Below are 114948 nucleotides of genomic sequence, written 5' to 3'. Positions count from 1 at the left end.
GGTGGCGGGACAGCGCTGCCGACTCGCGCGCCGTGAACGCCGGCCAATCGCCCTGGGCAGACAGTCGTACAGTGGTCTCCGCACGCAGTTCCGTGCCGGGCACCTCCAAGACCAGCGTCCAGAACTCGGTGAGCTCGTGCAGCGCGAGGTCGGCGCAGCGGCAGAGAGGGCAGCCTTCCTCGGTGCCAGTGATCCGAGCCCATGGCACGCTGATGGGACGCGCCCGCCACTGCACCGGGAGTCCTTCGGCCAGCAGTGGTGAGCCGCTCACTATCGATAGCGAGAGCGACCATGTGGCTGTGTCCTGCGGCTCGAGGCGGGCCGACAGGCGCTCCTCGGTCACCAGCGAGTTGAGCAGCCAGTCCAGCGCCTCCTGCTGGCGCTTAAGGGTGAGCAGCGCTTCGTCAGGTGCCTGCGTCGGGCGCAGGTAGGGCGTGGTCAGGGGCGCGATGCCCTGATCGCCTAGCAGTGCGTCGACTCCCATGCGCGACTTCATGCCCGAGAGCTGCAGCAGGAACTCGACGTTTCGGGTGAACGCCGCCTCGGTGGCGTTGGCGGAGCCGGCCCACAGGTGCGCCTCCCAGCCGTCATCCGCGACCCACAGTTTGGCATGCAAGCCGCTGAGTGGCGCCCCCTCCAGGCTCAGTTCTTGGCGGAAGCCGTGCACGAAGTTGCCGTCCTCGGGAAACCACTGATCGGGCAGGCGGTCGTGCAGTTCGTCCAGCGCGTCATCGCGCGAGACGAGGTGCACCGGAAAGCCGGACGCCGAAAGCGTGTCCACCATGCCGCCGGACAGGAAGGGCGAGACCACTAGCAGCCGCCGCCCTCCGAGCTGCGCTTGTTTTGCCCAGTTCTGGAACGGGCTGCGCTGGCCGTCGAACAATTGTGCGAGCGGGTACTTGTGACCGGGAATGCCTAGGGGCCAGAAGGCCCAGTCCTTCACTTGGTCGTCCTGCGCTTCGAAGCGCACGGTGCGCAACTCCCGGGCAAAACGGTCACGTCGCTGACGGTGTGCGTCGGCCAGCCCGCCCAATGCGGGAACGGCGGCATGGTCGCCTAGGGCCTCGACGAACTGCACAAGTGGTGCGTTCGCGCGGATGGCGTTCTGGCGCTGGACCATCGGCCCGTCCAGCCGCGCGATCACGTCCCACGAGCGGTCGTAGGTCAGGTTGCGGGAGAGCACCAGCAAGCGGTAGAGCACCTCACCGCCGCCGTTTACGAAGCGCAGCAGCCACAGCTTTGGGTGGAACACCGCGCGGGCGGCCGTCGGCCGCACCTGAACCACACTGGCTTCCAGCCACAGGAAGGCGTCGCGCCACTCGGCGGGCACGTGGATCGCACCCGCTTGGCAGAACACACTGAGGCGCGAGGCCATCTCTCGCACTGCGCGCAGCGCTTCCAGGCGCGCACCGGCTGCGTCGCCCAGCGCCAACGGGTCGCTTTGGAGCAGGGCCAGCGGTACACCGGCCAACGCGGTAAGGTCCAGCGAGTACGTGCAGATTAGGGCGTCGGTGAACACGTACCCGTGCGGCGGCAGCACCTGCTCCGAGAGCAGGCAACGGTCGTCAGGATCCAGCATGCGCGAGGTCTCCGGTGCGGCCCAACCCGTTCAGAATGTCGATGACGATGTCGCGGCCGGTGCGCCAGCGGTAGTCCGTCAGGCCCAGCCATTCAGGCGGGCGCCAACGCTGCAGCACCGGCGGGTTGCCCATGCGCGCAAGCGCGCCCTTCAGGCGCCGTTCCCGCGCCTGCATCCAGCGTTCGGTCTGGATGCCCAGCAACGTGGACGGATCCGCCACCGCAAAGCCTTGTTCGGCCAGCAGGCGCAGCCACTCCTCGATGAAGGGCCGGTCGCGCTGCAGGCGCGGGTTGACCTGCGCAATCCAGCGCCAGAAGGCGCCCAGTTCATCGTGCCAAGCCTGTAGGGCCGTAGCGTGCGCACCAACCCCAGCCAGCGTGTCTGCCAGCAGCGTGTCGTAGTGCGCAGGGGCAACGTCACGCCGGCGCGCAACGAGCAGGCGGGTGTAAACCGCAGTCAGCGCCCTCGTGCTGAGCGAGAAGTGGAGGGCGTGGATCAGTTCGGTACTAAGCGACGCGGGCAGCGCCGGCCAGCGGCCGGTGTCCTCCAGCAGGGACCAGGGGGCTTCCAGAGTGGCTACCGTCGCCGCATCGAGGTGACGCACCATCCATTGCAGCAGGCAGACTTGCCCGGACGAGGTGTGCAGGCCTAGCACCTTCTCCTTGAGGTAGCGAGCCTCCCCGCGGGAAAGGTCAAAGGAGGTCCGAGTGAGGAACTCGCCATTCGCGTCGGGCAAGCCTGGGTCCCAGGTGGTGGAACCGGTGTAACCCTCGCTGTCTTCCCCATCCTCCGAGCTGGCACTGCGTCGACGGGAGGCCCGCCGCACGTCCGGCAGGTCGGAAAGGTACTCCTGTAAGGAACATGCGCCCTGGTAAATCCCCAAGCGCCGCAAGCCGCTCCAGTAGATGGAGGAAGGCAGGCGTTGGGTCTTATCTCGGTTTTCACGGCCGACCAGACCAGGGTGGCGTTCATCGGGCGTCTCGCCATCGGTAGCCAGCAGGGCCTCGATCAGCGCTACTTCCCGCTGGCGCAGCGTCGGCACCAAGCGATCATCCTGCACGCTGCCGCGCTCAAGGTCCCTCAGCAGCCACGGCACGAAGAGGAAGTAGCGGGCGCGAGTTTGGATGGTGCTCAGGCCGGGGAACAGATGGTCCGAGATTGCGTCACGAACAAGGCCCAAGCCCAGTTCGTCGATCGTGGACTTGTCCTTTTGCGACTCAAGGAGCGTAAGGACGTCTTCACGTTCGGTAGGGGAGAAGTCAAGCCATTGCAGAGTGGGCATAAGGTATGTGCGTGGTTTGAGGGGGTACGTCGCTACACGATTTGATGCACCGTCGAGCGCAGGCATCTCAACGTACTCGCAGTACTCGCGGTGAGCAGGCAAATTGATTGCCGCTGTGCGCTGAGACCCCTTTGACCGAATAGGTCCCTCCTGAGAGGTCAATAAGCAACTTCGCCTTACGTCGTCGTTCGGACGGCACCACAAAGAAGCGGACCGTTATCCGTTGAAGTCGCCTTGGCACGGCGGATGGGCATTGATGATGGACAACCAAACGCTCGGCGTAACGAAATGCCTGCCCGGTAGTTCGGAGCTTCCATCCCTTAGCGCGTGCAGATATTGACGAATGGTTGGTCTTTCGATCAGTCCTTCGTCGGCGGTGAATGGTTCGTCGCCGTCTCGTTGCGGTTTGCCCAATGCGCGTAACGCGTAGCGGGATACCGCCTCTGTGAGGTCAAGTTGCCATCCGGGAACGCGATCTCTGCGCCAGAAGAACTCCACGGCGGGGGTTCTGATATTGGATTCCACCAGCGCGAGCAGATCGGTTGCGGACCTTTCACGCATGATGGTCTCGGGGGGCGCCCCAACGCCAACGATCTCCAACGCTGCGAGGCTAGACGTGTTGAGTGCGGCTGCACATTGATCAAAGTACCGTTCAGCTGTAATGCATTCTCCGTCGGCGTCGCGATCAATGAGAGGCCACGGGTAGTCGATCACTCGGGGGAGAAAGTCGCCACGCGCCCCGTTGATCACCTTGTGATCGAGCGCGCGGCACATCGCCTCAATTCTTCGAAGAGCGCTGCGAAGCTCGCCACGGTCGACGTGGTCGCAGTCGCGACTGACCGACGCGGCGAGCGCTCGAAGATCATCCTCGGCCGCAGTTCGGCTGGTGGCCGCTCGGAGGATGGTTTGGGTCGGGCCCGGAACTGTGGATGCTACGTTTTCGGCGAGCCAACGCCCGAGAGGGGATTCGCATCGCTCCGGTGTGACGTCGATCTCAACGTGAGGATGATCGCCGGACGCGACTCGTACGGGCGCGCCAGGTAGCTTCTCAGCGAGATAGGAGAACGTGCATGCAAGGACAGTCTTAGGCATAAGGAAGAAGGCTAGTTTTCGTGACGTGGCCGTTATTCATCAAACGAATGGTCGGCCGCAGATTGTTGCCGATGATGCCCATGTTTTCATGTCAGGTAGCGACATATGGCCTCTTCCATTGTGGCATTGTGAAGGTCGAGCACCGGTTGGATGCTGCACATCTCAGTCGTTTCAACTACTTGATAACCACCGCCCAAATTCCAGGCCAGCGGGATCTTTCGGCTAGTGGCGAATTCGAAGACGGCCGCATCGCGATGACGCATCTCCGCGCTATTCAAGAATCCACCAATGGGATCGTTCTCGTGCTGGTCAGCGCCTGCCTGGTAAAGGATGAGATCGCAACCACTGAGCTGCTCAAGTAACTGCGGCAATCCAGCAAGGAACGCTTGGTTTTCCCTTGGGTAACTTGCCAGCGCGGTAATGTGCGTAATGTGAGCGTCGAGTCCATAACGATGGATGATGTCTTCAGTCCCGGCACCGCGATGCTGATCGATATCAAGAATGCCAACGTGCTCCACGGCCGATTCAGACAGAAGCGTTTGAGCAGCGACCATTAACCCGTTGAAGGTGCAGAATCCCCAGCAATAGTCGTAGCCGGCGTGGTGAAAGCACGAGGTTGGAGATACGGCAATGCCGTGAGCCAGTGCATCGCGTGTGGCATGCAGTAATGATCCGGTAGTCCAGTGAAAGGACTCAACGAATCGCGGATCGTCTGATTCCATGCCGTTCGGTATCTGCATGTTCAGGATGCCCTCAACGAACGACGCCGCATGGGCGCATGCTCAGCTCGACAATCGTTGCCGGCGGATAGCCCTTGATCTCGATCGGATACCGGGAAAGCCATTCGCGTACCACTTCGCGTGGCTTGGCCGCCGAAGGGCTCTCCACAGCAGCATCTGACACCATACGTGGGTCGAAAATACGGGGATTCTGTTCATGGTGTATCGACTACGCGTCGTCTTCGGTCGATTTGCGTAAACGTTTGATGCTACTGAGTCGAGCGACAAATGATGTCGCAGGACGAGAGCGATTGCGTTTCCATCACGAAGACACGTTCCAAGGGCGGTAAGGGCGTCGGACAAGTCGTCTCAGGCGGCTAGGCGGACTGCTGCAAATCGGCAATCTCTACGCAGCAACCAGATCGACTCAATCTTGCCCATAGAAGTCCAACGGTGCGACGCAGGCTGTCGCAGATCGTCAATACACTGGGCGTATTAAGCGGAGAACGATATGCCACAGTTGATCGAGTACCTGGATGTTGTCGCACGGCGTCTCGGCCATGACCTGCTGTTCTTTGGCCCTATGCCTGGGGGATTGTTCGACGATGACTCTCACGCCGACTGGCTAAGGGCTCCCGCCGCGGATTCAATACGAGAATGGCTCGACGCTGCCGGCGTCGCCCATGGAATCTGCGGACCGACGTCCAACTCGGGCTGGATCGAGGGCGGTCCGAAATACCTCTACCTCGAGTTGCCCTACGACGCCGATAACGCCGATTACCAACGCCTCTGTGCCTTTGTGCAAGATCACGATGACGGCCGAACGCGTTGGCCAGAGATTCGGTTTTGTGTGCTCACGCTTGCGAATGCAATGAAAGCCGGAGCGGACAAAGATCGGGTCTTCGATTGAAGATTCGAGTGTGCGCCAAGCCGCGGCAATGATGATGACGAGCGTTGAACTGGAGCATGTGCTGAGGTCCATTTGGGAGGCGACACGGCTGCTCGGGCGGGTGGAGCCGATGCTGGCGCCCCGCAACGACGCGCAAGCAAATGAGATGGAAGTGGTGGCGAAGCAAGTCACCGAGACTCAGCGTTTGCTCGGCGCTTCAATCGAGAGCCTCGAAGCGCTATTGGCCGAGAAATGCGCGCCAGAGCAAGATCCCGCGACGCTGTCGCCAGAGGAAATCGACGGATTGCTTCGGCTGAACTGGCGGCTAACTGCGATCACAGAACTCCTGCATTGCGTCGCGTCCGACCAAATGCCACGTCTCGAAGCCAAGTGCGCGGATCCCGCGGACCCTCTGTGGGACTACGAAATGGACGCGAGGATCGACTTCTGCCTGCGATCGGACGATCCCGCGTTCGACGATGACGAGGAGAACAACTTGGCCTCGAGGAGGGTGTCGGTCAAGCATCTGGTGGACCTGCGACGTCGCAACCGCGAGCGCGCAGACTGGGCGTGGTCAGGCTTGCCCGCCGCGCTGCGCGCGCAACCTCATTGCTGGCTGTTCTATGACCTGGTTGATCATGAGTATGGCGACGGAGGGGCGCGGATTTCTTACCAGGATTGTCTTAGAGTCGGCGAGGTCTTCGTCGATGTGGCGGTTCGGCACCAGTTTCTGTTTGCCGTGGAGGCTAGTGTCGCATGACCGACTCAACATGCTGGATCGACTTTTCTGCTGATCGCCGGACCTGTAGGCGCAATACGCAGGGCTGGTACGAGATCACATGTGCCGACAATACGCTGCGGTTCGCCGGGCCGTCCCCAAAAGATGGCTATTGGCCTGTGTTGCTGAGTAAATGGGCCGAGCAAAACAATCTTGCGCCTTCGATTGAGTACGGGGCCGACGGGTCGGAGATTACGCGCATCTCAGTGACAAAAGCGCAGGTTCAATCATTCATTGCCTATCTGTATGACGACGAGCCGGCGTACAACGATCCAGCCCGGATGCTGCTGTGGAAGGGGCATGCTTGGGCGGTTCACTACCTCATCGATTTGAAGGCGTTTGTCGCACAGGAATTCAGCGAGCGCGCGAAGTTCACGCTTTTCGCGGATGTATGGTGATCAAGAGGCTCCACGTTCGTCGGAGTTGGCATTGGTGCCCACCTTCGAACCGAGTTGGTGGGTGGGTTGGGACGGATAGTTCGAGCCAAGCATTCGAGTGAGATCAACACCGTACTTCGGACAAGCAGATGAGACACAGGGCAGCATGAACTACGACATCATCGGCGACATTCACGGTCACGCAGACGCGCTGGAAGCGTTGCTCTGCGATCTGGGCTATCGGCACCGCGGAGGGGCTTGGCGTCATCCGGATCGACGGGCGCTGTTTGTCGGCGACTTCATCGATCGTGGGCCCAAGCAGGTTGAGGCCGTCCAGATCGTGCGACGCATGGTCGATGCAGGCTCAGCGCTGGCGGTGATGGGCAATCATGAGTTCAATGCCATTGCGTGGTTTCTGCCTGATCCGGCAAATCCAGGCGAGTACTTGCGCACCCATCACTCTGCAAGGTATGGCGCCAAGAATCGGCATCAGCACCAAGCCTTCCTGGCCGAAGTGGAGGGGACGTCTTTGCATGAGGAACTTGTGAACTGGTTCCTGACCCTGCCGTTGTATCTCGATCTGCCTGATCTTCGCGTCGTGCATGCATGCTGGCACACGGCGGCGCTGGGTTATCTGACACCGTATCTGACCGAGCAACGTTGCCTGACGCCCGAGACGATGGTCATGGCCTGCCGCGAACCGGAGAGCGAAGCGGAAAAGGACGCGCCCGGGATGACGGTCTTCAAGGCGGTCGAGGCGGTACTCAAGGGTATCGAGGTCGCGCTGCCACCGCCGCATGTGTTTCATGACAAAGACGGGATTGCCCGCAGCAGGGTGCGCGTGCGCTGGTGGGATAACGATTCGAGCACCTACCGGAAGGCGGCGATGCTGCCCGAGGATCTCCGGCGCGAGTTACCAGAGGAGCCTGTGCCCGCGCACACACTCGTCGGTCACGACCGCGGCAAACCCGTATTTGTCGGCCACTACTGGCAGAGCGGCTCGCCCGAACTGTTGTCCGACAAGGTTGCCTGCGTGGACTACAGCGTCGCCAAAGGCGGCAAGCTGGTCGCCTATCGATGGGACGGCGAGCCTACGTTGGACGCGAGAAAACTGCATTGGATGCGGGGATGAGATCAGCATGAGGCGTGACGTGACCGCGGAAGCACAAGAGCACTTCGAGCGGCGAACTCCTGTCGCCGCCGTTAGAGAACGCTACCAGGGCTGCCTGCTTGGCGGCGCTGTCGGCGATGCACTGGGCGCGCCGATTGAGTTCATGCATCGCGCAGAAATCCTTCGTCGCTTCGGGCCCGAAGGTCTGACAGAGATGGTGCCCGCCTATGGTCGTGTGGGCGCCATCACCGACGACACCCAGATGACACTCTTTACTGCTGAAGGCGTCTTGCGGGGATTTGTGCGCGAGTCGCTGCGGGGGTTATGCCATCCTCCGAGCGTCATCCACTATGCCTACTTGCGCTGGTTGCACACCCAAGGCTATTCCTTGCCGCGCGACATGGAATTTGCACTGAGCGGCTGGATGATGGAACAGAAGGCGTTGTTTTCGCGCCGTGCGCCAGGCATGACTTGTCTCGACGCGCTGCGCAAGGGCACCCGGATCGGAAAGCCTGCACACAACGACAGCAAGGGCTGCGGTGGTGTGATGCGGGTCGCGCCGATCGGTATGCTCTTTCATGCGCTCAGTTGCAGCAGTCCCGAGACGCGTGCCGAACGACGCGCGCATGCGTTTGACCTGGCTTGCGAAGCTGCCGCCCTGACGCACGGACATCCCACCGGGTTTCTGACGGCCGGCGTGATGGCAGCCTTGGTGTTCGAACTGCTCGACGACGTATCGCTCCCCGCTGCCATCGCGCATGTCATGCCCCTGCTGATGGCAAGAGAGCGCCATGAGGAAACCCTCGCGGCGCTCAATGCGGCGGTGGCGCTGGCCGAGTCGGATGTCGTGCCGGCTCTGGCGATCGAACAGTTGGGGGAGGGCTGGATCGCCGAAGAGGCGCTCGCAATAGGCGTCTATTGCGCGCTCAAGGCTGAAGATTTTGAGTCGGCCGTGGTCATGGCCGTAAATCACGACGGCGACAGCGACTCGACCGGGTTGATCGCTGGGAATCTGATGGGCGCCATCTACGGCAGATCGGCGATTCCCGAGCGGTGGCTCGTCCCACTCGAACTGCGTTCCGTTATCGAGGAGGTCGCGGATGACCTCGCCACGGTTGGCGAATGGCAACTGGGCGATTGGGGTAATCCAGCCGCTGAAGCGGAGGAGGCGTACTACTGCGAGCGCTATCCGGGCTGCTGAAGTTTGCGTGGTTCGAAACGGCCGGATCGGCCTGTAGGCACCGGAGCAGCGGTGCTCGACCCGAATTGATGCGGGGGTCGGTGTGGCCTTTGGCAGAGTGGTAAAGCGGATGTGGCGATAAACCCGCGTGTGCGGGGTGGCGGTTGCAGATCAGGATCTTGAGGGAGTGACGATGAGTTCTACGGGATATGGGCTACCTGTCGTTCTGCGTGCAGATGGCACCAGCGTTGCATTGAGTCGGTGTGCTAACGCCGCGGGCGCGACGAATGGTTTTGACGAGAAATGGCTGCAGGAGACGCTCTTCATGCATGGGGATGTCATCCTGCCGGTCGGAGAGATCGACCGCGCCAGCGAGAGGATCGTCCCCATCTGCCGCGAACTGCAAACCGGAGCCGGGCCACTGGATATTCTGTATGCCACCCCGGAAGGACGGCTGGTGATAGCTGAGGTCAAACTCTGGCGCAATCCTGAAGCACGGCGAAAGGTCATCGCCCAGATCCTCGACTATGCCAATGCCTTGAGCAAGTGGTCCTATGAGGACCTCCAGCGTGAGGTGTCGAAGGCTACGAACCGGAAGGGAAATGTCCTGTTCGAAATGGTTCGCGAGAAGTTCCCTGATGTTGAGGAACACCGCTTCGTCGACGATGTGATCCGTACGTTGCAGCACGGCAAGTTCCTGCTGCTGATTCTTGGTGATGGCATACGGGAAGGTGCCGCTTCAATTGCATCGTTCCTGGATCGTGGCGGCAATCTGCATTTCTCGCTGGGGCTTGTTGAAGTGGCGGTCTACGACATGCCCGACGGCGCACGTCTGGTTCAGCCGCGTGTCATCGCCAAGACCGTCGAGATCGCTCGAACCATCACCGTACTTGCGAACTCCAGCGTGGTGATGACGAGCGAGGTCGACGCGGAAGGTGATGGGATTGGACTCCCGGATCAGCTAGATGAGCACCCCAAGAAACAGGCCTGTCTTGAGTTCTGGAAGGGGTGGCTTGATCAACTGACCTTGGATGACCAGTCGCAGCCAATGCCCAAGAATGGTACGGCGATGGCCAATCGCTACTTTCCTCTGCCACCGCACGGGAGTACATCGGCTGCCTGGATCTCGGCCTGGATTGGGTGGGCGGGAAACAAGGCCGGCGTCTACCTCACGTTTGCACGTGGAGATGAAGGCGACAGGCTTTATGCCGCGCTGATGGAGGATCGTTCAGCAATTGAGCAAGAGCTGGGGTTCGCCCCCATCTGGGACAGCAAGAGCGGGAAACATGTCATTGCGGTCGAACGTCAGTTCAAGGATGTACTTGGCCTGGATGAACGCAAGCCTGCGTATGACTATCTGTCCGACATGAGCAACCGTTTCGTCAATGCGTTCAGGCACCGTATGGCTGAACTCGCGCGAGAATCGTGAATGCCGCGTTGGGGCTGATCCTTCTTCAGGACCGCAAGAACTCTGAGCTGTCAGCGCTCAATGATCTCTACATTCCCATAGCGCGACCGTCGCATCGACGTATCGAAGAGACCGCCAAAGGCAGATGATCGATTTATTGCTGGTAGGCGCTAAGAATCGTCGACTCGGGGAGCGCGCTGCTGGCTCGAAGGTCTGCGCACGCCCGGGACACCATGGGATGAGACGACCCTCGGACTCAAGATTGCGGGCGAGCTATCAAGTCCATGCTTGGGTGACGTCGGTTCCGTCTCTGTTCGAGAAGCGATTCAAGGCTGTCCACTCGACGACATGGAGTTGCGCCGAATCGGCGTAATCGCGAAGAAGCATTCTGGCGTCATCCAGTCTTGCTGCCAGCTTCGCACCCCTGCACGGCATGGACCACTGACGTAGCTTTGGATTCCAGCGAGCGCCACGCGCTTTCGCCTGTCCGATCAATGGTGACCTAGGAGGAAGCTTGAAGCGCACTTCGAACGTTGATTCCATTGCACCATCCCAGAGTACCTTGAGTGCGGGTCTGCCCGTTCTTGGCAAGCGCATCGAGAGTAGTTCGAGCAGGGCTCGACAATCGGTTATCGCTCGGTGGGCGGCATAGTGAAAGCCGGCGCGGTCGCAAAGGTATTCAAGCTTTGCACCGCCCATTCCTTCGCTCTCCCATCTGATTCCTTTGCGCGAACATGCCCAGGGCAGGTTTGCAAAGGCTGGGAAGCGATCTTCGAGGAATGGCCGGTCAAATTCGGCGTTGTGCGCAACAACCAAAGCGACGCCTTGCAAGATCTCTGCGATGCGAGAGTCGTCGAACTTCATTCCGGCGACATCGGAGTCGGAGATGCCGCTGACGGCAGTCGCGTCTTCCGGAATTCCGATTGGGCTTTCTTCAAGTCCGGAGTAACTGGCGACGACGTCAAACAGTTCTCCGGTTTCAGGTAGAAATTCGACTATCAGAATCGCGGCTTCGATCATGTAGTCGGACCAGAAGTCGAGCCCTGTGGTTTCGGTGTCAACGATTGCGACCTTAACAAGCCCGACAGACGGGCGCTCGCGCGTAGCGTAGCTCGCGCGTTCCTCCAGCGGCCGGATCACGCGAAAACCATTATCGGTCAGGACCTTGGCACAGTGCGCGAGATCCGGTTCGTTGTCGCGAAGCCCACTCATCATGTTTTCCTCAAATCTAGTCGCGATTCTGGCTCGATTTCGACGCGTATTGACGCCCGCAGGGGCTCAGTGAATTGGCTGTACCGATATCAGGATCTCGCAAGCGCTAGCCACCTTCAACCATCGCTGCATGCTTCCAGTGCCATAGCGCGACCGTCGCATCGACATAGCGGTGGTTCGGCAACTCCTGTTCCATGAAGCGTACGACGGCGCTCGCTTCCGCTTTCAGCCCGACCAGGGAGAGTGACTCAATCATCCGCGAGATGCGGTAGTCGTGATCGCCGCTGCGGTTGGCCCACCAGTCGAAGCGGCGCTCCCAGTTGCCGGCCTTGCACACTTCGCCTTCGACCCATTCGAGGCCAAGTACCGCCAGCGTGCGTGCAAAAGAGCGTCGCATGGCGTCGATGACCGCGGCGTCCTGCGCAAAGATCGCGAAGTCATCCGGCGTCGGTGCCGGCCCCAAGGGGCAATTGCGCCCCTTCCGCAGCAGCGGAAACTGCCATCCCGCCAGATCCGGTGCGGTGCAGTAGTCAAGGTCCGACATCTCCAGGATGCGCTGGAGCGAGCGGCCAGCATGATCCTTGCCGTATCCCACCAGGAAAGCGTGTGCAGCGGCCCCGTCGGAACTCAGTTGCCCAAGGGATGGCATCGGAGCCGCCGACCGCGCGAGGCGCTCGGCCAGCCGCTTCACGACGTGCATCGAGCCCCCGAGCACACACTCATCGACCAGATCCATGCTCGCCCGCGGCCCGGAGCCGAGCATCACGATGATCGCACCGCGCGACCGAGCCTTCTCGATCAGAGACCGCGTCGGGGTGAGCGTCAGATCGCTTTCCACCACCAGGATAACGTCGGAGCGCTTGGCGCGCAGTTGCGCCTCGTTCAGGACCATGTCATCCGGAAGTTCATCGAGCAGCGTGATCGCCGGTCTGCGGCACGGCGCGTAGCCTCTGCAATGGGGACATGTAGTCGCACTGTCGCTCAGCGGTACGCCACATTCGCCGCAGGCATCCTTGAAAAGGGAACCGAAGAGTTCAATCGGCGCAGGCACCCCTGCGCGCTGCAGCCATTCGTCGGTGCGCTCGGTCATGATCCATGGGCAGCCAAGCGCACGATAGAGTTTCTCGACCTCGCTGAAGAGCGCTGGTACCGGCTGTCGCTGAAGTTCTGTGCGCAGGCCGTTCCAATGTGCCCGAAAGCCGGTAGGGTCGGTGCGCAACGCGGCTGCACTGGCAAAGCGCTTACGGTCCGCACTCCGCCAGGCGTAGAAATTCTCGCCGCTGGCAAGACCGTTCTGACTGATCGCGTATCCAGAGCCGACCAGCACGCTCACGGTCTCGGCTGCCTGCAACCGGCGGGCCACACTCTCGATCTGGATCGGCGAGACGGCCTCTTCATCTCGGTCGCGGTAGGCACCATACAGATGCTTACGCGCTCGCTTGCGCTGGTACATGTCGTCGTCCGCGCGTTTGAGGAACGACTTCGGGTTGTCTGCCGGCTGGGCCTCGGCGACGCCGATGGACAGGCCAACCCGCAGGCCGGCCCTGATGCTCGCCCAGTCAAGGCTGCGTACCTGTGCTTCGATCCGGTCACAGACGAGACGTCCCACTTCATCCGTCGTGCCGCGGAAGAGCAGGGCGAACTCGTCGCCGCCGATACGGGCAGCCAGATCGCGCTCGCGCACATTGGCGCACAGCACCGCCCCCACTTCCTTGAGGACCAGATCGCCCATCTCATGGCCAAACACGTCATTGATCTGCTTGAAGCGGTCCAGATCGATCAGCGCAACCGAGAACGGCTCTGCTGCGTCGTACGCCTGCGCGAGCCATTCACCTATGCGGTCCTCGAAGCGCCGCTTGTTGGCAACGCCGGTCAGGCTGTCTTCATAAGCGAGTTTTTCGAGTTCGAGCGTATGTGCGCGTAGCGCCCGGTTGGCCTGCGCATTCGCGCGCGCTTCGATATGGGTCGTGGTCGCGAGTCGGCGCTCACCCAGGTCGCGGCTCAGACGTTGCTGCTCGATCTGCGCCAGTTCCAGGATCACTTCGGTCGCCAAGTCCCGTGCGTTGAGCGCTAGCAGCGCCGATGCGGCCGCCTGCCTCGCGAGCACGCCCAGCGCGTCGCTCTCCAGCACGTTTGCGGCGATGCACGCCGCAGAGAGGTGGTCGCGGATCGACTCGGTGTTGCGTGAGTGATACCCGCGCTCGATACCGGTCAGCGCATGGAGCAGGGCGGGCAGCGCTTCCGGGCCATCGAGAGCGTGGCGCGATAAAGCGTCATCTCCCGCGGCGTCTGTGACGACGGGGACCTCCCCTTTGATGACTCGCAAGCCCTGATGGAAACGCGCCAGCAGGGCTACCGTCTCCTGCTGTCCGGGGAAAACGCATGCCTGTGTCGACGCTGGCAGCACTGCGGAGGGCGTCTGCGCGTTACCGGCCAGCTCGGGGCGCGCGGTTTGCGGCGCAGCGCGCTCGTCGATCCAGTTCCGATAGGCGATCCAGGTCGAAAGTTCGAAAAGCTCCGCCGGTAGGGGCAGTGCCGGCTCGGTGTCGGCACGGTCGGCATGGTCGGCAATTCGGTCGAGCGTGCGGCGCGCCATCGCGATGTTGGCGTTCCACAGGTAGGCATGGGCCAGCGCGATATCGGCGCGCAACGTCCACGGGCCGGATGGGGTACGCGCCGCCAGTTCGGTGGCAAGGAGCGCGAGTTCGAGTGATACAACCGGCTGCCCGATACGGGCGCTCGCAAGCGACTGAACGGCCAGCGCGCTGATCTCGGTGGTCAGGTCCTGCGCCTCTTGGGCGGCCTCGACCGCGCGCCCGGCGGCGTCGCGCGCACGCCGCAGACGGCCCAGCGCGAGATCCAGCAACGATTGTCCGAATTCGATTGCGCTGCGGTGTGCTGCCGATGCGTGGTCCGATGTTTCGGCCCGCGCGCGGTGCAGCGCGGCCTCGGCGGCGTCGAACTGTCCAGCCGTCAGTAGGGGTTCGACGGTAGCTGTCAGCAGGGAGTGGAGGGCGTCGGTGGTCAGTGTGCTTTCAGGGGCGAGGGGATCGGTTGGCATGGTCGGAGTGGGGCAAACAGGAGGTGGGTGAGCGTGCGCCGAGCGGACCATTGGCCACGCGCAGGCAGTGGCGTATGAGCAGGGGGTGGCATCAGATTGCGCGGCATGCACGAAATTACGGCCGCGTGAGCGCACACTTGAGGTGACTGCTTGATCAGGTATTCGCCTCGTTGGCGATGCCGTAGAGCACTTGCCCGGTCGGGCCGGCGCTGACTGCGCCTTCGCAGTGGCCGGCCTGGTCGTCGAAGAAGAAGTCCGGTTCGAACGCCTTGAGGAAGGGGCCCTTGGGCAGACCACCGAGAAAGCAGGCCTCATCGACCTCGATGCCCCAGTGCAGCAGGGTTCGGATCGCGCGCTCATGCGCCGGGGCGCTGCGGGCGGTGACCAGCGCGGTACGAATCTGCACCGTGTTTTCGCGCGCACGCGACTGCAAGCCATGCAGCGCTACAAGGAAGGGTTTGAAGGGTCCCGCCGGCAGCGGCTCGTTGATGCGGATCACCTCATGCTCGACAAAGCGCGCCAGGCTCTCGCCCTTGAATACCCGCTCGGCCTGATCGCTGAAGAGCACCGCGTCACCGTCGAAGGCGATGCGGATCTCGTTCGGGTTGCGCGCCGCATCGGCGGCGGATGCGGGATACACCTGGGCGGCGGGATACCCTGCGAGCAAGGCAGCACGCACGTCTTGCGGATTGGCCGAGAGGAACAAGGAGGCATTGAGCGGCGCGAGGTAGCGGTGGGGCGAGCGCCCGCGGGTGAAGATGCCGCGTTCGATCGACAGCCCGTAGTGTTTGGCCGCGCGGAAGATGCGAAGGCCGCTGACCGGGTCGTTGCGCGACGCGATCACCACCTCCACCGGCTGTGTCGTCGCGCTGTTCAGACGCAGCAGTTTTTGCACCAGCGGATACGCCACCCCGGTCGGCGGGGGATCGTCGAGGCGTTCGAGCTGCAAGGCCCGATAGGCGCCATCGTCACCCGTTTCAAAGACCGCGTTCTCTGATTCCAGGTCGAAAAGCGCGCGCGAGGAAATGGCGACAACCAGTTTTCCGTCAAGGGTCGGGGACATCACTGTGCCTCTCAGTTCGTGGTCGCTTGATCCGTCATCGCCACGGCATCGCACGCAGGCGTCGCCAGCCCTCAGGGATCCAGAAGAGCGCGGGCAACGCGAGCGCCAGGCACAGCGCTTCCGTGCCTTCCCACGACAACGCGCCTTGCAGCGGATTGGCCTCGGTCAGTGGCCACCATGGCCGAATGTCCTGATGCACGATATCGTCGAGCAGCAGGTGGCTCAGCGTGCCGGCCAAGGCCCCGGCCAGCGCCGAGCGGGCTGAGATGCGGACGCCCAATGCGCGTTCCGGCCATCGTTTGATGGCGACACAGAGCAGTGTGATTACCAGGGCGCCGGCCAGGGTATGCGAATAGCCATGCAGCACGCTCGCGCCACGCAGCATGCCAATACCCGGTTCCAGGTCGATCAGGATCTGTGCGCAGGTGAAGCTTGCAAGGCTCATGCGCTGACCTGCCACGCGCTTGAGCGTGATGCCGGGGCCAAGGTGGAAGGGCGTGAAAGGCATCGCTGTCTTCGGCGGATGGTCGGTGATGAAAGTCGGGTGCCCTGGCGATCAGGGCGTCCAGTCCCAAGCGAGTCTAGTCCAGTCCAGCGCGTCGATCTGCGTGAGCACCCAGGGCTCGGTCGGAACACCGAAGGCATCCTGGAACCACACGGCGACGAGGGATGAGTAACACTCGCCCGGGTCACGTGCGACCTCGGACGATTCGAACACCCCGATGCAGGTGACAAAGCCGACGCGCTGCCAGCGCTCGCTACTCCCGTCGCTTCGTGTGACCTCCCCCACGAAGCGCTGAGGCGTCAGCAACACAGGCGTTCCGAAATGGGGCGGTAACCGGCCGCGCCCGCTGCGCAGGGCTTCCTTGCCGCGATATTCGATTTCATCCCGGAACTGACCAGGCAGGCCACACAACATGCCATCGTAAGTGCCGAACTGAATCAGCTCGGTCAGCGTGATCTCCCGCCCATCGGCCAGCGTGCGCGTCCAGCGCGGATACGTCAGTGGGTGACCTTTCGTGCGGCCGGTATCGATGATCGGCGCATTGGCGCTGCAGCGCTTGGCCTGCATGTCGCACATCTCGCGTTCCGCTTCGTTCAGATCGCCGTGCATGGACAGTCTCCAGTAAGGACTTCGGGTCGGGGCAGGCTCAGAGGGCCTCGTAGAGCTCGCGCAGCGATGCGGCACCGGGGCGACAGCGATCCATGAAGGTCACGATCTCAGGAGGGGCAAAGCGGCCGGTCACCAGCGGCAGCACCGCGTCGAACGGCCGGCCCGATGCGCGTGCCCAGCGCAGCAAGGCTTCCAGCGCGACATCGGCATCGTCGGCTGTGTACGACGGAGTGCTTGCGCAGGTCGGCAAAGGGGAGGGGTGGGCGGGGCGCGCAGCGGCGAGCAGGGGTTTGGAGAACATGCGAGGACCTCGCGAACTTGATGAAACGCATTCTTGCGCGCGCCAGGCTCACCCGGTGAGCTACCCATGCGGCAAGATGCACGTCATCCTCACAAGACCGTGATCCGTCATGGACCGCACCGAACGCTTCTACAAGATCGAACGCCTCATCGCCGAACGGCGGGTGGTGACCCGCGACGAGTTGCTGGCAGAGCTGGAAGTGTCGCTCGCCACCCTCAAACGTGATCTGGAATACCTGCGCTCGCGCCTGGAGGCGCCGATCATTTGGGATCGGGACGCCGGCGGGTATCGCTACGAAACTGACCCGAACACGCCATCCTTCGAACTGCCCGGGATGTGGTTCTCGGCCGCCGAGATTCACGCGCTGCTGTCGATGGAGGCGCTGCTCGAGAGCCTCGGCCCGGGGCTGCTGACGCCTCATGTGCAGCCGCTGCTCACCCGGCTGCGGGCGATGCTCGATCGCGAGGACATTCCGCTCGAGGCGGTGAACAAGCGCATCCGGGTGATGCGTTCAAGCGGCCGGCGTTATGAGCCGCGCCACTTCACCCCGATCGCGCATGCGGTGCTCAAGCGCCAGCGCCTGATGATCGACCACCGCCATCGCGGGCGCAATGAAGTCACTCGACGTGAAATCTCACCGCAGCGCCTGACCTATTACCGCGAGAACTGGTACCTCGAAGCCTGGTGCCACCTGCGCAATGAGTTGCGCAGCTTCGGACTCGATGCGATCGAAGGGGTTTGGAGCAGCACCGAGGCCGCGAAGGAAGTCTCCGAGCAGCGTCTGAAGAACGTGCTCGATGCCGGTTATGGCATCTTCTCCGGCGAAAAGGTTGAATGGGCGGAGTTGCGCTTCGCGCCGGAACGCGCACGCTGGGTCAGCAAGGAGACCTGGCATCCGGGTCAGGAAGGCGCGTTCGATGACGCGGGGTACTACACCCTGCGCATTCCCTACAGCGCACCCTTCGAACTCGCGATGGATGTGATGCGCCATCTGCCCGAAGTCGAAGTGATCGCGCCCGATTCGCTGCGTGAAGTGGTCCAGGCGCGATTGACCCAAGCGCTGCAAGCCATGCAGACACCGAGGCGCTGACGCAGTCAGACGCCGCAGACCCGATATACACGCGCAGGAGCCCCCATGGCCGACGTGATGAACCGCGACAACCTCTACGCCGCCCCGCGCGCCGCGTTGCACGACGACAGACTGCCACCGCGCCACTGGCTGGTGGAGTGGGGGTGCACGGCCGTTCGCGCCGTGCTCGATCTTGCGATCCTGCTGCTGATGCTGCTCGCTCTGACAGACGTATTCGATCTGCTGCAGGGCGAACCGCGCGCCACCTGGATCGCCCCGGCGGCGTTCGGTGCCGGATTGATCGTGGCAGTTCTCCTGCGCGGGCTGTTCGTTGCGCCAGATGACGACACGCCCGCGCGAGGTCGCTGGCGCTCGCGGCAATGCGCGCGTCGCGAGCGATGATGCCGACGATGAGGCAACTGCTGGAACTGCTCGCACCCGGCGAATGGCGCCGCCCGTGGAAACTTGCCACGTTCGCTGTGGGCATGGCATGGCTGCTCTGGGGTGCGCTGACACTCGACATCGGGGATTGGGATGTCGGCGTATCGATTCTGATGGGCGTGTTCACCTACCTGCTATCGCCCATGGCTGCGCGGATCCTGATGCGACGTCGGTGGCGGTGGCTACCGCTGAGTCTGCTCGCCTGGTGGTGGTGCGTCGACGGCGTGTACATGGCCTGGCATCTGTCGATGGGCAACCCGATCTACCGCGAGGCCAATGCCTACGCGTCGACGTGTCTGTTCTGGCTGTGCGGGTTTATCTGGTTGCCGCGCGCGTCGTTGAAAGTGATCGCGCTTCGCCCCCGCGACATTCAGCTTTGACACGAGCCAAATTGTTGAACGACGGAGACTGAAATCCCAACGACACCATTCAATCTGCTTTTGTTGTGGCCGGGATTGACCCGGGCGTTGCACCAGTCATCGTCATCGAGCCATCTTGAAGTGTCGGATCACCAGTTCTTATCCCTTCGATTTCGGGGTGGGTTCCTGAACCTGGTTTTCAAGGGCAAGGCGCTCGACCTTGGGTCTTAATGCCCACTATTGCGACACTAGACTTCGCTTCATCTGCTTCCAATTCGATCCAAATGCGCTTTCTACATACATCCGATTGGCACCTGGGCCGGCTCTTCAATGCCCGCAGCCTGCTCGAAGATCAGGCCCATGTGCTTGAACAGCTCATCGATCTGGCGCGCTCCGAACGGCCAGATGCCGTCCTGATTGCAGGCGATGTCTATGACCGCGCCGTGCCGCCGCCCGATGCGGTTGCCTTGCTCGATGACGTGCTCTCGCGGCTGGTTCTCGGGCTGCGGATTCCGGTGGTGATGATTGCCGGCAATCACGACAGTGGCGAGCGCCTTGGTTTTGGCGCCCGTCTCATGAGCGCCAACGGGCTGCATGTGGCTGGCCGTCCCGCGGCGCCGGTGCGCATCCGGTTTCAGGACGTCGCCGGTGAAGTGAGCGTCCACGCGCTCCCTTATGCCGAACCGGCGGTGGTGCGCGCGGCCCACCAGATTGATGACGCGATCGACCACGCCGCAGCCATGCAGCTTCAGCTCAAGGAGATCCAGTGCGCAGCGGATCGCTCGCCGCGGAACGTGCTGGTAGCGCATGCGTTCGTCGTGGGCGGCAGTGCCAGCGAGTCGGAGCGCCCCCTGTCGGTAGGGGGCAGCGGTGCGGTGGGCGGCGAGGTCTTCGAGGGCTTTGACTATGTGGCGCTCGGGCACCTGCACCGGCCTCAGAGCTTCGCCGAAGGGCGGCTGCGCTACGCGGGTTCGCTGATGAAGTACTCGCTGTCCGAGGTTGAACATACGAAGTCGGTTTCGCTGGTCGAGGTCGACCGCGCCGGCGCGGTGTCAGTCACTGAGCATCCACTTACCCCTCAACGCGATCTGCGCGTTCAGACCGGTAGCTTGCAGGCGCTGATCGAGGCTGGCCGAATCGACCCGCGAGCGTCGGACTATGTCCACGCCCGGCTCACCGACGAGGGGGCGCTGCTCGAGCCGATGGCCCGCCTGCGAGAAAGCTATCCCAACGCGCTGTCGATAGAACGCCTGGTGCTGAATCAGGCGGGCGAGGGCCTGCAGCGCGGACAAGCGCTGCGCCACCTCGAACCTGTCGATCTCTTTGCCAGCTTCCTGCGCGATGTCGCAGACGAGGCGCTGGACGGGCCGCGCCAAGCGGCCTTCGAGGCGGTGCTGGCCGACGTTGTCACGCAGGAAGGAGCGGCACGATGAAACCGCTGAAGATCACCATGCAAGCGTTCGGCCCCTTCGCCGGATGCGAAACCGTGGACTTCGCCCAGCTTGGCACCCGCTCGTTCTTCCTGATCCACGGCCCCACCGGCGCAGGCAAGACCACCCTGCTCGACGCGATCTGTTTTGCGCTGTACGGCAGCACATCGGGCGGCGAACGCCAGCCCAAGGCCATGCGATCCGACCATGCCGACGCGAGCATGCCGACGCGGGTCGAACTCGAATTTGCGCTGGGCGAGCAGCGCTATCGCGTGGAGCGCAGTCCCGCCCAGGTGCGCGCCAGGCTGCGCGGCAGCGGCACTACCGAAGTGGCGGCCACGGCCGAACTGGCGGTCTGGGAGAACGGCGCCTGGTCACCGCTCGCTCAGCAGGCGAGCAGGGTCACGGAGCAGATCCGCGGCCTGCTCGGTTTTTCGGAAGAGCAGTTCCGCCAGGTCATCGTGTTGCCGCAGGGGCGCTTCCGCGATGTGCTGACCGCGAACTCGTCGGAACGCGAGGAGATTCTGGCGCGCCTCTTCCACACCGAGATCTACCAGCGGATCGAGGAGGCCCTTAAACGCGCCTCTGCAGGGCTCAAGGAGGCAGCCAGGCGAATCGAGCAACAGCGCGCCGGCGTCCTCGGCCAGGTGGGCGTCACGAACGACACCGAACTGGCCGACCAGATTGCGGCGCAGGACTCCGCACTTGCGTCGGCACGGGCGCACCAGACTTCGGTTGCGGTCCAGCACAACGAGGCACGAGACGCCCTCGAGGCGGGGCGGCAGGCAAGCGCCGCGCTGGACGAGGCCGTCTCTGCGGCCGCCCACCATGCATCGGTCGCCGAAGGCCTGCGTGAGCATCAGGCGCGGCAGGCAAGGATCGAGGCCGCACGCCGCGCCATGGCGGTGGCGCCAGCACTGGATCGGCAAGCGCGTGCCAAGCTTGGGCTGGCGCGGGCGGACGCCCTGCTTGGCGAGGCCAACGACGCCTTGGCGGCCCAGGCTGAAGCCGCCCGCAAGGCCGCCGACGAACTCCAGCGCGAACAACAGAAGGAACCGGATCGTGTCGAGGCGCGGCAGCGTGTCGGCGATCTGGACTCGATCGCGAACGCGCTGGAGGCCTGGCAGAAGGCTGAGCGCGAGCGCGTCTCCGTGAGCAAGGCGCTGCAGGCTGAGCAAGTGGCACAAGACGCGCGCCAGGACGAACTCAAGAAGCTCGGTGTCGCCCGCCAGTCGCTCACAGAGCAGAGAGAGGTCGCGCTGAAGAAGGCCGCCCTGAAGGCGGCGGCAGATGCCGATCATGAGCGCCTCGTGGGGCAGGTCGCCATGCTGCGCGAGCTGGCCGCGGTGCGCGAAGAGCTTGCGGTGTGCAAGGCCGGGCGTGATCAGGCCGACACGGCGCTCAACAAGGCTGTGGCGGCACGCGATGCGGCGCTTGAATCCCGCTCAGGCATCGAACGTGCCTGGGTGGCGGGGCAGGCCGCACGGCTGGCGGCATTGCTCGAGGCCGGTTGTCCCTGCCCGGTGTGTGGCGCCAGCGAACATCCCGCCCCAGCGCACGCCGGCTCGGAGATCGTCTCGGACGAATCCCTGGAGGTTGCCCGCACCGCCGCAACGAGCGCCGAAGCGGCGCTGGAGCAGGCGCGAGTCCGCCGGCAAGACGCCGATGCCCAGTTGCAGTTCGTCTCCAATCGTCTGGCCTTGCTGCAGCAGAGTCTGGTCGAACTGGCCGGGCTGTCGCTGGAGGAGGGTGAGCGCAGACAATCCGCTGCCGCCGCCGCGTGCCAGGCGGTCACGGTGGCCGCGCAGGAACAGGTTGCGCTCGAACAGCAACTGGCCGAACTTGCCGAGCGCAGCGAGAAAACCGAGCAAGCCATCGCCCAGCGCCAGCCCGTGCTGGAGAAGCTCAAGGCCGAACATGCGGGCGCCATTGCCGCCAGTACGCTGCACCTGAACGCCGTGCCGGAAGCGTTGCGTGCGCCGGGGGCGTTGGCTGCAGCACGCCAGACGGCAATCGCGCACCTCGACGCTCTCGATGCCGCGCTCCGCAAGGCGCAGGACGCGGACAAACGCGCCGTCGAGGCGCTGTCCGCCGCCCAATCAAGGCAGCGGGAGCGCGCTGCGGCGCGCGAGCAAGCTGTCGAGGAGGGCCGCGATGCCGAGGAGGCTCTCGCCGTCGCGCTGCGCGACCACGACTTTGCCGACCCTGAAGCCTGCCAGGCCGCGCGGCTCGCCGCGTCGGAGTTGGCTGCCCTGGAGGTTGCTGCGCGCGAGTACGAGCACGCCAGGGCGCAGGCAGAGCAGCGCCTGACCTCGGCCCAAGCGCGGGCGAAGGATCTGGCCCCGCCCGATCTCGCGGCGCTCGGGCAGCGTGCCGCCGAGGCTGAGTCGGCGCTGACGAACGCCATCGAGGCGGTCGAGAAGGTGCGTTCGCGTCTAGAGGAACTGGGCCGAGCGCACACCCGCCTCGCCCAACTCGCCGAGGAGAACCAGGACTTGATGGCGCGCTACGCGGTGCTCGGGCGCCTGTCCGAGATCGCCGACGGGCAGAACCCACACCGCATGACATTCCAGCGCTACGTACTCGCCACCTTGCTCGACGAGGTGCTTGAAGCAGCCTCAATCCGCCTGCTGCGGATGAGCCGTAGCCGCTATGAACTGCAACGGGTGCAAACGCAGACCGACATGCGCAGCGCCGGCGGCCTCGATCTGCAGGTGTTCGACCACCAGACCGGCACCGCCCGACCGGCCAATACGCTGTCGGGTGGCGAGGGCTTTCTCGCAGCCCTGTCGCTGGCCCTTGGGCTGGCTGATGTCGTGCAGTCGCGCACCGGCGGCATTCAGCTCGAGACGCTGTTCGTGGACGAGGGCTTCGGCACGCTCGATCCGGAGAGTCTCGACTTCGCCATCAACACGCTGATCGACCTGCAGCAGGGCGGCCGGCTGGTCGGGATCATCAGTCATGTCACCGAGTTGAGGGAACGCATCGACGTTCGGCTGGAGGTCAGGCCGTCGACCAAGGGGAGTCGGATCGCGTTCGCTTTATGAGCACCCTTCTTCCGAGGCCCGTTGCACCAAAACCGCACCGTGGCGACGAGCGCTTAGCGTCCGCAGACCGTTAGCGCCTTATTTGCAACATTCGAAAGCCTTCCTCGGTGGGAAACGTTTCATCCGCAAATGCCTCCGGGCGAATTGCGCCGCCCGTGGAAGCTCGTCGCATTTCGCGTGGGGATGGCGTGGCTGCTCTGGGGTGCGCTGACGCTCGACATCGGGGATTGGGATGTCGGCGTGTCGATTCTGATGGTCGCGTTCACCTACCTGCTGTCGCCCATGGCAGCGCGGATCCTGATGCGACGTCAGTGGCGGTGGTTCCCGCTGAGCCTGTTCGTCTGGTGGTGGTGCGTCGACGGCGTGTACATGGCTTGGCATCTGTCGATGGGCAACCCGATCTACCGCGAGGCAAACGCTTACGCGTCGACGTGTCTGTTCTGGTTGTGCGGGTTCATCTGGATGCCGCGCGCCTCTGCGCGAGCTTGTTCGCAATCCCGGCCGCGTCCGGTTCTGAATTGATCGGTGGGTGCAATAGCCTGCGTGATGGCCAACGGCGGCTGTCGCTGTGCCCGTAAGGATGCCGAGTAGGCACAAGAAGCAACGACGGCATGACTTCCGGCACGCAAGAAGGTGGCTCGCGAAGCCGCGGTGATTCGGAGGACATTCCCAGCGGATGTACGATTGGACCCAGTTGAGCAGTTCGTGCGTCGGCTGGATATGCGCTGGAATATGGCGGTTGCAAATATCGTTATCCTGCTGGCTTCGGCGTCATCAAAGCGTTCTGGAAATTCAGTGAGGCAGAAGTGACCAAAGCAAACCAGGGTAAAGAGGATGCAATCCGAGTGTTGGTGTTTGGCTCGACAGGGGTTGGAAAGACCAGTCTCTGCAACCTTCTGGTGGGCCGGACACAGCCGTGTCACAACGGCGCTCTTGGTGTGACGTCGCGAACCCACACCTACGAACCGTTCAAGTTAAAGGGCCGCCAAGTCATCATGGTGGACACGGTCGGTTTGCACGAAAGCAAGCATGGAACGGTCCCCCCTGAGAAGGCCGCTACGCAGATCCTGGAATTGCTGAGCCAGTCAAAGAATGGCTTCAGCCTCATCATTCACGTGGCAACGATCGGTCGCATCACGCAAGAGCGAGACCAGGACTACGAGTTCTTTGTGGAGAAGATGTGCGACCGAAAGATCCCAGCCTTGCAGGTATTGACCGGGGCCGAGAACGAAGCGCCCAAGATGCAGAGTTGGGTGGAAAGTAATCGCGAAGCGTTTGGACGCTTCGCATACGCTGACATCATTGCTGTTTGTTGTGCTTCTGGCGGCCCGCTCGAGCAGCATTACGCGCCGCTTCGGAAGGCCTCACGCGCAATCGTGGGCAAAGCAATTCTGGCTCATGCGCTCCCAGTGCCATGTTTGCTCTACGGCAACGCCAGTGTTAAGTCCATAGGTGATTTGTTTGACAAGCTATGGAACGGTTTTGTCGAGTTGGCCGGTCTGCCTGCCGCATTGCGTCGAAAGGGTAACGAATCAGTCGCAGGTCTGTTGCAACGTATGGGCGTGCCGAATGACGTCGTCGACCTACTACGGAAACACCTGCCAGATCTGATCGAGGAATATGGACCGGGGATTGTTGAGGGGCTGCTGGACAAGATCCCGGTCCCGGGGATCGGCAAAATGGGTCGTTTCGTCACGGCAAAGCTGATCAAGACTGTGCGTCGCAGCACCCCGGAAGGCGGAGACACATCCGAGGCGGCGCCTACGCAGTCAAAGTCCGGGAAGGCTACTTGAAGGGCGGGATCCGCGCACGTGCCAACTCCAGCAGGTCTGGCCAGTAGTTCAGGATCACCCATGTCGAGATCATCGCGACCAGTACAACGATGTGGCCCAGCATCCCGCGTGCATTGAAGACCCCGAAGTACTGCCCGCCAGCAAGCAGCAGGTTCTTCTTCTGCCGACTGTAGTTGCGATACTCCGTTACGGCGCGAATGATGATCCAGACACCGTGGCCACAGGCGATTGCGAGAACGGTTGTGCGGAAGATCGCAAGCAGATCGAGTTCGCCGTGCAGGGCCCGCTTGTAGATCAATGAGAAGAAACCTATCGCGATGGCTGCCACCACACCGACCGTTGCATTGCGCAATGCGGTCTGCTTTTGCTCCATTGCGGCGTCCGATAACTGGCTTCGAACCTCGTTCAGCTTGTCGGTGATCAATGCCGCTGTCTCGACTTTCGCCTTTTCAATGCGTCGATCGACCGCCTCACCGAATTTCTCGGCCGCATAGTCGATTAGCTGTTCGACGTCATGGCGGGTCAGCGAGCGTTGCTTGGAGACCTCTGTTCCGATCGAGTCGATATGCTGCTGGATTTGCTGGCTAGCGTTCTCGATCGACTTCTCGACTACGACGCCGAACTGCTCGATTTCTTCTTTGAACCAATTGGCCATACCGGAAGACTCGGAAATTGAGAGGCGGGTTTTAGGCAGAAAGGACACATTCTGACACAAGGTATTGCCCGGTCACGCCACGGCGAGCTGGCTGGATGATGGAGTAAGTCGCACCGACGTCAGCCGATTTCTGCTCAACGCGGGGTGACTGAACCTCTTCTGCGCGACGCGACATAGTTCACTCAGTATCGGCGTTTGCGACGGGTCGCGACCGTCGGCCAGGGGAAGTCAAAGCGACCGATGTAGTACGTCGCCTTCAAGTACGCCAGATCGGCTTCCCAATCGGATATTGCCAACTGGTGACTCTCGCCTTTACGCCGCTTTGCGTTCCGTGCAAGCGCGGCAATGGACTCCGCCATTTTCTGCAAGCGGGCGGCTGAACCCTGTTCCCCCCATTTGTGCAGATACGCTGTGCAGAAAACCTGCGGCAGCCGGTTTGCAAAAATGAAATCAAGGCGGCCGTGACGCTCGTTGGCGGGAATACCTTTTGTTCCAACGTGATAGCCACAGTAGCCGAGGATGCCGTTTCGATACTGGAAGTCAGTCGAATCAAGCTTACCGGAGGCCTCGCCGGCCTCGGTGCTCGGCCAACGGAACGGCGGGAGGACTTCTAGAAGCCTCTGCTGAACATCCTGCATGAGCGCCTTGGCTGCAAGGGATTTTCGCTGGCTCAACTCCAAAATCAGTTGAGCCAACACCGATGGATTTGACGCGTTCTGCTCAAGGATTGTGCGCAATGCGTCGTGGCGTTCCCGAATGTACGGGCGTGAAGCGGAGAGAGTCGTCATGAGAACTGCTCGCTTTCGAAAGAGTTCGGAAATGTGGCGTGGCACCGCTTCAGCGGCGCCGAATCCTGGCGGTTCGATGCCCGACGGTGATGACATCGCCGTTGTCGCTTGCTTCGACCAGATAGCAGTCGAGGAACGAGCGCAAACAACGCAGGGGTTCACGACCGAAGGTGCGTTCCATCTGCCGCAGGCTTCGTTTGGAAAAGAACCTGCGGACGGCGCCGTGACCGTCATAGGCAAGCTCGCCGTAGTCAAGGAGCCAGAGATCAATGAGCGGGGGAACGCAACGTTGCTGCGCCCGGTTCCTTGCGTGGTTGGTGTTCATCGATGCCTCCTTGTGCGCTTTGGTGAAAGGCATTCTTGCAGCACTTTCACCTGAGCGAAATGGCTGCAAAAGACGTGTTTCGCACAAAATAATCCTACATCCATGAAGTTCCTAAATTTACTCGTATCGCGCGCACGCGCGTTAATGGCAAAATGCGTAATTCGCAGTACAAACCACATCAAGTTTTTTTATGAACTACGGTGAAGTAGAAAGCAGGTTCAAAGAAGGCAGCATCAAAGAGGTGTTTGTACTTCGGTGCTATCGCAACCCCGCGTTGAACAGAGGTGATCGCTCTAACCGAGATATCGGATTGAAGTACCTCGTGGTCTTCATCCCAAGCGTTCCCAACCCCACCTCCTACCACTACCTTCTCTATCGCGATCGGCTCGCCCTACGACGCGAGCCTCGACTGTTCAGGACGCTCTTTACGGTCTCTAAGGCGATGCAGGAATGGGGAATCCGCGAGTACTCGATACTGGACTACGCGTGGTGCAAGTCATTTGAGGCGACATTCAAGGAGTTCAGTAAAAGCATGCGGGATCGCAAGGTGTTCATTGACGATGTCGAAAAGGACATCAGACGCGCACTGGAATGGGATCTCTCCCGGGAGTCGTAGGAACTCCCCTGAGCCGCTGCAGCGCCATGCCCCCATATCCGAGTGTTACGCTTCTGAATCGCCCCGGACTCCCTAGACACATTCTTGCCTCACACCGAGGGCGCTGTTCGCCATGTGAGCCCACAACGCTCACCAGCCACGATCGAGGCCTTTCTGTCCTGTAGGCCCGTCGCCCATCACGATCGTCGGCGTTCGCTGGCTGGCGATCACGTAGTTGGCCAGCGGCGGCTTCCAGTCGGGATCGAATAGCTGCGGGCGGAAGTACTGATGCTTGGGGCTCAGCGTGTTGGAAAGATCCTTGTCCGCATCGGACCGGCCCGGCTGAATCGTCGGTCTACGGGGCGCGTACACAACAGCTCCACGCGCACGCCGCGATCGCCTGCCGGTTCGACTTCTGCCTGGCACAGCGAGAAGGGTGGCTGCGCCGCAAGCGCCAGCGTCCCTGCTGCCTCGTCCATGATGCGGCGCACTTCGTCAATGCGGATCCCAAAAGGTGCATTGGCCATGAGGCGAAGTTGCTGCATGACGCGATCGACGCCTCCGGTGGGCGCGTCCGAATTGAACGCTTCGGACAACACTGGTAAACCAGTAGCTCTCGCATGCAAAAGCAGTCAATTACGGATCATGGTTTGACTCCAGAAAGGACTCAGCCTCTTTGGACCCGGCTTGGCCGGTTGCCAGGGTCTGCCCCCGGTGACTGAATCGCCCGCACGTGGAGCAGAAGCGGCGATGAGCCCATCGTGTGGACGGGCCGCGCACATTTCAATCCACTTGAGGCCGCGGGTGACAATTGTCTGCGTGACGATTCGCATACAGCGATCCTCACTTTTGCGCCAGATCATGTCGCTGGGATCCGCAAGCTCATGCAGTGAGCCTCGCTGCTTGAAGAATCTCCCCGACCGACTTTCGGGTATGACGGTCGTCCGCCCTTGGACGACCGGCCCGTCGCATTCAGGGAGAAAACCATGAAGAAGTCCCTGCTGTTTGGGATGGCGTTCGTCGCCATCGTGTTGTCTGCATGTGGAGGAGGGGGAGGCGGCGGAAGCTCGACCGTTACACCGCCTACGCCCACTCCAACGCCGTCGAGTTACACAGTCTCAGGTGCAGTGGTGGTTCCCTCGGGCATCATTACCGAGGGGGACACCAACGATACCCAGTCGCCCCTGCATGCTAATGACACCGCGGCGACCGCAGAGCCCATCCCCAATCCTGGCATTGTCGCGGGCTTCGCTTCAGCCGTGCCGACTGGTGTTGTGGGGGACCGTTTCGAGAACGTGGCCGACGAGTGGGATTCGTTCAAGATTTCGCTTGCTGCCGGTCAGATCGTGGCGCTGGAGGTGTCCAACTGGGACGCCTTGCAACCAGGACGCAATGACCTCGATCTCTTTCTGTTCGACAGCAACCTCAAACTCGTCGCGAGTTCAGAAGGCGTTGAGCAGTACGAGGGCTTCTATGTGCCGGCCGACGGTAACTATTTCGTCGTTGTCCGTGCCATCCACGGTGCCAGCACCTATCAGTTGTTCGTTGCCAGTGCCGATCAGGTATCGGCTCAAGCGGCAGCGACGGGCCTCAATCGTTTGGGTGATTTCGTGCCCGGTGAGGCGGTCGTGACGGTTCAGCCTGTCGCACAAGCCAAGGTGGTCGGGATGACACTGGATCGTGTCGCATCAAAGGATCAACCGATTTCCGGCGCAACCATAGTGGCAGGACAAGCCAATCGTGCCATGCGCGTGCAGTTTCCGCGCGCCGCGGCCAAGACCGTGGGCGTTGAATCGCCCGAACGTGAGCCCTGGAGTGGCCAAGCGATGAGCCCAGAGGAGTCAGCGCGGGCTGAAACGATTCGGCAGATCAAGGCGCTGCGTGCGTCGAGCGATGTGCGCTCCGCCAGTCCGAACTATCGGGTGAGCTCCAGTGCCGTTCCCAACGATCCGTTCTACAAGCTGCTGTGGCATTACCCGCTGATCAACCTGCCTGAGGCCTGGAACATCACAGACGGGTCCCGAAGCGGTGCGCCGGTGGTGGTTGCGGTGGTCGATACCGGGGTGGTGCTGACGCATCCGGATCTCGCCGGACAACTGGTCCCTGGTTACGACTTCGTCAATGATGCGCGTTCGTCGCGAGACGGGGACGGCATCGACGCCGATCCTTCGGATCCAGGTGATCTGGCGCACGGCGGAAGAACCTCGAGCTTCCACGGCACTCATGTCGCCGGAACGATTGCGGCGAAGACGAACAATGGTCTGGGTATTGCGGGCATCGCCGGTGGGGCGCGCGTGATGCCGGTGCGGGTGATGGGCGCCGGAGGGCAGGGTACCAACTACGACATCCTGCAAGGCTTTCGTTTTGCCGCGGGTCTGGCGAACGATTCAGGACGTGTTCCGGCGCAGCGTGCCGATATCGTGAATATGAGCCTCGGTGGCCCCGGCTTCGATCAAGCCTTTCAGGACGCGATTACCGCAGCACGGGCACAGGGCGTGATCGTCGTGGCTGCAGCCGGCAACGAACACACAGAGCGTCTGTCCTACCCTGCGTCCTACAGCGGCGTCATCTCAGTGAGTGCCGTCGGGCCGGACCGTAGCCTGGCCGAATACTCCAACTTCGGTTCCCGTATCACGGTCGCCGCGCCCGGTGGAAGCCAGTACCTGGACGAAAATGCGGACGGTCGCCCGGATCAGGTGATCAGCACAGTGGGCGTCGATACCAGCGGCGCCCCGGGATGGAGCTACGACGCAATGGCGGGTACTTCGATGGCCAGCCCGCACGTCGCCGGTGTCATTGCCCTGATGCGCGCAGTCAATCCGGGCATTACGCCTGCGCAAGTGGATCAACTGTTGGCGTCCGGCGCGATGACGGATGACATCGGCGCCGCCGGTCGCGATGATCAGTTTGGATATGGGCTGATCAATGCGTACAAGGCTGTCCTGGCTGCGCAGAATCTGGCCGTCGCGGCGCCCGTTGCACCGGTATTGTCGAGTTCAGAGAAGCTGCTGTCCTTTGGCGCCGCGCGGGTTCAGATGAGTTTCGAACTGCGCAACGTTGGCGGTGGCGCGCTCTCGGTGACCTCAGTGACCACCAATGCCCCGTGGGTGACGGTCGCGCCCAGTTCGGTGGATCGAAACCGGCTTGGTGCGTACTCGGTGACGGTCGATCGGGCGAAACTCTCCGTCGGCGCACATCGCGCAGTCATAACGGCGACCGGTTCAACGGGCGTCGTCTCGGTTCCGGTGAGCGTCGTGGTGTCCGCAGGGGCTTTCCCGGGTAACGCGGGTCTGATGACGGTGATGCTGGTTGATCCGCTGACCCTGAAACGACAGTACGGCACCGCAATGCTTTCATCGAACGGCACCTATGCTTTCTCGATGTCTGGCGTTGCGCCGGGCACGTATGTACTGCTCGCTGGCAATGATCCGAATGCGAGTGGTTACATCTGCGAACTCGGGGAGTTATGTGGAGTCTGGCCACTCAAGGCGAGTCCGCAACTGATCAACGTGTCAAGCAATCTAGTCGGGTTGAACTTTGCCGTGCTGCCGGATGACACGTCGATCTCCAAATTCGGTAGTGCCAGCGTGCAAGCCGCTAGTCCATTCGAGCGACTGATTCATGCGGCAGAGGTGTCAAAGCACTGAATCGCTAGGTGCTCGGGGGCGATTCCCGATTCCAGCGATGCCCGAATCGGTCTCGCTGGATAGCGCCTCGTTGTGAGCGAAATGAGTCCCTAGGTAAATGCGAGGGGTGTATGACGCCCAGACCTACACGGTAGTCGTCGCCATATTTGAGGCTGATATTGATTGAACGAGGTCACTGACACGTCATTCAGATCAACAGCGGGGAGCATGCGAATTACATAACGGTGTGACATCTAAGAGAGCGACGGTGGAACCGATCTGCGCCGCCCCAAAAGGTTAATCGCCCTTACGCTGCCCTCTCAGATGTCGCTGCCATCTTTTGTGCGGCGTCACCCGAATCGCTATGATCCTGCTCAAGCATTATCTTGAATCGAATTGCTTGCTCCGTACGGTCGCATAAAGTCTCCGAATGGTCTGTGACGGCTAGTGCGCGCTCCACGTAAATGGTCGCCTCGCAGCGAGTGGACACGCCTTGCGCATAGTTAGCGTCGAATGTGCTCGCCGTGCTCTGGATCAAACCAGGGTGCCCGTTGCACGGCGCTCAGATCGCCGGCTATCGCGCGAGACCTGCCGTACTGGAATCTAACGAAGATACGACTTCAATGACGACCTCTTGATGGAACTTATCGACAACATTAACCGCCTGCTCGGCGACGACCTAAAGCAGACGCTCAAACCCGGTGCTCGCCTGAAGATCGCGGCCTCCTGCTTTTCGATGTACGCGTTTGAAGCGCTCAAAGCAGAGCTGGAAAGAATCGACGAGCTGCAATTCATCTTTACCTCGCCGACGTTCACCGCCAACGAGGTCACCGACAAGATTCGCAAGGAACGCAAAGAATTCCACATCCCGAAGGCTGACCGCGAGCGGAGTCTGTACGGGAGTGAGTTCGAGATTCAGCTCCGCAACAAACTGACCCAGCGCGCAATTGCAAAAGAGTGCGCGGACTGGATGCGGCGCAAGGCAACGTTCAAGTCCAATCGCAGCAAGGCACCGATGCAGCAGTTCGCCTGTGTTCAGGCTGCCGCCGCAGAGACTGCCTACATGCCATTGCACGGCTTTACCGCAGTCGATCTTGGCTACCAGCAGGGCAACGCTGTCTCAAACCTCGTCAACAAGATGGACGAGCCGACCTTTACGGCGACCTACCTCAGTCTGTTTAACCAGATCTGGCAAGACCCCGAGAAGCTGGAAGATGTGACGGCCCAGATTTGCGACCACATTGCGTCCGTGTATCAGGAAAACTCTCCCGAGAGCATCTACTTCCTGATGCTCTACAACATCTTCAATGAGTTTCTGGACGACATCAACGAGGATGTCCTGCCGAACGACCGCACGGGCTACCAAGACACGCTCATCTGGAACAAGCTCTTCAACTACCAGAAAGATGCGGCCACTGGGATCATCAACAAGCTGGAAACCTACAGCGGTTGCATCCTGGCCGACAGCGTTGGCTTGGGCAAGACGTTCACGGCCCTGGCGGTCGTCAAGTATTACGAGCTGCGTAACAAGTCAGTCCTGGTGTTATGCCCCAAGAAGCTGGCGGACAACTGGCTCAACTACAACCGCAACCTTAAGACCAACATCTTTGCCCGCGACCGGTTCAACTACGACGTACTTTGTCATACCGACCTCAGCCGCACCAGCGGCGAGTCGTTTGGCACACCGCTGAACCGCATCAACTGGGGCAACTACGACCTCGTCGTCATCGACGAGTCGCACAACTTCCGCAATAACGACGCCTACAAGGACAAGGAAACCCGTTACCAGAAGCTGATGAACAAGGTCATCAAGGAGGGCGTGAAAACCAAGGTGCTGATGCTTTCGGCTACCCCGGTGAACAACCGCTTCAATGACCTGCGCAACCAACTGGCACTGGCCTACGAGGGCGACTCCGAAAACCTCAGCAAGAAGCTGCGCACCGGCAAGACGGTAGAGGACATTTTTCGCGGTGCGCAGGCCAGCTTCAACGCATGGGCAAAGCTTCCACCGGAAGAGCGCACAGCGCGGGCCATCCTGGACTCGCTGGACTTCGACTTCTTCGAATTGCTCGACAGCGTCACCATCGCACGCTCGCGCAAGCATATCCAGACGTTCTACGACACCAAGGACATTGGCCAATTCCCCGAGCGCCGCAAACCCTTGTCGTTCCACAGCCCGCTCACGCAGCGAACGGACGTGATGAGCTTCAACGAGATCTTCGAGCAACTGTCCCTGCTCAAGCTCGCCGTGTACGCCCCGATCAGCTACATCCTGCCAAGTCGGCTCAAGAAGTACGAGGAAATGTACGACACGCAGGTGTCAGGCGGAAAAGGCAAGCTCAAGCAAGCTGACCGCGAAAAGAGCCTGCAGGCGTTGATGACCACCAACCTGCTCAAGCGTCTTGAAAGCTCGATTGAGTCCTTCCGCTTGACGCTCCAGTCCCTGCGTGCGAACCACACGAATACGCTGGCCAAGATCAGCACGTTCAATCAGACCGGCAACCTCAGTGGCATTGACAGCAGCATCGATGACCTGACCGGCCAGTTGGAAAACCTCGACGCAGACGACGACGACCTACCCAGCATTGGGGACAGTGAGATCGGCGGCAAGGTCAAGATCAGCCTCGCCGACATGGACTTGCCTTCTTGGGAGCACGAGCTGAAGGTCGATCTGGAAATCATTGATGCCTTGCTGGCGTCGATGAACAAGATCACGCCTGCCGATGACGCCAAGCTGCAGCACCTGAAGGCACTGGTTCTGGAGAAGATCGCAGGACCGATCAATCCCGGCAACAAAAAGGTGCTGATCTTCACCGCCTTTGCCGACACCGCTGACTATCTGTATGCCAATTTGGCTCCGGAGTTGCTAGCCAAACAGACCCTGCACAGCGCGAAAGTCACCGGCAAAGGTGCGCCGAAGTCCACGCTCAAGAAGAGCTACGACTTCCAGGAACTGCTCACCCTCTTTTCGCCGCGTTCGAAGGAGAAAGCCATCGTGCTGCCGAACGAACCGGCAGAGATTGACTTGCTGATCGGGACTGATTGCATCTCTGAAGGCCAGAACCTACAGGACTGCGACTACCTCATCAATTACGACATCCACTGGAACCCCGTTCGCATCATCCAGCGCTTCGGCCGTGTGGATCGCATCGGCTCGCCCAACAGCAGTATCCAGCTGGTCAACTACTGGCCAGACATCTCGCTCGACGAGTACATCAACCTCAAGGAGCGGGTTGAGAGCCGGATGATGATTGCCGACGTCACAGCCACCGGTGACGACAACGTGCTGAGCGCCCAAGCCAACGACGTGTCCTATCGCAAGGAGCAACTGCGACGTCTGCAAGAGGAAGTGATTGAGCTGGAAGACCTGAAGACCGGCGTCTCGATCACCGACCTCGGGCTCAATGACTTCCGCATGGACTTGCTCAACTATGTGAAGGCCGATGGCGAGTTGAGCAACGTGCCAAGCGGGATGCACGCCGTAGTGCCTGCCAAGCCGGAGTTGGGCCTGCGCCCGGGCGTGATCTTCACGCTTCGCAACCGCAATCCGAGCGTCAATGTTAGCCAGCACAACCGGCTGCACCCTTACTACCTCGTCTACATCAACCGCGAGGGTGAAGTTATTCACGACCACACCGAGGTCAAGCGCCTGCTCGATCTGGTGCGCACCTGTTGCAAGGGGCAAGCCCAGCCCATTCCGGATGCCTGCCGCCTGTTCAACAAGGAAACGGCCGATGGCCGCAAGATGCAGGTGTATTCGGACCTGCTTGGCAAGACCATCCGCTCCATGATCGAGGTGAAGGAGGAGAAGGATCTGGACAGCCTGTTCAGCGGCGGCAAGACCACCGCGCTGGTCAATACCATCGCCGGGCTGGACGACTTCGAACTGATCACCTTCCTCGTAATTCAGGAGGCCGGATGAGCCTGCCCGCCCGATTCGAGTCGAATGCCGCGTTCATCAACTACCCGAAGCAAGCCGCTTTTGGCCGTACCCTGCCAAAGAACAAGATCTACGAACACAGCGGTGCCAATACGAGGCTGAAGGACTTGTTCGTCGAGCAGGTGGAGCAGATCGTCTGGCAATACAAGTTGGCACCAGAAACGATCAACCTGCCCGCCAAGCCGGGAGTACCAGAGCTTCAGATTTTCTCGATCCAGCTCAAGTCATCGGAGCTGAATCTGGACGTTTTGCGCTGCATCGATGGCGCGGTGCAGTTTCCCATCATCTTCGAGCTGAGCTTTGATGGCCGAACACAGGTGATTGCCGCGTACAAGCGCCCGAACGAGTCAGACGCTAGCCGTTGGGTGCTGAGCGACTACTTTGCAACGGCCTGGTTGCCGAGTGACTGTGAGCGCGCCGCCATGCCCTTGGCACTCGACTTGGGCGGCTTGTATGAGCAGGCGCTTCACCGCCTGATTCCCACGCCCGCGCGCCCACAAGAAAGCCTCGCTGACTTGGTCGCCCGCGTTGAACAGGTTGCAGCCAAGCAGCGTGAGGTTGAGAAAGCCGCCAGCCGACTTGCCAAAGAAAAACAATTCAACCGCAAGGTAGAGATCAACGCGCACTTGCGGCAGCTTAAAAACGAACTTGAAGAATTGACCGGGAGGGAGAGTGCATGACGCAGAGCCTGAATGACGAATCGAGGAAACACATCGAGCAGGTCGCTGGCGAAGCGTTGGCGCAACTCGAAAGCATTGCCGAAACGGCCAAGAGCAAGCTGCACGATGGGCGGACACTGGGTTCCGATGCGCTGGCAAGCATCAACACAATGACATCCAGTTCAGCCATCCAAAGGCTGGATCAGATTAGTCAGGCAAACCGCGAAAGCTATCAGGTACTGGTGACAGAACCTGCAATCGCCCGCGTTGTGGTGGTCGATGAAGAGGGAGAAGAAAAAACCTACTACATTTGCCGCACGACGCCGGTATCGGGCTTTCCCAATTTGGCCAGCTACCGCGCGCCGGTTGGACGCCTGGCCTCACTGGCAATTGGCGCAGAGTTCACGCTTCCCAATGGAACCGTCGTTGAGGTTCTTGAGCGGGCCCAGCTTCGGCCCAATGCGCTCGCCGATGGGTGGGACTCTCGCGATACCGTTGTTGAAGCTGAGCATTTTGGGCCGTTCACCATCGAGTCGCTGCGTGCGCTGCTGACCGAGGTTGCGGGGGAGGAAGTCACCGAAGACATTCTTGGCCAATTGCTGGCCGAGGAGACCGTCAAGGCCAACATCATCGACGGTGTTCGCCGCAGCGTCATCACCAAGATGGGACTGCGGGATCAGCCCATCCTCGATCAATACCAGGACGAGATTTTCCGCCTCCCGCTCGACAAGCGCCTGTTGATCCTGGGCCCGCCTGGTACAGGCAAGACGACCACCCTGATCCGACGCCTCGGCCAAAAGCTCGACACCGCCTTCCTGGAAGAAGGCGAACAACGTCTGGTTGAAACAGTCGCCTCAGCCCAAGGCATTGCGCACGCCAACAGCTGGCTGATGTTCACGCCCACGGAATTGCTCAAGCAATACCTCAAGGAGGCATTTGCGCGTGAAGGTGTTCCCGCCTCGGATCTGCGCATCAGAACGTGGCAGGACTATCGACGCGAGCTGGCCAGAAACGCATTCGGCGTCCTCAGAACGGCTTCTGGCGGCGGTACCTTTGTCCTGAAAGACGGATTGACCAGCCTGAGCGAGACAGCACTGGAGCGTCCCATCCAATGGTTTGACGATTTCGACGCATGGCAGCGCAAGGCCTATGTGCAGGAGCTGCACGATGCAGCGACCCAGCTCCACGAAGCCAAAACTCCCGAAGTCCTGAACCTCGGCGCACGTCTGCAAGGCATCTTGTCGCGGGCGGCCGATGGCGCACTGGCGACGATGTTTGGCTCGCTGGCGGTGGAGATTGCCAAAGTACAGGCACTCGTCAGCAGTCTGAAGGAAGGCTCCGACGCCAAGATCAAGGCCGCTCTCAACCTGCAGCTCAACCGCAACCGAGCCTTTCTGGACGAGTTGGCCCGCGTAATAGACAGCCTGCAACAAGCGCAAGCGACTGATGCGGACGACCAGGACGACCCCGACGCTGATGAGGAGGAAGACGCCACGGCACCCCGCACAGGCCGTGCCGCCGCGCTCAATGCCTATATGCAAGCCGTGCGTGCCCAAGCCCGGGCGGCAGCATCGAAGCGCACAGTCAGCAAAGCCTCCCGCAACGGCAAGATCATCGAGTGGTTGGGGGATCGTGGTCTGACAGAAGCGGATCGCGCCGAGGTGGGGGCAAGCCTTCTGGTGCAGGCCAGCGCACGCCGCTTCGTCAACCCGGTCAAGCGCTACCTCGACGGCATCCCGAAGCGCTACCGTGCATTCAGGCGCGAACGCCAACCGGCAAAGACCTGGTATCGCCACGAAGGCTTTGAGGCGCGCGACATCCACCCGCTGGAGTTGGACATCGTCTTGCTCGCGATCTTGCGCGCTGCAAGCGATCTAATCAGTCGGCCCAATGTTCAGCGCGACATCGATAGTCCCGCGTGGTCATCGCTCCAGCCCATCCTGGGGCATTACCGCAACCAGATCCTGGTGGATGAAGCAACGGACTTCTCGCCCATCCAGCTTGCGAGCATGGCGGCGCTAGCGCATCCGCGACTGCGCTCATTCTTCGCCTGTGGCGACTTCAATCAACGCCTGACTACCTGGGGCGCACGCTCTGCCGACGACTTGAAGTGGGTCTTCGCCGATTTCGACATCAAGGAGATCACCGTCTCCTACCGGCAGAGCAAGCAGCTGAACGATCTGGCCCGCGCCATGATCCGCGCCGTCGGTGGTACCGAGCAAGACGCCAGCTTGCCTGCGCATATGGACAGTGTCGGCGTTGCGCCAGCCTTGCTGGAGCAAGCGACCAACGCAGAAACCATTGTCGGTTGGCTGGCGGATCGCATTCGCGAGATTGAGCGCTTTGTCGGTCAGTTGCCATCCACTGCCATTTTTGTGAACACCGAGGACGACGTCGCTCCGGTGGCCGACGCGCTGAACGCCGCTCTGGCCGAGCACAACATCCAGGTCATCGCCTGCCGAGAGGGCCAGGCTGTGGGTCAGGAAAGCAACGTGCGCGTGTTCGACATCCAGCACATCAAGGGTCTGGAATTCGAGGCTGTGTTCTTTGTCGGCATTGACCAGCTCGCCACGCTGCATCCAGCGCTGTTCGACAAATACCTGTACGTCGGCACCACCCGCGCAGCCACCTACTTGGGTGTGACCTGCCAGGGCACCTTGCCATCCGCCATAGAAAGTCTGCGCACGCACTTTTGCCAGGACTGGCAACAAGGCGACTGAACATACCAATACGAACTTGAATTGTGAGCCGCCAAATACTGGCGACCAGAGGAAAAGAACATGGAAAAACTAAAAATGCGTTCACCCAATCTCACGCAGGACAACATCGCCCGTATTCGTGATCTGTTTCCAGGCTGCGTCACCGAAGCCAAGGGCGAGGACGGCAGTGTGAAGCTGGCGGTGGATTTCGACCAGTTACGGCAAGAGTTGGCCGAGTCGATTGTGGAAGGACCGCAGGAGCGCTACCACCTGAACTGGCCGGGCAAGCGCGAAGCCTTGCTCACGGCCAATGCGCCGATTGCCAAGACGCTGCGCCCCTGCCGCGATGAAAGCGTGGACTTTGACACCACGAAGAACTTGTTCATTGAAGGCGACAACCTCGATGCGCTGAAGCTGCTGCAGGATAACTACCTCGGCAAGATCAAGATGATCTACATCGATCCGCCGTACAACACAGGCAACGATTTTATCTACGAAGATGATTTTTCAGAAACGCCAAGCGATTTCTTGAAACGATCAAATCAAGTCGATGCCTCCGGAAATCGGCTTGTAATCAACGCCGAGTCAAACGGACGATTTCATTCTGATTGGCTATCCATGCTGTACCCCCGGCTAAAGCTTGCCAGAAACTTCCTCAGAGATGACGGAGTGATCTTTGTCAGTATCGATGATGTGGAATTCCCCAATCTTCGCAAAATTCTTGATGAGGTTTTTGGAGAATCCAATTTTCTAGCTACGCTGGTATGGGATAGAAATAGGAAAAATGACGCCAAGTATTTTTCCGTAGGCCATGAATACATGGTCGTTTATGCAAAAAACGAGCCTCTTCTGTCGGAAAATCAGATCATTTTCCGTGGCGAGAAAGATGGCGTCGAGGATGTGCGGAGTGAGTTTGACCGCCTCAAAGCTATCCACGGAAGCGACTGGGCAGCGGTTCGCCAAGGATTGCTTGAGTTCTATCGATCCATTCCAGATGATGACTCAAGAGCGCCACTTAAACGATTTACCAAAGTTGATGGTAAAGGACCGTACAGAGATGATGGAAACATCAATTGGCCTGGCGGTGGCGGACCGACTTATGAAGTAATTCATCCGGAAACGAAGAAGCCATGCAAGCTGCCAACAAGCGGGTGGCGTTATCCGAATCCCACTCGATTCTGGGAAGAGGTTGCGAAAGGGAGAGTGGTCTTTGGGCCAGATGAGACCACCGTTCCGCGTGTGCGAACCAACTTGTTTGAAAACTCAGATCAGGTAATGACGAGCGTTCACTATAGTTACGCACAAACATCTGCGAACGAATTTAACGCCATTTTCGATGGTCGCCGAGTATTTGAGAACCCAAAGCCTATCAGCGATCTACGGCGACTGATTGCATATGTCACGGGACCCGACGATTTGATTTGTGATTTTTTTGCGGGATCAGCAACTACGGCGCACGCCGTGATGAAGCTAAACGCTGAGGATGGGGGCAATCGCAGACACATCATGGTGCAGGTTGCGGAGGCTATCAATGAAAGTCATGAGGCATTTCTCGCCGGATTCAAAACTATTCCTGAGCTCAGCCGAGAGCGCATCCGCCGCGCGGGCAAGAAGGTTCTTGAATCTGTGTGCCACGAGAACTGGAACAAGGACGTCGGCTTCCGCACCCTCAAAATCGACACATCAAACATGGCCGACGTTTACTACGCGCCCGATGCGCTCGATAAGGCCAAGTTCGACCTGTTCGTCGACAACATCAAGCCCGACCGCACGCCTGAAGACCTGCTGTTCCAGGTGATGCTGGATTGGGGCGTCGATCTGGCCCTGCCTATCGCCAAACAGTCCATTCAAGGCAAAGACGTGTTCTTTGTCGATGGTAATGTACTTGCCGCCTGCTTCGATGCCAGCGGCAGCATCGACGAAGCCTTCGTGAAGGAACTGGCCAAGCATCAGCCGCTGCGTGTGGTGTTCCGCGACGCGGGCTACAAGAACAGCGCGGTCAAGATCAACGTTGAGCAGATTTTCAAGCTCTTGTCGCCCGCCACCGAAGTGAAATGCATCTGAGGGGCGCGTGATGAAACTCAAATTCAAAACGCAGGCTTATCAGACAGCGGCGGTGCAAGCCGTGGTCGACTGCTTCAAAGGGCAGCCGCCCGCGACAACGGAGGCCATCAGCTACCGCATCGATCCCGGTAAGGCCAAGAAAGGCGTCGAGGATCTGTTTGCCGAGAGCGGGTTCAAGAACGCCGACCTGAAGCTGACCGATATTGCACTGCTGGAGAACATCACCCAAGTTCAGCATCAACAGAACTTGCCCCAGTCATCCGAACTGGTGAAAACCAAGGTCAGCCGAGTCAATCTCGATATCGAGATGGAGACCGGCACTGGCAAGACGTATTGCTACATCAAGACGATTTTTGAACTGAACAAGCAGTATGGCTGGAGCAAGTTCATCATCGTGGTGCCGAGCATTGCCATCCGCGAGGGGGTGGCCAAGTCGCTGGAGATCACGGCCGAGCACTTTCTGGAGACGTACCACAAGAAGGCGCGCTTCTTCATCTACAACTCCAAGCAGCTGCACCACCTGGAGAGCTTTTCGTCGGACGCGGGCATCAACGTGATGGTGATCAACGTGCAGGCGTTTGCTGCCCGTGGCGCTGACAACCGGCGCATCTATGACGTGCTGGACGACTTCCAGTCTCGTCGACCCATTGATGTGATCAGTGCCAACCGCCCGATCCTGATCCTGGACGAGCCGCAAAAAATGGAAGGTGCAGCAACGCTGAAGTCCCTGGAGGAATTCAAGGCACTGATGGTGCTGCGCTACTCGGCTACCCACAAGACCACGCACAACAAGATCCATCGGCTGGATGCGTTGGATGCCTACAACCAGAAGCTGGTGAAGAAGATCGCCGTGCGCGGCATCTCAGTGAAGGGGCTGGCGGGAACCAATGCCTATTTATACCTGCAGTCCATCGAAATTTCGAGCAAGGCGCCTGTGGCCCGTGTTGAGTTCGAGCAGAAGCTGAAAAGTGGCGAGATCAAGCGCGTGGTGCGCAAGCTTTCCAAGGGTGACAACCTCTTCTCCGATGGTTTTTCAAACGAGCTGGATCAGTACCGTGGGTTTGTGGTCGCGGACATCAACGCCAATACCGACACCTTGAGCTTCACCAACGGCGTTGAGCTTTTTGTTGGCGAAGCCACCGGGGACGTGAACGAAGCGTCGCTGCGTCGCATCCAGATTCGGGAAGCCATCAAGGCGCACTTCGACAAGGAGCAGACGCTGTTCCAGCAAGGCATCAAGGTCTTGACCTTGTTCTTCATCGATGAAGTCGTCAAGTACCGCGACTACTCGGCGGTGGACGAGAAAGGTGAGTACGCACGGATCTTTGAAGAGGAATACAGCCAGTACCTGAACGAGGTGCTGGATCTGGATGAAACGCCGTACATCAAGTACCTGAAGGGCATTACGGCGGAAAAGACGCACAGCGGATACTTTTCCATCGACAAGAGAACAAAGCGACTTGCCGACCCTTCTGTGGCAGCCCGTGGTGAGAATGCAGGCCAGTCTGACGATGTGGATGCCTATGACCTTATCCTGAAGGACAAGGAGACGCTATTGTCGTTTCCTACTCCCAGCGACAGCCCTGAGATGCACGCAAAGAAGTCAGTTCGCTTCATCTTCTCGCACTCGGCCCTGCGTGAAGGTTGGGACAACCCGAACGTGTTCGTGATCTGCGCGCTCAAGCACAGCGACAACACGATTTCGCGCCGTCAGGAAGTGGGCCGTGGCCTGCGTTTGTCAGTAAACCAAAGTGGTGACCGGATGGATCATCCGGCCATCGTCCATGACGTCAACGTGCTGACCGTGGTGGCGAGCGAAAGCTACAAGGAGTTCGTTACTGCGCTTCAGAGTGATATCAGCGACTCCTTGTCTGCCCGCCCCAAGGTTGCCGACGAAGCGTATTTCACCGGCAAAGTCCTCAAGACGCCCACAGGCAATGTCGAAGTTACGCCGCAACTGGCCAAGCAGATCTACAAGTACCTGCTCAAGAACGACTACAGCGACGATACCGACCGCATCACGGGCACGTACCGCGAGGCCAAGAAGGAAGGCACCCTGGCGCCTCTGCCTCCGGAACTGCAGGCTCATGCTGAACAGGTGTACCAACTGATCGACAGCGTGGACAGCAAGAGCCAGACAATTGAGATCGGCGACGACCGTCGCCCCAAGAAGAACCCGCGCAATAGCAACTTCGACAAACAGGAGTTCAAGGAGCTTTGGAACCGGATCAATCGCAAGGCGGCGTACAGCGTTGATTTCGATTCAGCGGAGTTGGTGAAGAAGGCCGTTTCCGAGCTAGACAAGAGCCTACGCGTGACGCCGTTGCAGTACACGATTCAAACCGGCGAGCAGGCTGCCTTGGTGACTTACGACGGACTGAAAGATGGCGAAGCATTCGTGCTCAAGGCCACTAAAACCGAGAAGAACGTGCATTCGATTCACTCGGCAGTGAAGTACGACCTCATCGGCAAGATCGCGGAAGGCACGCAACTGACGCGACGCACGACGGCAGACATCCTGAAAGGAATCAGCGTCGCAGTGTTTGCGCAGTTCCGCACCAATCCCGAGAGCTTCATCGCCGAAGCCGTGCGACTGATCAACGAGCAGAAGGCAACGATGATCATCGAACACCTCGCTTACGACCCTGTTGAAGAGCAATACGAGCTAGAGAGGATATTCACGGCTAGCCAGACTGGCCAAGACTTCAGCAAGGCTGGTGACAAGCTCAAGCGACACATCTACGACTACGTGATCACGGATTCCGGCATCGAGCGCAAGTTCGTCGAGACGCTCGACACCTGCACCGAAGTGGTCGTGTACGCCAAGTTGCCTCGTGGCTTCCTGATCCCGACGCCGGTGGGTGACTACAACCCGGACTGGGCAATTTCATTCAAAGAAGGCGCGGTCAAGCATGTTTATTTCGTTGCGGAGACCAAGGGGTCCATGTCAACGATGCAACTGACGAAGATCGAGGAAACCAAGATCGAATGCGCCCGCAAGTTCTTCGACGAAATCAACCGGATATGCGCGCCTGAGAACGTCAAGTACGACGTGGTGGACAGTTTCGGGAAGTTGATGGAAGTGGTGAAGTAAAAATGAACGGAGGGCGCTCGTATTGTTATGGAAGTCGTTGTGGGTGGGTAAGATGTTAACGAACACGCAGGGCAGGGCCCTTCGCTGCACTCATCCTGCGTGGCCGTATGACGTGCTGTCTTCGAAATGCTTCAACCGATCGCTCAAGTTCCACGTTGGCCGCCCGAGCCGCCGCGAGTTCGTCGCGCAACGCGCCGTTCTGTCTCCGAAGGGTCTGGATCTGCAGATCGCTGTCATCCTGTAGGTGCTTGAGCTGATCCCGTAGCGTGCGTTCCGCCTGCCGCGCCTGATCAATCTGCAGCTTTGCAAACTTGATCTCGCCATCGAAGATCTCCTGGTCACGACGACGCGCCTGATCGGCGGCCGCAAGATCCTGCGAGAATTGTTCTTCCGCCCGACGACGCGCCGCCTGTTCCGCCGCGAGCTGACCCTCCGACACGGCAAGAGCATCGCGCGCCGCGGTCAGTTCCGCTGTGAGACCCACGACTGAGCGTTCAGCCGCTTCACGCTCGGCACGCTGCGCCTCGAGTGCATCTGCGAGCTGATGGGCACGTTCATCCGCGGCCGCACGCGCCTCATCGGCCCGGTCGCGATCCAGACGCGCCTGAGTGAGTTCCAACTGCATCGCCGCGCGTTCTTCGGCGAGTTCCTCATTCGCGACCTCAACGGCGCGCGCCCACAGTTTTGCAAGCGCTTCGCCCATCAATGCTGAGGCGAACTCGTCGAGGCGGGCAGGGACGTTGGGCAGCGAGAGGGTGGCCATGCCGCGCTTGCGAGCGTCTTCCCAGAACGCACGCAGGTCCGCAGCGATGCTCGTCATCGAACCAACGCCCACGAGTTGCCGCACCAGGGCGTTAGCGGGGTGAATGCCTCGCTCGAAGTGCAGGAACGACGCCACGATCTGCACCCGAGCGGCGCGCTCGGTTACGCCGGCAAGGCGCGGTTCAAGGGCGCTCGCCAATTCCTCGTTCAAGGTCATTGAGCGTGCTCCGACTCGGCGTCGCCGATGCGATCGAACAAGAGTGCCGCACCGCGCAGCATGGCGGCAATCGCATGCGCTTCGGCCGGCGCCTCGGCGTGCACCCGGCGCGCCAGATCCTCAATCAGACAGCGCAAATCGCTCACTTCATGCGCCAGCGTGCTGGGCTCGGCCATAGTTCATCTCCGCTAACTGTTCTTTTGTCAGTTTAGCGCGTAACGCACCGTAACGCGACGTATCGTGCGTTATCTTTGCGCGTTGTATATGTACGATTATTGTTACAATCGGTGCTTTAAGGTTGAAGCGACCGCGCTTCCAACTCCTAGACGAGCGTCCAGCCGCGGGTCTCGAGAAGGGGTGGGGGGTATGAGCGAGGCTTTGGTCATCGTCGCTTCTGACGGTTGGCGGGTGAAGGCGCAAACACACCGCCAACGCCGGTCGGCGTATACCTTTTTTGGCTGGCGCCGATGGCAACAGCAAGGCGTTTGCGTGACCCGAACCGACCACAAAGCACGAGAGCCACGGCTTCGTTTGCGGGCAGGCCTGGACCGGTTCGATTTGGGAGCGACTCGCTCTCTTGTTCCCCATGGAGGTGCCGCGTTCCGCTCCGGCGAGGTGTCGCAACCAGTGTGCGAGCAGTCGAAGAAGATCAGATCGCTAATTCTCCCGTGGCGGCACCGCTAGCCACCCTTCCATCAAACCGATCGCGTCGTAGAGCGCGTGGTGCCACATCCCGCCGTGCCTCGCATGCGACGAGACCATGGCCAGATGGAAATCCGGGTGTTCCGGGAGCAGGTCAAGATCGACGCAGCCGCGGCAGTTTGCTGGAAGCTCCCGGACCAATCCGACCAAGAGTTCGAAGTCGCCTGTGTAATCGGCGAGCACGGCAAACGGGGGGAGGGCGGCCAGCCAGCGCGCGAGTTCCGCTGCCACCTGGGTGCGCGGCGCGCGCAGGCATGGGATCATGGCGGTTAGCGGTAGCACCTCTCGTTTTACGAAGTCGGTGCATCGGCCCAGCGGGAAATCGGTGATCTCGGCATAGAAGCGCTGGCCGGTCGGCGCAACCAGTGCGAGTGAGATCAGATCGCTCGGCTGGGTGTTGATCAGCGTGGCGAACTCAGTGTCGAGGAAGAGCAGGGTGAGCCCGTCCTGAAAATGACGGTCTATCTTCGTGTCAGCGCGAATCATCTGGAAGATGCACTGGGCTAGCGGATTGTGAACGTTGCGCCTTGGCAATGGAGCGTGCCACTTTCCATTCTTCCAGCTTGGTCCGGATGGCGGCGCACAGCTCCGTGAGCTCAGGCCAGCTCGTCGAGATGAGCTCCAAACGGTGTTCGAGCTTTGCGACGATCTGCGGATGATCCCCGCCTGCCGGAATGGGAATTTTGGGTAAGCCCAGTGCAGCGAAGGCCAATCGCGATAATGCCAGCGCCTCCAGCAAGCCCGATATCGGGCGCAATGTGTCGATCTCGATGCCGCGGATCTGCGCCGCGAAATCGGCGACGTCGGGCCAGCCCGGAGGCTCGCGCCACCAGTGTCTGGCATCTGCATGATCCGGCAGTGGAGCGGGTCGCAGTGTCCCATCGTCATCAAGCCCCGCAAATCCGAATTTCGTCGTCTTGTCTTGGGGCCTCATCCCGGGCGCGTTCGCGCCCCACATCACGAGGGCAAACGGTTCTGTCTCGGCAACGACGACGCCTCCGCCCCGCAGACTTCCCGGATCTGCGGACCAAGTGCCGAAGCCGACCTTGGGGGGACTTGATGCGTCCCACGCGATAATCGGCCCCGCCCAGCCTCGGAATGGCATTCTTTTTTTCCCCGCACCCGAGAACGTAACAACGAACTTTTTCATTTGGCCGCCTATCTGGGCTTGCTCGCCGGAAAATGCGAAGCAGGCACTCCGCCGTTTGAAAAGTCAGACATCCACAAAACCGGAGACCCGGAACTCCGGGTTCGGCATGCCGGGGTAGCCACGCGGATTCGAGAACACCCGCGTACCGTTGATCTCGTAGTCGGCCGAGTCATGTGTGTGGCCATGCACCCACAGCACGGCGGGTCCCATCAACGAATCGAGTTCGCTGGCGTAAGCGGTCGACACTATGTTGTCGGCGAAGTAGAGATTGACCGACTGCGCGCTTGGCGCGTGATGCGTGACCACCACGGTAGGACCATCAAACGGTGTCGCCAGCATCGTCCGCAACCAGGCTCGCGATTGCTCATGGCGCTTTACCGTGTCCTCTGGGCGCAACTTGCGCCAGCCGCCGCTGTGATCGCACGTGATCTTCCGGAAATCAGTCATGCGCTGGCGCACGTGCGCGCCGGCAATCAGCGGGTTCGCCCCGCCCAGTTGCAAGTCGGTCCAGAGCGAACAACCGAGGAAACGAACATCCTCGATCACCACGGACTCGTTCTCCAGTACATGCACGGCGGAGCCACGGGCCGCCTCGCGCATCTTCGCGAGTGTGCCGCTGAAATAGCCGCCGTAGAACTCGTGATTGCCGGCGACCATCACGACAGGTTTGTCCCGCAAGCGGCGGGAGAGGGTGCAGGCCCACTCGACTGCGCGGTTACCTGCATCAACGTCGCCGGCAAGCACGACGACATCCGCGAGACCCCATAGACGCTCGTCGGCTTCGAACGCCGGGTCATGTTCCCGATGCAAATCCGAATAGATCAGAAGTCTCATTCAATCTTCCCCGACTCGGTCCAGCGCTCTCGCGCAATGAGCAGCTGACGTTCGAACGCTTCCAACGTCGACGTGTGTGTCACGGCGGGCGCCTGCTCGATACGCGCGTCCATGTGGCTCAGGAATGCTTGGGGGAGCAGATCGTCGAGTTCCAGGCTCGCAACGAGATTGGCGACTGCGGTCCGATCCGCGAAGCGCAGCGTCACGCCGGTGAAGAGCGCCGTCGCTGTCATTTGCTCGACGTTCGCGATGGTGGTCTGGCGCACCTGCGCCCAATGGTCGCGGACATAGCGCCACACAAACGGCTGTTGGGACAACAGATTCATGAGTTCGCTGGCATCGGCGCCGTCGACCACGATGCGCTGGACCTGTGCAGCGATGGCGTCTTGGACGCCTCCGATCAAGGTATCGCGGATCGTTTGCAGCGCCAGGCGTGTCATTTGAAGTTCTATTGCGTTGGCGACTCGCGTGCGCTCCCGGATCGAGCCGGCGCCGAGGAGTTCGCAGACAAGGGTGAGCAGTTCAGGCAGATCGAAGAGATGTTCATCGCCGATGAGGATGGCGTTCCGGTCGATTGTCATGGCGCTTCCTCAGCAGAAACCGATGCGGCGCTCGGGCGCTCGGGCGGTGTGACACACCTCGATGACGTCGCGCTCGGACTGGAGCGCCGCCGCGATGCTGCGCCGGATCAGCAGGCGCGCCTCGCGGATGCTGGTACCGCTCAACGCGTCGAGATCCTGCGGGCGTAGCGCTTCAGCGAGACGGTCCTGCACGCCAAACTCACGCAGCATCTGGGTATAGATCCTCTGCAGCACGGCGTGGTGTGCCTCGGCACTCGGCATGGGGATCTCGAAGACCACAAAGCGGGAGAGCAGGGCGGGGTCTAACCCTTCGGTGCTATTGGCTGTCGCGACCCAATTCACATGGCGCGCGTCGATGGGAAGCCAAAGGACTGAACGATCGCAAAAGATCTGTGCGCTGCGCGGTTCCAGCAACTGATAGAGCGCACCCAGCGGATCACCGCCGCTGCCGACATGGCTCAGTCGGCACTTCTCGATTTCGTCGAGCACGATGATCGGATTGGCATGGCGCCCGCTCGTGATCGCCTCAAAGACGGCGCCAGGACGGGTGTTGCTCCAATACTCGTCAGACCCACCCAGATGGGCACTTGCCTGTGCGGTGGACATGGAAACAAGCTGCATGGGGACGCCCAGCGCCTCAGCCAGGCGCAATGCGTAGTCGGTCTTGCCAACACCCGGTGGACCCACGAGCAACAGACGCAAACCCGTCACGGACGCGTTCCCAAACTGTGCCAGCACGGCCTCGCGCGCGATCTCCTCGCTCACCTCGGCGAAGTTCGGGTGGCTCGCCTTAAGCACTGCGATGCGCTCGGTGAGTGCGTCCGTTACGCAGGCGCCGAGCAAGCGTTGGTGGCCGCTGACTTGCAGTTGCCGGGCAATTTGCCGGCGGCGGCCCGACTTGCGCTCCTCATCAGCGTCCAGGCCGCCCTCCGCAACACGCGTAACGATCGACGGATCGAAGATCTGAACTAACTGGCCCGGTTCGTAGAGGTTGGCGTCTGCAATCGGCGGTGCAGCACTTGCGCCTGAAGCAAGTGGTTTCGGATACCGCAGTCGCAGCTCCGCAAAGAGTGCGCGCAGCTGCTCAACCCGGTTGGGCGACGAAACGGTGGGTGACTCGCTCATGCTGCTGCTCCAATCAATTAGACCGCGTTAGACCTACTATAAGGTGGCGATCCGAATGCCGTCAACGGGTGCCTTAGAGCGTCTGATCGTGTCTAATCGCAGGATGGAACCCACATCGCCCCCCGCAGGACGCGCCTTGCGCGATATCGCAATCGATCTGATCGAACTGACCGGCCTCTCGCAGCGGGACGTCGCGACCCGGGCAGGTGTGCATCGCCCCAACCTCACGACCTGGCTGTCGGGCAAAGCCCAGCAGCTGTCGGAGGGCAATCAGCTCGCCGTGCTCAATGCCTTGGGGTGGCAGTACGGTCGTCTGGCTGTCGGGCGCCTGCACTTTTGGTGGGTGGGGCATGACTTCAGTGCCGCGAGCCGGGTGCTTCGCGCCGAAGCTGAGGCTGGTGCGAGAGTCGGAATCGTGAGGGCGGACGAATGGGAAGACGCACGAGGCGCTGCGGCCGTCCTGATCGCCGATGGGCGACACGTGCAGCGGTTGGTGGTGATATGTCGGCCACTCGCAGCTCAGCCACCTCAGCCCCCAGAGGTCAATGCGAGCGCATTGGGGGTTGGAATCACCCTCCGAGATAAGTGGGCCGTTGATCGCGGTCGCTGGATCGAGATCGCGACGGACCCGATTGACTGGGTGCTCGACACGCTGCCGGACAGTGCTTTCCTCGAACTCCTGGGAGCGCCGACGCTAAGTCAGACCGGCGCGGATGATGCGACCCGGCCGGTCGACTGGGACCTCGAACTCAAGACGATGCTCGCGAACTGGACCGAGGAGGAGCGTGCTGACTGGATTGCCCTGCTCTCCGCGCTGCGGTATTCAGGCCTGTCGCCGGGCGCGATCGCGCGGAAGCTCGGCGTCGCAATGCGGTCGGCGCGGGTTCCCTTCTGGAGCGCCGGGTGGCGCGCGACGCATTCTGAAGAGGGTGAGACATAACGGGCCGGCGCGTGGGCAGGGTCGCCACCGCGCGCTCAGTTCAGGGCGCCCTGTATTGGTAGCCGAGGAAGTGGCCACGGGGTGTCTGCGCCAGGAGATGTTTCTATGCGTACGAAGCCACGATACGTGCGCAAACAACGTCGAAGAGGAGTACGCCGCCCCTCGGCAGATAGGTCTGAAGCTGAACCCCTCTGCTGAGCATCTTGCCTAGTTCAGGAGTCCGAGCCCCTGCCTTGCATGCTCGAGTGCGGCGTTTGCGGAGGCCAACGCAGCGACAACTTTCTGCTTCGTTTCCCAACTTCGCTCACCGCACTTTCCGATGCGCTCATCCAGCGCTTTGATGCCGTCGACAAGGCCTGCTTGTATAGCAACTTTCGGATGTTCGACCAGCACATCGGTATCGCACGCGAGAAAGTTCAGCTCTGATTCCAGGTCTTCCAGGCCATCGAGCAGTGCGACCAGTGCGTCGCGGCGGATCGCAAGCAGTCGACATTGTCCTTCAAAGCGCGGTTTGGTCATGGTGCTAGTTCAGTGTCGGTATCAATGGCTGGTTTTGACTCACGCCAAGTGCCTCGCTCGCCGCATGGCCGAGCTTGACGGTCAGTTTCGCGAGGACTGCGAGCCGCCCGGAGAACGACGTCAGCCCACCGTAGACGGTGTTCATTCGGTCGACATCGGGTCGCTCCCGTAACTCGCTGAAACCGCTGGCAATATCGAGGAGCTCGAGTCCTTCGTCGCAGAGCAGTTGGTCACTGATGGCTGAGAGTGCGGTTTCACACTGTTTCAGCGCGACTTCGACCTGGAGATCCACTGCGTCCATGGTGACGCCGTTCGCGGCCATGTTTTCATCCTTTGAGGTTGGTGCCTCGCGCAGGCTCGGGGCGGGGGGCGTGTTCCTGCTTACCGTGATCGCCATCGACATCGGCGCCGAAGCCGCAGGCGATCAGCTCAGCGAGAAGACGACTGCGCGAGGAACGCGAGCAACGCGTCTACGACCAGATGATCTGCCGGATTATTGAGTACCTCCTTCAACTGACCGACCGGTACCAGATGCACCGCCTGAGACTCCCAGCCCATTTCCGCTGGGTCGCCCCCGACTCGTCGCGCGAGGTAGTAGCGGTTGTGGGTCGTGCTGCGCGTGGTGTCGACGAGATGTGCCAGCAGCTCGACAGCGAGGCCGATCTCTTCGAAGCATTCGCGTACCGCAGTGGCACGCAGTTCGGCTCCGGCCTCGACATGCCCTTTCGGGAAGGTCGCCTTGTTGCCGGCGAACCGGTTGCTTGGGGCGGCAAGCCATACACGGCCATCAGCCTCAAGTACGACCGTTCCGGCCGCAGCGCGGCGGCCAGCAGGTCTCTTGAATACAGGCTCTTCGAACTCGGCCGACTCCGCTAGCCGTTGCCCGCCCTCGGCGTGGATCGGTACGTCGCCCCAGGGCGCAACGACCACGCCGTTGAGCTCTGGCGGCATCGCTCCTAGCGGCACGGTGGTGGCGATGGCGTCTGGCTCATGCCAGGCCTGAAGCGGACTCGGCGTATGCGGATGTTCGATGATGACGGTGCGACCGCCTTCGGTCTTGCGAGGATGGGGGGCAGGCATGCAGTCTCCGGGTCGATGACACGCCGTGGGGCAGTGTCGGTATGCGATACATGATCGCCGACTGGGTGGCTCGCCGCATGAGCCTGCACTGCGCGACACTGCTTGCAGCTCAAACAACGTGGTTACTGCGATGACGAACGACGAATCCAAAGCGAGAACCCAGGCATCAAAGAAGTCCCGCCCACTTTGGCGCGCACCGGCGGTCCAGCTGCTGGCGTTCATCGCAGTGATCCTGGCCGCGCAGTGCGCCGCTTTTGGCTGGTACAAATGGAAGGGGGAGCGTTTCTGCGATGCGCTGGACGTCGGCCTGCCTCAAGCCGATCTGCTCGAGCGCGCCGAGCGAGCGGGAATGGAGCGGCTGCCAGACACCTGGGCCTCGCCAGCCGGCAATGAGATGATCTTCATGACCAACCGTGCGCCTTGGTATCGACATTACTGCCGCGTGCGCGTAGTTGATGAGCGAGTATCGGGGGCGGTCCTGGCGCCTGGGGATTGAGATGCGTGTGACTGACCTGTTGGCGCCGAACGAATGGCGTCGCCCATGGAAACTCTTCAGTTTCACGCTCGGACTCGGGTGGCTGCTGTGGGGCGCACTGACGTTTGATATCTCGGACTGGGACGTCGGGGTCTCACTCCTGCTGGGCGGCCTCACTTATCTTCTGGCGCCTGCAGCTGCCCGCATCCTGATGCGACGCGATTGGCGGCAACTCCCGCTCGCGTTGCGTGCGTGGTGGTGGTCCGTGGACGGCGTCTACATGAGTTGGCACCTTGCCGTTGGTAACGTAACCTACCGTGAAGCGAACTTCTACGCGTCCACCTGCCTGTTCTGGCTCTGCGGTTTCATCTGGCTGCCGCGGGCCTCTTTGCGTCAACTCCTCATGCGGCCAAGATCCGTGCCGTTCTGATCCTCCGGGCCAAACCCGCCGCCTCGCTGTGGACGCGGGCCAGGCAGGGCTGTACTGCCGTGGTCGGCCGCCTTCCACGTGGACAACCAGAGGTCAGTGCGAAAGCGATACCTCTCACGGCAAACGTTTGAGGTCGGCGGTTCGCTGGATCAGACGCATGAGCTGATGGCGTTCAACTGACTTGACGCCGCCAGTTTGTCTCGCTATTCCCGTCGTGTTGCGTCGGAAGCTGGCCCGCGCCTCTGTGAGTGCCATGTGTCCGGATCTGGGCGTGCCGCGCGCCCGCGCGGTCGGCTCAGCCAAGGGCTTAGCTCGCTTGACGGTGCCAAGTTCGAGCCCACCGTCGTAGGGCGTCCAGTCGTCCCGCAGGGGGCTTGCCCTGCGGCGACGGCTATAGACCAACGTATGTGCACGTGTCGACCGTGGAACCGGCGACACGATTTGTTCTGCAGTGCACGCCAATCAATCGGTGGTCACTGCCAAAGATCCGAGCCGCCGAAATCACGCTGGAGCCAAGATGAACTCTGCACCGGGTCTTCGTGGCGCCGAACGTGCGCGTGATGAGCGAGGCGGATCTGGCCGAGGCGCTGGAGGACGCGATCTGCCCCCTTTAGGCTCTACCGCGAGCAGGGACTGTCTGTCGGGCGGCTTCGCAACTCAACGAAGTATGGAGCATGGATTTTGTCAGCGACCAACTGGCCAACGGCAGGCGGCTCAAATGCCTCACCTTGGCCGATGGCGGCGTCAGCCACGAGGCGGTACTCATCGGCGCGGACTTCAGCATGTCCGGCCAGTACGTCACGCGATTGCTCGATCAGGTCGGCCTCTTCCGTGGCTATCCGAACGCCGTCAGGACAGGCAATGGGCCGCAATTCATCAGTCGTGCGTTCCTCGCATGGGCACGCCCGCGGCATTTGGCACATCCTGATTCAACCGGGGTAGGCAAGGCTGAACGGCTACGTCGAGAGCTTCAACGGCAAGTTCCGGGATGAGTGTCTCAACGAGCACTACTTTTAGTCCATCTCCGAGGCCCGCCAACTCATTGCCATTTGGCGCGACGACTACAACCAGCTCCCTCCGCACAGCTCACTGGGCCGCATCCCGCCCGCCGTCTTCGCCGCCGAACATCGGCTCGTCAGTTCGCAGCCTCGGTCTTGTCGGTGTTCAAAAGCGGCAGTCGAGCCGGGGCTCGGCTCGATACTTCTCTTGCGCTTCATAGTGGCAGAGGATGAGACGGAACTGCTGTTGCAAAAACGTCAGTTCGGTTGGGAAAATTTGGGAAAATTTTTTGGGAAAATTGCGGTACGCGAAAGTACGCTCCGGTACATCTCGGTACAATAAAACCCAATAAAATCAATGGTGCGGGTGATAGGACTCGAACCTACACGCCTTGCGGCGCCAGAACCTAAATCTGGTGCGTCTACCAATTTCGCCACACCCGCACAGGGTGACTGAGGGGCGCGATTATAGCGTGTTCGAACGCTTCCGCGGCCCCTCTGGTGCTGATCGTTACGCGACGAGTGACTCGCCCTTGTGCGCCTGAATGATTTGGATCAGTTGGGCAAACACCTTCGGCGTGCCGGCGACGATATTGCCGGTGCTGACGTAGTTGGCGTCGCCAGCAAAATCGCTGACAAGGCCACCGGCTTCCTGAACCATCAGCGCGGCTGCTGCAAAATCCCAAGGGGCGAGGCCGATCTCGAAGAAGGCGTCAAATCGGCCGCAGGCAACATAGGCGAGGTCCAACGAGGCGGCACCGGGGCGGCGCAGGCCGGCGGTTTTCTCGGTCAGCTCGCGGAACATCTTCATGTACGCGTCGGCATGCTCGAATGCGCGGTATGGGAAGCCGGTGCCGACGAGCGAATCGTTCAGGCGAATCCGGCGCGAGACGCGAATACGGCGGTCGTTCAGGAAGGCGCCGCGCCCGCGCGAGGCGGTGAATAGTTCATTGCGGGTCGGGTCGTACACAACGCCGTGCTGCACGACGCCGGCTTGCGCATACGCAATCGACACGGCGTACTGCGGAAAACCATGGATGAAGTTGGTCGTGCCATCAAGAGGATCGATGATCCACTGGTGCTCGCTCTCGCCGAGGGCGCCGGACTCCTCTGCTAGAATTGCGTGGTCCGGATAGGCTTCACGGATCGTCTCGATGATCGACGCTTCGGCTGCGCGATCGACTTCGGTAACGAATTCGTTGGGCTGTTTGGTGCGTACCTCGACTTGGTCGAGATCCATCGATGCGCGGTTGATGATGCCGGCCGCGCGGCGCGCTGCCTTGACGGCGATGTTGAGCGTCGGGTGCATGAAGTGCGTCTGCCTTGCTGCGGCGTAAGCCGCTTGGTCGTCGGCCCGCAGCGAACGGCGGGCTATTCGAATTCGTAAAACCCTACATTCTACTATGACTGAGCCTTTGGCGCTGCGCCGGATTCGTGTTGTTCTATCGCGCCCCAGTCATCCGGGCAATATCGGCGCGGCAGCACGAGCGATGAAGACGATGGGTCTGCATCAGCTTGTGCTGGTGTCGCCCAAGGAATTCCCCAGCGCCGAGGCGACCGCGCGCGCGTCCGGTGCGACCGACGTGCTTGAAAAAGCGCGTGTCGTCGATAGTTTGGAAGAGGCGCTGGCCGGTACGGTGATGGCTGCCGCGTTCACCTCTCGGATCCGCGAAATGTGCGCTGCGCCGCGGTGGGCGAGTGAGGCTTCCGGCGAGTTGCTGTCGTTTGCGGAGCAAGGTGATGTGGCTATTGTGTTCGGCAATGAAACCTTTGGGCTGTCGAACGAAGAGGTGATGCTGTGCCAGCGTGCGGTCACCATTCCCGCCAATCCGGCATACGCGTCGCTGAACCTTGGGTCCGCAGTGCAGGTAATCGCGTACGAGTTACGGCGAACTGCGCTTGAAGGGCGGTTGGCGCCGCTGCCGCAGGCCTTGGGTGAGGTGGCGCCGCATGAGGACGTTGAGCGGCTGATCGCACATTTTGAACGTGCAATGATTGCGTCCGGCTTTCTGGACCCCGAAAAGCCGCGCCGTTTGATTCCCCGTCTTCGTCGGCTCTTTGGTCGTGCGGCTGTCGAGCGGGAGGAAGTCGCGATCCTCCGCGGCATGCTCGCGAGTTTTGAGCCTAAAGTTGACCGGAATACTCGGGATTTCTAGCATTTCACCTCGAACCGAATTTGTGCTGAAACCAGACAGGAAGCCCCATGTTTGCGCGATTGCGTGAAGACATCGCCAGCGTTCTCGAACGCGACCCCGCCGCCCGTTCGCGCTGGGAGGTGCTGACCTGTTACCCGGGTGTGCATGCGCTGATCTATCACCGGGTTGCGAACGCACTCTGGCGGCGAGAGTTTCACTGGGCTGCGCGGTTTGTGTCGCAGATTTCGCGTTGGCTCACCGGGATCGAGATCCATCCTGGGGCGCGGATTGGGCGGCGCGTGTTCATCGATCACGGCATGGGTGTTGTGATCGGCGAAACGGCTGATATTGGCGACGACTGCACGATTTATCAGGGCGTCACGCTCGGTGGTACCTCGCTCTATCGCGGTACGAAACGTCACCCAACGCTTGAAGCGGGTGTTGTGATCGGTGCGGGAGCGAAGGTGCTGGGCGGCTTTACGGTTGGGGCTGGCGCCAAGGTCGGTTCGAACGCGGTGGTGGTGAAACCCGTTCCGGCCGGGGCTACGGCGGTAGGTAACCCGGCCCGGATCATCGAGTCGGCGCGCGACCAGGCACGGGAAGAGAAGGCCATGGAGATGGGCTTCTCCGCCTACGGGGTGACGCAGAACATGGACGACCCGGTATCCAAGGCGATGCACGGTCTGCTGGATCATGCGGTTGAGACCGACCGACGCTTCGAGGTGCTGGTAGCGCGACTCAAGGCGGCTGGTATCGACCTGGATGCCGACGTTGCTGCCTGTGATCGTTTCGATCCGAACCAGCTCTCGAAGATGGTCGATTAAGGCTCCCGCGGCGCCCTAATGTTGACTGATTTGATCAGGAATTGTATTCTTGAGTAAATCGATCAACTATTGAGGTCGTGTCCCGCCGATGTGTGCAGGGGCAGACTGGTGCGGGAACGAACGATGAGACTGACAACCAAGGGGCGTTTTGCGGTGACCGCGATGATCGACCTCGCGCTGCGCGAGGGCGATGGCCCGGTGACTTTGTCAGGGATCAGTGAGCGTCAGCGCATCTCACTTTCCTATCTTGAGCAGCTCTTCGGCAAGCTTCGCCGCCATAACCTGGTGGCCAGCGTTCGCGGGCCCGGCGGCGGCTACTGTTTGGCCCGGCCAGCACCCGAGATTTCGGTCGCGGACATCATCTTCGCCGTTGATGAGCCGCTCGATGCAACGCAGTGCGGTGGCAAGGAGAATTGCCAGGACGAGCACCGCTGCATGACGCACGACCTCTGGACGAATCTGAACAAGCGCATGTACGAGTATCTGCACTCGGTTACGCTGGGCACGCTGGTTTCGCAGCAGCGCGCGCGGGCCGAAGGTCAGCAGGTCCTGCACGATGAGCGTGCCTGTATCGCCAAGGGCAAGCAAAAGCTCAAGCCGGAGGCGATTGCCCCCGTCTGATCGCTGCCATGTTCGCTCCGACCTACCTCGATCACAACGCCACCACGCCGCTCGATCCGCGCGTGCGCGAAGCGATGTTGCCTTACCTTGACGCGCGCTTCGGCAACCCGTCGAGCCGGCACGAGTATGGTCGGCAGGCGAGGGCGGCGGTCGATCATGCGCGTGAGCAGGTTGCCGCTGCAGTTGGCGCGCATCCGACCGAAGTGGTCTTTACCTCCGGTGGTTCAGAGGCAAATAACGTCTTCATCAAGGGCGCCGCTGCGCAGATGAAACCGGGGCTGATCGTGGTTGGCGCTTCGGAGCATCCGTGCGTTCGTGAGCCCGCACGCCAGCTTGAACGATCGGGCTGGCGCCGCGAGACGGCACTGATCGACGGCTCGGGTCGGATTCGTGCGGACGTGTTTGCCGAGCTGATGAAGCAATCGCCGAGACTTGTGTCGGTGATGGCGGCAAACAACGAGACCGGCGTCTTGCAGGAAATCGACAGGCTTGCAGCGGAGGCGCGCGCTGCTGGCGCGCTGTTTCACACCGATGCGGTGCAGGCGCTGGGCAAAATGCCGATTTCGTTCAGGGCTCTCGCGGTGAGCGCAATGACGATCTCGTCGCACAAGATCCACGGCCCCCTTGGCGCTGGCGCTTTGGTGCTGGACAAGCGTGTTGAGCTTGCGCCGCTGGTTGCCGGCGGTGGCCAGGAGCGTGGCTTGCGTTCTGGGACCGAGAACGTCGCGGCGATTGTCGGCTTTGGTGCAGCAGCGGAACTCGCGGTGGCAGCGTTGAACGAATGGACGTCGCGTGCTGCACGACAGCGCGACGCACTTGAAGCGTCGCTTCTGAGCCTGGGGGCGCGGGTATTTGGTGCTGGCGCTGCGCGCCTGCCGAACACGGTGTTTTTCGCGTTCGACCATGTCGATGGCGAAACGCTGGTGGCGAAACTGGATCGTGCGGGTTTTGCGGTTGCAAGCGGGTCGGCCTGCTCCAGCGCAGATCCGCGGCCGTCGGCAACGCTGCTGGCGATGGGTGTAGAGGATGAAGTGGCGCGTGGCGCTATCCGGGTGAGCCTCGGGCGCGACACGCAGGATGAGGCGCTGGCCCGATTCGTGAAAACGTTGGGCGAAACGCTGCAAGGCTTAAGAACGCTCTCCGCCGTGGCGGTCTGAGTATATGAGTGATGCGGGTCCGGCCCGCCTGGAGTGGACGCAATGCTGAAGTTTCCGATCTACCTTGATTACTCTGCGACGACGCCGGTGGATCCGCGCGTGGCGGCCAAGATGATTCCGTACCTGACGGAGCATTTCGGCAATCCGGCGAGCCGCTCGCATGCCTTTGGCTGGGAGGCCGAACGTGCGGTGGAAGAAGCGCGCGAGCAGGTGGCTGCGCTGGTTAACGCCGACCCGAAGGAAATCATCTGGACGTCTGGCGCGACCGAGTCGAACAACCTGGCGATCAAGGGCGCCGCGCACTTCTATGCGGGCAAGGGCAAGCACCTGATCACGGTGAAAACGGAACACAAGGCGGTGCTGGACACCACCCGTGAGCTTGAGCGTCAGGGCTTCGAGGTGACCTACCTCGATGTGCAGGACAACGGTTTGATCGATCTGGAACAGTTCAAGGCGGCGATTCGCCCGGACACGATCGTGGTTTCGGTGATGTTCGTGAATAACGAGATCGGCGTTGTGCAGCCGATCGCCGAGATTGGCGAGATCTGCCGCGAGCGTGGAATCGTCTTCCATGTGGACGCCGCGCAAGCGACCGGCAAGGTGGAAATTGACCTTGAAAAACTGAAGGTCGACCTGATGTCGTTCTCAGCGCACAAGACTTACGGCCCGAAGGGCATCGGCGCGCTGTATGTGCGTCGCAAGCCGCGCGTTCGCCTTGAAGCGCAGATGCACGGCGGTGGGCATGAGCGCGGTCTGCGTTCCGGCACATTGGCTACGCACCAGATTGCAGGTATGGGTGAAGCATTCCGTATTGCCCGCGAAGAGATGGCAGCGGACAACGCCCGCATCGGCAAGCTGCGCGACCGCTTGCTTAAAGGCATGTCTGACATCGAAGCGACCTACGTCAATGGCGACATGGTTCAGCGTGTGCCGCACAACCTGAACATCAGCTTTGCTTACGTCGAAGGCGAGTCGATGATCATGGCGGTCAAGGATCTCGCGGTTTCGTCGGGCTCGGCCTGTACCTCCGCGTCGCTGGAGCCCTCGTACGTGCTGCGCGCGCTGGGGCGCAATGACGAGCTGGCGCATAGCTCGATTCGCTTTACGATCGGCCGTTTTACGACCGAGGAAGAGATCGACTACACGATCGATCTGCTGCACAAGAAGATCGGCAAGCTTCGTGAGCTGTCCCCACTGTGGGAAATGGTTCAGGAAGGCATCGATCTCAACACGGTCCAATGGGCCGCGCACTGAAGAATACTGAGGAGTACGAAGATGGCCTATAGCGAAAAAGTTCTGGATCACTACGAGCATCCGCGCAATGTTGGCTCGTTCGGCAAGACCGAAGCCGGCATCGGTACCGGCATGGTTGGCGCGCCGGCCTGCGGCGACGTGATGAAGCTCCAGATCAAGGTCAACCCGGAAACCGGTGTGATCGAAGATGCGAAGTTCAAGACCTACGGTTGTGGCTCGGCGATTGCGTCGTCGTCGCTGGTAACCGAATGGGTCAAGGGCAAGACGCTCGACCAGGCCCTTGATATCCGCAACACGCTGATCGCTGAAGAACTTGCGCTTCCGCCGGTTAAAATCCACTGCTCGATTCTTGCTGAAGATGCGATCAAGGCGGCTGTGGAAGACTACCGTCAGAAGCATGCAGAGGCGTCGCCCAAGGCCGACTGAGGAAATCATGGCTGTCACGTTGTCTGAAAGCGCTGCAAAACATGTCGCCAACTTTCTTGCCCGGCGCGGCAAGGGGGTCGGTGTGCGGCTTGGGGTGAAAACCTCAGGCTGTTCCGGCATGGCCTACAAGCTCGAATACGCCGATCAGGCCGACGAGGCCGATATCGTGTTCGAGAGCCATGGTGTGAAGGTTCTCGTGGACCCGAAGAGCCTGCCGTACATCGATGGCACTGAGCTGGATTTTGTCCGCGAGGGTCTCAACGAGGGGTTCAAGTTCAACAACCCCAACGTCAAGGACCAGTGCGGTTGCGGCGAGAGTTTCAACGTCTGAGCCTGGCCTTGCCTGACCGGCGCGACGCCGCCGCGGCGCACCGATGCGCACGGCGGCGTTGTCATTACTGAATCCGATGAACTTTTCCGACGCTCTAGGCGACTACTTCTCTTTGTTCGGATTGCCGCGCCGCTATACGGTCGATCCGTCGGTGCTGGAATCTGCCTACCTTGATGTGCAGGCGAAGATCCACCCGGATCGCTACGCGCACCTGGCCGAAAACGAGCGTCGTGTGGCGATGCAGTGGGCCTCGCACGCCAACGAGGGCTACCGCATTCTTCGCCGCCCGGTGCCGCGAGCGCGCTACTTGCTGCATCTGGCTGGCATCGATCCGCAGATCGAGTCAAACACGGCAATGCCGCCCGATTTCCTGATGCGCCAGATGCTGTTGCGCGAGGCGGTTGAAGAGGCCGAACAGGATGGCGACGTTGCAACACTCGACAATCTGCTGCGCGAATTGCGACGCGATGCGCGGGCGATGGAGCAGTCCCTGGCGGACGATTTCGATGTGCGCGGTGACTTGATCGCCGCCACGGCGCGTGTGCGGCAATTGATGTTCCTCGAGCGACTGCAGGAAGAAATCGGCAGCGCTCTCGAAACCCTGGAAAACTGATGGCACTTCTTCAGCTCGCCGAACCTGGCCAGTCTGCTGCCCCGCACGAGCATCGCCTCGCGGTCGGCATCGATCTTGGTACTACTCATTCGCTCGTCGCCACGGTGCGCCATAGCCTGCCGGAATGCTTGCCCGGCGAGCAATGCGGCATCCTGTTGCCGTCCATCGTTCGCTACTTGGCTGACGGCCGCGTGCAGGTCGGCAAAGAGGCTGCCGAGCATCAGGCCACGGATTCGCAGAACACGATCGTGTCGGTCAAGCGCTTCATGGGGCGCGGTCTGGCCGACGTCGAAGCCGGTGCGAGCAAGCAGTACGATTTCGTTGATGCCGAAGGCATGGTTCGCATCAACACCGTGGCAGGCGTAAAGAGCCCGGTTGAAGTTTCCGCAGAGATTCTGAAAGTCTTGCGTCAGCGTGCCGAGAGCCGCCTTGGCGGCGAGCTGGTCGGTGCGGTGATTACGGTTCCCGCCTACTTTGACGATGCGCAGCGTCAAGCAACCAAGGATGCGGCACGGCTGGCTGGCCTGAACGTCCTGCGGCTGCTGAACGAACCCACCGCCGCCGCGATCGCCTACGGTCTCGACAACGAAACCGAGGGCACCTATGCCGTCTTCGACCTCGGTGGCGGAACCTTCGACTTCTCGGTGTTGAAACTCTCGCGCGGCGTGTTTGAAGTGCTCGCCACCAGCGGCGACGCGGCACTTGGTGGCGACGATTTCGATCAGGCCCTTGCCATGTGGCTGCGCGAGCAATGCGGCGCGACGGACCTGCCGCCCGAGGATTCTCGCGCCGTGTTGGTCGAGTGCCGTCGGGTCAAGGAGGCCTTGTCGCGCGCTGCGGCCGAAGAGGCTCGGGTGGTACTGAGCGATGGGCGCGAATTGGTCGCGAATGTGACTCGCGAACAGTTCGAATCGCTGACCGCCAAATTGGTCGCCAAGACCCTCGCGCCGGTGCGTAAGGCGCTGCGCGACGCGCATCTCGACGTCGAGGACGTGAAGGGCGTCGTGCTGGTTGGCGGCGCAACGCGGATGCCGCAGATCCGCGCCGCGGTCGAGCAGCATTTCGGTCGCGAGCCGCTCACTGATATCGACCCGGATAAAGTGGTCGCAATTGGTGCCGCGATCCAGGCCAATGTGCTGGCGGGCAACCGGCGCGACGAGGATGACTGGCTCTTGCTGGACGTCATTCCCTTGTCGCTGGGGATCGAAACGATGGGCGGCCTGGTGGAGAAGATCGTCACGCGCAACTCGACGATCCCGACAGCGAAAGCGCAGGAGTTCACGACCTACAAGGATGGTCAGACCGCAATGGCGATCCACGTCGTGCAGGGCGAGCGTGAGCTCGTGCGCGACTGTCGTTCGCTGGCGCGCTTTGAACTGCGTGGTATTCCGCCAATGGCGGCGGGCGCGGCGCGCATCCGTGTGACCTTCCAGGTCGATGCCGACGGATTGCTGTCGGTCTCGGCGCGCGAGACGGGTTCGGGCGTTGAAGCGTCGATTGCGGTGAAGCCCTCGTACGGGCTGTCGGACGACGAGATCGCCGGCATGCTGCGCGCAGGTTTTGATCACGCGGATGCGGACATGCGCTTGCGTGCGTTGCGCGAGCAGCAGGTGGAGGCACAGCGCATGATCGAGACGGTCCAGTCGGCTTTGGCGGCCGACGGAGATCTGCTCGATGCCGGCGAATGCGCCGCAATTCATGCTGCACTCAACGAACTGGCTGCCCTCAATGCAGGTGACGACGCACGCCAGATCAAGGCGGCGCTCGATGCGATGAACAAGCTGACCGAGACTTTTGCTGCGCGCAGAATGGACAAGACCATTCGAGCGGCCCTGGCTGGACAGAAGGTCGACGACCTGAAGGTATGAACGTATGACCCAAGTGATTGTATTGCCGCATGTGGAGTTGTGCCCCGAAGGCACGGTGATCGAGGCGCCGCAGGGCGAGTCGATTTGTGACGCTCTGCTCGGTGCTGGCATCGAGATTGAGCACGCCTGCGAAAAATCCTGCGCGTGCACGACCTGCCATGTCGTGATCCGCGAGGGCTTCAACAGCCTTGAAGCCGCCGAGGAGCTCGAGGAAGACCTGCTCGACAAGGCCTGGGGTCTGGAGCCGACTTCCCGGCTATCGTGTCAGGCCAAGGTTGGTACGACGCCGCTGGTGGTCGAAATTCCGCGTTACACGATCAACATGGCCAGGGAGGGCAAGCGATGAAATGGACCGATGTGCGCGAGATCGCGATTGAGCTCAGCGAGCGCCATCCCGACGTTGATCCGCTGCGTGTGAACTTTGTTGATCTGATGAATTGGGTGATCGCCTTGCCGGGCTTCGACGATGACCCGAAGCATTGCGGCGAAAAGATTCTTGAGGCGATTCAGGCGACCTGGATCGACGAGGCAGACTGAGCACTACGACGGGGGGTGAGGCGATGACTGCAGCAATCCATGAGTTCAGCACTCGCACGCTGGACGGCAAGCCACTCAATCTGGCCGACTACGCCGGCAAGGTGCTGTTGATTGTTAATACCGCGAGCAACTGTGGGTTCACGCCGCAGTACGCAGGGCTTGAGGCCCTGCAACGTCAATATGGCGCGCGCGGTCTTGTGGTGCTTGGTTTCCCCTGCAATCAGTTTGGTGCGCAGGAACCTGGTTCCGAAGCCGAAATCGGCGCGTTCTGCGAGAAGAACTACGGCGTGACTTTCCCGTTGTCCGAGAAGGTCGAAGTCAACGGTGATGGCGCGCATCCGCTGTTCAAGTACGTCACGAAAGAAGCCCCGGGTCTGCTTGGTACGACCGCGATCAAATGGAATTTCACCAAGTTCCTGGTCGACCGTGACGGCAATGTGGTTGAGCGCTTCGCCCCAACGACGAAGCCTGAGGAACTGGCAGCACAAATTGAAACGCTGCTCGCTTGAGCATGGCGTGCGCATGAAAAAGGCGACCGACGGTCGCCTTTTTTCTTTGCGGTTCTGCTTTGGCTAAACGAGTGGCGCCTCGGCTGGTTCGTTCAGCGATAGCCAGTACATGCCAAGCTGGCCCACGGTCTGGATGAAGCGTTCGAAGTCCACGGGCTTTCGGATGTAGCTGTTGGCGCCGAGTGAATACGCGTCATGGATATCCTGCTGCTCTCGCGATGTGGTCAGCACCACCACGGGGAGCAGGGCGGTCCGCACGTCTGCGCGTATGCGGCGCAGCACCTCCAGACCATCGATGCGAGGCAACTTGAGGTCAAGCAGGACCACTGCAGGCATCTGGCTCAAGTCGCGATTCAGGTGGCGACCCGTGCCAAAGAGATAGTCAAGCGCCTCAACACCGTCCCGGGCGACAACTACCGGGTTTGCAATGCGGTTCTTCGTGAAGGCTCGCAGCGTCAGGGCCTCGTCGTCAGGGTTGTCCTCGACGAGCAGGATAGGGCGATCGGTGGTCATCATGTGTCCGGGTCGCGATGGGGGCGTCAAACTTGCCTACGGCATGGCGCGCTTGTTCTGAAGGCCACTCTGCATCGCGCACCTGTCCGTCAGTCTAACGGACTAGGCAATCACCGTCGACATGGCGGGTTTCATCGCCATGTCTGGATCAGTGCGGAAGGTCTTCTCGGTGGATCAGAAAGACCCCTTCATCGGCACCGGCCGTATTCAGCCAGGTAAGCGGCAGGTCGGGCCAAGCGGCTTCGACGAGATGGCGATTGTGACCAACCTCAACCGCAAGCACGCCGCCCGGGTTCAGATGGGCATGCGCCTCCGCAAGAATCGTCCGCACGACATCGAGCCCATCTTCGCCCGCGCCCAGCGCCATTTCGGGCTCGTGACGATACTCGGGCGGCAGCGCGTCCATGGCTTCCTGCGTGACATAAGGCGGGTTGCTGATGATCAGGTCATAGCTCCGGTCGCCAAGTGCTTCGAATACGTCGGAGCGGATCAGCTCCACACGATCCTCGAGGCCGTAGTCGGCAACATTGGTGTGGGCGACTGCCAGCGCGCCATCGGAGAGGTCGACCGCATCGATTTTGGCGTTGGGGAATACATGCGCCATGACGATTGCAAGGCAGCCGCTGCCGGTGCACAGGTCGAGCGCGGCTTCCACCTCTTCCGGATCCTGAATCCAGGGCGCAAACCCATCCTGCAGCAACTCGCCGAAGTACGAGCGCGGCACGATCACCCGTTCGTCGACACTGAAGCGGTAAGGGCCGAGCCACGCTTCACCGGTGATGTAAGCGGCTGGTTTGCGGCTTTGCACGCGCTCGTCAATGACGGCGAGCACTTCCGCGCGCTCATCCGACGGAATGCACGCATCAAGGAAGGGATCGAGCCGATCAAGTGGCAGATGCAGCGTATGCAGGATCAGATACACCGCCTCGTCGAACGCATCCTCGGTGCCATGGCCGAACACGAGTTTTGCGCGGTTGAACTGCGATACCGCGTAGCGCAGCAGATCGCGCACGGTGACCAGTTCGTCGCGCGGGTCGTGATCGTGTGTGTGATGTTCGTGGTCGCACTGATCGTCGTCACAGTGTTCCGGGTGATGGGTCATGTCGATCTTTCAGGCGAGAAGCAGGCGTTCAATGATGCCGCGATAGGCAACGGAAAGCGGTTCGATCGCCGATACGGCGATGCGTTCGTTAACTTTGTGGATGCTCGCATTCACCGGGCCGAACTCGACTACCTCGGGGCAGTGCGTGGCGATGAATCGGCCGTCCGACGTACCGCCGGTCGTCGACAGTTCCGGCTTGATGCCGGTGGCGGCCTCAATTGCACCCTCCATCGCGTCGACGAGCTTGCCGCGCGGCGTGAGGAACGGGTTGCCCGAGAGCTGCCAGTCGATCTCGTAATGCAGGTGATGGGCGTCCAGCACCTGATGCACCCGCTGCTTCAGCATGTCGGCCGGGCTGGCTGGTGAGAAGCGGAAGTTGAAGCGCATCTCGAGCGAACCGGGGACGATATTGGTCGCGCCGGTACCCGAGTGGATGTTTGAAATCTGGAAGCTTGTCGGGGGGAAATACTCGTCCCCGCTATCCCATTCGATCGCGGTCAGTTCTGCGAGTGCGGGCGCAATCAGGTGGATCGGGTTGCGTGCGAGCTGCGGGTACGCCACATGGCCCTGTACCCCGATTACCCGCAGCAGCGCGTTGAGCGAACCACGGCGGCCGTTCTTGATCATGTCGCCGAGGGTGTCGACCGACGTCGGTTCGCCCACCACGCAGAAGTCCATCGCCTCACCGCGCGCGGCGAGTGTTTCGACGACGATTTTTGTACCGTGGGTCGCTACACCTTCCTCGTCAGAGGTCAGCAGCAGCGCGATCGAGCCCGGATGATCAGGGTGGGCCGCAACGAAGGCCTCGATTGCGGTGACGAAAGCGGCCAGCGAGGTCTTCATGTCGGCGGTACCGCGGCCATAAAGGTAGCCGTCGCGCTCGACCGGATCGAACGGATGGCTCTCCCATTCCACGATCGGCCCGGTCGGCACCACATCGGTATGGCCGGCAAAGCACAGCACTGGCCGGGCGGTACCGCGACGTGCCCAGAGGTTGCTGACGCCGTTGGCCTCGATGCGCTCGAAGCGGAAGCCAAGGGGCGCAAGGCGCTCCTCAATCAGTTCAAGGCAACCCTCATCCTTGGGGGTGACTGACGCGCGCCGGATCAGCGCTTCGGTGAGGGCTCGTGTCGGGGAATGCACTGTTGTTATCGCGTTCTTGTGGGGTCAGGAGGGGGACGATTCGTCCATGTGCAGCGTGAAGGACTTGAACGACGCACCGTCGGTTTCGCTTTGCTCGAAATCGATGATCGGCGGTTGCGTCGACTGGTTCTCAAGCTCGGTGCCGCCGAGTTGCTGGTTGTTGATCAGCCAGGCAAGGTTCGTCGGCGAGTCGGCGTTGCCGAGCGCTTCGTCGAGCGAGATGGTGCCTTCCTTGTAGAGTCGGAAGAGGTCTTGCTCGAAGGTTTGCGAGCTGGGTGCCAGCGATTGCTCCATCGCTTCCTTGATCTCGGGGAAATTGCCCTTCTCGATCAGGTCTGCGATGTGGCGGGTATTCGAAAGGAGCTCCACCGCCGGAATGCGGCGACCATCCGGCCGCTTCACCAGCCGCTGCGAGATGATTGCCCGCAGCGCGACCGAAAGGTCGAGGTAGAGCAGGGTGCGATTCTCGAGCGGGAAGAAGTTCGCGATCCGGTTCAGCGCGTGGTAGGCGTTGTTTGCATGCAGCGTGGCAAGACACAGGTGACCGGTCTGCGCATAGGCAATTGCTGCCTGCATTGTCTCGCGGTCGCGGATTTCACCGATCAGGATGCAATCCGGCGCCTGACGCATCGCGTTCTTCAGCGCGATATGCCAGTCGTGCGTGTCGAGGCCGACTTCGCGCTGGTTGACCACCGAGCGCTTGTGCCGGAACAGATACTCGATCGGGTCTTCTAGTGTGAGGATGTGGCCCGGTTTCGTGTTGTTCCGGTGATCCAGCATCGATGCCATGGTCGTCGACTTGCCTGAACCGGTGGAGCCGACGACCAGGATTAGGCCGCGCTTCTCGAGGATCAGATCGGCCAGCGAATCGGGCAGGCCGAGCGAGTGGAGCTGCGGAATCTCACCCTGAATGAACCGTACGACGATGGCGATTGAGCCGCGCTGCCAGAACATGTTGACACGGAAATTGCCCAGATCGCGGCGGCCGAACGACAGGTTCAGCTCCTTCGTCTTCTCGAAGGACTGGATCTGTTCCGGCGTCATCATTTCGTAGGCCATGCGCTGGATGACCGCAGGCTCCATCACCTGCTGGTTCACCGGCATCACGGTGCCCTGGATCTTGATGTGTATGGGCGCGCCCGCCGAGACAAAAATGTCCGACGCATGCTTGTCGCCCATTAGCTGGAACAGCTTGTCGAGGATCATGGTCCGCCGCTCTCTGTTTGGGTGGATTCGGTTTTAGGCGCGCAGCAGATCGTTGATGCTGGTCTTCGCGCGGGTCTTTGCATCCACCTTCTTCACGATGACTGCGCAGTACAGACTGTACTTGCCATCGGAGGAGGGCAGGTTGCCGGAAACCACTACCGAGCCGGCCGGGATGCGGCCATAGCTGACGGTGCCGGTCTCGCGATCGTAGATCTTGGTGCTCTGGCCGATGTACACGCCCATCGAGATCACCGAATTCTCTTCAACGATCACGCCTTCCACGATCTCGGAGCGTGCGCCGATGAAGCAGTTGTCTTCGATGATCGTCGGGTTGGCCTGCATCGGCTCCAGCACGCCGCCAATGCCCACGCCGCCCGAGAGGTGCACGTTCTTGCCGATCTGTGCGCAGGAGCCGACGGTCACCCAGGTGTCGACCATCGTGCCTTCATCAACGTAGGCGCCAATGTTCAGGTACGAGGGCAGCAGCACCGCATTGCGGGCCACAAAGCTGCCGCGGCGGGCAACCGAACCGGGCGTCGCGCGGAAACCGGCAGCGCGGAAGTCTGCTTCGGTCCAGTTCGCGAACTTGGTCGGCACCTTGTCGAAGTACTTGTTCACGCCATCGTCGGTCAGCACGTTGTCGTTGGCGCGGAAAGACAGCAATACGGCCTTCTTCACCCACTGATGCGTCACCCATGCGCCGTCAATCTTCTCCGCCACGCGCACGCGGCCGGCATCCAGATCGGCAATCGTGTGCTCGATCGCGTCGCGCAGTTCTGCGGCCACGTTGCTCGGATTGATTTCGGCGCGCTGTTCCCAGGCGTTTTCGATGATGGTTTGCAGGTTGCTCATCAGGGGGACCTCGATAATTGGTGGTTGAAAACGGTAGATCAGGCGGCGCCGAAGCGTCGCGCGACAAACGATGCAATACGCTGCGCGGCCTCGATGCACTCTTCGTGCGACGCCACCAGTGCAATCCGGACAAAGCCTGCACCCGGGTTCACGCCGCGGCTCTCACGTGAGAGGAACTGACCGGGCAGCACGGTCACATGCGTTGCAGCAAACAACTCCCGTGCGAACTCGCGGTCGTCGATCGGCGTGCGGGCCCAGAAGTAGAACCCGGCGTCGGGCAATTGCACTGGCAGCGCTGGGTCCAGAACCGGCTTGAGTGCCGCGAACTTTTCGCGATAAAGCGTTCGATTGTCGCGCACATGAGTTTCGTCTCGCCACGCAGCCACGCTTGCTGCCTGCACCGGAAGACTCATCGCACAGCCGTGGTAGGTGCGATAAAGCAGGAACTGCTTGAGCACTGCGCGATCGCCTGCGACGAAGCCCGAACGCAATCCGGGCACGTTCGAGCGCTTTGAAAGGCTTGAAAACACGACCAGGCGCTCGTAGCCAGTGCGGCCGAGCGCCTTGGCCGCCTCCAACGCACCCAGCGGCGGCTTGCCTTCATCGAAGTAGATTTCCGAGTAGCACTCGTCGGCCGCAATCACAAAGCCATAGCGGTCTGCGTACTCGAACAGACGTTTCCAGTCTTCGAGCTGCAGCACCTTGCCGGTCGGGTTTCCGGGCGAGCAGACGAACATCAGCTGAACGCGGGACCATTCGGCCGCGCTGAGCGAATCCAGATCGAGGCCGAAGTCGTTCTCGGGCAACTGATTCAGGAAGACGGGCTCGGCGCCGGAGAGCAGCGCCGCGCCTTCGTAGATCTGATAGAACGGGTTCGGGCAGACCACCAGCGGTTTCGCGGCACTGGCATCGACGACCGCCTGAGCAAACGCGAACAAGGCCTCGCGCGAGCCACACACCGGCAGTACCTCGTGGGCGGGGTCAATTGGTGTCAGCGCATAGCGCTGCGTCAGCCACGCGGCAATTGTCTCGCGCAGGGCGTCGCCACCGGCAGTGGTTGGATACGCCGAGAGCCCGCGCAGGTTCATGACCAGCGCTTCTTGAATGAAGGCCGGGGTGGCGTGCTGTGGCTCGCCGATCGAAAGCCGCACCGGGCGCAGCCCGGCCGGAGGCTCGACGCCGGCAAACAGCTGGCGAAGGCGTTCGAACGGATAGGGCTGCAGCAGGTCGAGGCGCGGATTCAAATCAGGCTCCAGGCGAGGCTTGCGGTCGGTGTGACGGGCTTGGCGCTGCGCGTTGCGGCTTGCCACATGGCATGCCGGGCAGCGTTGCGGGGGTGATATTATAGCCACCCGTTTTGCCCGCCGCGCCGCCGATTGCCGCGCCCACGCCAGTTCCGGTTCTGCTCACGTGCGCCTTTCCAAGCTCAAACTCGCCGGGTTCAAGTCCTTCGTCGATCCAACGACCGTGCTCACCCCCGGTCAGCTGGTCGGCGTTGTCGGCCCGAATGGCTGCGGCAAGTCCAACATCATCGATGCGGTGCGCTGGGTACTCGGCGAATCCCGCGCCGGCGCGCTGCGCGGCGAATCGATGATGGACGTGATCTTCAACGGGTCGACCACGCGCAAGCCGGTCAGCCGTGCGAGCGTCGAACTGGTTTTCGACAATGCCGAGGGGCGCGCGGCCGGTCAGTGGTCGCAGTACGCCGAGATCTCGGTCAAGCGCGTACTCGATCGCAGCGGTGAATCGAGCTACTGGATCAACAATATCCACGTCCGTCGTAAGGACGTGATCGACCTGTTCCTTGGTACCGGCCTCGGGCCACGCGCTTACGCGATCATCGAACAGGGCATGATTTCGCGCATCATTGAAGCGCGCCCCGAGGACGTCCGCGGCTTTCTTGAAGAAGCGGCGGGGGTCACCAAGTACAAGGAACGGCGCAAGGAGACCGAAGGTCGCCTGTCCGATGCGCGCGACAACCTCGCACGCGTCGAGGACATCCGCAACGAACTCGGTGCGCAGATCGAGCGCCTCTCAGGCCAGGCGGAGGTGGCTCGCCGATATAAGTCCCTCAACGAGGCCCTGCGCGAGCAACAGATCCTGTTGTGGTTGCTGCGCCGCAATGAAGCGCGCGAGGATGCGGCCCGCGTCGCTGCGGCGGTGGCGGAAACCACTGCACGGATCGAGGCCGAGACGGCCCGTTTGCGCGAAGCCGAGGCGCTTGCCGAGACGGCCCGCGAAGCCCATTACAAGGCATCGGACGCGCTACACGCAGCCCAGGCGGACCTTTACGCCGCGAACGGTGAAGTGACCCGACTCGAAGGCGAAATGACGCGTATGCGCGAGCGTCGTCAAATGCTTGGCAGCCGGGTCGGGCAGCTGCTCACCGACGAGGCGCGCTGGATCGCGCAACGCGACGCTGCGGAAGGCGACCGCCAGCGTTGGGAGAGCCTTCTTGATGCGGCAGGGCTGCGTCACGAACAAGCCCAGGCGCGTCACGAGGAACTTGCAGCGCGGCTCCCCTCGGCCGAGGACGCGCTCGCCGGCGCTCAGGCGGCGACACGCTCCCTGCGGCACGAGCTGGGCTGCACCGAGCAGCAGTTGCGGGTTGAAGAGACGCGCCGCGCGAGCGCGCTGCGCGCCCTTGATACGCTCGCGCAACGCCGCATGCGTATCGAGAGCGAACGCCACGGTCTGCAGGCGCCCGATGCGGAGGCCCTGGCGCGAGCGGAAGCAGCGGCTGAACTCGCCGCCGGTCGCCTTGAGCAACTGCAGGAAGCGCTGGATGACGGCACCGCAAACCTGCCTGCGCTGCTCGCGGCGGTGCGCTCAGCACAAGATGCCGAACGCCAGACCAATCGCCAGCTCACCGAGGCGCGGGCACGACGCGAGGCGTTGTTGCGAATTCAGCAGAAGGCCGCTGCGCCCGGGGCGTTGGCCGACTGGCTGAAAGCGCGTGGCCTTGATAGTGCCAGGCCGCTGTGGCAATCGCTGCGCGTAGAGGCAGGCTGGGAGTTGGCGCTGGAAACGGCGCTACGCGAGCACTTCAACGCCTTGCAGATCGTTGATGCAGCAACCGCCGGTGACGCGCTCGCTTCGCAGCCGCCAGCCAGCGTGTCGCTCGCCTTGCCGCCTACCGTATCGACGAATGTGGAGGAGCCGGCGCAGTCGTTGCCGGGTGTGCCGCTCCGTAGCTTGGTTCAGCTGGACTTGCCGGATTGGGCCTCTGGGCTTGCCGTATGGCTGCATGGTGTTCGGGCGGTTGAGGATTGTCGCGAATGGCTCGCGCAAGCCGGAACACTGCCCCTGGGCGTGCGCCTGATCGACCGGGCCGGGCGCGAGCTGAGCCGCGCGGCATGCTCTTGGCTGCGGGCTGATGCCGGCAGCCACGGTGTGCTGGAACGCCAGCGCGAACTCGAAGAGCTTGAAGCGCACGTCGACGCGCTGGAGGCAGAGGCCGCTACGGCTCATGCCGCGCTGGCCGAGGCCGAAGCGGCAAGCCATCGTGCGCAGGAATCGCTCACCACGCTGCGTCGCGAGCATCAGGCCGCCCAACAGACCGCGCATCGCGAACAGCTCGCCGCAGTTCAGCTTGGGCAGGCTCGGCAGCGCTACGACGAACGCGCCGGCCAGCTGCTGCGCGACATCGAAGAGCTCGACCTGCAGGTCGCCGCGGAACGGACTCACCTGGAAACGGCGATCACCGCGCAGTCGGTACAGGAAGAGCGCGCAGAGCAACTGCGTGAACGGCTTGAAGCGACCGAGGGCATCGCCCAGCAGCAGGACAATGCGCTGCGCGCACTCCGCCAGCAGGAGCAGCAACTCGCGCGCGAAGTGCAGGAGGCGGCGTTCTCCGAACGCGAGTGCCGCGGCAAACTCGACGACCTGGCGCGCCAGCTTGCGCAGGCCGCCGAGCAGATCGTGCGTTGCGCGCGTGAGCGCGAGGCTGCTGAAGCAGAGCAGGCCGGCCTGGACGAAACACCGCTCGGCGATGCCTTGCAGGGCGCGCTGGAGATGCGCGAAGCCCGCGAGGCGATGCTGGCGCAAAGTCGCGAAGCGCTCGACGTCGCTGCGACCCGCCTGCGCGAACTCGACGAAGCCCGTCTGCGCGCCGAACTCGCGCTGCGCCCCTTGAACGACGCTTTGGCAGAGGCGCGCCTTAAGCTGCAGGCGGCAGAGCTGGGTCAGCAGCAGTACGACGAGCGACTTGCGGAGATCGAACTCGACGAAAATGAGTTCGCCGCTCGGCTTGCGGCGGGTCCGAAGGACCAGACGCTGGTGCGGGAGATCAACCGCCTTACCCGCGAGCTGGCCGATCTGGGGCCCGTAAACCTTGCGGCAGTGGAAGAGTTGCTCGCCGCCGAAGAGCGGAAAGGCTACCTTGATGCGCAGTCAGGTGACCTGAACGAGGCAATCGGTACGCTGGAGGATGCAATCCGGCGTATCGACCGCGAGACTCGGGAGCAATTGCAGGAGACGTACAATACGGTCAATCGTCAGTTTGGCGAGCTCTTCCCGCAGCTATTCGGCGGTGGCGAGGCGCAGCTGATCCTGACCGGCGACGAAATTCTCGACGCGGGCATCCAGATCGTGGCGCGCCCGCCTGGCAAGAAGAACAGTTCGATCCACTTGTTGTCCGGTGGAGAGAAAGCGCTGACCGCAATCGCGCTGGTGTTTTCGTTCTTTCAACTCAATCCGGCGCCGTTCTGCCTGCTCGACGAGGTCGATGCACCGCTCGACGACGCCAACACCGAACGGTTCTGTGCGATGGTCAAACGCATGTCGTCCATCACGCAGTTCATGTTTATCAGTCACAGCAAGATCACGATGGAGCTGGCGCGCCAGCTGGTGGGCGTCACGATGCAGGAGCAGGGCGTCTCCCGCGTGGTCGAGGTGGATATCGAAGAAGCGCTGCGCCTGGCTGACCCAGTCGCAGCTTGAGAGGTCTCATGGCAGGCAACGAACTCCTTTATGGTCTGATTGGTTCCGGCGCCGGCGTGGTGGTGTTGGTTCTCGGTTACAACGCCTGGCAGGAACGCAAGGCCCGCCGCAACGCCGAAAAGGCGTTTCGCTCGGAGCATCGCGACGTTCTGCTGGAGGGCGCGGGTGCGGCAAGCGGCCCGGCAGAACCGGTAGAACCGGGCGGGCGGCTCGAACCCGCGTCTGCGCGCATCCCCGCGCAACCGCCGATTGGCCGCGCTGCCGAACCCGAATTGCCACTTGAAGCGCGCGCGATTGACTGCGTTGCGCGTATCGAAGCCCCCGCCGGTGTGATCGGCGGGGCCCTGGTTCAGGGCGCTGGTGGCCCGTTGTCGCAGGTGCATCGCGCCGTGCGTTGGTACGGATTCGATGATGCGGCCCACGCCTGGGTTGCGCTCGACGCCGGTGACAAACGCAGCTTCACGCGCATGAGCGCAGCGATGCAGCTGGCGGATCGCCGTGGCGCGGTCGGCGAACGTGAGGTTGACGCATTCTGCGCGGCAATTCAGCGAGTCTGCGATCAGTTCATGGCGGTGCCGCGCTTCATGGACCGCGGCGAAGCCCTGACCCTGGCCCAGGGCGTTGATCAGTTCTGCGCAGCGCTCGACATCCAGATCGCGGTCAATGTGGTTGCTGGGGAGCATGCCTTCCCGGGCACGAAGTTGCGCGGGCTGGCCGAGGCGGCGGGCATGGTGCTCGATGGTGACGGCTGCTTCCATGCTCGTGACGATGCAGGGCAGAGCCTGTTCGTCCTTGCCAATCGCGACGCCGCGCTCTTCTCGCCGGAATCGCTGCGCCACGGCAGCAGCAGTGGGGTCACCCTGAGCCTTGATGTGCCCCGCGTGGCAGCGGGCATTGAGGCCTTCGATCGCATGGTGGCGCTTGCACGGCAGTTTGCCGGCGCGTTGCATGGACATCTGGTCGATGACAATGGCAAGCCACTCAGTGACGCTTCGCTCTCGATGATCCGCAGCCAGGTGCAGCAGTTCCAGGAGCAGATGGATCGCCAGGGCGTGCCGGCAGGCAGCACCCTCGCACTGCGCCTCTTCACCTGAGGGCTTCCGATGATCGCGCCTCGTGAGGCGTTCGAGCAGGCCGCCACCTTGCGGGCGACGCTCGAGCGCTACAGCCATGCCTATTACGTCCTGGACGAACCTCTTGTTCCAGACGCCGAGTACGACCGGTTATTTCAGGCGCTGCAAGCGCTCGAAACCGAGTATCCGGAACTTTGCACCGCCGATTCGCCGACCCAACGCGTCGGCGGCAAAGCACTCGCGCAGTTCGCGCCGGTTCGGCACGCCGTGCCGATGCTCTCCATCCGAACCGAGACCGACACCGAGGCGAGCGGCGCCCGCGCATTCGACGCGCAGGTGCGTCGTGAGCTTGAGCTGACCGAAACCGATCCGCCGGTTGAGTACGCCGCGGAGCTGAAGTTTGACGGGCTCGCAATCAGCTTGCGCTACGAGCGCGGCATTCTGGTGCAGGCGGCAACCCGCGGTGACGGCGAAACTGGCGAAGATGTCACGCAGAATATCCGCGCGATCCGCCAGATACCGCTTCGACTTCGTACCGACACTCCGCCTGAAGTCTTTGAGGTGCGCGGAGAGGTCTACATGCGGCGCGACGATTTTGCGCGCATGAACGAGCGGCAGCATGCGCGCGGTGAAAAGACTTTCGTCAATCCGCGCAACGCGGCGGCCGGAAGCGTGCGTCAGCTTGACCCTGCCATCAGCGCGCAGCGCCCACTGTCCTTCTTTGCTTACGGCATCGGCGAAGCGACGGGTTGGGGAGGGGCGGACAGTCACGGTGCGCTGCTCGACCAACTCGCGCAGTGGGGCTTCCCGGTCTGCAGCGAGCGCTGCGTGGCGCTCGGGGCGGAGGGGCTGATCGCCTTTCATGATCGCGTCGGTGCGCAGCGCGATGCACTGCCATTCGACATCGATGGTGTCGTCTACAAGGTCAATTCGCTGGCGCTTCAACGCCGGCTGGGCTTCCGTACCCGAGAGCCACGCTGGGCGGTCGCCCACAAGTACCCGGCACAGGAAGTCGTGACGCGGGTTCAGGGAATCGAAGTGCAGGTCGGCCGGACAGGGAAACTGACGCCGGTCGCGCGTTTGGAGCCTGTCTTCGTCGGTGGTGTGACCGTAACGAACGTGACGCTGCATAACCAAGACGAGGTCACGCGCAAGGATGTTCGAGTCGGTGATAGCGTTGTTGTTCGGCGCGCCGGCGATGTGATTCCCGAGATCGTTGCTTCCTTGCCCGAGCGTCGTCCCGAGGGGACGACGCCCTTTGTGATGCCGCAAAGCTGCCCGGTGTGTGGCTCTGCCGTCGCGCGGGAAGAGGGCGAGGCGGACCATCGTTGCAGCGGCGGCCTTTACTGCCCGGCTCAGCGCAAGCAGGCGCTGCTGCATTTTGCCTCGCGTCGCGCGATGGATATCGAGGGGCTCGGCGACAAGCTGGTCGATCAACTTGTCGATGCGGCGATCATTCGTACGCCGGCCGACGTCTACAAACTGGGCGTGCTTGCACTCGCCAACCTCGACCGGATGGCCGAGAAGTCAGCCCAGAATCTTGTCGACGCGATCGATCGCAGTCGGAGCACGACCCTCGCGCGCTTCATCTACGCCCTGGGCATTCGCAACGTGGGTGAAGCGACCGCGAAGGATCTCGCACGGCACTTCGGCACCCTTGACGCGTTGATGGCCGCTGATGAAACGGCCCTGCTTGCGGTGCCGGACGTCGGGCCTATCGTGGCTGCAAGCATCGCCGGCTTCTTTGCGGAGGCACACAACCGCGAGGTGGTCGAACAGCTTCGGGCGGCGGGCGTGCACTGGCCGGAATCAGCAGGCCTTGCCGATGCTGCCGCAACCGCCCCCTTGAGCGGCAAGACATTCGTGCTGACCGGCACTCTGCCGACACTGTCGCGCGACGAAGCCACCGCGTTGATCGAGGCGCAAGGCGGCAAGGTGGCAGGTTCGGTGTCGAAGAAGACCAGTTACGTGGTGGCTGGCTCCGAGGCCGGCTCCAAGCTCGACAAGGCGCAACAGTTGGGCATTACGATCCTCGACGAGGATGCACTCCTCGCGCTGCTGCGTGAAAGCAGTGCTGGGCCCCAAACAATGGATCAAGAACAATGAAGCGAATTCGCAAGGCTGTATTTCCGGTAGCGGGGCTGGGTAGCCGCTTCCTGCCGGCAACCAAGGTCATGCCCAAGGAAATGCTGCCGATCGTCGACAAGCCGATCATCCAGTACGCGGTTGAAGAGGCCGCCGATGCGGGCATCACCGATATGGTCTTCATCATCGGCCGCACCAAGCGCGCGATCGCTGACCATTTCGACAAGGCCTATGAGCTCGAGAACGAGCTCGTGACCCGTGGCAAACACGACATGCTCAAGATCGTCGAAGACACGATTCCGAAGGGCGTCAATTGCATCTTCATTCGCCAGGCCGAGGCGCTGGGTCTGGGGCATGCGGTTTTGTGTGCGGAAGCGGTGGTGGGCAATGAGCCTTTTGCCGTGCTGCTGGCGGACGATCTGCTGGACGGGGCCACGTCCGTCACCAAACAGATGGCAGACGTCTTCAACTACAACCGTTGCTCGGTGCTCGGCGTGATGGAAGTGCCGCGTGAGGCGACAGGCTCTTACGGTGTGGTGAGTACCGAGAAAGACTCGGGCGATCTGCGCCGCATCTCGGGCATCGTCGAAAAGCCGAAGCCCGAGGAAGCGCCTTCCAACCTCGCGGTGGTCGGCCGCTATATCCTGACGCCGCAAATCTTTGAGCACCTGCGCAACCTGAAGCCGGGTACGCACGGCGAGTTGCAATTGACCGATGCGATTTCCGCGCTGTTGCGTGAAGAGTCCGTGTTGGCGTATCGATTCGACGCCACGCGCTATGACTGCGGCGACAAGCTTGGTTACCTGAAAGCCACGGTCGAACTGGGCATGCGCCATCCGGAGATCGGCGCGGACTTCAAACGTTTCCTGGCAGAGCGATTCGGTCACGCCTGACCTTGCCGTCGGCCATGTCGGTTGGGGCAAAACCCAACCGATGTGCAAAAAGAAAGGGCAGCCATGCGGCTGCCCTTTTTGTTTGATGCGGCCGAAGCCGCGCTCAATCAGGCTGCGTCGTTCTTCGCGGCGCGCTTGCGGTCGGTTTCCTTCAGGTGGCGCTTGCGCAGGCGGATCGATTTCGGCGTGATCTCGACAATTTCGTCGTCAGCGATGAACTCGATCGCCGACTCCAGCGTCAGCGAGATCGGCGGCGTCAGACGCACAGCCTCATCGGTGCCCGACGCACGCACGTTGGTCAGCTGCTTGCCCTTGATCGGGTTGACGACCAAGTCGTTGTCGCGGGTGTGGATACCGATGATCATGCCTTCGTACAGCGCTTCACCCGGGCTGACGAACATGCGACCGCGGTCTTGTAGGTTCCACAACGCGTAGGCCACCGCCTCGCCATCGTTCTGCGAGATCAGCACGCCGTTGCGACGCTCTGCCATCACACCGGCCATCGGGCCGTAGTCGTCGAACACATGGCTGGCGAGGCCGGTGCCGCGGGTCAGCGTCAGGAATTCACCCTGGAAGCCGATCAGGCCACGTGCGGGAATGCGGTATTCGAGACGCACACGACCCTTGCCGTCCGGCTGCATGTCTTGCAGTTCGCCACGGCGGCGGCCGAGTTCTTCCATCACTGCGCCCTGGTGGTTTTCTTCCACGTCCACCGTCAGCATTTCATACGGCTCGCACTTCTCGCCGTTGATTTCCTTGAACACCACGCGCGGGCGACCAACGGCCAGTTCGTAGCCTTCACGGCGCATGTTTTCGAGCAGGATGGTCAGGTGCAGTTCGCCACGGCCGGAGACTTCGAACACGTCCGAATCGCCGGTGTAATTCACGCGCAGCGCGACGTTCTTCAGCAGTTCCTTCTCGAGGCGCTCGCGGATCTGGCGGCTCGTCACGAACTTGCCTTCGCGGCCGGCGAGCGGCGACGAGTTGACCATGAAGTTCATCGTCAGCGTCGGCTCATCGACGGCGATCGGCTTCATGCCTTCGGGCTTCTCCGGATCACAGATCGTGACGCCGATGTTCACCTGATCGATACCCGACACGAGCACGATGTCGCCTGCTTCGGCGGACTCAGCCTGGCTGCGTTCAAGGCCCTTGAAGGTCAGCACTTGGCCGATCTTTGCCTTGCCGCGGTTTTCTTCGCCGTACATGACGACGACTTCCTGGTTCGGGCGGATACGGCCGGCACGGATGCGGCCAATCCCCAGCTGACCGACGTAGGTCGAGTAGTCGAGCGAGCAGATCTGCAGTTGCAGCGGTGCGTCCGCGTCCACTTCAGGTTGCGGCACATGCTTCAGGATCGCTTCGTACAGCGCGGTCATGTCGGTGCCGGGCTTGTCAGCCTCCAGCATCGCGTAGCCGTTCAGGGCCGAGGCGTACACGACCGGGAAGTCGAGCTGCTCTTCGGTCGCGCCGAGTTTGTCGAAGAGATCGAAGGTGTGGTTGATCACCCAGTCCGGACGCGAGCCCGGGCGGTCGATCTTGTTGATCACGACGATCGGCTTCAGCCCCATTGCGAGCGCCTTGCGGGTGACGAAGCGGGTCTGGGGCATCGGGCCTTCGACCGCATCGACCAGCAGCAGCACGCCGTCGACCATCGACAGCACGCGTTCGACTTCACCGCCAAAGTCAGCGTGTCCAGGGGTGTCGACGATGTTGATATGGGTCTCGCCGTACTGGATGGCGCAGTTCTTGGCAAGAATCGTGATGCCGCGCTCCTTTTCCAGATCGTTGGAGTCCATCACGCGTTCTGCGACCTGCTGGTTTTCACGGAAGGTGCCGGATTGGCGCAGGAGCTGGTCGACCAGCGTGGTTTTGCCGTGGTCGACGTGAGCGATGATGGCGATGTTACGGATTGCGCGGCTCATTGGTTTTTGCCAAGTCTTTGAAAAAGGGCAAGATTCTAGCACGGGCATGTCGCGGTGCAGCGAAAATCCGGAATGCTGCGTGCTACCATTTTCGGCTAACCAGAATTCACCGGAAGGCCATCTTCATGCTCGCGATCATCGGCGGTAGCGGACTCACCCAGCTCGCCAACCTGAACATCGAACGTCGCGAGGTGGTGCGCACCCCGTACGGCGAACCCTCCGGGGTGCTGCTGTTCGGCCGCGTTTGCAGCATGAATGTGGTCTTTCTAGCACGTCATGGTTACGGCCATACGATTCCGCCGCACATGGTCAACTACCGCGCCAACATGTGGGCCCTGCACAAGGCCGGCGCGACGGGCGTGCTGTCCGTGGCCTCGGTGGGCGGGATTCGCGCTGACCTTGGGCCTGGCGTGCTGGTCGTGCCGCACCAGATCATCGACTACACCCACAGCCGCCGAGGCACGTTCTTTGATGGCGTCGACGGTCCGGTTGTACATGTGGATTTCACCGAGCCGTACGATTCGGTGTTGCGGCGTCGCATCCTCGCTGCCGCCGTCGAAGCGGGGGAAGCGGTGGTCGATGGCGCCGTGTACGCGGCTACCCAAGGCCCACGGCTGGAGACTGCCGCCGAAATCGAGCGCCTTGCCCGCGATGGAGCGGATGTCGTGGGGATGACCGGTATGCCCGAAGCGGCTTTGGCGCGCGAACTCGATCTACCGTATGCAGCCCTCAATGTGGTGGTCAATTGGGCGGCGGGACGCGCCGACAGCGAGCACGAGATCCGCTTCGAGAAAATCGAGCAAACCGCCCAAGCTGCGATGGGCCGCGTGCGGCATGTGATTGACCGGATCTGCGGCTGAGGCCGGCGCCATGATTCGGGAAGTCCTGCGTATGGGCGATGCCCGGCTGCTGCGTGTTGCCCGTCCCGTCGAGCGTTTCGATACACCCGAGCTTCATGCGCTGGTGGCGGACATGCTTGATACGATGGGCCATCTCAGTGGTGCGGGTTTGGCTGCGCCTCAGATTGGCGTCGATCTTCGCGTCGTGATTTTCGGCGTCGAGCGCAGCCCGCGGTATCCCGATGCGGAGCCGGTTCCCTTGACCGTGCTGTGCAATCCCACCATCACCTTCCTCGGCGACGAGATGGAGGAGGGATGGGAGGGCTGTTTGTCAGTGCCGGGTTTTCGCGGTGTCGTGCCGCGCTACGCACGCCTGCACTACTCAGGTTTTGGTGTGTCGGGTGAGGTGATCGAACGAGAAGCGAGTGGCTTCCATGCGCGCGTCGTGCAGCATGAGTGCGACCACCTCGACGGCGTGCTTTACCCGATGCGGGTGCAGGATTTCCGCCGCTTCGGCTTCACCGACATCCTCTTTCCCGGGCTGGATGCGGTTGGCGACGACTAAAGGAACGGTCGTCGCTCGCTATTGTTGAAGGCGCGCGAGCAGCGCCCCTTCGAGCCGGACGACAGCGCTCGTTGCGCCCAGTTCGGGGCCGGAGATCAGGAAGGTATCCTCGGCTCGCTCGCCGAGCGTAGCGATCTTCGCTGTATGAAGATTCACCCGGCATTCCGCCAAGACACTCGCGATATCGAAGAGCAGCCCAGGCCGGTCGGCCGCTGCAACTGACAGGATGTAGTGCTGACCGCGCTCGTCGGGCCGGATCGCCACTTCCGGCGTAATCGGAAAGTGCCTGACCTGACGGGAAAGGCGCCCGGAGCCGGGTTTGTCGATGGGCCCCTGATTGCGCAGCCGCTGCGCGAGGTCGTGTTCGATCAGCGGAACGATGTCGCGGTAGTTCTCGTCACCACTTGGGTCCATCAGCACGAAGCTGTCCAGCGCATAGTTGTGGCGCGTCGTATGGATCTTGGCGTCCAGAATGCTTAAGCCTTGGCGGCTGAAGAAACCGCACAGGCGCATGAACATGTCTTGCGAATCTGGCGCGTAAACCATCACCTGAAGGCCTTGCTCCACCTGGCTCGGTCGCGCCTTGACGACGGCTTCGCCCCCCGCGGGGCGGTAGTACAGCATGCGCGTATGCCAGACGATCTCGTCGATGTCGTGGCGCATGAAGTAGACGGTGTCGAGTTCTTCCCACAGCGGGCGTTCAACGCCCTCGACGAGGCCGTAGAAGCGCAGGCGTGCCCGCGCTTCGTCCTGGCGTTCGGCCAGGCCCTTGGCCTGTACCGGTGTATCGCCCCGTAGCAGGCGCTGTGTGGTCAGGAAAAGGTCTTCAAGCAGCTTCGCCTTCCAGCCGTTCCAGACCTTCGGGCTGGTGCCGCGAATATCTGCGTGGGTCAACAAGTACAGCGCCGTGAGGCGTCGTTCATCCTTGACCAGCGCCGCAAACCCACGAATGACGTCTGGGTCCGAAAGATCGCTCTTCTGGGCGATCTGCGACATCGTCAAATGCTCGCCGACCAACCATTCGACGAGGTCGGTGTCTTCGGGCGAGATGCCGTGGTCTTCGCAGAAATGGCGTGCATCGCTCATGCCGAGCTTGGAGTGATCGCCGCCGCGTCCCTTGGCGATGTCGTGGAAGAGCGCCGCAATATAGAGGAGCCAGTTGCGGTCGAATGCACTGATCAGGCGAGTGCACAGCGGATACTCGTGCGCGTGCTCATCCATCGTCATCCGGCGTACGTTTCGCATGACTTGCAGGATGTGCTGATCCACGGTGTATACGTGGAACAGGTCGTGCTGCATTTGCCCGACGATCTGTCCGAATGCCGGGATGTAGCGGCCGAGGATGCCGTACTGATTCAACCAACGGAAAACGTGCGTAATGCCCTGCGGTTGCTGGAACAGGGCGATAAAGCGCCGGCGGTTTTCCGGATTCCGGCGAAACGCAGCATCAACCCGGCCTCGGCTCTGCCACAGGGCGCGAAGGGTGCGCGCCGTCATGCCTTTGAGTTCGTCGTGCTGCTCCAGCAGCAGGAACGCGTCCAGGATCGCCGACGGCTCTTTGATGAAGAGCTTGTCATCGAGTACGTCGAGCAGGTTCTGTCGTTTGCAGAAACGCGCGTCGATCGGTGTGGGCGTGTCCAGGCCGCTGGGCAGGATGCGGCTGGCGAGGTTCTGCAACAGCAGCGCGTTGAGCTGGGTGACCTTCTTGGCGACCAGGTAGTAGCGCTGCATCATGACTTCGGACGCGCGGCGCGTCGAAGTGGCGCTGATGCTGAGCGAGCGAGCGAGGGCTTCCTGGTGGTCGAACAGAATCCGGTCTTCCCGTCGGCGGGTGAGGTGGTGCAGCCGGATCCGCAGGTTTTGCAGGAAGCGCTCTGACTTGTTCAGTTCGGCGCATTCTTCCTGTGTTACGAGCCCCTGTTCGGCGAGCGCCTCCCAGCTTGAGCCAAGGCCTGATGCGAGCGAAATCCAGACGAGCGTTTGCAGGTCGCGCAGGCCGCCCGGGCTTTCCTTGCAATTCGGCTCGAGCGAGTAGGGGGTGTCGTTGAACCGGTTGTACCGCTGCTCCTGCTCCGCTCGCTTGGCGATGAAGAAGCTCGGGAGATGCAGTGCGGCGCGATGTTGGGCGAGGAGACTGGCAACGAGCTCTTCGTCGCCGGCCAGCCAGCGTGCTTCGAGCAGATTGGTCTGGACGGTAACGTCGCGCTCGGACTCCTCAAGGCATTCCTCGATGGTGCGGACGCTGTGACCGACCTCAAGCCCGATATCCCAAAACACCCCGACCAGCTGTTCGATGCGTTGGCGAGCTGCGCGCTCCGGCTCGTCGCCGAGCAGGATCAGGATGTCGACGTCCGAATGTGGATACAGATGGCCGCGTCCATAGCCGCCAACGGCTACAAGCGCTGAATTCGGCGGCAGGCTGGCTGCGGACCAGAGGTCTCGGAGGACGCCATCGACGAGCTCGGCGTTCTCGCAGAGAAGCCGAGCCGGATCTGGTTTCGCGTCGAACTTTTCGCGAAGCTGCGCGCGTCCGTCGGTGATTCGTTTGCGCAGCGTCTCTGCGACGGACCGAAGGTCGTCGCTGCCAACAGGGCTGTTCATCGGCTCAGGCTGCGAACTGTTTCGCGACGATATCCGGAATCGCGGGGGTGCCGGATGAACGGGTCAGGACCTCGACGCCGGTTTCGGTGACCACGACGGTGTGTTCCCACTGCGCGGACAGGCTTCGATCCTTCGTGACAATGGTCCAGCCATCAGGAAGCTCAGAGATCGCGGCCTTGCCGGCATTGATCATCGGCTCGATCGTGAAGATCATGCCCGGCTTCAGCTCGAGCCCAGTGCCAGGGCGGCCGTAATGCACCACTTGCGGTTCTTCATGGAAGTTCCGGCCGATGCCGTGACCACAGAACTCACGTACCACCGAGAACCCTGCGGCCTCGGCGTGGCGTTGAATTGCGTGGCCGATGTCACCCAGATGCGCGCCGGGGCGTACCTGCGCGATGCCCAGCCACATGCACTCGTAGGTAATGTGACAGAGGCGTTTTGCAAGAATGCTGGCCTCGCCACCGACGATGAACATCCGGCTGGTATCACCGTGGAAACCATCCTTGATGACGGTGATATCCAGGTTGACGATGTCGCCACGCTTGAGCTGCTTGTTTGCGGGTATTCCGTGGCATACCTGATGGTTGATCGAGGTGCAGATCGACTTCGGGTACGGCTTGTAGCCGGGTGGGGCGTAGTTCAGCGGCGCCGGAATCGTCCCCTGTACGTTCACCATATAGTCGTGGCACAGCTGATCCAGCGCTTCAGTGGTCACGCCTGGCTGCACGTGCGGGGTAATGAAGTCCAGCACCTCTGAGGCCAAACGGCCGGCAACGCGCATGGCTTCGATTTCTGCGGGGGTCTTGATTGTGACGCTCATTGTTCTTCTGGCTGCAGCGGGATAAACCGAAAGGTTAGCTGCTTTCGCCGGCATCGGCCATATCCGGCCATCTGTCACGCGCGCGCGGCTTGAGCGATGGTGGTGCGACCTGCTACAATCGCGGGCTTGGCTACACCCATGGGGGGTGTGGCGAACTACGCACGTCCCTGTTGAAAGGGTCCCGCATCGGCGGGCTGAGGTCGCGATCTCTGCGCGGCCACCAGGGGCGGAGGCTAACCCTTAGATCGGAGAATCAATATGTCCGTGACTATGCGCCAGATGCTGGAAGCCGGTGTTCACTTCGGCCACCAGACCCGTTTCTGGAACCCCAAGATGGCCCCGTTCATTTTTGGCCATCGCAACAAGATTCACATCATCAACCTCGAGAAGACCCTGGCCAAGTACCAGGAGGCGATGGCTTTCACGCGCAAGCTGGCAGCCAATCGCGGCACCATTCTCTTTGTTGGCACCAAGCGTCAGGCCCGCGAGATCCTCGCTGAAGAAGCGCAGCGCGCTGGCATGCCGTTTGTCGATGAGCGCTGGCTCGGCGGCATGCTGACCAACTTCAAGACGGTCAAGCAGTCGATCAAGCGTCTGAAGGAAATGGAACAGATGGTTGAGGATGGCTCGATCGAGAAGCTCTCGAAGAAGGAAGCGCTGATGGCTACGCGCGAACTCGAGAAGCTGCAGAAGTCGATCGGCGGCATCAAGGAAATGGGCGGCCTGCCCGATGCACTGTTTGTCATCGACGTCGGCTATCACAAGATTGCGATCACCGAAGCGCAGAAGCTTGGCATTCCGGTTGTTGCTGTGGTCGATACGAACCACTCGCCGGAAGGTGTCGATTACGTGATTCCGGGTAACGACGATTCGAGCCGCGCGATCCGTCTGTACGCCCGTGGCGTCGCCGATGCGGTTCTGGAAGGTCGCAGCCAGGTGATCAACGAGATCGTTGCCGCTGGTGAAGCAGACGAATTCGTTGAAGTGGACGAAGGCACCGAAGAGCAGGCCTAAGCCGCTCCGGATCTTTCCACTGCATTAACTGAATTTAAGGAGTCAGCATGGCGGAAATTACCGCAGGCATGGTTAAGGAGCTTCGGGAAAAGACCGATGCTCCGATGATGGAATGCAAGAAGGCGCTCACCGAAGCCGCTGGCGACATGGCCAAGGCTGAGGAGATTCTGCGCGTCAAGCTCGGTAGCAAGGCGACCAAGGCTGCTGCACGCGTCGCCGCCGAGGGCGTGGTTTCCACGTTCATCTCGGCCGATGGCAAGCTTGCTTCGATCGTTGAAATCAACAGCGAAACCGACTTCGTTGCGAAGAACGACGACTTCCTGAAGCTCGCTCGTGACTGCGCCGAGCTGGTTGCCAGCAAGGCGCCGGCCGACGTCGCTGCGCTGTCGGCGCTGCCGCTCGGTGACGGCACTGTCGACTCGGTGCGTACCGCACTGGTCGGCAAGATCGGCGAGAACATGTCGATCCGCCGCTTTGTGCGCATCGAGGCCAAGGGCAAGGTTGCGCAATACATCCACGGCGGCTCGAAGATCGGCGTGCTGATCGACGTCGAGGGTGGTGACGAGGCGCTGGCCAAGGATCTGGCTATGCACATCGCTGCCAACAAGCCGAAGTCCCTGGATGCTTCCGGCGTTTCCGCCGAACTGATCGAGACCGAACGTCGCGTTGCCATCGAGAAGGCCAAGGAAGCCGGCAAGCCGGAGGCGATGCTCGAGAAGATCGCCGAAGGTACCGTGCAGAAATTCCTCAAGGACGTGACGCTGTACGGCCAGGTCTTCGTTAAGGCTGAGGACGGCAAGCAGACGGTTGAGCAACTCCTCAAGGCCAAGGGCGCAACGGTGCACAGCTTTACGCTGTTCATCGTTGGCGAAGGCATCGAGAAGAAGACGACCGACTTTGCAGCAGAAGTTGCGGCGCAAGCCGCTGCCGCCGCCGCACAACGCTGAGGACTGCCCCATGACTGCTCCCGCCTACCGCCGCATTCTGCTCAAGCTCTCCGGTGAAGCCCTGATGGGCGATGATGCCTTTGGCATCAATCGCGACGTCGTTTCCCGGATCGTTCAGGAGGTGGCGGAGGTGGTGAGCCTCGGGGTTGAGGTCGGCGTGGTCATCGGCGGGGGGAACATCTTCCGTGGTATGGCTGGTGCGGCCAGTGGAATGGACCGCGCGACGGCGGACTACATGGGAATGCTTGCAACCGTCATGAACGCCATGGCGCTTGCTGATGCGATGAAGCATGTAGGGGTTGTTGCGCGCGTTCAGTCCGCGTTGAATATGGAAGCTGTCGTAGAGCCCTATATTCGGGGCAAGGCGATTCGCTACCTAGAAGACGGCAAGGTTGTAATCTTCGCGGCCGGTACCGGCAATCCGTTCTTTACGACGGATACCGCCGCAGCGCTTCGCGGTGCCGAGATCGGCGCGGAGATCGTGCTGAAGGCGACAAAGGTTGATGGGATCTATACCGCTGACCCCAAGAAGGATCCGTCCGCGACGCGGTACGGCAAGATCAGCTTTGATGAGGCGATCGCGCGCAACCTTCAGGTCCTCGATGCAACGGCATTTGCGTTGTGTCGTGATCAAAAGTTGCCGATCAAGGTTTTCAGCATCTTCGCAACCGGCGCGCTCAAGCGCGTGGTAATGGGCGAAGACGAAGGCACGCTGGTGCATATCTGAATCAAGGGCTCATGACATGATTGCTGACCTGAAGAAGAACACCGAGCAAAAAATGCAGAAATCTGTCGAGGCGTTGAAGAACGATCTCGGCAAAGTTCGGACCGGGCGGGCCCACACGGGTTTGCTTGATCATGTGCAAGTTGATTATTACGGCTCGATGGTGCCGGTGAATCAGGTTGCCAACGTTAACCTCCTCGATGCGCGCACGATCGGTGTGCAGCCTTGGGAGAAGACGATGCTGGCCAAGGTTGAGAAGGCGATTCGTGATAGCGATCTCGGCCTCAATCCTGCAACGATGGGCGACACCATTCGTGTGCCGATGCCTGCATTGACCGAAGAGCGCCGCAAGGATCTGATCAAAGTGGTTCGTGGCGAGGCGGAGAACGCGCGCGTTGCGGTCCGCAATCTGCGCCGTGATGCCAACAACCACCTCAAGGAGGCGGTTAAGGCTAAGGAGATCTCGGAGGACGACGAGCGTCGCGCCGAGGAAGATATCCAGAAGTTGACCGACCGCTACGTAGCCGAAGTCGACAAGCTGCTCGCCGAGAAAGAAAAAGACCTGATGCAGGTCTAAAGACCCGCCAACCCTTAGGCGGAGTCTCATTCCACCATGGCGCTCAGCCGATTCTTCAGCAGCACCCGCGACGTGCCGGCCGTCAGTGCGGTCCCCCAGCACGTCGCGATCATAATGGATGGCAACGGGCGTTGGGCGCGCAAACGTCTCATGCCGCGCGTGGCTGGCCATAAGCGCGGGCTCGAGACCGTCCGGCAGATCGTGTCGGCGTGTATCGATCGCGGTATTCGTCACCTGACCCTTTTTGCTTTCAGTTCCGAAAACTGGCGTCGTCCAGCCGACGAAGTCAGTTTCTTGATGAACCTGTTCCTGAAGGCCTTGCAGCAAGAAATTGCAAAGCTCCACCGCAATAACATCAGGTTCAGGGTCATCGGCGACCTGAGCAAATTCGACGAGCAGATTCGGCAGATGATTGCCGATGCGGAGTCATTGACCTTCGAGAACAGTGGATTGACGCTGACGATCGCCGCAAATTACGGTGGTCGCTGGGATATCCTGAACGCGGTCGAGTCGATGTTGGCCGCCCATCCTGCAAAGCAATCCGGCTTTCAGGAGGAGGATCTCGCGCCTTACTTGGCGCTTTCCGATGCTCCGGAACCGGACTTGTTCATCCGCACCGGAGGGGAGGAGCGCATCAGCAACTTCCTTCTCTGGCAGCTGGCCTACACCGAGTTCTATTTCACCGACACCCTCTGGCCCGAGTTCGATGCGGCAGCGTTCGACCTTGCGCTTGACTCCTATCGGCAGCGCGAGAGGCGTTTCGGCCGTACTAGTGAGCAAGTGCAGGAACAAACGCCAAGCGCGACGGAGTAAGCGATGCTGCGCGAACGTGTCATTACAGCCCTGTTGATGTTGGCGGGGCTGCTCGCCGCTGTGTTCTATCTGCCGACTACTGGCTGGTGGATTGCCTGCGGTGCGCTTGGTTTAGCGGCAGCCTGGGAATGGGCGGGTCTGTTCAATCTTCCTTCTGCTGTCCGCTGGGGTTACGGGGTGGTGGTCGCAGCAGCAGTGGTCGCGTTCGCGGCGATCGCCTCGCCTGCTATTGATGCGGCGCTGTTCGTGCTATCGGCGCTATTCTGGATGCTGGTGGCGCCGCCGTGGCTGAAGCAGCGTTGGCGTCTTTCTGGTGGCGCAGTCCTGTCGCTGATTCTTGGTTTAGTCATCCTTCTGCCTTCTGCCGTTGCCCTTGCCCGCCTGCGCGAGGCAAATGTCTGGCTGATGTTGGCGGTCATGGCTGTGGTCTGGGTGGCGGACATTGCGGCGTATTTCGGTGGGCGGGCTTTTGGTCGGCGCAAGCTCGCACCGGAGATTTCGCCAGGAAAGAGCTGGGAAGGTGTCTATTCTGGGCTGGCGGGTGTCTTGCTCTACGGGGCGGTGGTGTTTTCCGTGTGGATGCCGTTCGTCCCGCAGCGCTTGGGTTGGCCGATTGCGCTACTGTTGCTGCTTGCTCTTTCGGCCCTGAGCGTGATCGGCGACTTGTTTGAGTCTTTGCTCAAGCGACAGGCCGGCCTGAAGGATTCGTCTGGGCTATTGCCGGGGCACGGCGGAGTGCTGGATCGTATCGATAGCCTGACCTCAACGCTACCTCTGGTGGCGCTCTGGGCGCTCGTCTGGCGGCTTGCAGGCTCATGATGCAGCACTTGACCATTCTGGGTGCGACAGGATCCATCGGCACCAGTACGCTCGACGTCGTGGCGCGCCACCCGGATCGCTATCGGGTTTTTGCCCTAACGGCGTTTCGGCAGCTTGAAAAGCTGGCGGCGCAAATAGCCGTATTTCGCCCGACCTTTGCCGTGGTGCCGGACTTGGCGTCTCGCGACTCGCTTCGTCTGATGCTTAACGAACGCGGTGTCACATGCGAACTGCTGGTCGGCGAGGGCGGTTTGTGTGAAGTCGCCACCCATGCCGAAGTCACCACCGTGATGGCGGCCATCGTTGGGGCGGTGGGTTTGCCGCCTACGCTCGCAGCCGTTCGGGCTGGCAAGCGTGTGTTGCTGGCAAACAAGGAGGCCTTGGTCATGTCTGGGCGCCTCTTCATGGATGAGGCTCGACAGTCGGGAGCGACAGTTCTGCCGATCGACAGCGAACACAATGCCGTGTTCCAGTCTTTGCCCTCTCAATTTGAGTATGGCCTTGAAGAGGCTGGTGTCACGAAGGTATTGCTCACTGCCTCCGGTGGGCCGTTCAGGACTTGGCCGATCGAGCAGCTGAAATCAGTCACGCCTGATCAGGCTGTCGCGCATCCGAATTGGGTGATGGGGCGAAAGATCTCTGTCGACTCGGCCACCATGATGAACAAGGGCCTTGAGGTGATCGAGGCGCGGTGGTTGTTTGGCATTGGCGGTGATCGAATTGATGTGGTGATTCATCCGCAAAGCGTGATCCACTCGATGGTTCAGTATGCGGACGGTTCGGTCGTAGCTCAGCTTGGCAATCCGGATATGCGGACTCCGATTGCGCATGCCTTGGCGTATCCGCAGCGTATTGCTTCAGGCGTTGCACCGCTCGATTTCGCTTCCATCGCCGCCCTGACGTTCGAGACGCCCGATCTGAATCGTTTTCCGTGTCTCCGGCTGGCCTACGCCGCACTGAAGGCCGATGGGTTGGCGCCGACGGTTCTAAATGCTGCCAACGAAATCGCAGTGTCGGCGTTTCTTGACCGACAGATCTCGTACCTTGATATCGCGTCAACGGTTGAGGCTGTGCTGGATTCCTGCGATACGGGTAAGGCGGAATCGCTGGAGGACGTCCTCGTGGCGGATGGTTCGGCGCGTCGAATGGCGCAGGCATTCATTGATAAGCGTTTGCGAGGCGCTGCGTGACGATACTTTGGTACGTCGGTGCGTTCGCTCTTGCGATTGGTGTTCTGGTTACTGTCCACGAGTTCGGCCACTTCGCCGTCGCAAGACTCTGCGGCGTCAAGGTGCTCAGGTTCTCATTGGGCTTCGGCCGCGTCTTGTTGCGCCGTCAGAAGACGCCTGAAGACACAGAGTGGGTGCTTTGTGCGGTACCCCTGGGCGGTTATGTCCGAATGCTTGATGAGCGTGAAGCGCCCGTTCCGACGGCGGACCTGTCACAAGCCTTCAATCGGAAGTCCGTCTGGCGTCGGTTGGCGATAGTCGCTGCTGGCCCCGCAGCAAACCTGTTGCTGGCAGTGCTGATCTACTGGATCGGCTTCATGCAGGGGGTGACCGAACTGCGCCCCATCATTGCGCAGCCCTCTGTTGAGAGTCCAGCCGGCAAGGCGGGGATGCAAGCTGGCGATGAAATCGTTGCGGTCAGTGCTCAAGCCGTGCGGTCTTGGTCCGACGTTCGCTGGGTGTTGGTTCGCCACCTCGTCGACAATCAAACGGTTGACCTCAAACTCCATTCGCATGGTGGGGAGCGGATGGTCACGCTTGCCACTGAGGGCTTGGGCGACGACCTGGAGCGAGCGGATCCGCTAAAGGATCTCGGCCTTGCTCCGTTTCGCCCGGACGTGCCCCCTGTTATCGGAAGTCTCGCCGAGGGTGGTCCGGCGGCCAAGGCGGGGATTCTTCCGGGTGACCGTGTTCTGAGCATCGATGGCAAGCCCCTCGAGAGCTGGGACGATCTGGTTCGTGGCGTCAGCGCTTCACCGGGCAGGCCACTTTCGATTGAGGTGCGACGTGGTAACGAGTTCAAGTCGTTCTCGATCGTGCCGGAAGCCCATAGCGACCAAGGAAACACGATCGGGCGAATTGGTGTAGCTGTGCAGGCTGATAGTGCTTGGCGCGACCGGCTTCTGGTTGAGCTTCGCTACGGCCCAGTCGAGGCCTTCGGGCGCGCGGCTCGCCAGACTTGGGAGATGGCCGGGTTCTCGCTGAAGATGTTGGGGCGGATGATCACCGGACATGTATCCCTGAAGAACATCAGCGGGCCGGTGACGATCGCCGACTACGCAGGGCAGTCGGCCAAGCTTGGTGCGGATGCCTACATTCGTTTTCTGGCGCTCATCAGCATCAGTATTGCGGTACTCAATCTGTTACCGATCCCTCTGCTGGACGGTGGACACATCATGTATTATCTGGCCGAGATCCTGATGCGGCGCCCTGTTTCACAGAAAGTCATGGAAATCGGCCAGCAGATCGGGTTTACGCTGCTGGCAAGCCTGATGGCCTTCGCTTTTTTCAACGACATCACCCGGTTGTTGTCCTGACTCTCCCAATGCGACTCAAGTTGATTCCGGGGCTGTTCCTGTCCCTTTTTGCTGCAAATTCCGTTTGGGCGTTCGATCCCTTTGTTGTTAAAGACATTCGGGTTGAAGGTCTGCAGCGCACCGAAGCCGGTACTGTATTCAACTACTTGCCGGTCAAGGTCGGGGAGAAGCTGAGCGAGGAGCGTGCTGCACAGGCGATCCGAGCGCTCTACGCTACCGGCTTCTTTAAGGACGTACGCCTTGAGGTGGACGGCGGCGTGCTGGTGGTTGTCGTTGACGAACGACCGGCAATTGGCTCGATTGAATTCGAGGGCAACAGTGCCTTTGATGGCGACAACCTGCGCAAGGGATTGCGGGACGCGGGAATCATTGAGTCGCGAATCCTCGATCGTGCCCTCTTGGAGCGCGCTGAGCAGGAACTCAAGCGGCAATATCTGAACCGCAGCTACTACGGCGCCACGATCGTTACCGAGATCACGCCGCTGGAGCGCAACCGGGTCGCGCTCAAGTTCAAGATTGTTGAGGGTGAGATCGCTGCGATCAAGCAAGTGAGTATCACAGGCAACAAGGTCTTTTCGGAATCGGATTTGAAGGGGCAGATTTCGGCTCGGCCGAAGCACTGGTTCCCCCCGGTTAACTGGCTGTCGAAAGGGCATGAATACTCGAAGCCTAAACTTCAGGGTGATCTCGAGAGCCTTCGCAGCTACTACCTCAATCGCGGGTATCTCGACTTCACCGTTGAGAGTTCTCAGGTATCAATCACCCCCGATAAGCAGGATGTGTATATCGCAATTGCGGTCGCAGAGGGTGAGCAATACAAAGTCTCCGCCGTTAAGATTGCGGGTGATCTGATTATTTCCGATGCCGAGGCAAAGGCGCTGGTCGCGCTCCGCCCGGGCGATATCTTCTCTCGGGATCAGCTCACCGAGACGACTCGTTCGATAACCGAGCGCCTCGCTAATGAAGGGTATGCGTTCGCTAACGTCAATGCTGCGCCGGAGCTTGATAAAGAAAAGCGTGAGGTTGCTTTCACCATTTTTGTGGATCCGGGGAAGCGCGTTTATATACGGCGCGTGAATATCTCGGGCAATACACGCACTCGGGATGAAGTGATTCGGCGCGAACTTCGGCAATTCGAAAATGCTTGGTATGACGGCACGAAGATCAAGCGATCGAAAGCGCGACTCGACCGAACGGGCTTCTACGAGGAGACCAATCTGGAGACTCAGCCGGTCGCTGGTACCAGCGACCAGGTTGACCTGAACGTCGTGGTCAAGGAGCGGGCAACCGGTAATTTCTTGTTGGGGGCGGGTTACTCCACGACCGACAAGCTTGTGTTGCAAGGCTCGTTGTCGCAGAACAACCTGTTCGGAACGGGCAACGCACTGTCACTGAATCTGAATACGGGTAAGTCGAACCGGACGCTGGTGCTGTCCTACACAAATCCGTATTTCACACCCGAAGGCGTGAGCGTCGGCTATAACCTGTACCACCGTAATTACAACCCGTCGGCGACGACGAATGTTGCGTATTACAAGACGCAGTCGTCCGGCCTCGGCATGACTTTCGGTTACCCGATTGCCGAAGATGATGCGATCTATTTCGGGGCATCTTTCGACTCAACCCGAACCACGGTATCGAGTTCGAGTGATGTCCAGTACATCGACTTTGTAAACAAGTTCGGTGAGCTGACCAACACGTTCCTGTTGACGGCGTCTTGGTCGTACGATTCCCGAGACAGCTACCTGACGCCGGTGTCAGGCTTTTACCAGCGCCTTCAGACCGAAGTGGCGGTGCCTCCTGCCGAGCAGCGGTACTACCGGGCCAATTACCAGGCACAGTATTTCATTCCGTTGTTCTTCAAGGATGCGACGCTGCAGTTCCATGGCAACGTGTCTTACGCGGCGGGGTACGGTGGGCTTCCGGTTCCGTTCTACAAGAACTACTACGCTGGTGGCATCGGTTCGGTCCGCGCGTATGACGACAATTCACTGGGGCCGCGATCGGGCAGCGGAAACGCGCTCGGCGGGACGCAGTTGCTGACCTATGGTGCGGAGTACTTCTTCCCGCTCCCGATGACCAACATCGACAAGAGTTTCCGCTTGGGTTTGTTCGTCGATGGCGGTCAGGTTTGGGGTGCCGACCAGAAAATCCAGTATGCGGATATCCGGTATAGTGCGGGCCTAGGTCTGGCGTGGGTTTCACCGATCGGACCGCTGAAGTTCAGCTTCGGTCAGCCGCTTAACAAGCAGGAAGGCGACCGGACGCAGCGCTTCCAGTTCCAGTTGGGCAACATTTTCTGATGCTGAAGGAGACGGTTGTGAGAAAGACTCGTGCTGTTCTGGCTGTCGCTGTGGCCCTTGGCCTGTCCGCGAGCGCCATGGCTCAGAGCAAGATCGGATTCGTGAATTCCGATCGCGTTCTGCGGGAGTCTGCGCCGGCGGTGGTTGCTCAGAAGAAGCTGGAGAAGGAATTCGAGAAGCGTGACCAGGATCTCCAGAAGCTCACCAAGCAGCTGCAGGGCATGCAGGAGAATCTTGAAAAGAACGCGGTCACGATGTCCGAGAGTGATCGGAAGACGAAAGAGCGGGAATTCGCTGATCTGAATCGCGAGTTCCAGCGGCGCCAGCGCGAGTTTCGCGAAGATCTGAACCAGCGACGTAACGAAGAGCTGGCAAGCGTTCTGGAGCGCGCCAACCGGACGATCCGCGAGATCGCAGACGCCGAGAAGTACGATGCGATCCTTCAGGATGCGATCTACATCAGCCCGCGTGTTGATCTGACCGACAAGGTCATCAAAGCGCTCAACGCGAAGTAATCCGGCGTGCCCACTCTCGTCGAAATTGTCGGCCGCCTCGGCGGCCGCGTCGTTGGTGACGGCGCAACCGTAGTCAGTCAAGTTGGCAGTCTGGAGTCAGCGCAAGCGGGCGAGATTGCGTTTCTCGCCAGTGCGAAGTATCGCAAGGCGCTAGCGACGACAGGAGCGTCGGCGGTGGTCTTGCCCCCTGCGGCAGAATCGGCGAGCGAGCTGCCGCGGATCATCGTCGACCAACCCTATTTGTATTTCGCGCGCTTGGCGCAATTGCTCAACCCCACGCTCAAACCGGACGCAGGAATCCACCCGTCGGCGGTCGTCGAGTCCGTGATTCCGCCCTCGGTGAGTGTCGGCCCGCTCGCTTATGTTGGCCCGCGATGCGAGATTGGTGAGCACGTGGTCATCGGTCCCGGCTGTGTTGTTGAGGCGGGCTCGAAGATTGGCGACCACTCGTTGCTGTATGGAAACGTCAGCCTCTATCACGAGACGGTGATTGGGCAGCGCTGCATTATTCATTCCGGCGCCGTCATTGGTGGTGACGGTTTCGGATACGCCCGGGAGCGGTCTGGGGCCTGGGTGAAGATTCCCCAGATCGGCCGGGCTGTTCTTGGCGACGACGTTGAGGTCGGTGCCAATACGACCATTGATCGTGGCGCGCTCGACGACACCGTGATTGGAAACGGTGTAAAGCTGGACAACATGGTGCAGATCGCCCACAACGTCAAACTGGGTGAGCACACGGCAATGGCTGGCTGCTCCGGTGTTGCGGGCAGCACCGTTGTCGGGGCCCGCGTGATGGTGGGCGGTCAGGCAGGCATAAACGGCCATATTGAAGTGGCCAGCGATACCGTGGTGTCGTCCCGCACCTTGATCAGCAAGACAGTTAAAGAACCTGGGATCTACACCTCAGCCATGCCGGCGATGCCGCATGACGAGTGGATGAAAAGCGCAGCCCACTTCAGACACCTCGATGCGTTGGTGACGAGGCTGCGTGAATTAGAAAAGCGCATCGCAGAACTGGAGAGGAAGCCTTGAGCATCATGGAAATCGGCGAGGTCATGGAGTACCTGCCGCATCGTTACCCGTTCCTGTTGATCGACCGCGTCATTGAAATGACCTCCGGTGAGTCGATCAAGGCGATCAAGAACGTAACGATCAACGAGCCCTTTTTTACCGGGCATTTCCCGCATTTTCCGGTGATGCCGGGGGTGCTTGTGATCGAAGCGATGGCGCAAGCGGCGGCGATCCTGTCCTACAAGTCGCGCGACATGAAGCCGGACTGCAACACCGTTGCATACTTTGCCGGTATCGATAACGTGCGCTTCAAGCGCCCGGTGGTGCCGGGTGATCAACTGGTTTTTGACGTTCATCTGGTCAAGAACAAAGGTGATCTTTGGAAGTACCGTGGTGTTGCAAACGTCGACGGCCAGCCGGTGGCTGAGGCCGATCTGATGTGCTTCTTCAAGAGGCTGAAATGATTCATCCGACTGCAATCGTTCATCCGGGCGCTTGCATCGCTGAAGGGGTCGAGATCGGCCCCTTTTCCGTTATTGGCGAGCATGTCGAGATCGGAGCCGGAACCCGCGTGGGGCCACATGTGGTCATTACCGGCCATACGCGCATTGGTCGCGACAACAGGATCTTCCAGTTCTGCTCGCTCGGCGAAATGCCGCAGGACAAGAAGTACGGTGGTGAGCCGACCCGACTTGAGATCGGCGACCGGAATACGATTCGCGAATACTGCAATTTCAATACCGGTACCGTCCAGGATGCCGGCGTTACCCGCATCGGCGACGATAACTGGGTGATGGCGTCGGTTCACATCGGTCACGATTGTCAGGTTGGGAACAAGACAATCATGGCGAACAACGTGACCCTGGCTGGCCACGTGACGGTGGGCGACTGGGTGATCCTTGGCGGGATGACCGCGGTGCATCAGTTTGCACGAATCGGCGCGCACAGCATGTGCGGCGGCGGCACGATTCTGCTGCAAGACTTGCCTCCCTATGTCATGGTGTCCGGCAACCCGGCCGCGACACATGGCACGAACAGCGAGGGGCTCCGTCGGCGCGGTTTTTCCGCCGAGGCGATCTCTGCAATCAAACGCGCTTATAAGACGATTTATCGTTCCGGCCTTACGCTTGATGAAGCGCGCAAGCAACTCGCCGAAGCCGCCGTGGTGACGCCGGAACTGCAGCCGTTGCTCGATTTCATTTCTGCGGCCGGACGCGGCATCGTTCGCTGATGGCGACCTGTATTGCGATGGTCGCTGGCGAGGCGTCCGGCGACCAACTGGGTAGTCGCTTGATTGCTGCTATCAGGCGCCATCTGCCCGATGCTCGGTTTGTTGGCATTGGTGGGCCGGGCATGCAGCGCGAAGGTATGGAGTCATGGTTCCCGGCTGAGCGTTTGGCCGTCAATGGCATTGGCGACGCGCTTCGGCGCGTGCCCGAACTCCTCGGGATTCGGCGTCAGCTCCTGGCCCGGATCAAAGCAGAGCAGCCCGCGATTTTCATCGGGATTGATGCGCCGGATTTCAACCTGGGCGTTGAGCGTCGCGTGAAGGCGATGCGCATTCCGACGGTGCATTACGTCAGTCCCTCGGTGTGGGCGTGGCGAGGCGGGCGGGTCAAGAAGATCCGCACGTCGGCGGACCACATTCTGTGCCTCTTTCCTTTTGAGCCCGAGCTCTACGAACGCGCGGGCGTGGCCGCCACCTTTGTCGGGCATCCGCTCGCTGATGAGTTTGCGCTTGAACCGGACCGGGCCGGCGTTCGCGAGCGCCTTTGCTTACCGCGCGACGCGAAGATCGTTGCCGTGATGCCCGGCAGTCGCAATGGCGAAGTGAGCCGCCTCGCAGCGGACTTCGTCGGCGCCGCAGTTCGGATTCACGAGGCGCGGCCCGACGTGCGCTTCCTGGTGCCTCTGGTGACGCGCGATACGCGCACGATGTTTGAACAAGCCATGCATGACGCGTCTTTGGGGCCAGATTTTCCGATGACGTTGATGTTCGGACACAGCCATGACGCGATGATCGCTTCCGATGTCGTCATGCTTGCGAGCGGCACCGCCACGCTGGAGGCTGCGTTCCTCAAGCGGCCGATGGTCATCGCGTACAAGATGGCCGGTTGGACCTTCTCGATCGTCAAACGGATGATGTATCTGCCTTACGTTGGCCTGCCGAACATTCTGTGTCGCGAGTTCGTCGTGCCAGAGCATCTACAGGAAGACTGCGAGCCGACTAAGCTGGCCAACGCTGTCCTGAAGTGGCTTGATGACGCTGACGGCGTCGTCGCACTCCAGAAACGTTTCATGGACCTCCATTTGAGCCTTCGCCAGGACAACGCGAGCCGCGCAGCCGAGGCCATCCTGAGTCTGATTGGTCGAGGGCGTCGGTGAACTTGCCTCCGCGGCCAGGTGGGCACCTCGCGGGCGTTGACGAGGCTGGGCGTGGGCCGCTTTGCGGCGCGGTCGTAGCGGCGGCGGTGATTCTTGATCCGTGGCGTCCGATCGAGGGTCTCAACGACTCGAAGAAACTCACGGCCAAGAAACGCGACGCCCTAGCACTCCTGATTCGTCAGCGAGCGCTGGCTTGGTGCGTCGCGGAGGCCTCTCCGGAAGAAATCGATCGTTTGAACATCCTCGGCGCGACAATGCTTGCCATGCAACGCGCGGTGAAGGGGCTTGCGATCTTGCCGGACGCGGTGTGGGTGGATGGCAACCGCTGCCCTCAGCTGAATTGCGCCACGCAGGCTATCGTCTCGGGCGATGCGCTCGTTGAGGAGATTTCGGCCGCGTCAATTCTGGCCAAGACGGTGCGCGATGCGCAGATGGAGTCGCTTGACGCGCAGTACCCGGCGCTTGGCCTTGCCAAGCACAAGGGCTACCCCACGGCGGCGCATATCGCGGCGCTGCGCAAGCATGGGGTGCCGGATTTTTACCGACGCAGCTATGCACCCGTCCGCGACATTCTTGCGCAGGGCGAGCTCTTCTAGGTGCCAGGCGGCACCGCTTTGCGCTGACCGAGACCGAGCCTGTGCAGACGCTCAACCCAATCAGTTCCCGCGAGAATCCTATCGTCAAGCGCTTTCGGCGTTTGGGCGAATCGTCGCGAGCGCGTCGGGAAGAACGGCTGGCGTTGATTGATGGCGCGCATCTGATCGCGGCCGCGATGGATGCAGGCTGGCGATTTGGCGACATTCTGGTTGCAGAATCTGCTCGCCATTCCGACGAGGTTCTGCGCTTGTTGGCGCGTTCAACGGGCGTGTCGAGCTACCTGCTACCCGACGCATTGTTCCGCCAGTTGAGTCCGGTCGAGACACCGTCTGGTTTTCTCGCGAGTGTTCATTGGCAAGAACCTGCGACGCCTCCGGACCCGACTACGGATTGGCTGGTGCTCGACGGCGTACAAGATGCTGGAAACGTCGGGACCATGATGCGCACGGCGGCTGCGACGGGCGTGAAGGAAGTCATTCTCGGGCCGGGGTGCGCGCAAGCGTGGGGACCTAAGGTGCTGCGGGCAGCAATGGGGGCGCACTTCGTTGTCCGGATCCATAGCGTGGACGACCTGCCCTCGCTGTTGCGCGCTTATCCGGGCCGCGTTGCCGCCACGCGATTGGACGGTGCACAGTCCTTGTTTGAAACGGATTTGCGCACGCCCACAGCCTGGCTATTTGGAGCCGAAGGGCAGGGGCTCTCTGCCCCTGTGGCAGCGACGGCACGGCAGGGTATCTTGATCCCGATGGCGCCGGGCATTGAATCACTCAACGTGGCCGCTGCTGCGGCGGTTTGCTTGTTCGAGCAGCGCCGGCAGCGCTTGCTCCCCGCTCAGTAGCCGTTCTTGTCGATGCGGATATCCTGGATGATCTTTGCAGAGATCTCTTCAATCGAGCGCGCCGTCGAATCAATGAAGGGAATTTGCTCCCTGCGCATCAGCCGCATCGCGGCCTCGATCTCGAACTTGCAGTTGTCAGCTGACGCATAAACGCTGTTGGGCCGCCGCTCTTGCCGGATCTGAGACAAACGCTCCGGCGTGATCGTCAGGCCAAAGAGCTTCGTGCGGTGCTTCGACAGTTCTTGCGGCAGGCGGTTGCGTTCAAAGTCTTCGGGAATCAGTGGATAGTTCGCGGCTTTCACGCCGAACTGCATCGCCAGGTAGAGGCTGGTTGGCGTCTTTCCTGAGCGCGACACGCCCACCAGGATCACATCGGCGTCCTCCAGATTCTCGTGAGAGACACCGTCGTCGTGCGACAGCGTGAAATTGATTGCGTCGATCCGCTGCGTGTAGCTGCGCGAATCGGCGCCGCCGTGAAAACGCCCGATGGTGTGGGCGGACTTCATTCCCAACTCCATCTCAAGTGGTTCGATGAAGGTCAGGAAGAGATCGACGAACTGCGCCTCGGCTTGGCGCAGCGTATCGGCGGTGACCTGGTTGACGAGTGTCGAGAAGACGATCGGCTTCACCCCGTCTCGCCGCGCTGCATCATTGATGCGGAAGATTGCGTCCTTGGCTTTGTCGTCGGAGTCGATGAAGGGCATGCGGACGTGGCGAAAGCGCATTTCCGGAAACTGGGAGAGCAGGCTGTGCCCAAGGGTTTCCGACGTGATCCCGGTGCCATCCGAGATGAAGAAAACGGTGCGAGTAGGGCGCTGTTGAATGGACACGGCAAGCTCCGGGATCAGGGAAAACGTCGATGCGGTGCAGCAAGATTGCTGTCTAGAATGGGATTTTCCCTGCAACACCCATAACTGACAACGAAAGGGCCGCACAATGACCCGCTACGTCATACCGTTCGAATCGCTGCGCATGACGGACGTCCACGAGGTTGGGGGCAAAAATGCCTCGTTGGGCGAAATGATCAGCCAGCTTGCTGCCTCGCACGTTCGCGTTCCGGGCGGCTTTGCCACCACGGCGGCGGCTTACCGCGAGTTTCTCGCACATAACGGCCTCGCGGCGCGTATCAACGCACTGCTTGATGGTCTTGACGTCGACGATGTCGATGCTCTGGTGAGCGCGGGGGCGCAGATCCGAGGCTGGATCGTCGATACACCGTTTCCGGCAATGCTGGAAAGCGAAATCAAGACGCACTACGAACGCCTCGCGAGTGAAGGGGAGGGGTCGTTCGCAGTGCGTTCTTCGGCTACCGCAGAGGATCTACCGGACGCATCGTTTGCTGGCCAGCAGGAATCCTTCCTGAATGTTCACGGCTACGAGAACATCCTCCATGCGATCAAGGAGGTGTTCGCGTCGCTCTACAACGACCGCGCGATTGCCTATCGGGTGCACAAGGGATTCGTGCATGCAGACGTAGCGTTGTCTGCCGGCGTGCAGCGCATGGTGCGTTCGGATCTCGGTGCCTCGGGCGTGATGTTCACGCTGGATACCGAGTCGGGATTCAAGGATGCCGTATTCATCACCGCAGCCTACGGCCTGGGTGAAACCGTCGTACAGGGGGCGGTCAACCCGGACGAGTTTTACGTCCACAAGCCGATGCTCGAAGCGGGCAAACCGGCGATCGTGCGCCGCAACCTCGGGTCAAAGCTGATCAAGATGGTGTTCACCGAATCCCGCGCGGCGGGCCGCTCAACGCGTACCGAAGACGTGGCCGAGCAGGATCGGAATCGCTTTTCCATCACCGATGCAGATGTGCTCGAACTGGCGCGCTATGCGGCGATTATCGAAAAGCACTATGAACGCCCGATGGACATCGAGTGGGGCAAGGACGGCGTCGACGGCAAGCTCTATATCCTGCAGGCGCGCCCCGAGACAGTGAAGTCGCAGACCTCCGGCCACGTGATGGAAAAGTACCGCATCAAGCAGCACGGCAAGGTCGTCTGCACTGGCCGCGCGATCGGTCAGAAGATCGGGGCCGGCGTTGTGCGCATCGTTTCCGATGCGTCGCAGATGAACCGCGTTCAGGCGGGCGACATCCTGGTCACGGATATGACCGACCCGAATTGGGAACCGGTCATGAAACGTGCCTCGGCGATCGTCACGAATCGTGGCGGTCGCACCTGCCACGCCGCCATCATCGCGCGGGAGTTGGGCATCCCGGCAATCGTCGGGTGCGGTGATGCCACCGAAGTGCTCACTGAAGGGGAGTCCGCTACGGTGTCGTGCGCCGAAGGCGACACGGGCTATGTGTACCGCGGCCGCCTTGAGTTCGAAGTGGTTACGCGGGATACCGGCCATCTGCCGGATATCCCCGTCAAGATCATGATGAACGTCGGCAATCCTGAGCTTGCGTTCGAATTCGCACAGATTCCCAATGCAGGCGTGGGTCTTGCGCGGCTGGAGTTCGTCATCAACAACATGATCGGCATCCACCCGAAGGCGGTGCTGGATGTGGCCCAGGTGCCTGCGAGCCTGCGCGACGAGATTCTCCGGCGTGCCCGTGGTTACGCCACGCCACGCCAGTTCTTCATCGAAAAGCTGGTCGAGGGTGTCGCCACGATCGCTGCGGCGTTCTGGCCGAAGCCCGTGATCGTGCGACTGTCCGACTTCAAGTCGAATGAGTATCGCAAGCTTCTTGGTGGCGATATCTACGAGCCGGAAGAGGAAAACCCGATGCTGGGTTTCCGTGGGGCCTCGCGCTACATCGCGAATTCGTACCGCGAATGCTTCGAGCTCGAATGCATCGCCATGCGGCGCGTACGCGACGAGTTGGGGCTGACCAACGTGCAGTTGATGGTGCCGTTCGTACGCACCGTGGCTGAGGCGAAGGGGGTGGTGGATCTGCTCGCCGAGAACGGGTTGCGCCGTGGGGCTAACGATCTCAAGCTCGTCATGATGTGCGAGATCCCATCGAACGCCTTGCTGGCTGAGGAGTTCCTCGCGCATTTCGATGGTTTCTCGATCGGGTCGAACGATCTGACCCAGCTTACGCTCGGGCTGGATCGCGATTCGGGACTCGTGGCGCATGCCTTTGACGAACGCGACGCGGCGGTCAAAGCACTGCTCAAGATGGCGATCAACACGGCCAACCGACTCGGCAAATACGTTGGGATCTGCGGGCAGGGGCCGTCAGACCATGCGGATTTCGCCGAATGGCTGATGGACGAAGGCATTCAGTCGATCTCGCTGAACCCCGATACGGTGCTCGATACCTGGTTGCAGCTTGCTGAGCACCGCAAGCACTGAGTGACCATGCGCCAACAAAAAACGGCGGGGATACCCGCCGTTTTCTTTATGCGCGCTTGTCGCGAACAAGGCGTTGTTTTTCGCGCTCCCAGTCGCGCTCCTTCTCCGACTCGCGCTTGTCGAACATCTTCTTGCCTTTGCCGAGGCCGATCGCCATCTTGATACGACCCTTCGTGAAGTGAAGGTCCAGCGGCACCAGCGCATAGCCGGCGCGTTCGGTCTTGCCGATCAGGCGCGAAATCTCGGCTTCGTGCAGCAGCAGCTTTCGCGTGCGCACTGGATCCGGCTTGATATGGGTGGACGCCGACTGCAGCGGGCTGATGTGCATCCCGATCACGAAGATCTCGGCGTCACGCACGATTACGTACGCTTCCTTGATTTGCACGCGTCCAGCACGAATCGCTTTCACCTCCCAACCCTCAAGCGCCATGCCGGCCTCGAAGCGTTCTTCGATGAAGTAGTCGTGTGTGGCCTTGCGGTTGTCGATGATGCTCATGTGCGTGCAGGATGCCCGTTACGGTGTGACCCGTTAAAATGAAGGATTCTACCAATACGGCAATCGCGTCGCCCTGCTCATGGCGGAAGTCCGCAAACTTGTCCTTCTTGAATTCACGCCAGCCCAGATGTTCGAACTGGTTGACGGCGTTGAAGACTATCCGCTCTTTCTGCCGTGGTGTGGGGGGGCAGAGGTGCTCGGACGTACCGATGAGCAAACCTCCGCGCGCTTGCACGTGAATTACCACGGTATCAAGACTAATTTCGCGACCGAGAACGCGAAGGACTTTCCGCGCCGCATGGATATCCGCCTGGTGGAGGGGCCGTTCCATCACCTCGAAGGAGATTGGGTGTTCACACCGTTGGGGGACAGCGCCTGCAAGGTCGAATTCCGGTTGATCTACGAGTTCTCGAACAAGCTGATCGAAAAGGCGGTGGGGCCTGTGTTCCACCATATTGCGAACACCTTTGTCGACGCGTTCGTCAAGCGTGCAGAACAGATTTTGAAGAAGGCTGGCAGTGACTGACTCGATTCATGTTGAAGTGCTCTACGCCCACCAACACAAGGCGGACCTTGTGCGAGTGAATCTGCCCCAGGGAAGCACGTTGCAGCAGGCGATTGACGCGTCCGGATTGCTTCAGAAGCATCCCGAAATCGATCTTGCGGTGAACAAGGTTGGGGTGTTCGGCAAGCTCTGCAAGGTCGACACCGTGCTGCGCGAGCGCGACCGCGTGGAGATATACCGCCCCCTGATTGCCGATCCGAAAGAGGTCCGGCGCAAGCGAGCCGAGGATGGCAAGGTGATGAAGAAGGGTGGCGGCGAGGCCTGAACAAAATCGGGGCCTGACGGCCCCGATTTTGCTTCACAACGTTGAGGTCAGCGGCAGTCTTTGTCTTGTTGTGCCTTCATCTTTGATAGCTCTGAGGCGATCTGTTCGTCACTGAGGAGTACGCGCTCGCCGCCCTCTTGAGTCGCGATGCGGCCACCCTGCTCGAACAGCGCGATGCGGTTGCGCAGGTTGTTACATGCCTCGTCCTTACTCGCCTTGCGCGCGGCTTGTTCGGCATTCTTCTTGTCAGCGTCGCCTTGTTTGGCCTGGCGCTCCTTGAAAGCGCGGTCCGCCTTGGACATGTCCGCTGATGAGCTGCCGGCAGTATTCGGCGCCTCAGCGCGGATGAGCTTTGCATCCACATCAGCCGGTGGTTTATCCGAGTAGTGCACCTGGCCGTTCTTGTCCTTCCATGTGTAGACCTCGCTTGCAAACACGTTGCCTTGAGCGATGAGGGTCAGAAACAGCGCGATAGTCAGGTGCTTCATGCAAGAGCTCCGGGAAACCGTTGATTTGCCGGCAAATACGGCATCCCGGTATAATACGTATTTGCCCGAAAGGATGACAGCCATGCGACTCGTCAGGAAAGCGCTGACGTTCGACGACGTCCTTCTCGTCCCCGCACACTCCACGGTTCTTCCCCGCGACGTCAGCCTTGCAACGCAGCTGACCCGCAACATCCGCCTGAACATCCCGCTCGTATCCGCTGCCATGGATACGGTGACCGAAGCACGCCTCGCGATTGCCCTCGCACAGGAAGGTGGCATCGGTATTGTTCACAAGAACCTGAGCCCGCGCGATCAGGCCCGAGAAGTAGCCAAGGTCAAGCGTTTTGAGTCCGGCGTACTCAAGGATCCGATTACCGTTCCGCCGACGATGAGCGTGCGCGAGGTGATCGCCGTCACTCGCCAGCACCGCATCTCCGGGTTGCCGGTGGTCGAAGGCAAGCACGTGGTCGGCATCGTGACCAACCGCGATCTGCGTTTCGAGATGCAGTACGACCAGCCTGTGTCGGCAATCATGACGCCGCGCGAGCGCCTGGTTTCGGTCAAGGAAGGCGCGTCGGTTGAAGAGGCGAAGGCGCTGATGCACAAGCATCGCCTTGAGCGGGTGCTGGTGCTGAACGACGCTGGTGAGCTTTGCGGCCTGATGACCGTGAAGGACATCTTGAAGTCGACCGAGCATCCGCTCGCCGCCAAGGACAACTTTGGCCGCCTGTTGGTGGGTGCTGCCATCGGCGTTGGCGCTGGCACTGAGGAGCGCGCAGAGTTGCTGGTGGAAGCTGGTGTCGATGTGGTCATCGTCGATACGGCGCACGGCCACTCGCAGGGCGTTCTCGAACGCGTCAACTGGGTCAAGAAGAACTTCCCGAACGTGCAGGTCATCGGCGGCAACATCGCCACTGGCGATGCGGCGCGCGCGCTGGTTGATAATGGCGCGGACGGCGTGAAGGTCGGTATCGGCCCGGGCTCGATCTGCACGACGCGGATCGTCGCTGGCGTGGGTGTTCCGCAGATCACGGCGGTTGATAACGTATCCAGCGCGTTGGCAGGCACGGGCGTGCCGCTGATCGCCGACGGCGGCATCCGCTTCTCGGGCGATATTTCCAAGGCAATTGCAGCGGGTGCTTCGTGCGTCATGCTCGGTGGCCTGTTCGCTGGTACCGAAGAGGCGCCGGGCGAGACGGTGCTTTACCAAGGGCGTTCGTACAAGAGCTACCGTGGCATGGGCTCCCTGGGCGCGATGCAGCAGGGTTCCAGCGATCGTTACTTCCAGGACAACGAAGGCAACGCCGACAAGCTGGTGCCGGAAGGCATCGAGGGTCGGGTTCCGTACAAGGGTGCCGTGACCGCGGTGATCCACCAGCTGATGGGCGGTTTGCGTTCGTCGATGGGCTATGTGGGCTGCGCCTCGATTGCCGACATGCATCAACGTGCTGAGTTTGTCGAAATCACGTCGGCGGGCATGCGCGAATCGCATGTTCACGATGTGCAGATTACGAAAGAAGCACCGAACTACCATATCGACTGAGTTCGGTCGATGAAGTGTACGCACGAGGGGTAAGGCGAGAGCCTTGCCCCTTGCGCATTCAAGTGCAGTACCCAACTCCGAAGCCCGCCATGCACGACAAGATCCTGATTCTCGATTTCGGCTCCCAGGTCACACAACTCATCGCACGGCGCGTGCGTGAGGCGAACGTCTATTGCGAAATCCACCCCTGCGATGTTTCCGATGACTTCGTCCGTGGCTTTGGCGCCAAGGGCGTAATCTTGTCCGGCAGCCATATGTCGGCGTACGAAGAGGCCAACGACAAGGCGCCGTCAGCGGTGTTCGAACTCGGCGTCCCCGTCTTCGGCATTTGCTACGGCATGCAGACGATGGCCCAACAACTGGGTGGCAAGGTGGAGCCGGGTACGGTTCGCGAATTCGGTTACGCCGAGGTCCGCGCACACGGCCATACCAAGCTGCTCGACGGTATCGAAGATTTCCGTACGGTCGAAGGCCACGGCATGCTCAAGGTGTGGATGAGTCATGGCGACAAGGTCACCGAGTTGCCGCCGGGCTTCAAGCTGATGGCCTCGACCGCATCGTGTCCGGTTGCGGCGATGGCTGACGAGGACCGCCGCTTCTACGCCGTCCAGTTCCATCCTGAGGTGACGCATACGCTGCAGGGCGCCGAGATCATCAACCGCTTCGTGCGCGATATCTGTGGCGCGAAGGCGGACTGGATCATGAGCGACTACATCGCCGAAGCGGTCGAGAAGATCCGCGCGCAGGTGGGCGACGAAGAAGTGATCCTCGGCCTCTCGGGCGGCGTCGATTCCTCCGTTGCTGCGGCGCTGCTGCATCGTGCGATCGGCGATCAGCTGACTTGCGTGTTCGTTGACCATGGCCTGCTGCGGCTCAATGAAGCCGAGATGGTGATGGATATGTTCGCGCGCAACATGGGTGTGAAGGTGATCCATGTGGACGCGACGGCGCAGTTCATGGGCAAGCTGGCTGGTGTGACCGACCCCGAAGCCAAGCGGAAGATCATCGGCAAGGAATTTGTTGAAGTCTTCCAGAGCGAATCTGCAAAGCTTTCGAACGCCAAGTGGCTCGCGCAGGGCACGATCTACCCGGACGTCGTGGAGTCTGGTGGCGCGAAGTCGAAGAAGGCCACCACGATCAAGAGCCACCACAACGTGGGTGGGCTGCCGGATACGCTGCACCTCAAGCTGCTCGAACCGCTGCGCGAGTTGTTCAAGGACGAAGTGCGCGCACTCGGCATCGCGCTGGGTCTGCCGCACAACATGGTCTATCGCCACCCGTTCCCGGGGCCAGGCCTCGGCGTCCGAATCCTTGGCGAAGTGAAGAAGGAATACGCCGATCTACTGCGTCGTGCGGACGCGATCTTCATAGAAGAACTGCACAAGACGGTCGATGAGAATTCTGGCAAGACTTGGTATGAACTCACCAGCCAGGCCTTCGCGGTCTTCCTGCCGGTTAAGAGCGTCGGCGTCATGGGTGACGGACGGACTTACGATTACGTTGTCGCGCTGCGCGCGGTTCAGACGCACGATTTCATGACGGCCCATTGGGCGCATCTGCCGTATGACCTGCTGGGTCGCGTTTCGAACCGCGTGATCAACGAAGTGCGTGGCATTAATCGCGTCGTCTACGACGTTTCCGGCAAACCGCCGGCGACGATCGAGTGGGAATGATAGTTGATTGCTTCATGCCGTCTCAGGGCGTATCGAAATGCGCTGAACGGCCTTGTCTAGAAAGGGTTCCTTGTCTCATGACGTCTCAGCCAAGCGCGCTGTAGCTCACCATTTTTGTCGGTATTAGCGACGGGCTATGGCCGTGGCTTCGGTTTTAGTTGGATTTTTGACCGTCAGGATGGTGTGACGGTAAACTGTCTGAGAAGCCATAGCCGCCGAAGGGAAGCAGCCGTGTTGACAGACAAAGTGCTGAGGAACCTGAAACCCAGGGAGAAGGCTTTCAAGGTTGCCGACCGAGATGGCATGTACGTGAACGTGTCACCCGCTGGCACGCTAACGTTTCGCTACGACTATCGGTTAAATGGCCGTCGTGAGACTCTAACAATCGGTCGATACGACACCTCCCTTGAACGGACCCGAGAACCGTCCAGACTGGCGTTTGGTATGTCGTTGTCACTTGTCGAGGCCCGCACATTGCTGGCACAGGCCCGGCACAGTGTTGAAGTAGGGATCTCGCCGTCGCGAGCGAAGGTCGAGAAGCGTGCAGATGCCATCACCGCCCTGACTTTCGGGGGTTGGGCGCAAAAGTACTTCGCGTTTAAGGCCGACCCTAAGAGTGGCAACGAGCGGCTAGCAGACAGTACCCTAGCGATGCGGAAATCGATCTATATCCGCGCGTTGGAGGCAAAACTAGGCAAACTCAAGCTTGAGGAAATCACATCGGCGCGGCTGAAGGCCCTTTGTGATGACCTCAAGGAGAGCAGGGGGCCCGCCGTTGCTGTCCAGGCGCGTGAGTTGGTGCTGAACGTGTTTCGGCACGCCCAGGATTGTGGCGTTGACACGGCGAACCCCGCTGAAGCCGTTCGGCCCAAGTCCATCGCAACGTTCAAACCGCGCGACCGCGCACTTAAGCCTGAAGAAATCAAGAAGTTTTTGGACGCCCTTGGACGCGTGGCGACGACTCCTACGCTGCGCTTGGCGCTGAAATTCGTGCTGCTGACTGGCGTGCGCAAGGGCGAATTCATTGGCGCGACCTGGGACGAAATTGACTTCGAGGGCGCGCGTTGGGTGGTTCCGGCGAGACGCATGAAGGCCGGTCGAGAGCACATCGTCTATCTCTCCGAGCAAGCCTTGGACATCTTGGTTGCGTTACGTTCGTGTTTCGGTGCCAGCCGTTACCTGCATCCAGGCCGCTACGATAGCGACGCGCCAATCTCCAACGCGACACTAAATCGGGTGATCGACGCTGCTGTTGCCCAAGTGAGGAAGGTCGATCCGGATTTCGAGTCATTCAGCGTACATGACCTGCGCCGCACGTACTCCACCGCGTTGCACCGCGCCAAGTTTGACGATCGTTGGATTGAGTTGTCTCTGGCGCACACCCCAAGCAATGTAATTGCGGCTACCTACAATACGGCACGGTACACTGCGGAGCGCCGTGTAATGATGCAGTGCTGGGCAGACATGATCGACTGTTGGACCCGGGGAGAGTCAGCGCGGGAGGTGATCATCGATGCCAAGCGGCGAGCTGCAGAAGTTCCGGATCTAGAAGTGGACGAGGATCTTTAGGCTGGCTGCCAGCCCAAGAAACGCTGTCCTGGGACCCTGAAGTGATAGCGTGGCGATCAACAACCTGCTGTAACAGGGCGCCAATCCCGATCTGACTAATTAACCGTGACGCATTGACTGGGTCACGGAGCGGGTCGGGAGGCGAATCGGTTGTTAATGGTGATGACCCGCCTGCAGGGTTTTGCGCGTGCGAACCGAAGCGGAAGAGTTGCGGCCTCGAAAGTTCGTTCGGCTGCTTGCCTATCAGAGGCGGGGTAAACGCTGAACTGATTCCGGGGGTGCGGGCGCGGGTATCGGGTGACCGCTGTGCCGGTCGTGGCTGAACTCCGGCGCTGGCGTTGACCGTCGCATCGCGATCCAGTGCGCGCGTGCGCTTCTTTGTTTCGTCCATGCCAGGAAACTGAGCGCACCGGTCGGTGCAGGCGACCGCTCGTCGACAGGTCATCGGCCTTAGCGGTCGGTCTGCTCGGCAGAAATCGGACCACGGACGTCAGCTAACGAGCAGCGAGGTACTCGTCGGCATCCGGCCATTAGCGGTCGTTACCCAACCGCAGAAGATTGCAAGCCGTCTCACCAATTCCGGACACTGACGCTTCGTGACACCGACTTTGCGGCCGGGGACCTAGAGCAGTTCAATCGCGTTCGCGGCACACCAGTCGCGCAACCGAGTCTCCTTCGTCGACGCCTCGTGGTCATACCACGCCTGTAACAGGCCTTTGCGCTCAAGGAAGACTTTGAACTTGCCATAGGCACCTGGCTTTCTAAAGTACTCAGCGACGGTATCAACATCCATTGGCAAGTGCGCTGCCGCAAACTTTATCGCCAGAGTACTGCCAAGCCCGAGTTCCAGCTTGTCAGGTATCGCGAGGTAAGGACCCGACTCAAGATCGACTGGCGGCTCCTCGTCCAATTCGTAGTCGCTCGACACGATGTGGACCGTTCCACGCTCCAAGCTGATGAACGCTTCGGCATCCCCAAAGCTGCTCGCCGCGCAAAACTCGTAGGCCTCAAGAACGTCACTGAACTTGGTCTTTGTCATGGCCACGTCCGTTGCACTTCAATGTTGAAACTGCGCGACCGACTATTCCGACAAGGCACCATTGTTCTTTTCTGACTCAGGACTATATGCGAGGAACATGTTGTCTTTGCTTGTCTCAATGTGTAAGCGGCCGCAAGCGGGACATTCATATACATCGCGCTTTAAAGCGAGGTACTTCGAATGAATGTGGTCGTAGAGAGTGTTGCCGTGATCGAGCTTGAGGGAAACATAGCTCTCGTCGTAACTCCGGCTCCGCAACCATTCCGAAATGCTTCCGCGTTCGGCCGCCAAAACATAGCTTTGGATTTCTTGTACAAGCCAATCTGAGAAGGACTCGCAGAACGAATTCTTGATAAATGACGCCTTGTAGGGCAAGCCGTCCGTGTTGTCGCGAATTGTGTGGCCACACGGGCAACCGAGTCTGCTCATGATGCCTAACGTTGGACGTAACGGGCACCGAGGCGCAGCCGAGGGAACCCAAATGCGCAGCATTTGGGTGTCCCTTTGACGGACTTGTTAGGCATCGCGCGAAGGTGCTGCTTTGAGTTGATCAGAGTAACTCGTGTTCAGCATGAGTTCGGCCGCAGCGATCTTGTGCAGTGCTTGCTCAACGGAGTAACTGCCGCCGTCAATTACCGCCTGCGCTTCGTTGTGAAGGGCGTAAGCGAGATGTGCTGCGGCGCGAACCGAAATTTCCGCCGATGGCTTGCTGCCCAGATGGCCAGCAAGCAGCACCCGTATTTCTTGAATGGCCAGCGCTAGCAATCGGCCTTGGTCTTTGTCCATCGGCATGTCCACGTAATCAACGCCTAGCTCTGGAGGTTACCCGTAGTCGGAGCGCAGCGGAGGGCACCCAAGGCGCTGCTTTGGGCTGACGCGTTAGGCATAGCAACCTAGGCGCCGTCAGGAATTGATTCTACGACTTCAAGGAAGGCCCGAACTGATTCAGGCCCGGAAATTCTGTTGTCAATGAAGTCCGTGAAGATGTGATTTGGCCGAGTTTTCATACCAAATGGCATGCCCTCAAGCGAGTTGAATTCACCACCAACAACCGCCCAAGCTTCGTGGATGTTCTCAAATTTGTCGCCGCTCAAACGAGCGATGATCCATGCCTTACGTTGCGCTTGATCCATGTGATGGCTAACGTTGGAAGTAACGGGCACCGAGGCGTAGCCGAGGGGACCCAAATGCGCAGCATTTGGGTGTCCCGTTGACTGACTTGTTAGCGTTCGGCATTGGTTGTTCACGATATGTCAGCATATTCGACTATCCGCGCGATATCGGGTTTTGCGCTCAGGTATGCAACTTGAACCTGTTGGCCAACGGGCAATTCCATTTTGCCCCACCCGCGGAGTGGAGGATGTAGAAAATGGAACGTTTGAATCGTGGTGTTTTGCGTGGTGATGAACTCGAACCGCACTGAGAATGTACCTTTGCCGCTTGAGTAGCCTATAACACGCCCCGTGGTGCGCACTCCTCTGGCCAAGATGTCGGCGGTAAGTTCTCGGCGTGCTCGGACCCCAAGTACTCCGAATAGCGCGAACAGGAAGAAAAGCGGGGCCGACATCACTGCCAGCACGACGATGGGGGGCATTGAAAACGCTAACAGTTATTCAAACGACAGAAAGGTCCGCCTACTTCCAATACGGAGTCACGGATCTTGTCCTGTAACGCATTGATTCGCATGAACTTTACCGTCCGCGTGTCAACCTAACCCTTATATAGTACCGACAGCCAGCGTCGATCCTTTGGCGCCGCCGGCATACAGTGAGAATTTTCACTCACTCAAGGAGTAACGTTATGGGGGTGTCAGCCCCCGACCGCCGTGGCTGCTGGATGAGGTGTCGATCGTTTGCCGCCGCCGACACTACAGTCCGCGGACCGAAGAGGCTTACCGCCACTGGACCAAGCGCTTTGTGCTGTTCCACGGCAAGGTTCATCCCAGCACCATAGGTGCGAAAGAGGTGGAGGCGTTTTTGAACCATCTGGCGGTGTCGCGATCGGTGTCCGCCTCCACGCAAACCCAAGCGCTGAACGCGTTGGTGTTCCTCTACCGGGACGTGTTGGGACAGCCGCTGGACGAGATGAAACACATCAAGCGGGTCCAGCATCGCGAACGCTTGCCGGTCGTACTCACCCAGGCCGAGACGCGGCTGGTGCTTGCGATGATGACGGGGACGACTCAGCTGATGGCCAATCTGATGTACGGATCGGGCCTTAGGGTCAATGAATGCGTGACGCTGCGGGTCAAGGACATTGATCTCGCCGCCAAGACCATCTCGGTCCGCAACAGCAAAGGCAGCAAGGATCGTACGACGGTGCTGCCGGCGCAACTCAGTGCCGCGATGGAACAACACCTGACCCGGGTCTTGCAGTTGCATGCAGAGGATCGATCACGCGGCGGTGGCTTGGCGCCCATGCCCGATGCGTTGTACCGCAAGTACCCAACCGCGGCCGGTTCGTTTGCATGGCAGTACGTCTTCCCGTCGGCAGCTGTGCGGCCATGGGGTGAGAGTGGGCGTCTCGTGCGCTGGCACGCTTCACCGTCGACGATCCAGCGCGCCTTCAAAGCGGCAGTGGACAAAGCTCAGGTCAATAAACACGTGAGCGTGCATACACTGCGCCACTCCTTCGCAACTCACCTTCTGGCGGCAGGCGCCGACATACGCACGATCCAGTTGTTGCTCGGCCACCGGAACCTGCAGACGACGATGATCTACACCCACGTCGAAGCTGGGTGAAGAGTCCATTCGATCTGCTTTGAACGATGGCGCCCGGGGTCTCTGCCCCGCCTCGGGCGCCCCGCTCGCCGGGACAGCCTAGGCCACGACCCTAGAGCGGTCGTTTGATTGTCCGCTCGCGCGCACATCGACCCTCATGTCCCTCTCGGCAACGAACGTCCGCTGTGGGTCGGATCCGCGCGCCCCCGAGATTGCAAAGCCGACGTTCGCGTGCTCAAGGAGCACGACTACCTAAATGTCGGCTAAGGCCGAAAGCGTGATCCGAGCCAACGGCGGGTGACGGTATGGAGCCGCACATCGACGGTTTGCGCTCTGGCGAAGATGTCTGTCCGCTTCTGGTGGGAGCCTGACGACAAGTCGGTCATGACCAGCGACGTGGTCAGCGACTACCGGAATCAAAGGTCAATTGCACCGGAATCCGCGGGGGAGTGCTGCGGTTTGAGTCCATGTTGCAAAGGCCTGGGACAAGGCGAGCAATGGCCACCCTGAAATTCCCTCGCGACTGGTCGGTTTTGCCATATCGGGGGGGATGGCGTCATCCTAACCTCAACGACAGCCCTCTGACTGCATGAAAGTCCCCGCGGCGGATACATCTCGGTTCATGCGCAACGCGTTTGCGTCGGCCTTCGCTTAGCGCAATGTCCACGTGCTCCGCCGTGAGAGGCAAGGGATCGTGCGGGGGCAACGTGACCGTTATTGCTCTAGGCTCCGCAGGTTCCCTGCCGCCTCGCGGATAACCCTTGCGCTGAGCCGTCGGGATTCTCCGATTTTGACCGAGTGCAGTTTTCCTTGCTTGAGTGCTCGATAGATAGATGCGCGCGAACGGCATAGCAGTGTGCAAGCATCGGATATGCTGAGCAGCGCGGTGTCGGGCAGATCATCAAAACATAGCACAGCCTGGCTGAGCCTTGTTACTCGCGACATTGAGTGCCTCCAGAAGGAATAGATTCGATTGCATTCACCAGTTTTTCTGCAGCTGGGCGCACCTCGCGAGAGCCGCGTTGCCTATAGCCGGTCGGCTCAAGTGAACATCATGCTGACTCAATTCGAACTGGCTGTCATCTCCGGAGGATGTAAGTAAAATCAATGCCTTATGGTGTATCTGCTATATGAATAACCATGTCGCTGAAGTCGCGTTAAGTAGTGTCGTCGTGCGGCGCGGAGAAGGCTGTGGAAGTGCCGCTGGTATCTGCTGCGCGATACCGGTGACCCCCATTGTGATCTGTTAGCAATTGATAAATGTCTTGATTGGTTGCAGGCGAAGCTGTGACGCGCGCGCTCGCAATTGTCGGCAGCGCTTCTACGAAGCTAATGTTATTAATGCTCGGAAAGCCAGTTTCATGCAGGCGTACCTGTGAGAATGGGTGGCTCATCCCGCGCGCTGGCGTTTTCGGTGCCGCACCTCACCGAGATCCCTACCTGTGCGCTGGGAACGAGGTCACCCGGCTTTAGCGCCACCGCGGCGGGAATCGGAGGGGGCGTTTCCCGGCGCGGTGGCGGTTTCGGTGCCCGGCATGCTTTCCGTGCCGCACCTCACCGAGATCCCTACCTGAGCGCTGGGAACGAGTTCACCCGGCTTTAGCGCCACCGCGGCGGGAATCGGAGGGGGGGCGTTTCCCGGCGCGGTGGCGGTTTCGGTGCCCGGCATGCTTTCCGTGCCGCACCTCACCGAAATCCCTACTTGTGCGCTGGGAACGAGGTCACACGGCTTTAGCGCCACCGCGACGGGAATCGGAGGGGGCGTTTCCCGGCGCGGTGGCGGTTTCGGTGCCCGGC

At 60.9% G+C, this 114948-nt stretch carries 106 protein-coding genes, 1 tRNA gene and 1 pseudogene (1 of these 108 only partly in view); 65 read left to right on the top strand and 43 right to left on the bottom strand.

Translation table 11 applies throughout. The annotated features are described in order from the left end of the window. From HH302_RS13635 to HH302_RS13620, 4 genes are all read right to left on the bottom strand, one after another. Positions 1 to 1579: the 5' portion of a phospholipase D family protein gene (locus HH302_RS13635; protein ID WP_172202784.1), read on the bottom strand. Its footprint begins 302 nt before the window's first position; only the first 1579 of its 1881 coding nucleotides appear in the window; its start codon is at positions 1577 to 1579; its stop codon lies off the left edge, out of view. Further along, positions 1566 to 2861, bottom strand: a complete 1296-nt coding sequence (locus HH302_RS13630) for a DUF6361 family protein (RefSeq protein ID WP_172202783.1) — start codon at positions 2859 to 2861, stop codon at positions 1566 to 1568. The genes HH302_RS13635 and HH302_RS13630 overlap by 14 nt, the downstream gene beginning before the upstream one ends. Positions 2862 to 3077: 216 nt before the next feature. Further along, positions 3078 to 3635: a hypothetical protein gene (locus HH302_RS13625; RefSeq protein WP_172202782.1), complete on the bottom strand. Its 558-nt coding sequence runs from the start codon at positions 3633 to 3635 to the stop codon at positions 3078 to 3080. Positions 3636 to 4039: 404 nt separating this feature from the next. Then, entirely contained in the window at positions 4040 to 4693 is a 654-nt protein-coding gene (locus HH302_RS13620) for a hypothetical protein (protein WP_172202781.1), read from the bottom strand. Between the two features lie 490 nt (positions 4694 to 5183). Here HH302_RS13620 and HH302_RS13615 point away from each other — a divergent pair, with 490 nt between their 5' ends. The 6 genes from HH302_RS13615 (at position 5184) to HH302_RS13590 (ending at position 10436) form a co-directional block, all read left to right on the top strand. Beyond that, positions 5184 to 5582, top strand: a complete 399-nt coding sequence (locus tag HH302_RS13615) for a hypothetical protein (protein ID WP_172202780.1) — start codon at positions 5184 to 5186, stop codon at positions 5580 to 5582. A 28-nt stretch (positions 5583 to 5610) separates the two neighbouring features. After that, positions 5611 to 6321 (top strand): hypothetical protein, encoded by a 711-nt coding sequence (locus tag HH302_RS13610; protein WP_172202779.1) that lies wholly within the window; start codon positions 5611 to 5613, stop codon positions 6319 to 6321. Then, positions 6318 to 6737 (top strand): hypothetical protein, encoded by a 420-nt coding sequence (locus HH302_RS13605; protein ID WP_172202778.1) that lies wholly within the window; start codon positions 6318 to 6320, stop codon positions 6735 to 6737. The genes HH302_RS13610 and HH302_RS13605 overlap by 4 nt, the downstream gene beginning before the upstream one ends. Before the next feature lie 145 nt (positions 6738 to 6882). Continuing rightward, a complete protein-coding gene (locus tag HH302_RS13600; protein WP_172202777.1) occupies positions 6883 to 7848 on the top strand; it encodes a metallophosphoesterase in 966 nt (321 codons plus the stop codon). Positions 7849 to 7855: 7 nt separating this feature from the next. Next, a complete protein-coding gene (locus HH302_RS13595; RefSeq protein ID WP_172202776.1) occupies positions 7856 to 9028 on the top strand; it encodes an ADP-ribosylglycohydrolase family protein in 1173 nt (390 codons plus the stop codon). Positions 9029 to 9200: 172 nt separating this feature from the next. Then, a complete protein-coding gene (locus HH302_RS13590; RefSeq protein ID WP_172202775.1) occupies positions 9201 to 10436 on the top strand; it encodes a DUF4268 domain-containing protein in 1236 nt (411 codons plus the stop codon). Between the two features lie 255 nt (positions 10437 to 10691). On the opposite strand, the gene HH302_RS13585 is transcribed toward HH302_RS13590, so the two are convergent. From HH302_RS13585 to HH302_RS13560, 6 genes are all read right to left on the bottom strand, one after another. Continuing rightward, the gene (locus tag HH302_RS13585; protein ID WP_172202774.1) at positions 10692 to 11627 is read right to left on the bottom strand and encodes a 3'-5' exonuclease; all 936 of its coding nucleotides are present in this window, start codon (positions 11625 to 11627) and stop codon (positions 10692 to 10694) included. Positions 11628 to 11733: 106 nt separating this feature from the next. Next, positions 11734 to 14688: a diguanylate cyclase gene (locus HH302_RS13580; protein ID WP_172202773.1), complete on the bottom strand. Its 2955-nt coding sequence runs from the start codon at positions 14686 to 14688 to the stop codon at positions 11734 to 11736. A 154-nt stretch (positions 14689 to 14842) separates the two neighbouring features. Next, positions 14843 to 15751: a 5'-nucleotidase gene (locus HH302_RS13575; protein WP_172202772.1), complete on the bottom strand. Its 909-nt coding sequence runs from the start codon at positions 15749 to 15751 to the stop codon at positions 14843 to 14845. 34 nt (positions 15752 to 15785) lie between these two features. Next, the gene (locus HH302_RS13570) at positions 15786 to 16259 is read right to left on the bottom strand and encodes a metal-dependent hydrolase (RefSeq protein ID WP_172202771.1); all 474 of its coding nucleotides are present in this window, start codon (positions 16257 to 16259) and stop codon (positions 15786 to 15788) included. Positions 16260 to 16307: 48 nt separating this feature from the next. Next, a complete protein-coding gene (locus HH302_RS13565) occupies positions 16308 to 16865 on the bottom strand; it encodes a hypothetical protein (RefSeq protein WP_172202770.1) in 558 nt (185 codons plus the stop codon). A 37-nt stretch (positions 16866 to 16902) separates the two neighbouring features. After that, the gene (locus tag HH302_RS13560) at positions 16903 to 17166 is read right to left on the bottom strand and encodes a hypothetical protein (RefSeq protein ID WP_172202769.1); all 264 of its coding nucleotides are present in this window, start codon (positions 17164 to 17166) and stop codon (positions 16903 to 16905) included. A gap of 109 nt (positions 17167 to 17275) precedes the next feature. Between HH302_RS13560 and HH302_RS13555 the strand changes: the two genes are divergently transcribed. The 7 genes from HH302_RS13555 to HH302_RS13525 all read left to right on the top strand — a co-directional run bounded on the left by HH302_RS13555 (position 17276) and on the right by HH302_RS13525 (position 25305). Then, a complete protein-coding gene (locus HH302_RS13555) occupies positions 17276 to 18256 on the top strand; it encodes a YafY family protein (protein WP_172202768.1) in 981 nt (326 codons plus the stop codon). 45 nt (positions 18257 to 18301) lie between these two features. Next, complete coding sequence (locus HH302_RS13550; protein WP_172202767.1) at positions 18302 to 18637, top strand: hypothetical protein; 336 nt, start codon at positions 18302 to 18304, stop codon at positions 18635 to 18637. A gap of 8 nt (positions 18638 to 18645) precedes the next feature. Next, positions 18646 to 19056, top strand: coding sequence for a hypothetical protein (locus tag HH302_RS13545; RefSeq protein ID WP_172202766.1), 411 nt, complete (start codon positions 18646 to 18648; stop codon positions 19054 to 19056). 263 nt (positions 19057 to 19319) lie between these two features. Then, the gene (locus HH302_RS13540; RefSeq protein ID WP_172202765.1) at positions 19320 to 20468 is read left to right on the top strand and encodes an exonuclease SbcCD subunit D; all 1149 of its coding nucleotides are present in this window, start codon (positions 19320 to 19322) and stop codon (positions 20466 to 20468) included. Then, a complete protein-coding gene (locus HH302_RS13535) occupies positions 20465 to 23512 on the top strand; it encodes an AAA family ATPase (RefSeq protein WP_172202764.1) in 3048 nt (1015 codons plus the stop codon). The genes HH302_RS13540 and HH302_RS13535 overlap by 4 nt, the downstream gene beginning before the upstream one ends. Before the next feature lie 129 nt (positions 23513 to 23641). Beyond that, entirely contained in the window at positions 23642 to 24034 is a 393-nt protein-coding gene (locus tag HH302_RS13530; RefSeq protein WP_172202763.1) for a hypothetical protein, read from the top strand. Positions 24035 to 24318: 284 nt separating this feature from the next. Further along, the gene (locus HH302_RS13525; RefSeq protein ID WP_172202762.1) at positions 24319 to 25305 is read left to right on the top strand and encodes a GTPase domain-containing protein; all 987 of its coding nucleotides are present in this window, start codon (positions 24319 to 24321) and stop codon (positions 25303 to 25305) included. Here the strand turns inward: HH302_RS13525 and HH302_RS13520 are convergent. The 3 genes from HH302_RS13520 to HH302_RS13510 form a co-directional block, all read right to left on the bottom strand. Then, positions 25298 to 25960 (bottom strand): hypothetical protein, encoded by a 663-nt coding sequence (locus HH302_RS13520; protein WP_172202761.1) that lies wholly within the window; start codon positions 25958 to 25960, stop codon positions 25298 to 25300. The two genes, HH302_RS13525 and HH302_RS13520, sit on opposite strands and share 8 nt — an antisense overlap. A 182-nt stretch (positions 25961 to 26142) precedes the next feature. Continuing rightward, entirely contained in the window at positions 26143 to 26748 is a 606-nt protein-coding gene (locus HH302_RS13515; protein WP_172202760.1) for a hypothetical protein, read from the bottom strand. Positions 26749 to 26797: 49 nt separating this feature from the next. Further along, positions 26798 to 27073: a hypothetical protein gene (locus HH302_RS13510; RefSeq protein ID WP_172202759.1), complete on the bottom strand. Its 276-nt coding sequence runs from the start codon at positions 27071 to 27073 to the stop codon at positions 26798 to 26800. 190 nt (positions 27074 to 27263) lie between these two features. Here HH302_RS13510 and HH302_RS13505 point away from each other — a divergent pair, with 190 nt between their 5' ends. Further along, a complete protein-coding gene (locus tag HH302_RS13505; RefSeq protein WP_172202758.1) occupies positions 27264 to 27689 on the top strand; it encodes a hypothetical protein in 426 nt (141 codons plus the stop codon). A 129-nt stretch (positions 27690 to 27818) separates the two neighbouring features. On the opposite strand, the gene HH302_RS13500 is transcribed toward HH302_RS13505, so the two are convergent. Next, a complete protein-coding gene (locus HH302_RS13500; RefSeq protein ID WP_172202757.1) occupies positions 27819 to 28040 on the bottom strand; it encodes a hypothetical protein in 222 nt (73 codons plus the stop codon). Positions 28041 to 28654: 614 nt separating this feature from the next. Between HH302_RS13500 and HH302_RS13495 the strand changes: the two genes are divergently transcribed. The 6 genes from HH302_RS13495 to HH302_RS13470 all read left to right on the top strand — a co-directional run bounded on the left by HH302_RS13495 (position 28655) and on the right by HH302_RS13470 (position 43750). After that, positions 28655 to 31315, top strand: coding sequence for a S8 family serine peptidase (locus tag HH302_RS13495; RefSeq protein ID WP_172202756.1), 2661 nt, complete (start codon positions 28655 to 28657; stop codon positions 31313 to 31315). Between the two features lie 616 nt (positions 31316 to 31931). Then, positions 31932 to 35216 (top strand): helicase-related protein, encoded by a 3285-nt coding sequence (locus HH302_RS13490; RefSeq protein ID WP_172202755.1) that lies wholly within the window; start codon positions 31932 to 31934, stop codon positions 35214 to 35216. Beyond that, complete coding sequence (locus HH302_RS13485; RefSeq protein ID WP_172202754.1) at positions 35213 to 35914, top strand: DUF4391 domain-containing protein; 702 nt, start codon at positions 35213 to 35215, stop codon at positions 35912 to 35914. Before HH302_RS13490 ends, HH302_RS13485 begins: the two co-directional genes overlap by 4 nt. Then, positions 35911 to 38613, top strand: coding sequence for an ATP-binding domain-containing protein (locus tag HH302_RS13480; protein WP_172202753.1), 2703 nt, complete (start codon positions 35911 to 35913; stop codon positions 38611 to 38613). The genes HH302_RS13485 and HH302_RS13480 overlap by 4 nt, the downstream gene beginning before the upstream one ends. Before the next feature lie 60 nt (positions 38614 to 38673). Beyond that, positions 38674 to 40656 (top strand): site-specific DNA-methyltransferase, encoded by a 1983-nt coding sequence (locus HH302_RS13475; protein ID WP_172202752.1) that lies wholly within the window; start codon positions 38674 to 38676, stop codon positions 40654 to 40656. 10 nt (positions 40657 to 40666) lie between these two features. Then, entirely contained in the window at positions 40667 to 43750 is a 3084-nt protein-coding gene (locus tag HH302_RS13470) for a type III restriction-modification system endonuclease (RefSeq protein ID WP_172202751.1), read from the top strand. 55 nt (positions 43751 to 43805) lie between these two features. Here the strand turns inward: HH302_RS13470 and HH302_RS13465 are convergent, their stop codons facing one another. The 7 genes from HH302_RS13465 to HH302_RS13435 all read right to left on the bottom strand — a co-directional run bounded on the left by HH302_RS13465 (position 43806) and on the right by HH302_RS13435 (position 49121). Then, a complete protein-coding gene (locus HH302_RS13465) occupies positions 43806 to 44729 on the bottom strand; it encodes a DNA-binding protein (RefSeq protein WP_172202750.1) in 924 nt (307 codons plus the stop codon). Beyond that, a complete protein-coding gene (locus HH302_RS13460; RefSeq protein ID WP_172202749.1) occupies positions 44726 to 44905 on the bottom strand; it encodes a hypothetical protein in 180 nt (59 codons plus the stop codon). Before HH302_RS13460 ends, HH302_RS13465 begins: the two co-directional genes overlap by 4 nt. A gap of 481 nt (positions 44906 to 45386) precedes the next feature. After that, complete coding sequence (locus HH302_RS13455; protein WP_172202748.1) at positions 45387 to 45917, bottom strand: hypothetical protein; 531 nt, start codon at positions 45915 to 45917, stop codon at positions 45387 to 45389. Next, positions 45904 to 46581, bottom strand: coding sequence for a hypothetical protein (locus HH302_RS13450; protein ID WP_172202747.1), 678 nt, complete (start codon positions 46579 to 46581; stop codon positions 45904 to 45906). Before HH302_RS13450 ends, HH302_RS13455 begins: the two co-directional genes overlap by 14 nt. A 63-nt stretch (positions 46582 to 46644) precedes the next feature. Further along, positions 46645 to 47415, bottom strand: a complete 771-nt coding sequence (locus HH302_RS13445; protein WP_172202746.1) for a metallophosphoesterase — start codon at positions 47413 to 47415, stop codon at positions 46645 to 46647. Beyond that, positions 47412 to 47996, bottom strand: a complete 585-nt coding sequence (locus HH302_RS13440) for a hypothetical protein (RefSeq protein ID WP_172202745.1) — start codon at positions 47994 to 47996, stop codon at positions 47412 to 47414. Before HH302_RS13440 ends, HH302_RS13445 begins: the two co-directional genes overlap by 4 nt. 9 nt (positions 47997 to 48005) lie before the next feature. Further along, the gene (locus tag HH302_RS13435) at positions 48006 to 49121 is read right to left on the bottom strand and encodes an AAA family ATPase (RefSeq protein ID WP_172202744.1); all 1116 of its coding nucleotides are present in this window, start codon (positions 49119 to 49121) and stop codon (positions 48006 to 48008) included. A gap of 136 nt (positions 49122 to 49257) precedes the next feature. On the opposite strand from HH302_RS13435, the gene HH302_RS13430 reads away from it, so the two are divergent. Then, positions 49258 to 50061 carry a hypothetical protein gene (locus HH302_RS13430; RefSeq protein ID WP_172202743.1) on the top strand — a complete coding sequence of 268 codons (804 nt, stop codon included), beginning with the start codon at positions 49258 to 49260 and terminating at the stop codon, positions 50059 to 50061. Between the two features lie 207 nt (positions 50062 to 50268). Here the strand turns inward: HH302_RS13430 and HH302_RS13425 are convergent, their stop codons facing one another. From HH302_RS13425 to HH302_RS13415, 3 genes are read right to left on the bottom strand one after another with little or no spacing between them, the layout of a single operon-like run. Continuing rightward, positions 50269 to 50580: a hypothetical protein gene (locus HH302_RS13425; RefSeq protein WP_172202742.1), complete on the bottom strand. Its 312-nt coding sequence runs from the start codon at positions 50578 to 50580 to the stop codon at positions 50269 to 50271. A 4-nt stretch (positions 50581 to 50584) separates the two neighbouring features. Continuing rightward, a complete protein-coding gene (locus HH302_RS13420; RefSeq protein ID WP_172202741.1) occupies positions 50585 to 50983 on the bottom strand; it encodes a hypothetical protein in 399 nt (132 codons plus the stop codon). Positions 50984 to 51009: 26 nt separating this feature from the next. After that, entirely contained in the window at positions 51010 to 51660 is a 651-nt protein-coding gene (locus tag HH302_RS13415; RefSeq protein ID WP_172202740.1) for an NUDIX hydrolase, read from the bottom strand. A gap of 130 nt (positions 51661 to 51790) precedes the next feature. On the opposite strand from HH302_RS13415, the gene HH302_RS13410 reads away from it, so the two are divergent. From HH302_RS13410 to HH302_RS13400, 3 genes and pseudogenes are all read left to right on the top strand, one after another. Further along, positions 51791 to 52156, top strand: coding sequence for a hypothetical protein (locus tag HH302_RS13410; RefSeq protein ID WP_172202739.1), 366 nt, complete (start codon positions 51791 to 51793; stop codon positions 52154 to 52156). Position 52157: 1 nt separating this feature from the next. Continuing rightward, positions 52158 to 52565, top strand: coding sequence for a hypothetical protein (locus HH302_RS13405; RefSeq protein ID WP_172202738.1), 408 nt, complete (start codon positions 52158 to 52160; stop codon positions 52563 to 52565). A gap of 641 nt (positions 52566 to 53206) precedes the next feature. After that, positions 53207 to 53696 (top strand): annotated as a pseudogene (locus HH302_RS13400) (integrase core domain-containing protein); the annotation flags it as partial. A 226-nt stretch (positions 53697 to 53922) separates the two neighbouring features. Here HH302_RS13400 and HH302_RS13390 read toward each other — a convergent pair. Beyond that, positions 53923 to 54007 (bottom strand) — tRNA-Leu (locus HH302_RS13390). A 67-nt stretch (positions 54008 to 54074) separates the two neighbouring features. Continuing rightward, entirely contained in the window at positions 54075 to 54872 is a 798-nt protein-coding gene (locus HH302_RS13385) for an inositol monophosphatase family protein (protein WP_172202736.1), read from the bottom strand. Positions 54873 to 54966: 94 nt separating this feature from the next. On the opposite strand from HH302_RS13385, the gene HH302_RS13380 reads away from it, so the two are divergent. The 12 genes from HH302_RS13380 (at position 54967) to HH302_RS13325 (ending at position 63838) form a co-directional block, all read left to right on the top strand. Further along, on the top strand, positions 54967 to 55719 hold the full coding sequence (locus HH302_RS13380) for an RNA methyltransferase (protein ID WP_172202735.1): 753 nt from the start codon (positions 54967 to 54969) through the stop codon (positions 55717 to 55719). A gap of 47 nt (positions 55720 to 55766) precedes the next feature. Then, entirely contained in the window at positions 55767 to 56522 is a 756-nt protein-coding gene (gene cysE / locus HH302_RS13375; RefSeq protein ID WP_172202734.1) for a serine O-acetyltransferase, read from the top strand. Between the two features lie 123 nt (positions 56523 to 56645). Beyond that, positions 56646 to 57143 (top strand): Fe-S cluster assembly transcriptional regulator IscR, encoded by a 498-nt coding sequence (gene iscR, locus HH302_RS13370; protein WP_172202733.1) that lies wholly within the window; start codon positions 56646 to 56648, stop codon positions 57141 to 57143. 8 nt (positions 57144 to 57151) lie between these two features. Next, a complete protein-coding gene (locus tag HH302_RS13365) occupies positions 57152 to 58300 on the top strand; it encodes a cysteine desulfurase family protein (RefSeq protein WP_172202732.1) in 1149 nt (382 codons plus the stop codon). A gap of 45 nt (positions 58301 to 58345) precedes the next feature. Next, positions 58346 to 59554, top strand: coding sequence for an IscS subfamily cysteine desulfurase (locus tag HH302_RS13360; protein WP_216661935.1), 1209 nt, complete (start codon positions 58346 to 58348; stop codon positions 59552 to 59554). 21 nt (positions 59555 to 59575) lie between these two features. After that, the gene (gene iscU / locus HH302_RS13355; protein ID WP_172202730.1) at positions 59576 to 59980 is read left to right on the top strand and encodes a Fe-S cluster assembly scaffold IscU; all 405 of its coding nucleotides are present in this window, start codon (positions 59576 to 59578) and stop codon (positions 59978 to 59980) included. A 7-nt stretch (positions 59981 to 59987) separates the two neighbouring features. Next, positions 59988 to 60311, top strand: coding sequence for an iron-sulfur cluster assembly protein IscA (gene iscA / locus HH302_RS13350; RefSeq protein ID WP_172202729.1), 324 nt, complete (start codon positions 59988 to 59990; stop codon positions 60309 to 60311). 76 nt (positions 60312 to 60387) lie between these two features. Next, positions 60388 to 60924: a Fe-S protein assembly co-chaperone HscB gene (gene hscB / locus HH302_RS13345; protein WP_172202728.1), complete on the top strand. Its 537-nt coding sequence runs from the start codon at positions 60388 to 60390 to the stop codon at positions 60922 to 60924. Next, the gene (gene hscA / locus HH302_RS13340; RefSeq protein ID WP_172202727.1) at positions 60924 to 62792 is read left to right on the top strand and encodes a Fe-S protein assembly chaperone HscA; all 1869 of its coding nucleotides are present in this window, start codon (positions 60924 to 60926) and stop codon (positions 62790 to 62792) included. Before hscB ends, hscA begins: the two co-directional genes overlap by 1 nt. A 4-nt stretch (positions 62793 to 62796) precedes the next feature. Then, positions 62797 to 63138: an ISC system 2Fe-2S type ferredoxin gene (gene fdx / locus HH302_RS13335; protein ID WP_172202726.1), complete on the top strand. Its 342-nt coding sequence runs from the start codon at positions 62797 to 62799 to the stop codon at positions 63136 to 63138. Continuing rightward, positions 63135 to 63329 (top strand): Fe-S cluster assembly protein IscX, encoded by a 195-nt coding sequence (iscX, locus tag HH302_RS13330; protein WP_172202725.1) that lies wholly within the window; start codon positions 63135 to 63137, stop codon positions 63327 to 63329. Before fdx ends, iscX begins: the two co-directional genes overlap by 4 nt. Positions 63330 to 63352: 23 nt before the next feature. After that, complete coding sequence (locus tag HH302_RS13325; RefSeq protein ID WP_172202724.1) at positions 63353 to 63838, top strand: glutathione peroxidase; 486 nt, start codon at positions 63353 to 63355, stop codon at positions 63836 to 63838. Between the two features lie 63 nt (positions 63839 to 63901). Here HH302_RS13325 and HH302_RS13320 read toward each other — a convergent pair whose 3' ends face one another. The 6 genes from HH302_RS13320 to dapC form a co-directional block, all read right to left on the bottom strand. Beyond that, positions 63902 to 64351, bottom strand: a complete 450-nt coding sequence (locus HH302_RS13320) for a response regulator (RefSeq protein ID WP_172202723.1) — start codon at positions 64349 to 64351, stop codon at positions 63902 to 63904. A 148-nt stretch (positions 64352 to 64499) separates the two neighbouring features. Beyond that, on the bottom strand, positions 64500 to 65453 hold the full coding sequence (gene prmB / locus HH302_RS13315; RefSeq protein WP_172202722.1) for a 50S ribosomal protein L3 N(5)-glutamine methyltransferase: 954 nt from the start codon (positions 65451 to 65453) through the stop codon (positions 64500 to 64502). Between the two features lie 9 nt (positions 65454 to 65462). Continuing rightward, positions 65463 to 66605: a succinyl-diaminopimelate desuccinylase gene (gene dapE, locus HH302_RS13310; protein ID WP_172203141.1), complete on the bottom strand. Its 1143-nt coding sequence runs from the start codon at positions 66603 to 66605 to the stop codon at positions 65463 to 65465. Between the two features lie 15 nt (positions 66606 to 66620). Further along, positions 66621 to 67802: a PilT/PilU family type 4a pilus ATPase gene (locus tag HH302_RS13305; RefSeq protein WP_172202721.1), complete on the bottom strand. Its 1182-nt coding sequence runs from the start codon at positions 67800 to 67802 to the stop codon at positions 66621 to 66623. Positions 67803 to 67835: 33 nt separating this feature from the next. Then, positions 67836 to 68654, bottom strand: a complete 819-nt coding sequence (gene dapD, locus HH302_RS13300) for a 2,3,4,5-tetrahydropyridine-2,6-dicarboxylate N-succinyltransferase (protein WP_172202720.1) — start codon at positions 68652 to 68654, stop codon at positions 67836 to 67838. A gap of 38 nt (positions 68655 to 68692) precedes the next feature. After that, positions 68693 to 69898: a succinyldiaminopimelate transaminase gene (gene dapC / locus HH302_RS13295; RefSeq protein ID WP_172202719.1), complete on the bottom strand. Its 1206-nt coding sequence runs from the start codon at positions 69896 to 69898 to the stop codon at positions 68693 to 68695. A gap of 166 nt (positions 69899 to 70064) precedes the next feature. On the opposite strand from dapC, the gene smc reads away from it, so the two are divergent. The 4 genes from smc to galU are packed head-to-tail and all read left to right on the top strand — an operon-like array spanning position 70065 to position 77646. Further along, on the top strand, positions 70065 to 73595 hold the full coding sequence (smc, locus tag HH302_RS13290) for a chromosome segregation protein SMC (RefSeq protein ID WP_172202718.1): 3531 nt from the start codon (positions 70065 to 70067) through the stop codon (positions 73593 to 73595). A gap of 8 nt (positions 73596 to 73603) precedes the next feature. Beyond that, a complete protein-coding gene (locus HH302_RS13285) occupies positions 73604 to 74689 on the top strand; it encodes a cell division protein ZipA C-terminal FtsZ-binding domain-containing protein (protein ID WP_172202717.1) in 1086 nt (361 codons plus the stop codon). Between the two features lie 9 nt (positions 74690 to 74698). Beyond that, complete coding sequence (ligA, locus tag HH302_RS13280; RefSeq protein ID WP_172202716.1) at positions 74699 to 76774, top strand: NAD-dependent DNA ligase LigA; 2076 nt, start codon at positions 74699 to 74701, stop codon at positions 76772 to 76774. After that, the gene (gene galU / locus HH302_RS13275) at positions 76771 to 77646 is read left to right on the top strand and encodes a UTP--glucose-1-phosphate uridylyltransferase GalU (protein WP_172202715.1); all 876 of its coding nucleotides are present in this window, start codon (positions 76771 to 76773) and stop codon (positions 77644 to 77646) included. The genes ligA and galU overlap by 4 nt, the downstream gene beginning before the upstream one ends. Before the next feature lie 107 nt (positions 77647 to 77753). Here galU and typA read toward each other — a convergent pair whose 3' ends face one another. Then, positions 77754 to 79571 (bottom strand): translational GTPase TypA, encoded by a 1818-nt coding sequence (typA, locus tag HH302_RS13270; protein ID WP_172202714.1) that lies wholly within the window; start codon positions 79569 to 79571, stop codon positions 77754 to 77756. Between the two features lie 125 nt (positions 79572 to 79696). Here typA and HH302_RS13265 point away from each other — a divergent pair, with 125 nt between their 5' ends. Together HH302_RS13265 and def are read left to right on the top strand one after the other, a co-directional pair. Next, complete coding sequence (locus HH302_RS13265; RefSeq protein ID WP_172202713.1) at positions 79697 to 80431, top strand: S-methyl-5'-thioinosine phosphorylase; 735 nt, start codon at positions 79697 to 79699, stop codon at positions 80429 to 80431. A gap of 10 nt (positions 80432 to 80441) precedes the next feature. After that, positions 80442 to 80975, top strand: coding sequence for a peptide deformylase (gene def / locus HH302_RS13260; protein WP_172202712.1), 534 nt, complete (start codon positions 80442 to 80444; stop codon positions 80973 to 80975). 18 nt (positions 80976 to 80993) lie between these two features. Here def and HH302_RS13255 read toward each other — a convergent pair whose 3' ends face one another. Further along, the gene (locus HH302_RS13255) at positions 80994 to 83576 is read right to left on the bottom strand and encodes a [protein-PII] uridylyltransferase (protein ID WP_172202711.1); all 2583 of its coding nucleotides are present in this window, start codon (positions 83574 to 83576) and stop codon (positions 80994 to 80996) included. A 4-nt stretch (positions 83577 to 83580) separates the two neighbouring features. After that, positions 83581 to 84399, bottom strand: coding sequence for a type I methionyl aminopeptidase (gene map, locus HH302_RS13250; protein ID WP_172203140.1), 819 nt, complete (start codon positions 84397 to 84399; stop codon positions 83581 to 83583). 258 nt (positions 84400 to 84657) lie between these two features. Between map and rpsB the strand changes: the two genes are divergently transcribed. The 16 genes from rpsB (at position 84658) to HH302_RS13170 (ending at position 99487) form a co-directional block, all read left to right on the top strand. Next, positions 84658 to 85413, top strand: a complete 756-nt coding sequence (rpsB, locus tag HH302_RS13245) for a 30S ribosomal protein S2 (RefSeq protein WP_172202710.1) — start codon at positions 84658 to 84660, stop codon at positions 85411 to 85413. A gap of 47 nt (positions 85414 to 85460) precedes the next feature. Beyond that, the gene (gene tsf, locus HH302_RS13240; protein WP_172202709.1) at positions 85461 to 86360 is read left to right on the top strand and encodes a translation elongation factor Ts; all 900 of its coding nucleotides are present in this window, start codon (positions 85461 to 85463) and stop codon (positions 86358 to 86360) included. 10 nt (positions 86361 to 86370) lie between these two features. Continuing rightward, positions 86371 to 87087, top strand: a complete 717-nt coding sequence (gene pyrH, locus HH302_RS13235) for a UMP kinase (RefSeq protein ID WP_172202708.1) — start codon at positions 86371 to 86373, stop codon at positions 87085 to 87087. Between the two features lie 16 nt (positions 87088 to 87103). Then, positions 87104 to 87661, top strand: coding sequence for a ribosome recycling factor (gene frr / locus HH302_RS13230; protein WP_172202707.1), 558 nt, complete (start codon positions 87104 to 87106; stop codon positions 87659 to 87661). Positions 87662 to 87697: 36 nt separating this feature from the next. Next, positions 87698 to 88474: a polyprenyl diphosphate synthase gene (gene uppS, locus HH302_RS13225; RefSeq protein ID WP_172202706.1), complete on the top strand. Its 777-nt coding sequence runs from the start codon at positions 87698 to 87700 to the stop codon at positions 88472 to 88474. Positions 88475 to 88477: 3 nt separating this feature from the next. Further along, a complete protein-coding gene (locus HH302_RS13220) occupies positions 88478 to 89293 on the top strand; it encodes a phosphatidate cytidylyltransferase (protein ID WP_172202705.1) in 816 nt (271 codons plus the stop codon). After that, entirely contained in the window at positions 89293 to 90483 is a 1191-nt protein-coding gene (gene ispC, locus HH302_RS13215; RefSeq protein ID WP_172203139.1) for a 1-deoxy-D-xylulose-5-phosphate reductoisomerase, read from the top strand. Before HH302_RS13220 ends, ispC begins: the two co-directional genes overlap by 1 nt. Next, positions 90480 to 91838, top strand: a complete 1359-nt coding sequence (rseP, locus tag HH302_RS13210; RefSeq protein ID WP_172202704.1) for an RIP metalloprotease RseP — start codon at positions 90480 to 90482, stop codon at positions 91836 to 91838. The genes ispC and rseP overlap by 4 nt, the downstream gene beginning before the upstream one ends. An 8-nt stretch (positions 91839 to 91846) precedes the next feature. Continuing rightward, positions 91847 to 94141 (top strand): outer membrane protein assembly factor BamA, encoded by a 2295-nt coding sequence (gene bamA, locus HH302_RS13205; protein ID WP_172202703.1) that lies wholly within the window; start codon positions 91847 to 91849, stop codon positions 94139 to 94141. 77 nt (positions 94142 to 94218) lie between these two features. Then, complete coding sequence (locus HH302_RS13200; protein ID WP_246479897.1) at positions 94219 to 94656, top strand: OmpH family outer membrane protein; 438 nt, start codon at positions 94219 to 94221, stop codon at positions 94654 to 94656. A 6-nt stretch (positions 94657 to 94662) separates the two neighbouring features. Then, positions 94663 to 95688 (top strand): UDP-3-O-(3-hydroxymyristoyl)glucosamine N-acyltransferase, encoded by a 1026-nt coding sequence (gene lpxD / locus HH302_RS13195; protein WP_172202701.1) that lies wholly within the window; start codon positions 94663 to 94665, stop codon positions 95686 to 95688. A 2-nt stretch (positions 95689 to 95690) separates the two neighbouring features. Then, on the top strand, positions 95691 to 96131 hold the full coding sequence (gene fabZ, locus HH302_RS13190) for a 3-hydroxyacyl-ACP dehydratase FabZ (RefSeq protein ID WP_371814725.1): 441 nt from the start codon (positions 95691 to 95693) through the stop codon (positions 96129 to 96131). Next, entirely contained in the window at positions 96128 to 96898 is a 771-nt protein-coding gene (lpxA, locus tag HH302_RS13185) for an acyl-ACP--UDP-N-acetylglucosamine O-acyltransferase (RefSeq protein ID WP_172202700.1), read from the top strand. Before fabZ ends, lpxA begins: the two co-directional genes overlap by 4 nt. Beyond that, positions 96898 to 98052 carry a lipid-A-disaccharide synthase gene (gene lpxB / locus HH302_RS13180; RefSeq protein ID WP_172202699.1) on the top strand — a complete coding sequence of 385 codons (1155 nt, stop codon included), beginning with the start codon at positions 96898 to 96900 and terminating at the stop codon, positions 98050 to 98052. The genes lpxA and lpxB overlap by 1 nt, the downstream gene beginning before the upstream one ends. Beyond that, positions 98049 to 98648 carry a ribonuclease HII gene (gene rnhB / locus HH302_RS13175; protein WP_172202698.1) on the top strand — a complete coding sequence of 200 codons (600 nt, stop codon included), beginning with the start codon at positions 98049 to 98051 and terminating at the stop codon, positions 98646 to 98648. The genes lpxB and rnhB overlap by 4 nt, the downstream gene beginning before the upstream one ends. 41 nt (positions 98649 to 98689) lie before the next feature. Beyond that, complete coding sequence (locus HH302_RS13170) at positions 98690 to 99487, top strand: RNA methyltransferase (protein WP_172202697.1); 798 nt, start codon at positions 98690 to 98692, stop codon at positions 99485 to 99487. On the opposite strand, the gene HH302_RS13165 is transcribed toward HH302_RS13170, so the two are convergent. Then, positions 99481 to 100311: a pyruvate, water dikinase regulatory protein gene (locus tag HH302_RS13165; protein ID WP_172203137.1), complete on the bottom strand. Its 831-nt coding sequence runs from the start codon at positions 100309 to 100311 to the stop codon at positions 99481 to 99483. The genes HH302_RS13170 and HH302_RS13165 overlap by 7 nt on opposite strands. 112 nt (positions 100312 to 100423) lie before the next feature. Here HH302_RS13165 and ppsA point away from each other — a divergent pair, with 112 nt between their 5' ends. After that, the gene (gene ppsA, locus HH302_RS13160) at positions 100424 to 102793 is read left to right on the top strand and encodes a phosphoenolpyruvate synthase (protein ID WP_172202696.1); all 2370 of its coding nucleotides are present in this window, start codon (positions 100424 to 100426) and stop codon (positions 102791 to 102793) included. 46 nt (positions 102794 to 102839) lie between these two features. Here ppsA and smpB read toward each other — a convergent pair whose 3' ends face one another. After that, a complete protein-coding gene (smpB, locus tag HH302_RS13155) occupies positions 102840 to 103289 on the bottom strand; it encodes an SsrA-binding protein SmpB (RefSeq protein ID WP_172202695.1) in 450 nt (149 codons plus the stop codon). A 79-nt stretch (positions 103290 to 103368) separates the two neighbouring features. On the opposite strand from smpB, the gene HH302_RS13150 reads away from it, so the two are divergent. Beyond that, the gene (locus tag HH302_RS13150; protein ID WP_172202694.1) at positions 103369 to 103815 is read left to right on the top strand and encodes a type II toxin-antitoxin system RatA family toxin; all 447 of its coding nucleotides are present in this window, start codon (positions 103369 to 103371) and stop codon (positions 103813 to 103815) included. Then, positions 103808 to 104119, top strand: coding sequence for an RnfH family protein (locus tag HH302_RS13145; RefSeq protein WP_172202693.1), 312 nt, complete (start codon positions 103808 to 103810; stop codon positions 104117 to 104119). The genes HH302_RS13150 and HH302_RS13145 overlap by 8 nt, the downstream gene beginning before the upstream one ends. Positions 104120 to 104166: 47 nt before the next feature. Here HH302_RS13145 and HH302_RS13140 read toward each other — a convergent pair whose 3' ends face one another. After that, positions 104167 to 104691 carry a DUF4124 domain-containing protein gene (locus HH302_RS13140; RefSeq protein WP_172202692.1) on the bottom strand — a complete coding sequence of 175 codons (525 nt, stop codon included), beginning with the start codon at positions 104689 to 104691 and terminating at the stop codon, positions 104167 to 104169. Between HH302_RS13140 and guaB the strand changes: the two genes are divergently transcribed. The 3 genes from guaB to HH302_RS13125 all read left to right on the top strand — a co-directional run bounded on the left by guaB (position 104690) and on the right by HH302_RS13125 (position 109392). Next, positions 104690 to 106150 carry an IMP dehydrogenase gene (gene guaB / locus HH302_RS13135; RefSeq protein WP_172202691.1) on the top strand — a complete coding sequence of 487 codons (1461 nt, stop codon included), beginning with the start codon at positions 104690 to 104692 and terminating at the stop codon, positions 106148 to 106150. The genes HH302_RS13140 and guaB overlap by 2 nt on opposite strands. Before the next feature lie 89 nt (positions 106151 to 106239). Beyond that, complete coding sequence (gene guaA, locus HH302_RS13130; RefSeq protein ID WP_172202690.1) at positions 106240 to 107823, top strand: glutamine-hydrolyzing GMP synthase; 1584 nt, start codon at positions 106240 to 106242, stop codon at positions 107821 to 107823. 231 nt (positions 107824 to 108054) lie between these two features. Further along, positions 108055 to 109392 carry a tyrosine-type recombinase/integrase gene (locus tag HH302_RS13125; protein WP_172202689.1) on the top strand — a complete coding sequence of 446 codons (1338 nt, stop codon included), beginning with the start codon at positions 108055 to 108057 and terminating at the stop codon, positions 109390 to 109392. Positions 109393 to 110014: 622 nt separating this feature from the next. Here HH302_RS13125 and HH302_RS13120 read toward each other — a convergent pair. The 4 genes from HH302_RS13120 to HH302_RS22760 form a co-directional block, all read right to left on the bottom strand. After that, positions 110015 to 110431: a hypothetical protein gene (locus HH302_RS13120; protein WP_172202688.1), complete on the bottom strand. Its 417-nt coding sequence runs from the start codon at positions 110429 to 110431 to the stop codon at positions 110015 to 110017. A gap of 516 nt (positions 110432 to 110947) precedes the next feature. After that, positions 110948 to 111217 carry a hypothetical protein gene (locus tag HH302_RS13115; RefSeq protein WP_172202687.1) on the bottom strand — a complete coding sequence of 90 codons (270 nt, stop codon included), beginning with the start codon at positions 111215 to 111217 and terminating at the stop codon, positions 110948 to 110950. A gap of 107 nt (positions 111218 to 111324) precedes the next feature. After that, positions 111325 to 111564, bottom strand: coding sequence for a hypothetical protein (locus HH302_RS13110; protein ID WP_172202686.1), 240 nt, complete (start codon positions 111562 to 111564; stop codon positions 111325 to 111327). Positions 111565 to 111674: 110 nt separating this feature from the next. Continuing rightward, positions 111675 to 111998, bottom strand: a complete 324-nt coding sequence (locus tag HH302_RS22760; protein WP_371814724.1) for a DUF3592 domain-containing protein — start codon at positions 111996 to 111998, stop codon at positions 111675 to 111677. A 274-nt stretch (positions 111999 to 112272) separates the two neighbouring features. Here HH302_RS22760 and HH302_RS13105 point away from each other — a divergent pair, with 274 nt between their 5' ends. Next, the gene (locus tag HH302_RS13105; RefSeq protein WP_371814718.1) at positions 112273 to 113172 is read left to right on the top strand and encodes an integron integrase; all 900 of its coding nucleotides are present in this window, start codon (positions 112273 to 112275) and stop codon (positions 113170 to 113172) included. Positions 113173 to 113865: 693 nt separating this feature from the next. On the opposite strand, the gene HH302_RS22755 is transcribed toward HH302_RS13105, so the two are convergent. Beyond that, positions 113866 to 114096 carry a helix-turn-helix domain-containing protein gene (locus HH302_RS22755; RefSeq protein WP_172202685.1) on the bottom strand — a complete coding sequence of 77 codons (231 nt, stop codon included), beginning with the start codon at positions 114094 to 114096 and terminating at the stop codon, positions 113866 to 113868. Positions 114097 to 114948 lie beyond the last annotated feature (852 nt).

Source organism: Niveibacterium sp. COAC-50 (assembly GCF_013184235.1).
In the GTDB taxonomy this organism is placed as follows: Bacteria; Pseudomonadota; Gammaproteobacteria; order Burkholderiales; family Rhodocyclaceae; genus Niveibacterium; species Niveibacterium microcysteis.
This window is presented reverse-complemented; position numbering and strand designations above follow the sequence as displayed.

Bases quoted from the DNA above. Each gene is read 5' to 3' on its own strand.
- HH302_RS13630 (WP_172202783.1), bottom strand. From the start codon at position 2,861: ATGCCCACTCTGCAATGGCTTGACTTCTCCCCTACCGAACGTGAAGAC.
- HH302_RS13625 (WP_172202782.1), bottom strand. From the start codon at position 3,635: ATGTGCCGCGCGCTCGATCACAAGGTGATCAACGGGGCGCGTGGCGAC.
- HH302_RS13620 (WP_172202781.1), bottom strand. From the start codon at position 4,693: ATGCAGATACCGAACGGCATGGAATCAGACGATCCGCGATTCGTTGAG.
- HH302_RS13615 (WP_172202780.1), top strand. From the start codon at position 5,184: ATGCCACAGTTGATCGAGTACCTGGATGTTGTCGCACGGCGTCTCGGC.
- HH302_RS13610 (WP_172202779.1), top strand. From the start codon at position 5,611: ATGATGATGACGAGCGTTGAACTGGAGCATGTGCTGAGGTCCATTTGG.
- HH302_RS13605 (WP_172202778.1), top strand. From the start codon at position 6,318: ATGACCGACTCAACATGCTGGATCGACTTTTCTGCTGATCGCCGGACC.
- HH302_RS13600 (WP_172202777.1), top strand. From the start codon at position 6,883: ATGAACTACGACATCATCGGCGACATTCACGGTCACGCAGACGCGCTG.
- HH302_RS13595 (WP_172202776.1), top strand. From the start codon at position 7,856: ATGAGGCGTGACGTGACCGCGGAAGCACAAGAGCACTTCGAGCGGCGA.
- HH302_RS13590 (WP_172202775.1), top strand. From the start codon at position 9,201: ATGAGTTCTACGGGATATGGGCTACCTGTCGTTCTGCGTGCAGATGGC.
- HH302_RS13585 (WP_172202774.1), bottom strand. From the start codon at position 11,627: ATGAGTGGGCTTCGCGACAACGAACCGGATCTCGCGCACTGTGCCAAG.
- HH302_RS13580 (WP_172202773.1), bottom strand. From the start codon at position 14,688: ATGCCAACCGATCCCCTCGCCCCTGAAAGCACACTGACCACCGACGCC.
- HH302_RS13575 (WP_172202772.1), bottom strand. From the start codon at position 15,751: ATGTCCCCGACCCTTGACGGAAAACTGGTTGTCGCCATTTCCTCGCGC.
- HH302_RS13570 (WP_172202771.1), bottom strand. From the start codon at position 16,259: ATGCCTTTCACGCCCTTCCACCTTGGCCCCGGCATCACGCTCAAGCGC.
- HH302_RS13565 (WP_172202770.1), bottom strand. From the start codon at position 16,865: ATGCACGGCGATCTGAACGAAGCGGAACGCGAGATGTGCGACATGCAG.
- HH302_RS13560 (WP_172202769.1), bottom strand. From the start codon at position 17,166: ATGTTCTCCAAACCCCTGCTCGCCGCTGCGCGCCCCGCCCACCCCTCC.
- HH302_RS13555 (WP_172202768.1), top strand. From the start codon at position 17,276: ATGGACCGCACCGAACGCTTCTACAAGATCGAACGCCTCATCGCCGAA.
- HH302_RS13550 (WP_172202767.1), top strand. From the start codon at position 18,302: ATGGCCGACGTGATGAACCGCGACAACCTCTACGCCGCCCCGCGCGCC.
- HH302_RS13545 (WP_172202766.1), top strand. From the start codon at position 18,646: ATGAGGCAACTGCTGGAACTGCTCGCACCCGGCGAATGGCGCCGCCCG.
- HH302_RS13540 (WP_172202765.1), top strand. From the start codon at position 19,320: ATGCGCTTTCTACATACATCCGATTGGCACCTGGGCCGGCTCTTCAAT.
- HH302_RS13535 (WP_172202764.1), top strand. From the start codon at position 20,465: ATGAAACCGCTGAAGATCACCATGCAAGCGTTCGGCCCCTTCGCCGGA.
- HH302_RS13530 (WP_172202763.1), top strand. From the start codon at position 23,642: ATGCCTCCGGGCGAATTGCGCCGCCCGTGGAAGCTCGTCGCATTTCGC.
- HH302_RS13520 (WP_172202761.1), bottom strand. From the start codon at position 25,960: ATGGCCAATTGGTTCAAAGAAGAAATCGAGCAGTTCGGCGTCGTAGTC.
- HH302_RS13515 (WP_172202760.1), bottom strand. From the start codon at position 26,748: ATGACGACTCTCTCCGCTTCACGCCCGTACATTCGGGAACGCCACGAC.
- HH302_RS13510 (WP_172202759.1), bottom strand. From the start codon at position 27,073: ATGAACACCAACCACGCAAGGAACCGGGCGCAGCAACGTTGCGTTCCC.
- HH302_RS13505 (WP_172202758.1), top strand. From the start codon at position 27,264: ATGAACTACGGTGAAGTAGAAAGCAGGTTCAAAGAAGGCAGCATCAAA.
- HH302_RS13495 (WP_172202756.1), top strand. From the start codon at position 28,655: ATGAAGAAGTCCCTGCTGTTTGGGATGGCGTTCGTCGCCATCGTGTTG.
- HH302_RS13490 (WP_172202755.1), top strand. From the start codon at position 31,932: ATGGAACTTATCGACAACATTAACCGCCTGCTCGGCGACGACCTAAAG.
- HH302_RS13485 (WP_172202754.1), top strand. From the start codon at position 35,213: ATGAGCCTGCCCGCCCGATTCGAGTCGAATGCCGCGTTCATCAACTAC.
- HH302_RS13480 (WP_172202753.1), top strand. From the start codon at position 35,911: ATGACGCAGAGCCTGAATGACGAATCGAGGAAACACATCGAGCAGGTC.
- HH302_RS13475 (WP_172202752.1), top strand. From the start codon at position 38,674: ATGGAAAAACTAAAAATGCGTTCACCCAATCTCACGCAGGACAACATC.
- HH302_RS13470 (WP_172202751.1), top strand. From the start codon at position 40,667: ATGAAACTCAAATTCAAAACGCAGGCTTATCAGACAGCGGCGGTGCAA.
- HH302_RS13465 (WP_172202750.1), bottom strand. From the start codon at position 44,729: ATGACCTTGAACGAGGAATTGGCGAGCGCCCTTGAACCGCGCCTTGCC.
- HH302_RS13460 (WP_172202749.1), bottom strand. From the start codon at position 44,905: ATGGCCGAGCCCAGCACGCTGGCGCATGAAGTGAGCGATTTGCGCTGT.
- HH302_RS13455 (WP_172202748.1), bottom strand. From the start codon at position 45,917: ATGATTCGCGCTGACACGAAGATAGACCGTCATTTTCAGGACGGGCTC.
- HH302_RS13450 (WP_172202747.1), bottom strand. From the start codon at position 46,581: ATGAAAAAGTTCGTTGTTACGTTCTCGGGTGCGGGGAAAAAAAGAATG.
- HH302_RS13445 (WP_172202746.1), bottom strand. From the start codon at position 47,415: ATGAGACTTCTGATCTATTCGGATTTGCATCGGGAACATGACCCGGCG.
- HH302_RS13440 (WP_172202745.1), bottom strand. From the start codon at position 47,996: ATGACAATCGACCGGAACGCCATCCTCATCGGCGATGAACATCTCTTC.
- HH302_RS13435 (WP_172202744.1), bottom strand. From the start codon at position 49,121: ATGAGCGAGTCACCCACCGTTTCGTCGCCCAACCGGGTTGAGCAGCTG.
- HH302_RS13425 (WP_172202742.1), bottom strand. From the start codon at position 50,580: ATGACCAAACCGCGCTTTGAAGGACAATGTCGACTGCTTGCGATCCGC.
- HH302_RS13420 (WP_172202741.1), bottom strand. From the start codon at position 50,983: ATGTCGATGGCGATCACGGTAAGCAGGAACACGCCCCCCGCCCCGAGC.
- HH302_RS13415 (WP_172202740.1), bottom strand. From the start codon at position 51,660: ATGCCTGCCCCCCATCCTCGCAAGACCGAAGGCGGTCGCACCGTCATC.
- HH302_RS13410 (WP_172202739.1), top strand. From the start codon at position 51,791: ATGACGAACGACGAATCCAAAGCGAGAACCCAGGCATCAAAGAAGTCC.
- HH302_RS13405 (WP_172202738.1), top strand. From the start codon at position 52,158: ATGCGTGTGACTGACCTGTTGGCGCCGAACGAATGGCGTCGCCCATGG.
- HH302_RS13385 (WP_172202736.1), bottom strand. From the start codon at position 54,872: ATGCACCCGACGCTCAACATCGCCGTCAAGGCAGCGCGCCGCGCGGCC.
- HH302_RS13380 (WP_172202735.1), top strand. From the start codon at position 54,967: ATGACTGAGCCTTTGGCGCTGCGCCGGATTCGTGTTGTTCTATCGCGC.
- cysE (WP_172202734.1), top strand. From the start codon at position 55,767: ATGTTTGCGCGATTGCGTGAAGACATCGCCAGCGTTCTCGAACGCGAC.
- iscR (WP_172202733.1), top strand. From the start codon at position 56,646: ATGAGACTGACAACCAAGGGGCGTTTTGCGGTGACCGCGATGATCGAC.
- HH302_RS13365 (WP_172202732.1), top strand. From the start codon at position 57,152: ATGTTCGCTCCGACCTACCTCGATCACAACGCCACCACGCCGCTCGAT.
- iscU (WP_172202730.1), top strand. From the start codon at position 59,576: ATGGCCTATAGCGAAAAAGTTCTGGATCACTACGAGCATCCGCGCAAT.
- iscA (WP_172202729.1), top strand. From the start codon at position 59,988: ATGGCTGTCACGTTGTCTGAAAGCGCTGCAAAACATGTCGCCAACTTT.
- hscB (WP_172202728.1), top strand. From the start codon at position 60,388: ATGAACTTTTCCGACGCTCTAGGCGACTACTTCTCTTTGTTCGGATTG.
- hscA (WP_172202727.1), top strand. From the start codon at position 60,924: ATGGCACTTCTTCAGCTCGCCGAACCTGGCCAGTCTGCTGCCCCGCAC.
- fdx (WP_172202726.1), top strand. From the start codon at position 62,797: ATGACCCAAGTGATTGTATTGCCGCATGTGGAGTTGTGCCCCGAAGGC.
- iscX (WP_172202725.1), top strand. From the start codon at position 63,135: ATGAAATGGACCGATGTGCGCGAGATCGCGATTGAGCTCAGCGAGCGC.
- HH302_RS13325 (WP_172202724.1), top strand. From the start codon at position 63,353: ATGACTGCAGCAATCCATGAGTTCAGCACTCGCACGCTGGACGGCAAG.
- HH302_RS13320 (WP_172202723.1), bottom strand. From the start codon at position 64,351: ATGACCACCGATCGCCCTATCCTGCTCGTCGAGGACAACCCTGACGAC.
- prmB (WP_172202722.1), bottom strand. From the start codon at position 65,453: ATGACCCATCACCCGGAACACTGTGACGACGATCAGTGCGACCACGAA.
- HH302_RS13305 (WP_172202721.1), bottom strand. From the start codon at position 67,802: ATGATCCTCGACAAGCTGTTCCAGCTAATGGGCGACAAGCATGCGTCG.
- dapD (WP_172202720.1), bottom strand. From the start codon at position 68,654: ATGAGCAACCTGCAAACCATCATCGAAAACGCCTGGGAACAGCGCGCC.
- HH302_RS13285 (WP_172202717.1), top strand. From the start codon at position 73,604: ATGGCAGGCAACGAACTCCTTTATGGTCTGATTGGTTCCGGCGCCGGC.
- ligA (WP_172202716.1), top strand. From the start codon at position 74,699: ATGATCGCGCCTCGTGAGGCGTTCGAGCAGGCCGCCACCTTGCGGGCG.
- galU (WP_172202715.1), top strand. From the start codon at position 76,771: ATGAAGCGAATTCGCAAGGCTGTATTTCCGGTAGCGGGGCTGGGTAGC.
- typA (WP_172202714.1), bottom strand. From the start codon at position 79,571: ATGAGCCGCGCAATCCGTAACATCGCCATCATCGCTCACGTCGACCAC.
- HH302_RS13265 (WP_172202713.1), top strand. From the start codon at position 79,697: ATGCTCGCGATCATCGGCGGTAGCGGACTCACCCAGCTCGCCAACCTG.
- def (WP_172202712.1), top strand. From the start codon at position 80,442: ATGATTCGGGAAGTCCTGCGTATGGGCGATGCCCGGCTGCTGCGTGTT.
- HH302_RS13255 (WP_172202711.1), bottom strand. From the start codon at position 83,576: ATGAACAGCCCTGTTGGCAGCGACGACCTTCGGTCCGTCGCAGAGACG.
- map (WP_172203140.1), bottom strand. From the start codon at position 84,399: ATGAGCGTCACAATCAAGACCCCCGCAGAAATCGAAGCCATGCGCGTT.
- rpsB (WP_172202710.1), top strand. From the start codon at position 84,658: ATGTCCGTGACTATGCGCCAGATGCTGGAAGCCGGTGTTCACTTCGGC.
- tsf (WP_172202709.1), top strand. From the start codon at position 85,461: ATGGCGGAAATTACCGCAGGCATGGTTAAGGAGCTTCGGGAAAAGACC.
- pyrH (WP_172202708.1), top strand. From the start codon at position 86,371: ATGACTGCTCCCGCCTACCGCCGCATTCTGCTCAAGCTCTCCGGTGAA.
- frr (WP_172202707.1), top strand. From the start codon at position 87,104: ATGATTGCTGACCTGAAGAAGAACACCGAGCAAAAAATGCAGAAATCT.
- uppS (WP_172202706.1), top strand. From the start codon at position 87,698: ATGGCGCTCAGCCGATTCTTCAGCAGCACCCGCGACGTGCCGGCCGTC.
- HH302_RS13220 (WP_172202705.1), top strand. From the start codon at position 88,478: ATGCTGCGCGAACGTGTCATTACAGCCCTGTTGATGTTGGCGGGGCTG.
- ispC (WP_172203139.1), top strand. From the start codon at position 89,293: ATGCAGCACTTGACCATTCTGGGTGCGACAGGATCCATCGGCACCAGT.
- bamA (WP_172202703.1), top strand. From the start codon at position 91,847: ATGCGACTCAAGTTGATTCCGGGGCTGTTCCTGTCCCTTTTTGCTGCA.
- HH302_RS13200 (WP_246479897.1), top strand. From the start codon at position 94,219: ATGGCTCAGAGCAAGATCGGATTCGTGAATTCCGATCGCGTTCTGCGG.
- lpxA (WP_172202700.1), top strand. From the start codon at position 96,128: ATGATTCATCCGACTGCAATCGTTCATCCGGGCGCTTGCATCGCTGAA.
- lpxB (WP_172202699.1), top strand. From the start codon at position 96,898: ATGGCGACCTGTATTGCGATGGTCGCTGGCGAGGCGTCCGGCGACCAA.
- ppsA (WP_172202696.1), top strand. From the start codon at position 100,424: ATGACCCGCTACGTCATACCGTTCGAATCGCTGCGCATGACGGACGTC.
- smpB (WP_172202695.1), bottom strand. From the start codon at position 103,289: ATGAGCATCATCGACAACCGCAAGGCCACACACGACTACTTCATCGAA.
- HH302_RS13150 (WP_172202694.1), top strand. From the start codon at position 103,369: ATGGCGGAAGTCCGCAAACTTGTCCTTCTTGAATTCACGCCAGCCCAG.
- guaB (WP_172202691.1), top strand. From the start codon at position 104,690: ATGCGACTCGTCAGGAAAGCGCTGACGTTCGACGACGTCCTTCTCGTC.
- HH302_RS13140 (WP_172202692.1), bottom strand. From the start codon at position 104,691: ATGGCTGTCATCCTTTCGGGCAAATACGTATTATACCGGGATGCCGTA.
- guaA (WP_172202690.1), top strand. From the start codon at position 106,240: ATGCACGACAAGATCCTGATTCTCGATTTCGGCTCCCAGGTCACACAA.
- HH302_RS13120 (WP_172202688.1), bottom strand. From the start codon at position 110,431: ATGACAAAGACCAAGTTCAGTGACGTTCTTGAGGCCTACGAGTTTTGC.
- HH302_RS13115 (WP_172202687.1), bottom strand. From the start codon at position 111,217: ATGGACAAAGACCAAGGCCGATTGCTAGCGCTGGCCATTCAAGAAATA.
- HH302_RS13110 (WP_172202686.1), bottom strand. From the start codon at position 111,564: ATGGATCAAGCGCAACGTAAGGCATGGATCATCGCTCGTTTGAGCGGC.
- HH302_RS22760 (WP_371814724.1), bottom strand. From the start codon at position 111,998: ATGTCGGCCCCGCTTTTCTTCCTGTTCGCGCTATTCGGAGTACTTGGG.
- HH302_RS22755 (WP_172202685.1), bottom strand. From the start codon at position 114,096: ATGTCGCGAGTAACAAGGCTCAGCCAGGCTGTGCTATGTTTTGATGAT.